General features: G+C 59.1%; 105 protein-coding genes (2 of these 105 only partly in view). 52 read left to right on the plus strand and 53 right to left on the minus strand.

Annotated features, from left to right (window positions below; translation table 11 throughout):
- From BMZ40_RS02905 to BMZ40_RS02910, 3 genes are all read left to right on the plus strand, one after another.
- Positions 1–317, plus strand: partial view of a PEP-CTERM sorting domain-containing protein gene (locus BMZ40_RS02905; protein ID WP_092372630.1) — the 3' end only. The gene continues 406 nt to the left of window position 1, outside the view; the window shows 317 of its 723 coding nt (coding positions 407–723); its start codon lies off the left edge, out of view; its stop codon occupies positions 315–317.
- 108 nt (positions 318–425) lie between these two features.
- On the plus strand, positions 426–1,049 hold the full coding sequence (locus BMZ40_RS19075) for a hypothetical protein (RefSeq protein WP_143075520.1): 624 nt from the start codon (positions 426–428) through the stop codon (positions 1,047–1,049).
- 266 nt (positions 1,050–1,315) lie between these two features.
- Positions 1,316–2,044, plus strand: a complete 729-nt coding sequence (locus BMZ40_RS02910; protein ID WP_218143735.1) for a recombinase family protein — start codon at positions 1,316–1,318, stop codon at positions 2,042–2,044.
- Here BMZ40_RS02910 and BMZ40_RS02915 read toward each other — a convergent pair.
- The 3 genes from BMZ40_RS02915 to BMZ40_RS02925 form a co-directional block, all read right to left on the minus strand.
- Positions 1,991–2,515 (minus strand): cysteine hydrolase family protein, encoded by a 525-nt coding sequence (locus BMZ40_RS02915; RefSeq protein WP_092372631.1) that lies wholly within the window; start codon positions 2,513–2,515, stop codon positions 1,991–1,993. The genes BMZ40_RS02910 and BMZ40_RS02915 overlap by 54 nt on opposite strands.
- 101 nt (positions 2,516–2,616) lie before the next feature.
- On the minus strand, positions 2,617–4,242 hold the full coding sequence (locus BMZ40_RS02920; protein WP_092372632.1) for a fatty acid--CoA ligase: 1,626 nt from the start codon (positions 4,240–4,242) through the stop codon (positions 2,617–2,619).
- Between the two features lie 44 nt (positions 4,243–4,286).
- Positions 4,287–5,504, minus strand: coding sequence for an ATP-binding protein (locus BMZ40_RS02925; RefSeq protein ID WP_092372866.1), 1,218 nt, complete (start codon positions 5,502–5,504; stop codon positions 4,287–4,289).
- Positions 5,505–5,744: 240 nt separating this feature from the next.
- On the opposite strand from BMZ40_RS02925, the gene BMZ40_RS02930 reads away from it, so the two are divergent.
- Together BMZ40_RS02930 and BMZ40_RS02935 are read left to right on the plus strand one after the other, a co-directional pair.
- Positions 5,745–6,449: a class I SAM-dependent methyltransferase gene (locus tag BMZ40_RS02930; protein WP_177192994.1), complete on the plus strand. Its 705-nt coding sequence runs from the start codon at positions 5,745–5,747 to the stop codon at positions 6,447–6,449.
- A gap of 11 nt (positions 6,450–6,460) precedes the next feature.
- Entirely contained in the window at positions 6,461–7,144 is a 684-nt protein-coding gene (locus BMZ40_RS02935; protein ID WP_092372634.1) for a Crp/Fnr family transcriptional regulator, read from the plus strand.
- Positions 7,145–7,190: 46 nt separating this feature from the next.
- Here the strand turns inward: BMZ40_RS02935 and BMZ40_RS02940 are convergent, their stop codons facing one another.
- From BMZ40_RS02940 to BMZ40_RS02955, 4 genes are read right to left on the minus strand one after another with little or no spacing between them, the layout of a single operon-like run.
- Positions 7,191–8,174: an ABC transporter permease gene (locus BMZ40_RS02940; RefSeq protein ID WP_092372635.1), complete on the minus strand. Its 984-nt coding sequence runs from the start codon at positions 8,172–8,174 to the stop codon at positions 7,191–7,193.
- Positions 8,174–9,214, minus strand: a complete 1,041-nt coding sequence (locus BMZ40_RS02945; RefSeq protein WP_092372636.1) for an ABC transporter permease — start codon at positions 9,212–9,214, stop codon at positions 8,174–8,176. The genes BMZ40_RS02940 and BMZ40_RS02945 overlap by 1 nt, the downstream gene beginning before the upstream one ends.
- The gene (locus BMZ40_RS02950) at positions 9,204–10,670 is read right to left on the minus strand and encodes an ATP-binding cassette domain-containing protein (protein ID WP_092372637.1); all 1,467 of its coding nucleotides are present in this window, start codon (positions 10,668–10,670) and stop codon (positions 9,204–9,206) included. Before BMZ40_RS02950 ends, BMZ40_RS02945 begins: the two co-directional genes overlap by 11 nt.
- Position 10,671: 1 nt before the next feature.
- Positions 10,672–11,841, minus strand: a complete 1,170-nt coding sequence (locus BMZ40_RS02955) for a BMP family lipoprotein (protein WP_092372638.1) — start codon at positions 11,839–11,841, stop codon at positions 10,672–10,674.
- A gap of 283 nt (positions 11,842–12,124) precedes the next feature.
- Between BMZ40_RS02955 and BMZ40_RS02960 the strand changes: the two genes are divergently transcribed.
- The 5 genes from BMZ40_RS02960 (at position 12,125) to BMZ40_RS02980 (ending at position 17,330) form a co-directional block, all read left to right on the plus strand.
- Positions 12,125–12,808 (plus strand): cobalamin B12-binding domain-containing protein, encoded by a 684-nt coding sequence (locus BMZ40_RS02960; protein WP_092372639.1) that lies wholly within the window; start codon positions 12,125–12,127, stop codon positions 12,806–12,808.
- Complete coding sequence (locus BMZ40_RS02965; protein WP_092372640.1) at positions 12,805–13,824, plus strand: uroporphyrinogen decarboxylase family protein; 1,020 nt, start codon at positions 12,805–12,807, stop codon at positions 13,822–13,824. The genes BMZ40_RS02960 and BMZ40_RS02965 overlap by 4 nt, the downstream gene beginning before the upstream one ends.
- Positions 13,821–14,399, plus strand: a complete 579-nt coding sequence (locus tag BMZ40_RS02970; protein WP_092372641.1) for a DUF1638 domain-containing protein — start codon at positions 13,821–13,823, stop codon at positions 14,397–14,399. The genes BMZ40_RS02965 and BMZ40_RS02970 overlap by 4 nt, the downstream gene beginning before the upstream one ends.
- Positions 14,389–16,434, plus strand: a complete 2,046-nt coding sequence (locus BMZ40_RS02975) for an ATP-binding protein (RefSeq protein ID WP_177192995.1) — start codon at positions 14,389–14,391, stop codon at positions 16,432–16,434. The genes BMZ40_RS02970 and BMZ40_RS02975 overlap by 11 nt, the downstream gene beginning before the upstream one ends.
- Before the next feature lie 155 nt (positions 16,435–16,589).
- A complete protein-coding gene (locus BMZ40_RS02980; RefSeq protein WP_245751015.1) occupies positions 16,590–17,330 on the plus strand; it encodes a DUF2238 domain-containing protein in 741 nt (246 codons plus the stop codon).
- Between the two features lie 426 nt (positions 17,331–17,756).
- Here the strand turns inward: BMZ40_RS02980 and BMZ40_RS02990 are convergent, their stop codons facing one another.
- From BMZ40_RS02990 to BMZ40_RS03025, 8 genes are all read right to left on the minus strand, one after another.
- Entirely contained in the window at positions 17,757–18,869 is a 1,113-nt protein-coding gene (locus tag BMZ40_RS02990; protein ID WP_092372645.1) for an ABC transporter permease, read from the minus strand.
- Entirely contained in the window at positions 18,866–19,993 is a 1,128-nt protein-coding gene (locus BMZ40_RS02995) for an ABC transporter permease (RefSeq protein WP_092372646.1), read from the minus strand. The genes BMZ40_RS02990 and BMZ40_RS02995 overlap by 4 nt, the downstream gene beginning before the upstream one ends.
- Complete coding sequence (locus tag BMZ40_RS03000) at positions 19,990–21,702, minus strand: ATP-binding cassette domain-containing protein (RefSeq protein ID WP_092372647.1); 1,713 nt, start codon at positions 21,700–21,702, stop codon at positions 19,990–19,992. Before BMZ40_RS03000 ends, BMZ40_RS02995 begins: the two co-directional genes overlap by 4 nt.
- 2 nt (positions 21,703–21,704) lie before the next feature.
- Positions 21,705–22,682: a secretion protein HlyD gene (gene hlyD / locus BMZ40_RS03005; protein WP_092372648.1), complete on the minus strand. Its 978-nt coding sequence runs from the start codon at positions 22,680–22,682 to the stop codon at positions 21,705–21,707.
- Positions 22,679–23,386, minus strand: coding sequence for a CerR family C-terminal domain-containing protein (locus BMZ40_RS03010; protein WP_092372649.1), 708 nt, complete (start codon positions 23,384–23,386; stop codon positions 22,679–22,681). Before BMZ40_RS03010 ends, hlyD begins: the two co-directional genes overlap by 4 nt.
- A gap of 576 nt (positions 23,387–23,962) precedes the next feature.
- Positions 23,963–24,679, minus strand: coding sequence for a thioredoxin-dependent peroxiredoxin (gene prxU, locus BMZ40_RS19870; RefSeq protein ID WP_092372650.1), 717 nt, complete (start codon positions 24,677–24,679; stop codon positions 23,963–23,965).
- A gap of 213 nt (positions 24,680–24,892) precedes the next feature.
- The gene (locus tag BMZ40_RS03020; RefSeq protein ID WP_092372651.1) at positions 24,893–26,455 is read right to left on the minus strand and encodes an ammonia-forming cytochrome c nitrite reductase subunit c552; all 1,563 of its coding nucleotides are present in this window, start codon (positions 26,453–26,455) and stop codon (positions 24,893–24,895) included.
- The gene (locus BMZ40_RS03025; protein WP_092372652.1) at positions 26,448–26,924 is read right to left on the minus strand and encodes a cytochrome c3 family protein; all 477 of its coding nucleotides are present in this window, start codon (positions 26,922–26,924) and stop codon (positions 26,448–26,450) included. The genes BMZ40_RS03020 and BMZ40_RS03025 overlap by 8 nt, the downstream gene beginning before the upstream one ends.
- Positions 26,925–27,151: 227 nt before the next feature.
- Here BMZ40_RS03025 and BMZ40_RS03030 point away from each other — a divergent pair, with 227 nt between their 5' ends.
- The gene (locus BMZ40_RS03030; RefSeq protein ID WP_092372653.1) at positions 27,152–27,844 is read left to right on the plus strand and encodes a response regulator transcription factor; all 693 of its coding nucleotides are present in this window, start codon (positions 27,152–27,154) and stop codon (positions 27,842–27,844) included.
- A gap of 165 nt (positions 27,845–28,009) precedes the next feature.
- On the opposite strand, the gene BMZ40_RS03035 is transcribed toward BMZ40_RS03030, so the two are convergent.
- Together BMZ40_RS03035 and BMZ40_RS03040 are read right to left on the minus strand one after the other, a co-directional pair.
- Entirely contained in the window at positions 28,010–28,285 is a 276-nt protein-coding gene (locus BMZ40_RS03035) for an RNA recognition motif domain-containing protein (RefSeq protein ID WP_015774269.1), read from the minus strand.
- A gap of 366 nt (positions 28,286–28,651) precedes the next feature.
- Complete coding sequence (locus BMZ40_RS03040) at positions 28,652–30,259, minus strand: ATP-binding protein (RefSeq protein ID WP_092372654.1); 1,608 nt, start codon at positions 30,257–30,259, stop codon at positions 28,652–28,654.
- A gap of 254 nt (positions 30,260–30,513) precedes the next feature.
- Here BMZ40_RS03040 and BMZ40_RS03045 point away from each other — a divergent pair, with 254 nt between their 5' ends.
- The 6 genes from BMZ40_RS03045 (at position 30,514) to BMZ40_RS19450 (ending at position 35,683) form a co-directional block, all read left to right on the plus strand.
- Positions 30,514–31,431 (plus strand): sulfite exporter TauE/SafE family protein, encoded by a 918-nt coding sequence (locus BMZ40_RS03045; RefSeq protein WP_092372655.1) that lies wholly within the window; start codon positions 30,514–30,516, stop codon positions 31,429–31,431.
- Between the two features lie 169 nt (positions 31,432–31,600).
- Complete coding sequence (locus BMZ40_RS03050) at positions 31,601–33,601, plus strand: monovalent cation:proton antiporter family protein (RefSeq protein WP_092372656.1); 2,001 nt, start codon at positions 31,601–31,603, stop codon at positions 33,599–33,601.
- Between the two features lie 110 nt (positions 33,602–33,711).
- Positions 33,712–34,407: a DUF1538 domain-containing protein gene (locus BMZ40_RS03055; RefSeq protein WP_092372657.1), complete on the plus strand. Its 696-nt coding sequence runs from the start codon at positions 33,712–33,714 to the stop codon at positions 34,405–34,407.
- The gene (locus BMZ40_RS03060; RefSeq protein ID WP_092372658.1) at positions 34,404–35,129 is read left to right on the plus strand and encodes a DUF1538 domain-containing protein; all 726 of its coding nucleotides are present in this window, start codon (positions 34,404–34,406) and stop codon (positions 35,127–35,129) included. The genes BMZ40_RS03055 and BMZ40_RS03060 overlap by 4 nt, the downstream gene beginning before the upstream one ends.
- Positions 35,129–35,467: a P-II family nitrogen regulator gene (locus tag BMZ40_RS03065; protein WP_092372659.1), complete on the plus strand. Its 339-nt coding sequence runs from the start codon at positions 35,129–35,131 to the stop codon at positions 35,465–35,467. Before BMZ40_RS03060 ends, BMZ40_RS03065 begins: the two co-directional genes overlap by 1 nt.
- A 51-nt stretch (positions 35,468–35,518) precedes the next feature.
- Entirely contained in the window at positions 35,519–35,683 is a 165-nt protein-coding gene (locus BMZ40_RS19450) for a hypothetical protein (RefSeq protein ID WP_177192996.1), read from the plus strand.
- 142 nt (positions 35,684–35,825) lie between these two features.
- Here BMZ40_RS19450 and BMZ40_RS03070 read toward each other — a convergent pair whose 3' ends face one another.
- Together BMZ40_RS03070 and BMZ40_RS03075 are read right to left on the minus strand one after the other, a co-directional pair.
- Positions 35,826–37,355, minus strand: a complete 1,530-nt coding sequence (locus tag BMZ40_RS03070) for a DUF4139 domain-containing protein (RefSeq protein WP_092372660.1) — start codon at positions 37,353–37,355, stop codon at positions 35,826–35,828.
- Between the two features lie 49 nt (positions 37,356–37,404).
- On the minus strand, positions 37,405–39,123 hold the full coding sequence (locus tag BMZ40_RS03075; protein ID WP_092372661.1) for an FAD-dependent oxidoreductase: 1,719 nt from the start codon (positions 39,121–39,123) through the stop codon (positions 37,405–37,407).
- Positions 39,124–39,457: 334 nt separating this feature from the next.
- On the opposite strand from BMZ40_RS03075, the gene BMZ40_RS03080 reads away from it, so the two are divergent.
- The 5 genes from BMZ40_RS03080 to yjgA are packed head-to-tail and all read left to right on the plus strand — an operon-like array spanning position 39,458 to position 43,585.
- Complete coding sequence (locus BMZ40_RS03080; RefSeq protein ID WP_092372662.1) at positions 39,458–39,760, plus strand: hypothetical protein; 303 nt, start codon at positions 39,458–39,460, stop codon at positions 39,758–39,760.
- A gap of 14 nt (positions 39,761–39,774) precedes the next feature.
- Positions 39,775–40,089 carry an ATP-dependent Clp protease adaptor ClpS gene (locus BMZ40_RS03085; protein WP_092188509.1) on the plus strand — a complete coding sequence of 105 codons (315 nt, stop codon included), beginning with the start codon at positions 39,775–39,777 and terminating at the stop codon, positions 40,087–40,089.
- Positions 40,090–42,318, plus strand: coding sequence for an ATP-dependent Clp protease ATP-binding subunit ClpA (gene clpA / locus BMZ40_RS03090; protein ID WP_092372663.1), 2,229 nt, complete (start codon positions 40,090–40,092; stop codon positions 42,316–42,318).
- Positions 42,319–42,325: 7 nt separating this feature from the next.
- Entirely contained in the window at positions 42,326–43,039 is a 714-nt protein-coding gene (gene aat / locus BMZ40_RS03095) for a leucyl/phenylalanyl-tRNA--protein transferase (protein ID WP_092372664.1), read from the plus strand.
- A gap of 18 nt (positions 43,040–43,057) precedes the next feature.
- The gene (yjgA, locus tag BMZ40_RS03100) at positions 43,058–43,585 is read left to right on the plus strand and encodes a ribosome biogenesis factor YjgA (protein ID WP_092372665.1); all 528 of its coding nucleotides are present in this window, start codon (positions 43,058–43,060) and stop codon (positions 43,583–43,585) included.
- On the opposite strand, the gene BMZ40_RS03105 is transcribed toward yjgA, so the two are convergent.
- Positions 43,582–44,070: a hypothetical protein gene (locus BMZ40_RS03105; protein WP_092372666.1), complete on the minus strand. Its 489-nt coding sequence runs from the start codon at positions 44,068–44,070 to the stop codon at positions 43,582–43,584. The two genes, yjgA and BMZ40_RS03105, sit on opposite strands and share 4 nt — an antisense overlap.
- A 165-nt stretch (positions 44,071–44,235) precedes the next feature.
- Here BMZ40_RS03105 and BMZ40_RS03110 point away from each other — a divergent pair, with 165 nt between their 5' ends.
- The 9 genes from BMZ40_RS03110 to BMZ40_RS03150 are packed head-to-tail and all read left to right on the plus strand — an operon-like array spanning position 44,236 to position 54,920.
- Positions 44,236–45,066 carry a phosphodiester glycosidase family protein gene (locus tag BMZ40_RS03110; protein WP_092372667.1) on the plus strand — a complete coding sequence of 277 codons (831 nt, stop codon included), beginning with the start codon at positions 44,236–44,238 and terminating at the stop codon, positions 45,064–45,066.
- A 43-nt stretch (positions 45,067–45,109) separates the two neighbouring features.
- Entirely contained in the window at positions 45,110–47,122 is a 2,013-nt protein-coding gene (gene uvrB / locus BMZ40_RS03115; protein ID WP_092372668.1) for an excinuclease ABC subunit UvrB, read from the plus strand.
- Complete coding sequence (locus BMZ40_RS03120; protein WP_092372669.1) at positions 47,119–48,234, plus strand: potassium channel family protein; 1,116 nt, start codon at positions 47,119–47,121, stop codon at positions 48,232–48,234. The genes uvrB and BMZ40_RS03120 overlap by 4 nt, the downstream gene beginning before the upstream one ends.
- Positions 48,231–50,081: a BRCT domain-containing protein gene (locus BMZ40_RS03125; RefSeq protein WP_092372670.1), complete on the plus strand. Its 1,851-nt coding sequence runs from the start codon at positions 48,231–48,233 to the stop codon at positions 50,079–50,081. Before BMZ40_RS03120 ends, BMZ40_RS03125 begins: the two co-directional genes overlap by 4 nt.
- Positions 50,082–50,098: 17 nt before the next feature.
- Positions 50,099–50,884, plus strand: coding sequence for a 4-hydroxy-tetrahydrodipicolinate reductase (gene dapB / locus BMZ40_RS03130; RefSeq protein WP_092372671.1), 786 nt, complete (start codon positions 50,099–50,101; stop codon positions 50,882–50,884).
- Complete coding sequence (locus BMZ40_RS03135; RefSeq protein ID WP_092372672.1) at positions 50,885–51,787, plus strand: AAA family ATPase; 903 nt, start codon at positions 50,885–50,887, stop codon at positions 51,785–51,787. It begins immediately after the preceding gene.
- 21 nt (positions 51,788–51,808) lie between these two features.
- Positions 51,809–52,756 (plus strand): DUF58 domain-containing protein, encoded by a 948-nt coding sequence (locus BMZ40_RS03140; RefSeq protein WP_092372673.1) that lies wholly within the window; start codon positions 51,809–51,811, stop codon positions 52,754–52,756.
- Positions 52,753–54,690 carry a transglutaminase TgpA family protein gene (locus tag BMZ40_RS03145; RefSeq protein WP_092372674.1) on the plus strand — a complete coding sequence of 646 codons (1,938 nt, stop codon included), beginning with the start codon at positions 52,753–52,755 and terminating at the stop codon, positions 54,688–54,690. Before BMZ40_RS03140 ends, BMZ40_RS03145 begins: the two co-directional genes overlap by 4 nt.
- Positions 54,690–54,920, plus strand: coding sequence for a hypothetical protein (locus BMZ40_RS03150; RefSeq protein WP_092372675.1), 231 nt, complete (start codon positions 54,690–54,692; stop codon positions 54,918–54,920). Before BMZ40_RS03145 ends, BMZ40_RS03150 begins: the two co-directional genes overlap by 1 nt.
- Positions 54,921–54,953: 33 nt before the next feature.
- Here BMZ40_RS03150 and BMZ40_RS03155 read toward each other — a convergent pair whose 3' ends face one another.
- Entirely contained in the window at positions 54,954–55,517 is a 564-nt protein-coding gene (locus tag BMZ40_RS03155) for a chalcone isomerase family protein (RefSeq protein WP_177192997.1), read from the minus strand.
- A gap of 137 nt (positions 55,518–55,654) precedes the next feature.
- On the opposite strand from BMZ40_RS03155, the gene BMZ40_RS03160 reads away from it, so the two are divergent.
- The 3 genes from BMZ40_RS03160 to BMZ40_RS03170 all read left to right on the plus strand — a co-directional run bounded on the left by BMZ40_RS03160 (position 55,655) and on the right by BMZ40_RS03170 (position 59,241).
- Complete coding sequence (locus BMZ40_RS03160; protein ID WP_092372677.1) at positions 55,655–56,374, plus strand: metallophosphoesterase family protein; 720 nt, start codon at positions 55,655–55,657, stop codon at positions 56,372–56,374.
- Between the two features lie 2 nt (positions 56,375–56,376).
- Positions 56,377–57,675: a protein kinase domain-containing protein gene (locus BMZ40_RS03165; protein ID WP_245751024.1), complete on the plus strand. Its 1,299-nt coding sequence runs from the start codon at positions 56,377–56,379 to the stop codon at positions 57,673–57,675.
- A 924-nt stretch (positions 57,676–58,599) separates the two neighbouring features.
- Positions 58,600–59,241: a LysE family transporter gene (locus BMZ40_RS03170; RefSeq protein ID WP_092372679.1), complete on the plus strand. Its 642-nt coding sequence runs from the start codon at positions 58,600–58,602 to the stop codon at positions 59,239–59,241.
- A 96-nt stretch (positions 59,242–59,337) separates the two neighbouring features.
- Here BMZ40_RS03170 and BMZ40_RS03175 read toward each other — a convergent pair whose 3' ends face one another.
- Positions 59,338–61,497, minus strand: coding sequence for a malate synthase G (locus tag BMZ40_RS03175; RefSeq protein WP_092372680.1), 2,160 nt, complete (start codon positions 61,495–61,497; stop codon positions 59,338–59,340).
- Positions 61,498–61,771: 274 nt separating this feature from the next.
- Between BMZ40_RS03175 and BMZ40_RS03180 the strand changes: the two genes are divergently transcribed.
- Positions 61,772–62,188 carry a secondary thiamine-phosphate synthase enzyme YjbQ gene (locus tag BMZ40_RS03180; RefSeq protein WP_092188470.1) on the plus strand — a complete coding sequence of 139 codons (417 nt, stop codon included), beginning with the start codon at positions 61,772–61,774 and terminating at the stop codon, positions 62,186–62,188.
- Positions 62,189–62,269: 81 nt separating this feature from the next.
- Here the strand turns inward: BMZ40_RS03180 and BMZ40_RS03185 are convergent, their stop codons facing one another.
- The 9 genes from BMZ40_RS03185 to BMZ40_RS03225 form a co-directional block, all read right to left on the minus strand.
- Positions 62,270–62,980 carry a superoxide dismutase gene (locus BMZ40_RS03185; protein WP_092372681.1) on the minus strand — a complete coding sequence of 237 codons (711 nt, stop codon included), beginning with the start codon at positions 62,978–62,980 and terminating at the stop codon, positions 62,270–62,272.
- 255 nt (positions 62,981–63,235) lie between these two features.
- Entirely contained in the window at positions 63,236–63,832 is a 597-nt protein-coding gene (locus BMZ40_RS03190) for a DUF445 domain-containing protein (protein ID WP_092372682.1), read from the minus strand.
- 48 nt (positions 63,833–63,880) lie between these two features.
- The gene (locus tag BMZ40_RS03195; RefSeq protein WP_092372683.1) at positions 63,881–64,324 is read right to left on the minus strand and encodes a hypothetical protein; all 444 of its coding nucleotides are present in this window, start codon (positions 64,322–64,324) and stop codon (positions 63,881–63,883) included.
- An 87-nt stretch (positions 64,325–64,411) separates the two neighbouring features.
- Positions 64,412–64,753: a phenylpyruvate tautomerase MIF-related protein gene (locus BMZ40_RS03200; RefSeq protein ID WP_092372684.1), complete on the minus strand. Its 342-nt coding sequence runs from the start codon at positions 64,751–64,753 to the stop codon at positions 64,412–64,414.
- 19 nt (positions 64,754–64,772) lie between these two features.
- Positions 64,773–65,264, minus strand: coding sequence for a universal stress protein (locus BMZ40_RS03205; protein WP_092372685.1), 492 nt, complete (start codon positions 65,262–65,264; stop codon positions 64,773–64,775).
- Positions 65,265–65,273: 9 nt separating this feature from the next.
- The gene (locus tag BMZ40_RS03210; protein WP_092372686.1) at positions 65,274–66,248 is read right to left on the minus strand and encodes a serine/threonine protein kinase; all 975 of its coding nucleotides are present in this window, start codon (positions 66,246–66,248) and stop codon (positions 65,274–65,276) included.
- 21 nt (positions 66,249–66,269) lie between these two features.
- Positions 66,270–67,220 (minus strand): YbgA family protein, encoded by a 951-nt coding sequence (locus BMZ40_RS03215; RefSeq protein WP_092372687.1) that lies wholly within the window; start codon positions 67,218–67,220, stop codon positions 66,270–66,272.
- Between the two features lie 119 nt (positions 67,221–67,339).
- Positions 67,340–67,828: a pyridoxamine 5'-phosphate oxidase family protein gene (locus tag BMZ40_RS03220; RefSeq protein ID WP_092372688.1), complete on the minus strand. Its 489-nt coding sequence runs from the start codon at positions 67,826–67,828 to the stop codon at positions 67,340–67,342.
- Complete coding sequence (locus BMZ40_RS03225) at positions 67,816–69,336, minus strand: SDR family oxidoreductase (protein ID WP_092372689.1); 1,521 nt, start codon at positions 69,334–69,336, stop codon at positions 67,816–67,818. The genes BMZ40_RS03220 and BMZ40_RS03225 overlap by 13 nt, the downstream gene beginning before the upstream one ends.
- Positions 69,337–69,468: 132 nt before the next feature.
- On the opposite strand from BMZ40_RS03225, the gene BMZ40_RS03230 reads away from it, so the two are divergent.
- Both BMZ40_RS03230 and thpR read left to right on the plus strand, forming a co-directional pair.
- Positions 69,469–70,944 (plus strand): leucyl aminopeptidase, encoded by a 1,476-nt coding sequence (locus BMZ40_RS03230; RefSeq protein WP_092372690.1) that lies wholly within the window; start codon positions 69,469–69,471, stop codon positions 70,942–70,944.
- 541 nt (positions 70,945–71,485) lie between these two features.
- Positions 71,486–72,046 carry an RNA 2',3'-cyclic phosphodiesterase gene (thpR, locus tag BMZ40_RS19455; RefSeq protein WP_177192998.1) on the plus strand — a complete coding sequence of 187 codons (561 nt, stop codon included), beginning with the start codon at positions 71,486–71,488 and terminating at the stop codon, positions 72,044–72,046.
- Here thpR and BMZ40_RS03240 read toward each other — a convergent pair.
- Genes BMZ40_RS03240 through BMZ40_RS03255 form a run of 4 tightly spaced genes read right to left on the minus strand, consistent with a single transcriptional unit; the run spans position 72,043 to position 74,976 of the window.
- Entirely contained in the window at positions 72,043–72,363 is a 321-nt protein-coding gene (locus BMZ40_RS03240; RefSeq protein WP_092372692.1) for a nucleotidyltransferase domain-containing protein, read from the minus strand. The two genes, thpR and BMZ40_RS03240, sit on opposite strands and share 4 nt — an antisense overlap.
- Positions 72,360–72,770, minus strand: coding sequence for a nucleotidyltransferase substrate binding protein (locus BMZ40_RS03245; protein WP_092372693.1), 411 nt, complete (start codon positions 72,768–72,770; stop codon positions 72,360–72,362). The genes BMZ40_RS03240 and BMZ40_RS03245 overlap by 4 nt, the downstream gene beginning before the upstream one ends.
- Before the next feature lie 53 nt (positions 72,771–72,823).
- Positions 72,824–74,575, minus strand: coding sequence for an aldehyde ferredoxin oxidoreductase N-terminal domain-containing protein (locus BMZ40_RS03250; RefSeq protein WP_092372694.1), 1,752 nt, complete (start codon positions 74,573–74,575; stop codon positions 72,824–72,826).
- Positions 74,572–74,976 carry a 4Fe-4S binding protein gene (locus BMZ40_RS03255; RefSeq protein WP_092372695.1) on the minus strand — a complete coding sequence of 135 codons (405 nt, stop codon included), beginning with the start codon at positions 74,974–74,976 and terminating at the stop codon, positions 74,572–74,574. The genes BMZ40_RS03250 and BMZ40_RS03255 overlap by 4 nt, the downstream gene beginning before the upstream one ends.
- A gap of 129 nt (positions 74,977–75,105) precedes the next feature.
- Between BMZ40_RS03255 and BMZ40_RS03260 the strand changes: the two genes are divergently transcribed.
- Positions 75,106–75,423: a hypothetical protein gene (locus tag BMZ40_RS03260; RefSeq protein ID WP_092188441.1), complete on the plus strand. Its 318-nt coding sequence runs from the start codon at positions 75,106–75,108 to the stop codon at positions 75,421–75,423.
- A 63-nt stretch (positions 75,424–75,486) separates the two neighbouring features.
- Here the strand turns inward: BMZ40_RS03260 and mnmG are convergent, their stop codons facing one another.
- The 7 genes from mnmG to BMZ40_RS03295 form a co-directional block, all read right to left on the minus strand.
- Positions 75,487–77,367, minus strand: a complete 1,881-nt coding sequence (gene mnmG / locus BMZ40_RS03265) for a tRNA uridine-5-carboxymethylaminomethyl(34) synthesis enzyme MnmG (RefSeq protein ID WP_092372696.1) — start codon at positions 77,365–77,367, stop codon at positions 75,487–75,489.
- 4 nt (positions 77,368–77,371) lie between these two features.
- Positions 77,372–78,601: a M20 family metallo-hydrolase gene (locus tag BMZ40_RS03270; RefSeq protein WP_092372697.1), complete on the minus strand. Its 1,230-nt coding sequence runs from the start codon at positions 78,599–78,601 to the stop codon at positions 77,372–77,374.
- A gap of 110 nt (positions 78,602–78,711) precedes the next feature.
- Positions 78,712–78,981 (minus strand): PxxKW family cysteine-rich protein, encoded by a 270-nt coding sequence (locus BMZ40_RS03275; protein ID WP_092372698.1) that lies wholly within the window; start codon positions 78,979–78,981, stop codon positions 78,712–78,714.
- A gap of 311 nt (positions 78,982–79,292) precedes the next feature.
- Positions 79,293–80,000 (minus strand): hypothetical protein, encoded by a 708-nt coding sequence (locus BMZ40_RS03280; RefSeq protein ID WP_092372699.1) that lies wholly within the window; start codon positions 79,998–80,000, stop codon positions 79,293–79,295.
- Positions 80,001–80,697: 697 nt separating this feature from the next.
- The gene (locus BMZ40_RS03285; protein ID WP_092372700.1) at positions 80,698–80,886 is read right to left on the minus strand and encodes a hypothetical protein; all 189 of its coding nucleotides are present in this window, start codon (positions 80,884–80,886) and stop codon (positions 80,698–80,700) included.
- 23 nt (positions 80,887–80,909) lie between these two features.
- Entirely contained in the window at positions 80,910–83,558 is a 2,649-nt protein-coding gene (locus BMZ40_RS03290) for a PEP/pyruvate-binding domain-containing protein (RefSeq protein WP_092372701.1), read from the minus strand.
- A gap of 144 nt (positions 83,559–83,702) precedes the next feature.
- The gene (locus tag BMZ40_RS03295; protein WP_092372702.1) at positions 83,703–86,177 is read right to left on the minus strand and encodes a PEP/pyruvate-binding domain-containing protein; all 2,475 of its coding nucleotides are present in this window, start codon (positions 86,175–86,177) and stop codon (positions 83,703–83,705) included.
- Between the two features lie 263 nt (positions 86,178–86,440).
- Here BMZ40_RS03295 and BMZ40_RS03300 point away from each other — a divergent pair, with 263 nt between their 5' ends.
- The 5 genes from BMZ40_RS03300 (at position 86,441) to BMZ40_RS03320 (ending at position 91,072) form a co-directional block, all read left to right on the plus strand.
- Entirely contained in the window at positions 86,441–87,856 is a 1,416-nt protein-coding gene (locus tag BMZ40_RS03300; protein WP_092372703.1) for a sigma-54 interaction domain-containing protein, read from the plus strand.
- A gap of 1 nt (position 87,857) precedes the next feature.
- Complete coding sequence (locus BMZ40_RS03305) at positions 87,858–88,232, plus strand: NifB/NifX family molybdenum-iron cluster-binding protein (protein ID WP_218143737.1); 375 nt, start codon at positions 87,858–87,860, stop codon at positions 88,230–88,232.
- 122 nt (positions 88,233–88,354) lie between these two features.
- Positions 88,355–88,777 (plus strand): hypothetical protein, encoded by a 423-nt coding sequence (locus tag BMZ40_RS03310; RefSeq protein WP_143075522.1) that lies wholly within the window; start codon positions 88,355–88,357, stop codon positions 88,775–88,777.
- 289 nt (positions 88,778–89,066) lie between these two features.
- Positions 89,067–89,633 carry a CBS domain-containing protein gene (locus BMZ40_RS03315; protein WP_092372705.1) on the plus strand — a complete coding sequence of 189 codons (567 nt, stop codon included), beginning with the start codon at positions 89,067–89,069 and terminating at the stop codon, positions 89,631–89,633.
- Between the two features lie 32 nt (positions 89,634–89,665).
- Positions 89,666–91,072, plus strand: coding sequence for an SLC13 family permease (locus BMZ40_RS03320; protein ID WP_092372706.1), 1,407 nt, complete (start codon positions 89,666–89,668; stop codon positions 91,070–91,072).
- Here the strand turns inward: BMZ40_RS03320 and BMZ40_RS19085 are convergent.
- The 6 genes from BMZ40_RS19085 to BMZ40_RS03350 form a co-directional block, all read right to left on the minus strand.
- Complete coding sequence (locus BMZ40_RS19085; protein WP_143075523.1) at positions 91,052–91,462, minus strand: hypothetical protein; 411 nt, start codon at positions 91,460–91,462, stop codon at positions 91,052–91,054. The genes BMZ40_RS03320 and BMZ40_RS19085 overlap by 21 nt on opposite strands.
- A gap of 114 nt (positions 91,463–91,576) precedes the next feature.
- Entirely contained in the window at positions 91,577–93,250 is a 1,674-nt protein-coding gene (locus BMZ40_RS03330) for a sensor histidine kinase (RefSeq protein ID WP_092372708.1), read from the minus strand.
- Positions 93,251–93,588: 338 nt separating this feature from the next.
- Positions 93,589–94,035, minus strand: a complete 447-nt coding sequence (locus tag BMZ40_RS03335) for a response regulator (protein ID WP_092372709.1) — start codon at positions 94,033–94,035, stop codon at positions 93,589–93,591.
- 348 nt (positions 94,036–94,383) lie between these two features.
- Positions 94,384–94,827 (minus strand): response regulator, encoded by a 444-nt coding sequence (locus tag BMZ40_RS03340; RefSeq protein WP_092372710.1) that lies wholly within the window; start codon positions 94,825–94,827, stop codon positions 94,384–94,386.
- A gap of 143 nt (positions 94,828–94,970) precedes the next feature.
- Positions 94,971–96,440: an SLC13 family permease gene (locus BMZ40_RS03345; protein WP_092372711.1), complete on the minus strand. Its 1,470-nt coding sequence runs from the start codon at positions 96,438–96,440 to the stop codon at positions 94,971–94,973.
- A 57-nt stretch (positions 96,441–96,497) separates the two neighbouring features.
- Complete coding sequence (locus BMZ40_RS03350; protein ID WP_092372712.1) at positions 96,498–97,052, minus strand: hypothetical protein; 555 nt, start codon at positions 97,050–97,052, stop codon at positions 96,498–96,500.
- Positions 97,053–97,421: 369 nt separating this feature from the next.
- On the opposite strand from BMZ40_RS03350, the gene BMZ40_RS03355 reads away from it, so the two are divergent.
- The 6 genes from BMZ40_RS03355 (at position 97,422) to BMZ40_RS03380 (ending at position 105,222) form a co-directional block, all read left to right on the plus strand.
- Complete coding sequence (locus tag BMZ40_RS03355; RefSeq protein ID WP_092372713.1) at positions 97,422–99,953, plus strand: sigma-54-dependent transcriptional regulator; 2,532 nt, start codon at positions 97,422–97,424, stop codon at positions 99,951–99,953.
- A gap of 108 nt (positions 99,954–100,061) precedes the next feature.
- Positions 100,062–101,729: a sensor histidine kinase gene (locus tag BMZ40_RS03360; RefSeq protein WP_092372714.1), complete on the plus strand. Its 1,668-nt coding sequence runs from the start codon at positions 100,062–100,064 to the stop codon at positions 101,727–101,729.
- Positions 101,713–102,126, plus strand: coding sequence for a response regulator (locus BMZ40_RS03365; RefSeq protein ID WP_245751016.1), 414 nt, complete (start codon positions 101,713–101,715; stop codon positions 102,124–102,126). Before BMZ40_RS03360 ends, BMZ40_RS03365 begins: the two co-directional genes overlap by 17 nt.
- A gap of 9 nt (positions 102,127–102,135) precedes the next feature.
- Positions 102,136–103,815 (plus strand): sensor histidine kinase, encoded by a 1,680-nt coding sequence (locus BMZ40_RS03370; protein ID WP_092372716.1) that lies wholly within the window; start codon positions 102,136–102,138, stop codon positions 103,813–103,815.
- Positions 103,816–103,898: 83 nt separating this feature from the next.
- Complete coding sequence (locus tag BMZ40_RS03375) at positions 103,899–104,288, plus strand: response regulator (protein WP_092372717.1); 390 nt, start codon at positions 103,899–103,901, stop codon at positions 104,286–104,288.
- A gap of 31 nt (positions 104,289–104,319) precedes the next feature.
- Positions 104,320–105,222: a response regulator gene (locus tag BMZ40_RS03380; RefSeq protein WP_092372718.1), complete on the plus strand. Its 903-nt coding sequence runs from the start codon at positions 104,320–104,322 to the stop codon at positions 105,220–105,222.
- Positions 105,223–105,245: 23 nt separating this feature from the next.
- Here the strand turns inward: BMZ40_RS03380 and BMZ40_RS03385 are convergent, their stop codons facing one another.
- Positions 105,246–105,767 (minus strand): type 1 glutamine amidotransferase domain-containing protein, encoded by a 522-nt coding sequence (locus tag BMZ40_RS03385; protein ID WP_092372719.1) that lies wholly within the window; start codon positions 105,765–105,767, stop codon positions 105,246–105,248.
- Positions 105,768–105,858: 91 nt separating this feature from the next.
- Positions 105,859–106,749 (minus strand): GGDEF domain-containing response regulator, encoded by an 891-nt coding sequence (locus BMZ40_RS03390; protein ID WP_245751017.1) that lies wholly within the window; start codon positions 106,747–106,749, stop codon positions 105,859–105,861.
- A gap of 384 nt (positions 106,750–107,133) precedes the next feature.
- Here BMZ40_RS03390 and BMZ40_RS03395 point away from each other — a divergent pair, with 384 nt between their 5' ends.
- Complete coding sequence (locus BMZ40_RS03395; RefSeq protein WP_092372720.1) at positions 107,134–107,901, plus strand: acyl-[acyl-carrier-protein] thioesterase; 768 nt, start codon at positions 107,134–107,136, stop codon at positions 107,899–107,901.
- Between the two features lie 87 nt (positions 107,902–107,988).
- On the opposite strand, the gene BMZ40_RS03400 is transcribed toward BMZ40_RS03395, so the two are convergent.
- The 3 genes from BMZ40_RS03400 to BMZ40_RS03410 all read right to left on the minus strand — a co-directional run bounded on the left by BMZ40_RS03400 (position 107,989) and on the right by BMZ40_RS03410 (position 110,673).
- Positions 107,989–109,395, minus strand: coding sequence for a M23 family metallopeptidase (locus tag BMZ40_RS03400; protein ID WP_092372721.1), 1,407 nt, complete (start codon positions 109,393–109,395; stop codon positions 107,989–107,991).
- 259 nt (positions 109,396–109,654) lie between these two features.
- Positions 109,655–109,978, minus strand: coding sequence for a hypothetical protein (locus tag BMZ40_RS03405; protein WP_092372722.1), 324 nt, complete (start codon positions 109,976–109,978; stop codon positions 109,655–109,657).
- Positions 109,979–110,088: 110 nt separating this feature from the next.
- Positions 110,089–110,673, minus strand: a complete 585-nt coding sequence (locus tag BMZ40_RS03410) for a TetR/AcrR family transcriptional regulator (RefSeq protein ID WP_092372723.1) — start codon at positions 110,671–110,673, stop codon at positions 110,089–110,091.
- Positions 110,674–110,918: 245 nt separating this feature from the next.
- On the opposite strand from BMZ40_RS03410, the gene BMZ40_RS03415 reads away from it, so the two are divergent.
- Positions 110,919–111,497 (plus strand): hypothetical protein, encoded by a 579-nt coding sequence (locus BMZ40_RS03415; protein ID WP_092372724.1) that lies wholly within the window; start codon positions 110,919–110,921, stop codon positions 111,495–111,497.
- 35 nt (positions 111,498–111,532) lie between these two features.
- Positions 111,533–111,768, plus strand: the 5' portion of a protein-coding gene (locus tag BMZ40_RS03420) for a cupin domain-containing protein (protein WP_092372725.1). 115 nt of this gene lie beyond the right edge of the window; the window shows 236 of its 351 coding nt (coding positions 1–236); its start codon is at positions 111,533–111,535; its stop codon lies off the right edge, out of view.

Here is a 111,768-nt window from a genome sequence, read left to right on the forward strand (position 1 = left end):
ATTATGGTATCAAAATTGATGATTGGGTGTATAGTGCTTTTATATTACTAGATTTTAGAGGGATATATAATAATTTAGATGATTTTTTATCTATTGCTCCAGGGTTTACGGCATATAATGGTTTTTTAGAACGTTCTGCATTTGTTGTTGATGGAGTATTTTCCTCTGGATCGATTTTTCGTGGAGATATAAGATTGTTTGATTCTGTTAAAATTGAATCCGTTCCAGAGCCATCAACGTTATTGTTATTAGTTTTTAGTATTTTGGTGATTTTTTTTATTAAGAGTGCTCGTCGTAATAAATATTTAGCGTGTTGAGATTTTTTACCAGTAGGTAGTGGCGTTATTAATTAGCGATTAATTTTGTTGAATTTACTTTCGCTAGAATAGAGAAAAATAAACGAAAGCACATATACTGTGGGTGATATGACTGATAATCGTGATGATACGCGTCCTGATCCAGGTATTTTTTTTACAAATAAAATGATATTTGCGATGCCTGAGTTTTCTATAGGCATAGACGAAAATGGGCAGACTAAGATAGGTCATGTTGCTATCCATACTGCAATAAATATGGTTCCGCATTGGCTTGATATATCTTTACGCCATTTGCTTAATACGGAACAGTCTCACGACGGGCTAATGCAATCAAAAAACGAAAAAAATAATACTAATATATCTAGATACCTGGAAGATGAATTCCGGAATGGAATGCAGACAATCATGTCATCAGCTATAGCGATTGACGCATATTATTCTGCAATAAAAGGACATGTAGAAATTTCCAATGATATAATAAAAAAATGGCGAGAAAATGGGACCGCTCGTTATAAGCAAATTGCACATGTGATTGCAATAGGATTTAATGCAGAGAATTTTCTTGTAAAAAATATAAGACGTGCTTTGAAAGATATATTTAGATATAGAGATTTGGCTGTCCATCCAGAATTTTCATCGGCTCCTCCAGCGCTTCATGTTGAGTTAAATAAGGTGTCAGACTGGAGATACGCAGCTTTTCGTTTTGCTAGTGCAAAAATTATAAATTGGTGAGCTTTAAGTATTATATGTCATATGTCAAATAGAAAAATATGTAATAACGCTGGGTTACAATCTTATTGTGAGAAACTAAGCACGGAATTGATTCCTATTACGCAGCTATGGGAGCAGCATTATGGGCCTTTATTTCAGAAGTAAAGGTCCCGAAAATGGTATACTCGTATCTGGTACGGAATAGGTTCAAAAAATGCGTACCGATAATCTGGCGAATTTCGATTTCGAGTACAGTTCTTCTAAACTACCAGAGATGTTGCGGGTGCATGGCGGGTATCAACTCTACCACGGCCACCACAAGCAAGGAGCACCGTCCCGTGTCCCACGGACACATCGCTCACATCCGAGTCAGCAGCACAGACGAGTACACAGGCAGACAGCTTGGTCCGGAGTGCGGCCAGCAGTTCACCAAGGTTTTCGAGGATAAGACCAGCGGCAAGGACACCAATCGTCCCGCCCTCAAGGAATGCCTGGAGCACCTGCGGGAAGGTGACGCGCTCTGGGTACACTCCATCGACAGACTTGCCCGTAGCTTTCAGGATCTCCAGAATCTGATCGACTCCTTGCAGGTCAAGGGCGTGACCGTGAGGTTCTACAAGGAGGGACTGACCTTCCAAAACCACGGCACACAAGATCCGTTCGCCAAGCTCCTCTTTCAGGTGCTGGGATCGTTTGCCGAGTTTGAACGAAACATCATCCGTGAACGACAGCGGGAAGGGATCGAGCGAGCCAAGAAGGCCGGGAAATACAAGCACGGTAAGGGTGGCAGGAAGCAGACCACCGACCGGGCCAAGGTTCAGGTGTTGAGAGCGCAGAGCAGATCGGCTGTAGCCTGTCGAGCGTCCAGCGATGTCTTGAGGAGCAGCAGGATTGACTTCAAGCTGGACTCACGGGCTGATGGACAGCTCGTCATCCCTTGCCTTCCCCCCCTTCGTCGCAGCTTAGAGAGCGTCCGTGGAAGATGTCAGCGTCACTCGCGGGGCCAGGCCGTTTAAGGCGATGTTGTGAATCATTTCGCTGACCGTGGTGCAGCAGTCCGCCAAGATGGAGATCTTGTATTTTTCCGCCTTCTTTGAAAGCGCAGTGTGCGTAACGCAGTTCTGGGTCATCATCCCGCACAAGAGTATTTCCTCGATCTTTTCCTCATCAAGTATATTTTCAAGATTGGTCTCAAGAAAGCTGTCCGCGAATTTCTTGATGACGATTTTTGCGTCGTGCGCGACTTCAAGAATGCCGGGATGCAAGGCGACGCCATGCGTTCCCGCATTGAAGAAGGGCGCGGCTCCTGCTTTACCGCTTGCGACGTGCTGAACGAGGACGACCGGGATGTCGTTTGAGATTGCCTTTTTGATGGCATTCTGAACGTTGGTCAGCGTGGTTTTGGTGTTCCACAGGGGAAATTTCCCTTCGGGAAAGTAGTCGTTTTGCAGGTCGATGACGACGAGCGCGCGATTTGCATTTTTCATGTTTGACTCCTTGATGCGTATTAATTGTCGCTCTACCAAACACAAGCTTTCCCGCAACTGTGCGGGAAAGCTTGTGTTATCCGCGTTTCGGGACCGCCGTATTATTCCTCTCCGTCCTTCAGATACATTTCGCGCATGGCCACCTTGTTGGTCTTGCCCACGCTGGTTCTGGCGATGGCTTCCACCAGCCTGGCCCGCAGAAGCACCGCCTCCTTGGGCAGCACGCCCTTGTCCACGAAGCTCTTGACGTGCTGGACGATTTCCTTCTCCTGCGGGGCCGTGCCCGGTTTTGGCGCCACCAGGGCCAACGGCGTCTCGCCCCAGCGCAGGTCGGGCTTGCCGATGACCGCGGCTTCGGCCACGTCAGGGTGCTGCAGGATGATGTCTTCGAGCTCCAGCGAACTGATCCATTCCCCGCCAACCTTGATCACGTCTTTGGTGCGATCCGTGATGCGCAGGCTGCCCTCGGCGTTGCGGCAGGCCACGTCGCCCGTGTTCAGCCAGCCGTCGGTCCACAACTTTTTCGAATTGCTCTCGTCCTTGAGGTAGGACGCCGTGAGCCAGGGTGCCCGAACCTGCAGGGTACCGGGGGTTTTGTCGTCACTTGGCACTTCTGCCCCGTTGTCGTCCACCAGACGCAGCCGGACCATGGGCAGGGCCTTGCCCGTCCGTGTACGCAGCGCGATCTGGGTTTCGCGGTCGAGTTGCAGTTCCGCGTCCGAGAGATGGGCCAGGCTCAGGATGGGGCAGGTCTCGGACATGCCGTAGCCGGTGAAGACATCGACTCCACGCTCCAGAGCCGCCGCGCAGATGGCCTTGGGCATGGCCGCGCCGCCGATGACCACTTTCCAGCCCGACAGGTCGAACTTCGCGCATTTGGGGTCCGAGAGGAGCATGTGCAGGATGGTCGGCACGCAGTGGCTGAAGGTGACCTTCTCCGTGGCGATGAGCCGCGCCAGGACTTCGGGGACGTATCTGCCCGGATAGACCTGCTTCACCCCGAGCATGGTTGCCATGTAAGGGATGCCCCAGGCATGGACATGAAACATGGGCGTTATGGGCATGTACACGTCTTCGCGGTGAAAGCGGCCCTGGGTGGCGTTGGATCCCAGCGCCGCGACTCCGGCCAGGGTGTGCAGGACAAGCTGGCGGTGACTGAAGAACACGCCCTTGGGCAGGCCCGTGGTGCCCGTCGTGTAGAAGGTCGTGGCCCGGGTGTTCTCGTCGAAGTCCGGGAAATCTTCCAGGGGCTCGGACGCGGCCAGCAATGCCTCGTATTCGCCGGCCAGGGGCAGGGAGGTCGCTGGCGTCTCTTCCGTGTCCGAGAGCAGGATGAACTTTTCCACAGTGTCCAGGCGGCCCCGGATCTGCTCCAGCAGAGGCAGGAAGTCGGAATTGACGAGAATGACGTCATCCTCGGCGTGGCCGATGGTATAGACCATCTGTTCGGGCGAGAGACGGATGTTGATGGTGTGCAGGACGGCGCCAATCATGGGAATGGCGAAGTAGCATTCCATGTAGCGATGGCTGTCGTAGTCCATGACGGCCACGGTGTCGCCGGGTTTCACGCCCTGGGCCATGAGCATGGCGGCCAGGCGCGCCACGCGCTCCCGGAACCGCGCATAGGTGAAGCGCAGGGTTCCGGCATAGATGATCTCCTGATCGGGATTGTCCTGCAAGGGAGCCTGGAGGATGTTCTTGATGAGGAGTTGTTGTGTCTGGTTCATGGATATCCTTCTGAGCTGTGTTGTTATGAAGAGAGATGTGTCCGCTACATGCCCGCCATGGGCAGTGCGTGAAGGCTCTCCCCGAAGGGAACGGTTTCGGGGCCGAGGTGCAGGACGATTCCGCGCAGAAATTTTCCGGGGCAGGACTGGGCCAGAAGGCGCAATCCTTTGAAGTCGGATGACGTGGGCGTGGCGGAAGCCTTGATTTCCACTCCGACAATGCGGCCGGCCGGGTCTTCCAGGATGAGGTCGACTTCCTGGCCCGTGTGGGACCTGAAATGGCTCAATGTCGCCCTGGTTTCAGACCATGTCGCGTGCTTGGCCATCTCACAAACGACATGGTTCTCCAGGAGGTGTCCGAAAGCCTGGCGGTCAAGGGTGAAACGATCGGAGTTCAGCCCGGCCAGGTGGGCGGCCAGGCCCGTGTCGGTGAATATGAGCTTGGACGCCTTGGTGACCCGCTTGCCGATGTTCACGGCCCATGCCGGCAATTCGCGGATGAGGAACGTGGCTTCCAGCAGGGCCATGTAGCGCTTGAGCGTGGTCTGGGGGATGGTCAGGCTGCGGGAGATGTCGGCATAGGACAGGAGCTGGCCGGTGCGCGAGGCCAGGAGCTGGAGCAGACGGGGCATGGCCGCGAGGTCCTGGATGTTCGAAAGGTCGCGTATGTCCCGTTCGACGATGGTGGTTACGTATGCGGAAAACCAGGCCTGCCTGCGTCTCTCGGTGCTCCGGGCCAAGGCTTCGGGATATCCGCCCGTGAGCACGGCGCTCATGACGTCGGTATCCGTCGGCGTGGGCCAGGCCAACTCCGGGGTGAACAGGGCGTCCACGAGATTGATGGTCGAACCCGAGATTTCAGCCCGGGACAGAGGCCACAGGTCGAATATCTCCATGCGTCCGGCCAGGGAGTCGGAGATGCGCAAACCGGCCATGATGTCGGAGGAGCCGGTCAGAATGAAGCGGCCGGGACTGCGATCCCGGTCAACATGCTCCTTGATGGCGGGCAGAAGGCCTGGAGCTTTCTGGATTTCGTCGATGACAACCGGCTTTGCGACGCCGGCGATAAAGCCCGACGGATCGCTCTGGGCCGCCGCGAGGGCAAGGGCATTGTCCAAGGTGACATACTCGGATGAAATGTGATCCGGCATGATGTCGCGAACGAGGGTTGTCTTGCCGGTCTGTCGTGCGCCCCGGATAAGGATCACCGGTGTGTCTGGCAATGCTTCCAGTATGTTGGCTGAGATATGGCGTGTGTACATGGAGGTTTGAATACCGGTTACGTGGTTGAAAATCAACCGTTAGGTGGTTGAAAATCATCCACGAAATGGTTGATTTTCAACCACTCCGTGGACGATTTTCGTGCTGACCTCGGCATGCCCAGTCATGCCAGGCGCGATCTGAAGCTCCGATGATGTATGTCGAATCGTTTCGGACTGGACCTTAGAGCGGTGCGGACATATCAGTATGTTCCGATTCACGTTCACGACAAGGAGGCCGCCATGTCCATGTATTCCAAGTTTGCCGCCTGGTACGACCGCATCTTTCCCTTCAGCCCCGGCGTTTACTCCTTCCTGACCCACCACCTCGGCGACCGGGGCGGGCCGGTTCTGGACCTTGGCTGCGGCACGGGCGACTACTGCGCCGCTTTCACCCGAGACGGCGTGCGGGCCGTGGGTGTCGACCTCGATTCCGCGATGATCTCCCAGGCTCGGGCCCGAGGACCGGAGACCGAATTTCATGTCCTGGACATGACCGAATTTCCGACTCTGGGCGGGCCCTGGAACATGATCTATTCCATCGGCAATACCGCCGCCCATCTGCCAGGGGGCCGCTTCTGGTCGTGCGTTGAAAACGTGGGCGAGCGGCTTTTGCCTGGCGGAGTGTGGATCGTGCAAGTCATGAACTGGGACTACGTCCTGGGCCTGCCTGCATTCAACTTTCCGGCCAAGGTCATGGAGGGGGCGGTCTTTCACCGCGCCTACAAAGACATCACGCCGGAAGGATTGACTTTTCATACCGGCCTCGACATCGAGGGGCAGCGGGTTTTCGACGACCAGGTGCGCCTGCATCCGCTGTCCTCGGCCCAGATGGTGGCCGGGCATGAGGCGCGCGGATTCCATCTGGTCGAGCATGTGTCCGACTACTCCGGCAGCGGCTTCGACCCAGAGGTTTTTTCAGCCAGCATCTTCGTATTCAAACGATAAGGACACGTTGCATGGATTTCATGACCGCCATGGGGCAGAGCACGCTCTTCAAGGGGCTTGGCCCGGAGGAACTCGCGCAACTGGAGCGCATCAGCGAGCCGCGCCAATACGACAAGGGAGACCTGCTCTTTGGCGAAGGCAAGGAAGGGGTCGGGTTTTACGTCGTGCTGTCCGGACAGGTGAAGGTTTTCAAGATGTCTTTTGATGGCCGGGAACAGATTCTGCACATCCTCGGGCCCGGCGACCCGCTGGGCGAGGTGCCTGTCTTTGCCGGAATGAACTATCCGGCCAATGCCCAGGCCCTGAGCAAGTCGGCCCTCTATTTCTTTCCCCGTAAAAAACTTATCGAATTGTACCGCGAGAGCCCGTCCCTGGCCATGAACATGCTGGCCGTGCTGTCGCGCCGCCTGCGAGAGTTCACGGTTCTCATCGAGAACCTGTCCCTGAAGGAGATCCCCCAGCGCCTGGCCACGTACCTCGTGCATCAGCAGTCCCTGAAGCCCGTTTCCTCGCGGGTCAAGCTCAGCGTGACCAAGGGCGTGCTCTCCAACATCCTGGGCACGTCCCAGGAGACCCTCTCGCGCGTGCTCGGCAAAATGAGCCAGGAGGGGCTCATCGAGGTCCAGGGCAAGGAGATCATCATCCTGGACATGGAGCGGCTCCGATCCCTGGCGGACGGGGAGACGAGAATGTAGGGCGGGACAGATTTCCTGGCCACTTGTGATGTCCAGCCGCCTTCGACTATAGCCCCTTCTTCGGATCGAAATCCTGCCCCAACGCCGCGGGCGCGGTGATGGGCCAGCTGCCCGAGAAGCGTCCGAGGAAGGGGTAGCGACGCATCATGTCCTGGACGAAGCCGACCCGGCCGAGATTCACGGCCAGAAGCGTCACGATCATCATGGGGAAGGGCGCCACCTGGAAGACTTGGGCCGGGATGGAAGGAAATATGTCCTGCAGGTAGATCCCCGAGACCTGGAGCGCCGCGAAAAAATAGGCGCCGATGGCCGCCCGCACCGGGTGCCAGCCGCCGAAGATGACGATGGCCAGGGCGATCCAGCCCGCTCCCTCACAGCCCTGGGGGCGTCCCCAGCCCGGTTTCACGGCCAGGGAGTAGGCCGCTCCCGCAAGTCCCACCAACGCCCCGCCGACAAGACAGGCCATGAGCCTTGAGAGCCTGACCCGGATGCCGCGCCCAAAAGCCGCCCGGGGCGATTCGCCCACGGCGCGCAGCCGCATTCCGGCACTGGTCTTGTACATCCACCACCAGCACAGCGCGATGGCCGCCAGGCTGATGCTCACCACCGGCGACTGCCGTCCTAGCAGAAGGTCCAGCAGCGGCGTGTCGGAAAGGCCGGGAATGCCCCAGTAGCCAAGGCTCGGACCGGGCTGCCGGGAGTACGAATGACCCAGAAAATAGGCCAGGTCGCGGGTCAGAAGGGTCAGGATGAACCCCACGGCCAACTGCGATTGCCCAAGATAGATGTTGGTCAGGCCGAGCACCGAGGCCACAAGAGCCCCCACGGCCATGCCGCCGAGAGCCCCGATCCAGGCGCTGCCCGTGATCGAGGCCAGAGCGAAGGAGGCCATGGCGGCGAGGATTATGGTTCCGTCCAGGGACAGGTTGATGACCCCCGCCTTCTCGGTGATGGTCTCGCCCAGGGTGGCCAGGACCAACGGTGCTCCGGCCAGGAGAATGCCGGCCATGATGAGTGCGAATTCCTGCATCAGCGTCCCTCCCGGCGACGGATTACGTAGGTGCGAATGCCCTGGGTGACGAAGACCGACAGGACCAAGAGCCCCTGGATGACGCCGCTTAAGGATGAATCCAGGCCAAGCTGCAGGGGAAGCTGGATCGAACCCACGTTCAGCACCGCGAAAAAGAAACAGATGAAGGGCACCGGCAAGATCCGAAAACCCGCCATCATGCCGATCAGAAGGGCCGTGTAGCCGTAGCCGGAGGAGATGCTCGGCAGCAAACGATGATAGACGCCCAGCACCTGCACCGCCCCGGCCAGTCCGCCCAGGGCGCCGCACAGGGCAAAGGCCTGCAGCATGCGCAGGCGCGGGCTCAGGTCGAAGAGGCGGGCGGCTTTGGGGTTCTGGCCCACGGCCCGTAGCCCCAGTCCCCACTGCGTACGCAGGAGCAGGAGCGCCACCAGCAGGAATGCCGCGCAGGCGAGGCCAAGCGCCGTCCAGCTGACGGCGAGGGAGCCGATGCGTTCAAGCCACAGGGAGAGATGCAGGGTCTCGGTTCCGCTCATGGAGGCCATTCCAGGCCGCTTCCAGGGACCGAAGATGAGCCAGATGGCCAGTCCCATGGCCACGAAGTTGAGTCCGAGACCGGAAAAAATTTCGTGCACCCTGCCGTGGGTTTTGAGCAGTCCGGCCAGAAGCGCCCAGAGCGCTCCTCCAAGCATGCCCGCTCCAAGAGCCAGGGCGATGTGCCAGGGGCCGCCCTGATCTACAGGCATGAGCACGCCGGTGCAGAAGATGGCTCCCAGCACGATCTGTCCTTCGATGCCGATGTTCCACAATCTGGCCGTGAACGGGATCAGCAGGCCCATGGAGCAGAGCAGCAGCGGGACAAAGACCGTCAGCACCTGCCCGAACTTGGACGCGGAGCCAAGGCCGCCCATGAACAGAATGCGCAGGGTCTCGAAGGGCGGCGCGCCGGAAGGCAGAGCCACGAGCACGGTCAGGGTCAGTGCCATGGTCAGCGCCACGGCGATCCAGAGCAGTTGGTGCAACCACGAGCTATGCGACATGAGCGCTCTCCGGTTTTTTTCCGGCCATGAGGGCGCCAAGAATTTCCACGCTCGCGTTCAGGCGCGGCACGTCGGCCACCAGCGCGCGATCAAAAAAGACCAGCACGCGGTGGCTGTGTTCGATGACCTCGTCCAGATCGGGTGAAAAGAAGAAGAGGGTCGCGCCGGATGCGCAGCGTCCGCGCAGATGCTCCCAGACCTGCCTGGCCGATCCGGCATCAAGGCCTCGGGTGGGGTGCTCCATGAGCAGCAGCGGGGCGTCGTCGGGAATGAGGGAGAGAAGCAGGCGCTGCTGATTTCCGCCGGACAGGTCCTTGGCCGGGGTGTCCGGGTGGGCGCGCAGGTCGAAGCGCTCCACGCATTGCGACTGGTGAAATTCTTCCAGCCTCGTGGCGTGTTCCGGGAAGGCAAGCAGGATGTGGTCGCGGATGGACAGGTCCGGGAAGAGGGCCTGGCTCATGCGGTCCGCAGGCACGAAATGCACGCCTTCGTGGCGCAATGTCTTGAAATTCGTACGGGTGTGCCCGGCTTCGTTGAGAACGAGACGCCCTGAGGGCATGCGGTCCAGGCCGCACAGTCCGCGCAGGAAAAGCTCCTGGCCGCTGCCGTCGAGTCCGGCCAGGCCGATGATTTCGCCGGGGGCGGCAGAAAGGTTCAGGGGTCCCAGGTGGTATTTGGGTCCGGCGAATATCGCCTCTTCCAATTTTACCCGACTGCTCTGACCCGTCTCGGGCAATGCGCTGTCCACGGATTGCGTGGCGGCATCGCCGAACATGCGCTGGACCAGTTCCGTGGAGTCGTAGGGGGGCGTGAGCCGGGCCTCCAGGCGTCCCTGGCGCATGACGAAGATGGCGTCGGCCATTTCCAGCGCCTCGGAGAGCTTGTGCGTGACCAGGATGACGGTGTGTCCTTGCTGACGGGCCAGCCGTGCCAAAAGGTCGAAGAGGCCGCGCTTTTGTTCCGGGGTGATGCCGGTGGTCGGCTCGTCGAGAATGAGCGTTGTGGCTCCGAGGTCGAGCAGCCGCAGCAATTCGAGCAGCTGGCGCTCGCCCACGGTCATGGAGGTCACTGGTTCTTCGGGCAGGAAGCACACGCCCAGATGGTTGGAGAGCTCGCCCAGCCGGTCAACGACCTGCGTTCTGGTCCGGGGCGGACCGCTGAGGCGGAAGTTTTCCCAGACCGGCAGGGCGGGGAAATCCAGCGGATCCTGGTAGAGCATGCCCACGCCAAGACGGGCGGCCGTGGCCGGGGTGAGGCCCGGGTGGACCTCGCCGCGCATGGATATGGTGCCGGAGTCGGGCACGGTGTGGCCGGCAAGGATGCGCATGAGCGTGCTCTTGCCGGCCCCGTTTTCACCCACCAGGGCGTAGATGCGCCCGGGTTCGAGGGTCAGGCTGATGGAGTCGTTGGCCCGAACCCGGCCGTAGTGCTTACTGATGTCTTGCAGAACGATCATGTCATTTTGCGCTGGATTGGCCTTCCATGCCCTGCAGCAGCTGCTGCAGCGCCCAGATCTGTTCGTCCGTGGCCGCGTCGCCGTCTTTCAGGAAGGGGGTGCCGTCCTGATAGTTCAAGGGGCCGCTGAAGAGGTTGATCTTGTGTGCGCCAAGGTCTGCCACGAAGGCGTCGAGCCGGGCCTTGTTCTCGGCCGACAGGCCTTCGCCGACCATGAAGCCGATGGTGGACTTGTCGTGATCGTTGATGTCGGCCCAATGAGGAGCGTCCCACTGGAAGTCCTGCTTCCAGGTGCCGTCCTGCACGGCCGTGGCCTGACGCAGGAAGGAGGGGCCCCAGTTGAAGTAGGGCACGCCGATGCAGGTCGGGCCCTGGCCTTCGCAGGCATGGGCGTAGTCGTAGGGGATGGCCCAGGCGTCGCGGCCCTGGTCGCGCTTCTGGCGCGCCACGGTCACGGCCTCGGGGGTGTCGATGCCGGAGATGACGACATCATAGCCGCCGTCGAAGAAGGAGCCCGCGACCTGGGCGGGATCGGTGGTCACGCCGGGGATGTTGAACCAGAAGCCGATCCAGCTGACCTTGAACTTGAGATCCTCGGCCTTCTTCCCAAGGACTTCGGTCCAGGCATAGCGGGCGCCCAGGAAGGCGGAAGCGGCCAAACGGCGGGTCTCTTCGTTGATCAGCGGTCCAAGGTAGGCGATCTTGCCCGTCTTGGAGGTCAGAGCGGCGCTGAAGCCGGCCATCATCTTGCCGTATTCCATGCGTCCGAACAGGTTGCCCAGGTTGGCCGGGGCCTTGCCGGTGATGACGTCGTCGCCGGAAACGTGGACGAAGGTCTTGTCCGGGTGCAGACTCGCGGCTTCGCGGATGCCGTCCTTCATGTCGTCGGAACCGGCGATGATCAGGTCCGCGCCCTTTTCCACCAGGTCATCGACCACCTGCGGGATGGTCAGGCCGGGGCGGTCGGCGGGATTGACCTTGTCCAGATAGATGAGCTTTGTGCCAGGCAGTTTTGCCTCGACGTATTTGCAGCCTTCGTACTGGGCCTGACTGTAACCCTTGTCGTTGTAGGGGCCGACAAGGATGAGGCCGATGGTGAGGTCCTTGGCCATGGCTGCGGACGGACAGAACATCAGGGTCATAAGACCAAGGGAGACCAGAAAACGCTTCATGTTTTCCTCCGGAGGTGATGGGCGTGGAGAGCACGCGCCGGGATGTGGCATCCGCGAAACGCGGTGTTCGCGGAAGTCGGGTGAAATAGGGGGATGTGTCGGAAAAGTAAATCCCGACTTTGCCACCATGGGCCGCGAAGTCAACAAGAGGATGCCGGGCGGACTCGCGGAGAACCAAATAGTGTATGACAACCGGGGCGATGACGTAGGACACGTTGCCAAGACCGTGAGAGTGTGATGAGATGGTAATGAACGTATTGTCCGGATTTTCAAGGGAGTGGCCATGACTGAAGAGAGGTGCGTCAATCTGGAATTGCGCCGGGAGATCCTGTATTCATTGATGCTTGAAGCCAAGCGTGAAGAGGCTCTGCAGCTGTTGCTCGACCACGCGGGGGCGCACGGCTTTCAGTCGGCGGTCAACGCTCTGCTCGAACCGGTGCTGGAGAAGGCGGGTGAAGCCTGGCACCGGGAGAACCTGTCCCTGGCCCAGGGCTATGTGGCCGGGAAGATCGCCGAGGATCTGCTGGTTGCCGCCGCCGAATCCGGAGGAGATCTGCCTCTGGACGTCAAGGGTCCGGTGGTCATCGGCAATGTGGAGGATGACTATCATTCGCTGGGGCGCAAGATGGTCGCCGTTTTCCTGCGCGCCGCCGGGTGGAAGGTTGTCGATCTGGGCAACGACGTGGTGCCGGGGGATTTTGTCGACGCGGCCCTGGCAAACGGCGCGAGGGTCATCGGGGTTTCGGCCATGATGCTGACCACGGCCGAGAACATTCGCGCCCTGCGGTCCGAAATCGACGCCCGGGGGCTTGGCGGTAGGATTCAGCTGGCGGTGGGCGGCGCGGTGTTCAAGCTACGGCCCGAACTGATGCTGGAGGTCGGAGGCGACGGCACCGCCACCAGCGCCATCCAGGCCCCTGAACTCTTCGAGCGGCTTTGGGCCCACAGCCTTGCGGAGGACAAATGACCGGCATGGAGCGCGTGCTTTGCGCACTGCACGGAAAACCCGCCGACCGCCGGGCCTTCACGTTGGCCTTGAGCCTTTACGGAGCCAGGCTTTCCGGGTGCCCGACACAAGAGTACTATTCCGACCCGAACCGTTTTCTGGAAGGGCAGCGTAAGGTCGTGCGCCTCATCGATCCGGATATCCTGTTCGCCCCTTTCGCCCTGCCTTTCGAGGCGCTGGCCTATGGTGGGGAAGGGGTCTGGCTGGATAAATTTCCGCCCAATGTGCGCAAGCCCCCTTTTCGCGGGCAGGACATGCCCGTGTCGCTGGGTGACGATATGCTCTTGGCTCCGGGCTTGGCCTACCTGGTCGAGTCAACGCGCCTTCTGGCCCTTGAGTTCGGGCCGTCGAAACCCGTCTGCGCCGTGGCCACGGCCCCCGTCGACCTTCCGGCCATGCTGCTGGGCATCGAGGGCTGGCTTGAGACGCTGCTTTTCGACCCTGAGCGCGCCGCGCGGCTGATGGCTCTGGCCGAGGAGCATTTTCTGCGCCTGACCGGAGCCTTTTTCGCGGCCGGTGCCGCCTTCGTGGCGATTCCGGTCATGTTCGCCAATTTGCGCCTGGTCACTGCGGCCCTGCTCGAAGACGCCGTTCTTCCCGCCCTGGCCCGGGCTTTCGGCCAGTCCGCCGGACCGCTCGTCTATCACCACGGCGGCAACCGCATCCTCGATCATCTCAAGCGTTTTTCCAGTCTGCCAAACGTGGCCGGTTTCCTGCTCGATCCGCGCGACAGCATGTCCCGGGCCCGCGATATTCTTGGCCCCGGGCGACTTGTGCTCGGCAACATGAATGGCCCCGGCCTGGCGCGCATGCAGCCGGACAAGGCGTATGCATCCGTGTCCACGCTTCTGGCCGAACGGGCTTCGGACAGGAATTTCGTGCTCGCCTCGTCACATGCGGACGTTCCTTTCGATACCAGCCCGGACACCTTGCTGGCAGTGCGCAGGGCGGTCATGGACGCGGGAGTGGTCGCATGAAAGACATTCTGGCCGTGACCTGCGGCATTTTTCAGAAGGAAATGATGCAATTGGCTCCGCGATTTCCCCGCATGCGCTTCGTTTTTGCCGATTCCATGCTGCACATGCGCCCGGACTTGCTCCAGAACCGCATCGACGATGTGCTCGCACAGCATCCGTCCGGCAAGACGCTTTTCATCTACGGAGACTGCACCCCGCGCATTGTCGAGATGTCGCGCAGGCCCGGCTTTGCCAAGACCATGGGCATCAACTGCTGCGACATTCTGCTCGGACGCGAGGAATACCGACGCTTGCGCAAGGCCGGAGCATTTTTTTTCCTGCCGGAATGGACGCTGCGCTGGAGGGATGTCTTCGAGCGTGAGTTGGGCTTTGTGGGCGGCCGCGGGGCGGGGGAGATGTTGCGCGAAGTGCATAACCAATTCATATATCTTGATACCGGGGTCATGCCCGTGCCGGTGGCACTTCTGGATGAAATCAGCCGGGAACTTAAGATGCCCATGACCGTGCTGACGGTGGGGCTTGGCCGATTGGAACACAATGTCGCCAACGCGCAGGAGCAGCTCGATGCCCAGTGACGCCGGAGAACCGCGCGCCTTTTACCAGCTTTTCGCCGATCTGGCCTCGGGAACATTGCAGCATGTCACGGATCCGGTGCAGTGCGCCGAGTATGTGGCGTCGCAGGTTCGGGAGCTTCTGGGCGTGAAGGCCGTGGCCGTGGTCGCCTGTCAGGGCCATGACAATCCGCATCGCCTCCTGGCCGTGCGTCCCTTGAGGCAGGAAACATTGTTCAGGAATCCGGCCATCGACCAGCTCATCCACGCAAGTCACGCCTCGCCGCTGGCCATGACTGCAAGCCCGCAGGACCCGACCGTGCCGGGCAGGCTCCTGCGATCCCTCGGCCTGTCGGACTCCGTGATCGTGCCCTTGCGCGTCGGCAACGAGATGATCGGAGCACTGGTACTGCTCGGACTCATGGACACGCAAGGCATCGAGACCATTGTACACAGCCTCGATCGCCTGTCCTCCCTGCTGGCCCTGATCATGCGCCAGGCGGACCAGTACCGGGATCTGGAGCTGGCCGTTCGTGAGCGCACCGCCGAGCTGCGGGCCACGCGCGACCGTCTGGAAGAGCAGCATGCCTTTTTGTCGTCCCTTCTTTCGAGCCTGCCCAATCCCGTTTTCGTGCAGGACGTGCATGACCGGATTCTGCGCTGCAACGATGCCTTCACCGCGCTGGTGGGAAAGCCCGAGCGTGAGCTTGTCGGCGAACATGAATCTCGGCTTCGGGACACCTTTGTCCTGGAACCCGCCAAAAACGGAGGGGCGGGGCCGGAAGAGTTCGAATGCCTCACCAGTGACGGCTGCGAGCGGCGCATGCTGACTTCCAGGGCGCCGTTCCATTCCAGTCAGGGGCACTTGGCCGGGTACATAAACGTCCTGACAGATGTCACGGATCTGGCCGCCGCGCGGATCGAGGCCGAAGCCTCAAGCCGGGCGAAATCGGAATTTCTGGCCAACATGAGCCATGAGGTCCGTACCCCGCTGAACGGCATCGTCGGGATGTTACAGCTTTTGAGTCAGACCTTTCTGGATGCGGAGCAGAAGGAGTTTGTATTCACGGCCATCCGTTCATCAAGAAGACTGACCCAGCTTTTGACCGATATCCTCGAAATTTCGCGCATCGAGGCGGGCAAGCTGGCCGTTGTCGCCCAGGAATTTCATTTTATCGAGCTGCGCGACTCCGTGCGCGACCTCTTTGCCATACCGGCAAAGGCCAAGGGGATCGCTCTTTCGTTTGAAGTCGACGAGGCCATTCCGTCCCACGTGGTGGGCGACGAGGGCCGACTGCGGCAGATCCTTTTCAATCTGGTGGGCAACGCCACGAAGTTCACATCCAAGGGAAGCGTCCACGTCGCGGCCCGACGGGTTGACGTGGGCAATGAGATGCTCGTCGAATTCACGGTCATTGATACCGGCGTAGGCATCCCCCGCGAGCGGCAGGAGGACATATTCAACGCCTTCACCCAGGTCGACGGGTCGGCGGTGCGCCAGCACGGGGGCGTCGGTCTGGGACTGGCCATTGTCCGGCGCCTGGTGGACATGATGGGCGGATCGATAGCGGTTCAAAGCGTGCCCGGACAAGGTACGACCATGACCGCGAGGATTCCGCTCATTCCCGGCCCGACGGTGTGCGGGGTCCGGGAAAAGGCCGCGTTGCCGATGGTTCGGGACAAGCGCATCCTGGTGGTGGAGGATGATCCCATCAATCAGTTGGCCCTGACCCGGATGGTCAAGAAGCTCGGTCATTTCCCGACTCTTGCCGGCAACGGTCGGGAAGCTCTGGACAAGTTGGCCCTGGATGACTTCGATTGCGTGCTCATGGATATCCAGATGCCGATCATGGACGGACTTGAAGCCACCGGCCAAATCCGTTCCGGCACCATTGCCCGCGTGTCCCCTCGAATTCCGGTCATCGCCCTGACCGGACACGCCATGCCCGGAGACCGCGAGCATTTCATGGAGCGCGGCATGACGGCCTATCTTCCCAAGCCCGTGGACATGGATGCCCTGGCCCGCCTCATCACCGAGGCTACGGCCGGAGGCGTCTGACGGCATTGCTGTGTTTTATCGGGTGAGTTTGCCGCTGCGAGTTTATGCGTATTGCCTCTTTTAAGCTCCGCAAGTAACCACACTGCGAATGATGCGCTTTTCCCAACTGACCGGATAGTGAAATTAGAACGCACCGAGGTTATTTCATGAGGTGGATGCAAATTGCTACACACAGAACGTATCTGCTGTGTCTGACTCTGCTGTTTTTTGTTCAATTTATTTTTTTAGCCATTGATCCGTACCACAGGAAGGATTGGCTCCTGGAAAATGTCCTTGTCGCCATCTTTTTGCTTATTTTACTTCTTACCGCAAAGAAATTTCCTTTCTCCAGAATTTCCTACACGCTGATCTTCATTTTTCTGGCCATCCACGAGATCGGATCCCATTACACGTACTCTGAAGTCCCCTACGATGCTTGGTTTTCGTCTGCCTTCGGCACGACGTTCAACGACCTGGTGGGCTGGGAGCGCAACAATTTCGACCGCATCGTGCATTTCCTCTACGGCCTGCTGCTGGCCTATCCCATTCGCGAGGTCTATTTTCGCGTCGCCCGGGCGGATGGGTTCTGGGGCTATTTCCTGCCGCTCGATTTCGCCATGTCGACCTCCATGCTTTACGAACTGATCGAATGGGGTGCGGCGGAGTTTTTCGGCGGAGACCTCGGGATCGCTTATCTGGGTACCCAGGGCGATGTCTGGGACGCGCACAAGGACATGCTTCTGGCCAGCATCGGCGCGCTTCTGGCCATGCTCATTACCCTGGGCCTGAACATGTATCTGCAGAAGGATTTCGCGCGGGAATGGTCCCGCAGCCTGACGGTCAAGCACCCCGAACCCCTGGGCGAGGACGAGATCGCGCGCATGCTGGAAGGGCAGCGCGGAAGCGACCGGGTTTAGTTCCCGTCCTTATCCGGGCGCTCATTGTCCGCTGGGCTCAGGGGGCGTATTGGCAACGAGGCTGAAAGAAAGGCTGCTCTTTTAAAGGCAGCCTTTTCATTTCAGGATTTGTCGAAATCATCGGGGCCATTTGGTGGGTCTTTTTCCGTCAACTTTGACTTCAAGTGACCATGAAAATAGTCATAAAGGTATTTAATGACTATTTTGCCATGCATATTTTCATTGTGTTTTGACGACAGCGCTGAGGCCACGGGCATCGTCTACAGGGTGATCACGGCCATCCGAGACAATTGGGATCGGGTATGTGATGAAGCCCGGCTCACTCCCGTTGATAAGAATCTGATGTGGCAGCGCCAATTCCTCAATCCGTACTCAATCGGGCGTTACTGATTTTTTTGCCTGAGAAGGCAGTCGCCCGTTGCCGTACTATCCGAACCGCCTGCGGAAGATGATCACCGCGACCGTCAGAGTCCCTGCCGCGATGACCAGCAGCGGGATGGCGCTCTCCAGCACGAATCCAACAGACACGTCTTTGAGAAAGATGCTCTTCACGATGACGATGAAGTGCCGGATGGGATTGATCCAGGTGGCGGTTTGCAGCCACTGGGGCATGTTCTCGACCGGCGAGGCGTAGCCCGAGAGCAGGATGGCCGGCATGATGAAGGCGAAGGCTCCGAGAAAGGCCTGCTGCTGGGTGGCGCAGAGGGCGCTGATGAAGAAACCGACGCCGACCAGGGCCGCGAAGTAGAGCACGCTGCTGGCGTAAATGAGGGCCAGGGAACCCGACAGGGGCACCTTGTAGACGAAGATGGCGGCCAGGATGATGACCGTGGCCTGGAAAAGGCCCACCACCAGCACGGCCGAGGCCTTGCCGATCATGATCATTTCCGGGGTCAGGGGCGATACCAGCAATTGGTCCAGGGTTCCGTGCTCGCGCTCCCGGGCCACGGACAGGGCGGTCAGGATGAGCGCGCTCACGGTCAAAATGATGGCCACCAGGCTCGGCAGGATGAACCACTGGTATTCGAGGTTCGGATTGTAGCGATGACGGATGACCAGTTCCGACGTCGGCGGCCGTCCCTGGGCCAGGTTTTGTTCGTTGAAATACTGGGTGGTGATGTCCTGGATATAGCTGGCCGCGATCTGACTGCTGTTGGAACGGCGGCCGTCGAGGAGCAGTTGCATGGGCGCGGGGAGCCCTGCCGTCGCCTTGCGCGAGAAATCCGGCCCGAAGCGGACCACCGCGATGGCCAGCTGGTTGTCCAGGGTCCTTTCGATCTGTCCGGCTCCGGACAGGTGGATGATTTCCGTGAAGGCCCGGGCGCTGGCGAAGCGCTGGATCAGCTCCACCGAAGGCGTGCCTCCGTCCTCGTTCAGCACGGCCAGGGAGTTGTTCTTCACTTCCAGGGTGGCGGCCAGAGGGAAGAGGATGACCTGCAAAAGGACAGGGATGACCACCAGCTTGCGGCTTTGCGGGTCGGCCAGGAGAATTTGCAGCTCCTTTCTGACCAGGGCCAGGATGCGGCGCAGCCAGATCATGCGTCCAGCCTGCGCACGGTCTTGAGCGCGGTCAGGGTCAGAAAGAGAACGCTCGTGCCCGTCAGGAAGAGGATGTCGGGGATGAGTATTTCCCAGACGTCACCGGCCAGAAAGATGGTTTGCAGTGAGCTGACCAGATAGCGCGGCGGCAGCAGATAGGTCAGGGCGCGCACGGGCGCGGGCATGCTGGCGATGACGAAGAACGCTCCCGAGAGCATGACGGCCGGAAGGAAAGCCACGTTCAGGGTGGTCTGGGCACTGTCGAACTGGTTGCGCATGACCGAGGAGATGAGCAGGCCGATGCCCAGCATGCTGAGCAGGAAGACCGTCGTGACCAGCAGCAGCGCTCCCACCGAGCCCCGGAAGGGCACGCCCATGAGATGCACTGCGCTCAGCGCCACCACGGACATGGAGATCATGCCCAGCACGTAATAGGGCAGGAGCTTGGAGAGCAGCAGCTCGGTTCTGGTCACCGGGGAGGCCAGCAGGGCTTCCATAGTCCCGCGTTCCCATTCGCGGGCCACGACCAGCGAGGTCAGCATGGCGCCGATGACGGTCATGATGATGGTGATGGACCCCGGGATGAGATAGTGTCTGCTGATGGCCGCCGCGTTGTACCAGTACCGGACCTCCACCCTTGCGCCTTGCACGGCGTCCCGGCCCTGATCTTTGGCCCGGGTCTGTCGCCATTCCTGCCAGACGTTCTTCATGAACGCGGCCATGAAGTTTGCCGTGTTCGGTTCGGCTCCGTCGGTGATGACCTGAATGGGCGTCGTTTCCCGGCCCTGGTCCACGATGCGGGAAAAGTCCTGGGCCAGGACCGCGTAGCCCCGGATGACCCCTGTTTCGAGCAGGGTGTCGAGTTCGGCGCGGCTGCCGGGAAATATTTCGAAATAGGTCGAGCCGGTCAGCTTCGCCGTAAATGACGCCGCCACCGGTCCTCCGTCTTCGTCGCACAGGCCCATGCGCAGGCGGGTGGTGTCGAGGTTGAGGCCGTAGCCGAAGATGACCAGCAGGATCATGGGCAGGATGAAGGCAATGACGCCGCTGCTCGGGTCGCGCAGAATCTGGCGTGTTTCCTTGAGACACAAAGCGGACAGCCTTCGCAGGGATACGAATTTCACGAGGCCTCCTGTCTGTGTATGAGCTCGATGAAGGCGTCTTCCATGGTCGGATCGGGCAGGGCGGCCGAGGCCACGTCAGCCTTCAGATCGTCCGGCGGCGCCAGCGCGATGAGCTTGCCCTGATAGATCAGGCCGATGCGGTCGCAGTACTCGGCCTCGTCCATGAAGTGGGTGGTGACCATGACCGTGACCCCTTTTTCCACGACGCCGTTGATGTGATTCCAGAATTCGCGGCGGGTCAGGGGATCCACGCCCGAGGTCGGTTCATCGAGGAAGAGGATGTCCGGTTCGTGCATGGCGGCGCAGGCCAGTGCGAGGCGCTGCTTGTAACCAAGGGACAGGTCGTCCGTCGTGACGCCAAGGAACTGCTTCAGGTGGAAGGACTCGATCATCGAATCCACGGCCTGCCGTTGCCTGGTCCGCGACAATCCATACACTCCGGAGAAAAATTCGAGATTTTGGCGCACGGTGAGCTTGCCGTAGAGGGAGAACTTCTGGGCCATGTAGCCAAGCCGCTCCCTGGCTCTGGCCGGGCTGCGGCGCAGGTCGATGCCCATGACCTCGGCCCGTCCGGAGGTGGGGGCGAGGAGGCCGCACATCATCTTGAAGGTGGTTGACTTGCCCGCTCCGTTGGGTCCGAGAAGTCCGAAGATTTCTCCCTGCCTGATCTCGAAGCTGACATGGTCCGTGGCCGTGAAGTCGCCGAAGCTTTTGGTCAGCTTTTCGGCCTTGATCAGGCTTTCGCGGATTTCGGCTCGCGGCTGCATTGACGCGGCCAGGGCGGATTCACCGCCCGGTCCGCCGCCGAGCAGATCGATGAAGGCGTCCTCGAAGCGAGGCGCGACCTCCTTCCATTCGGCCGGGCCGGAAATATCCAGGGCCGAGGGATCGGGGCGGGCGGCTCCGTCTTTTAGAACGATGCGCAGGTTTCGTCCCTGGATGACCCCGTCACTCACTTCCGGCTGGCAGAGCAGGGTCGCCAGCGCTTGCCTTCTGCGTCCCTCGACGCCGCCGAGGTGCAGGCAGCGTCCCCGCAGGCGGCTGGTGAGATCCTTCGGCTTGCCCGAAAACAGCAGGCTGCCCTGGCTGAGCAGGAACACCGAGTCGCACGCCTCCGCCTCGTCCAGGTAGGATGTGCTCCAGACCACGGCGATGCCCTGATCGGCGAGTTCATGCACCATTTTCCATAATTCGCGTCGGGAAATCGGGTCAACGCCGACTCCTGGTTCGTCAAGCAGGAGCAGTTCCGGTGTGCCCAAAAGGGCGCAGGCCAGCCCGAGTTTTTGTTTCATGCCGCCCGAGAGCCGTCCGGCCAGGCGTTTCGTGAACCTGTGCAGGTCGGTGAAGGCCAGCAGCCGCTCGAAGGTTTGCGTCCGTTCCTTTCCGGTCACGTTGCGCAGATCGGCATGCAGGGTCAGGTTTTCCAGGACCGAAAGATCTTCGTAGAGTCCGAATTTTTGCGGCATGTAACCCACCCGCAGGCGCAGCTCGGGAGCGGTCAAGGGTTCCCGGCCGAGCACGGTCAGGCCGCCGCTGTCCGGACGCAGCAGTCCGGCCATGAGGCGCATGAGGGTTGTCTTGCCCGCTCCGTCGGGCCCGGCGATGCCGGTGATGATCCCGGATTCGATGGAACCCGAGATGCCGGCCAGGGCGGGCGTGTCCAGGCCGGGGAAGGTTTTGCCGACGTCAAGCAGACTGACCGTGGCCATGGTCACTCCGCGAGCTTAACGGTGACGGGCATGCCCTGCCTAAGCCCCTGGTCCGCGTCCAGCACGACGACCCGAAAACGATAGACCAGCGCCGTGCGCAGTTCCTCGGTTTCCACGGATTTGGGCGTGAACTCCGCCCGTGGCGAGACGTCTCCGATCTGCCCCTGATACGGTTCGGGACGGGAGTCGGTGAAGATCAGAACCTTGCGGCCGGGGTGTACGAGGCCGAGCTGTGGTTCGGGCGCATAGGCCCGGACACGAACGGGAGAAACAAGGCTGACGGTCAGGGCTGTGCTTCCGGCCTGCACGATGCTGCCCGGCTCCACGACCCGAGTCAGGGCTACGCCCGCCTCGGGCGCGGTGAGCACCGTGTCGGCAAGCTGCGTGCGGGCCTGGGACAGAGCGGCGCGGGCGGCCTCCAGGTTGGCCTCGGCCTGACGAATCTGTTCGGGCCTTGATCCCGCCAGGAGCAGATTAAGGGCGGCTTTAGCGCTGCCCAGTCTGGCTCTGGCCGCTTCGAATGTGGAGCGCGCGGTGTCGAAATCCTGTCTGGACACGGCCCCGCTGGCGACAAGTTGCCGCTGGCGCTCAAAGATGAGGCGGGCATTGTCGTATGTGGCTTCGGTTGCCGCAAGGTTCTTGCGGGCTTGCTCGATGTCTTCAGGGCGTGCTCCGTTTCGCAGTTCCGACAGTCGGGCTGCATTTGCCCGCACCTGCGCCTCGGCCTGATCCACGGCGTTCTGAAACGGTTCCGCATCGAGTCTGGCCACGATTTCGCCCGCCCCGACCTCGTCTCCCTCCTCCTTCAAGACTTCCCGGACTTTTCCTGCGACCCTGAATCCGAGCCGCGCTTCACGGATGTCGACGTTACCGTGAAAGGCCGGGGGCGTGTTGTCACGCGTGGCGCGCTGGGAGTGCCACAAGTACCAGCCACCGGCGGCCGTGGCCAGGAGAAGAAAGAATACAAGGATGCGTTTCACGATGGATATTCCGGTTTGGGTTCAGCCGGGGCGTTCAGTCCGGCCACGAAGATGTCGAGATTCTCGGCCAGCATGTCGGCCACGGCGGCGGCGCGCTCGGCGTCGTATCCGTCCCAGCCCATGCGCCGAAGCAGGGTTTCCCGGGCCATGACGAAGGACTGCAACTGCCCGATGAGGGTGTGCGCCCGAAGCACGGCCCGGGGCGATTCGGGGTCGTCGCCCGTGATTCGGGCCAGGATGTGCGAGACCATGCGGTGTAGCGGTTCCACGGTGCCCTGGTAGAGGGCCTCGAAAGCGGCCGTGGGCTGGGTCTGTTCCCGGACCATGAGCATGGCGAACTGGGCGGCCTTGGCGTCGGTCAGGATGCCCAGCGCGAAGCCGCGCTGGATGCGCTTGAGCAACTTCAAGGCCTGTTCGGGGCTTGTCTGTGCCTCGTTCAGGGAGTCCCAGGTCTGGCTGGCCTCGCGGACATGGTTGCGGAAAAAGCGCAGCACCGCGTCCAGTACGGCGCCGTACAGGCCTTCCTTGCCGCCGAAGTAGTAGGTGATGGCCGCAGAGTTCTGCCCCGCAACCCGCGCGATTTCCCGGATGGTCACGCCATGGAGTCCCAGATCGGCGAAGCATTGCAATCCGGCTTCAAGGAGCCTGAGCCTGGCGCGGTCCGCCCGGCTGGGTGTGGATTCGTGGAGAAGGTCGATGTTCATGAGGGTGTGAATAAATCATCTGATTGAATTAATCAAGCGATTGATTGTTTTTGAGGGTGGGTGCTGACGTTCGTGGTGAGCTAGTGCGGTCGCAATGTTGAGGAGAGGGGGGAGCCAGTGCAGTCGCCGTGCCGCCGCTGCCGGGCAAGGGCCGCCGAAACTCCCTCGCGGGCCTCGTAGGGTTTCTTTCGTCGCGTGGAGTGCGGCAGGCCCGGGCTGGACGATGAGCGACGAAGAAACCTTGCGATGCCTGGCTCGGTCAGACAGTCGGCGACCCTTGCCCGGCACCGGCGACACGGCTCGGGTGGGAGTCATGGGCGGGACATGGGCGACAAAGAAACCTTGCGATGCCGGGCTCGGTCAGACAGTCGGCGACCCTTGCCCGGCACCGGCGACACGGCTCGGGTGGGAGTCATGGGCGGGTCATGGGCGGGATATGAATGGGAAACATGCGGATGGTGTGTGTTTCCCTGAAAAAGACGTTCGGCAGGACCCGTCGTCGTTCTCAGGGACGGGGGGGAACGCGAAACGCCCGGGAAATCCGGGCGCTTTGTTTGGTGAGAGATCGGGGCTGGATCAGTCGAAGGCCTTGTCCACGGTCCAGACTTCCCAGACCTTGCCGACCAGGCCCGGACCAGGGCTCAGAACCGGTTTGCCGGGTCTCCAGCCGGACGGGGTGGCCTTGGTGCCCTTGCTTTCGCGCACCAGCTGGAAGGCCTGGATCTGGCGCAGGGTTTCGTTGACGTTGCGGCCCACCGGAGGGGTCAGCACCTCGTAGGCCTGCACGTTTCCGTCCGGGTCGATGAGAAAGCGGCCGCGCACGTCCACGCCGGATGCTTCATCGTAGATGCCGTACATCTTGCCCACGTTGCCTCCGCCGTCGGACAGCATGGGGAAAGGTACCTTCTTCGCGGTGATCATTTTCGAAAGTTCGTCGTCCACCCACATCTTGTGCACGAACATGCTGTCCGTGCTCATGGACAGGACCTGCACTCCCAGCTTTTCGAATTCCGCGTGCTTCTCGGCGACCGCCGAGATTTCGGTCGCTCAGACAAAGGTGAAGTCACCGGGATAAAAGCACAGAACCACCCATTTCCCCAGGAATTCGGACAGCCTGACATTGGTGAAACCGCCGTTGAAATAGGCCGGGGCCGAGAAATCGGGGGCTTTCTTTCCTACCTGAATCATGGGTCGCGCTCCTTGGACTGGTGTTGCTGGTTGAACGGTCTCTTCCGGTGCCTGCTCGACCTCGGCTGTTGGCCTGGTGCAGCCTGCCGCCAATTCTTCTCCCATCACTGACCTCCGTGGCTAGTATTGATGATAACGATAGTTCTTTCCATGATGGATAGTATTACCATATTTAATTGACATCGAAAGGACAAGGTCCCTGGCGATATTTCATCAGTCAATGAGGGAAATAGTTGCTCGCAAAGATAAGGGCGCAAAAAAAACGGAGGCTCCGGCGTTGTGCCGAAGCCTCCGTGCAGGGCAGGGAGAGCGGATGAACTAGCTGGCGGCAGGGGCCGGGATGAGGCGTTTGTTGCCTTCCCAGATCTTTTCAGCCTTGGGAGTGACTTTGAGATACTTGAACCACTGGTGACTGGCCATGTGCTCGGGATCCATCTGCAGCTCGCGGCTGTGTTCCATGATGGGCGGCACAAGTTCCTTGATGTCGCCGGACAGGGCCTGGGCCGTGGTGAAGGCCGCCGCCTTGATGGCGATGTCCACTGCTTTCTGGCTGAACTGCTGGGACTTGGCCAGGGTGTCCAGGGCCTTGGTCGGGTTGTGGAAGCCCACGCTGTTTTCCGCAGAGATGAGGTCCCAGAAGAACTGGCCCTTACGGCACATCTCGCGGGCGTCGATCATGAGCTGGTCGTAATCGGCCGGCTTTTCGCCCTGGAATTCATGGGCCATGCGGATGGCTTCATGCGCCTTGACCGAGATGTCCTGGGCGGCCATGAGCTGTTCCCAGACCTTGTCCTGGGTGTAGATGACCCGCTGCTTCAGGTAGTCGGGGCTCTTGTCCGTATGGCACTGGCGACAGGCCTTCATGTCCGGGTCCTTCAAGGGCGAATTCCAGTGGTGGTTGGACATCTTCTTCTTGCCGTCGAGACGGGTGTAGCTCATGTGGCAGTCGGCGCAGCTGACTCCGGCCGCGCCATGCACGCCATTGTACCAGGTCTCGTATTCGGGGTGCTGGGCCTTGAGCATGGGGGTCTTGGACACGGGATGGACCCAGTCCACGAAGTTGCCTTCGAAACCGGGGATCGTGGTGTCGCCGTGCCCCTTGTAGTAGGAATAAATCTGTTCGGGGTCCTTGCCTTCGGCCCAGGGGAAGACGGGCTTCTTGGATTCGCCCTGACCCGGGTCGGTGAAATAGTATTCCACGTGGCACTGGCCGCACATCAGGGCGCGCTGCTCGTTGCGGGAGAGGGTCTTGAAGTCCTTGCCCTCCGCCTTCAGGTGATCCTGCAGGGGCACGGAGTAGAGGCGCAGCTCCATGTTGGCCGGGTCGTGGCAATTGGCGCAGCCGATGGTGTTGTCGTCCATATCGACCTGCTCGCGGAACTGGTTGAAATCCTTGGCCCAGAATTCGTCGCCGTACTCTCCGACCCATTCATTCATCTTGGCGGTCTTGCAGTTCCAGCAGGTGGAGGGCAGTCCGGCCTTTTCGTCGTAGCGGTTCAGGCGGTCGATATGCAGAATGTCCTTGATGGCATAGGTGTGGCCGCGCGCCGCCTTGTACTCGTAGCTGAAGGGGTAGCCGAGCCAGAGGTTCTTCAGGTAGGGCTGGGCGTGCTTGTAGCCTTCGGGCAGGGGGTTTACGTTGTCGTGCTTGTTGTAGGCGACGGATCCGCCATACTCGGTCATGATTTCGGATTCGTTGTTGCGCAGGAACGTTTCATAATGAAGCGGAAATTCAGCCTTGAAGGCGGAGTTCTTGATCTCGTCGGACTTGAGCTTGGTCTTGAACTCCGGAGCCTTTGGTTCAGTCGCTTCGGAACAGGCGCTCAAGGCCAGGGCGCAGCCCACGGCCAGCAGGGCAATAAGGGATCGGGTGTTACGCATCGGCGGCACTCCTTTTGGCTACGGGGATTTTGGGAGAATGGGGCACGTGGCGATGACAGTCGGTGCAGAATTTCTTGCTTTGCATCACGACCGTGGAAGTCGTCGCGCCGTGGCAGCGCTGACAGTTTTCCTGTGTCACTTCTTTGGTTTCCTCGCCCGGATGAATGAGATCCGGGATGGTCTTTGTCACCGTGGCCAGGATGTCACGGGTGCCTTCCTTGGTCTTGAACGGTATCTTGGCCACCAGATTGTGTGGCGCATGGCATTCGTTGCAGGCCAGCTCGGCATGGACCGAGGTCTTGTGCGTAAAGGCCGCTTCCGCCATGGAATGGCAGCTGCCGCAGAAACTGGCCTGGTCCGTCGCGGTCATGGCCAGCGCCGCCCCTACCGTGACCACGATGCCCGCTATGGCCGGAGGCAAGGCGAACCGCCATCCCCGTCCGCTGGATGCATCTTTTTTTCGGGTCATACTCCCTCCTGTGAAAGGTGCTGTGGGATCAACTGGAATGCCTGAGCACGCCGGGTCGTTGATCCGGTGCCGACATTTGTCCTTGGTTCGTATCATAAATCTATCAGGGGTGGGTGGTAAAAGTTGTAACAGAATTGAAACCTGTGTATCGGATAATCCGCGCGCAAGGAGTGTCACGCTCGGCGGCGAATCTGTTTTTCTGGTGTAATTTTAAGAGATAGGCAACCATGACCCAGCAACGCATTCTGATCATCGACGACGACGCGGATATTGTCAAAACCGTGTCAGCCAATCTGGAACTGGACGGATTTCTGGTGTCCAGCGCACCGACCGGAAACGAAGGGCTAGCGGTTCTGCAAGCCTATTCGCCCGATTTGGTGCTGCTGGATCTGAATCTGCCTGACATAGACGGAATAAAGGTCTGCCAAATTCTACGCCGGGAGAGCGACGCGCCGGTGATCATGCTTTCGGCTCGGGACACGGTTGCAGACAAGCTGCTGGGACTCGAGTGTGGAGCCGACGATTATCTGGTCAAACCCTTCAATGCGCTGGAGCTTTCCGCCAGGATACGAACCGTGCTGCGCAGAGTGCGGCGCAGCGAATCGGGTAATGCCAATCGCCAGGGGGAGATCATTCTTGATTACCGCACGCATCGGGCATCGATTCAGGGCCGTGAGGTGAGCTTGACCCGAACCGAATTTTCACTGCTTGAACTTTTCATCACCCATCCGGGCGAGGCCTTGTCACGTGATTTCATCCAGAGTCAGAACTGGGGGGATTCAAAGCTCTATTCCCACAGTCGGGCCGTGGACGTGCATGTGCAGCGTCTGCGCAAAAAGATCGAAGTCAACCCGCAGGCCCCGCGTTTCATTCTGACCGTGGCCGGCGTCGGCTACAGATTCGAACCACGTCCGGGATAGACTGTGGACATTCGCATTCCGGGTGCTGACGGTGTGTCGCGGAGGCATTTTGAAATGACCGGCAAAAAGAATTTGGGGTGGAGAAAGGGGCGGAGGCTTGCCCGGATTTTGGGCAAAAAAAAAGCCCGTCAAGTGACGGGCTTCATCGCGATCGTAGTGTTCTGCTTAGTAGCGTGAACGGCTATCGGAGCGGCTTTCACGGGGCTGCGCTTCGTTGACCTTCAGGTTGCGGCCCTGGCAGTCGGTTCCGTTCAGCGCCTGGATGGACTTGCGTGCACCTTCGTCATCCATTTCCACGAAGCCGAAGCCACGGGAACGACCGGTTTCACGATCTTCAATGACGTGGGCAGAGCTGACCTGACCGTACTGGGAAAACATGGCGTGCAGATCTGCATCAGTGGTCGACCAGGACAAATTTCCAACATAGATGTTCTTAGACAAGACAGTAACTCCAAAGAAAAAAAAGTAAAAAGAAAAACTCTGTTCCTGCGGAAAACAGCTACCGACAGGATTGCGAAATAATGAAAGTGGATTCAAGCTTGAATTCAGATTTTCATTTCCGCCAAAGTCAGCAGTAACTAGGTGGGGCTGAATTTAATGTCAACGTTTATTATTTTTATTTTTTCCGCAACATGATGTCTCGGGTCCAAAAATATATGCAATGGGCTTGAATAGATCGTTTAATTGTTTCCAAACTATTTTGCGTCACGCGCTCGATTTCTCGTGCTTCGCGACGATGCTGAATTGATATGGCCTCGTTGCCGCCTGAATCAGGCATGCTTTTTTGTCGGCAGGGCGCATCGGCCCTCAGTCCTCATCCCTGGCTGGCAAAGTGAAGGTGAAGATGCTGCCGCCCTCCGGGTTGCCCTCGACCCAGATTCGTCCGCCATGAGCGCGTACGATCTGGCTACAGATGGCCAGCCCGAGCCCGGTGCCTCCCGGCTTGCCGGAACGGCCGGAAGATGGCGCGGTGTGGAACTTCTTGAATATGGCCTCCCGTGCTTCGGGCGGTATGCCGGGGCCCTGGTCGCGGACCTGGATCTTGAGTTCGCCTTCCCCGTGCAGCAGGACGAAGCTGACGAGGCCGCCCCTGGGGGAATATTTTATGGCGTTGTCCGTCAGGTTGACGATGACCTGCTCGATGCGTTCCACGTCCACCATGGCGGTCATGGGTCCGGGGGACAGGAAGTGCAGGCGCAACTCGCGTTCATCCGCCAGCGGGGTCATGATCTCCACGATTTCCCCCACCAGTTCGGACATGTCCGCCGGTCCGAAATTCCACTCGATCTTGTCAGCCTCGATGCGGGTGATGTCGAAGATGTCCGTGACCAAGTGCACCAGACGGCGCAGGTTCTTGTCCATGATCTGAAGGTAATCCTGCCTGTCCGAGACGGTTTCCGTGCGGCGCAGGTAGTCGAGTCCGCCCCGGATGGAGGTCAGCGGAGAGCGCAGTTCGTGCGACATGGTGGCCAGGAATTCGCTTTTCAGTCGGTCCAGGGTTTTGAGTTCCTCGTTGGCCAGGGCCAGTTCGCTGGTCGCGTTCTGCACTTCTTCCTCCAGCCTGTCCCGTCCCTCCCGCAACTTGACGCTCATGCTGCCGAGGGCCTGCCCGACCCGGTTCATTTCATCGCTGCCGCCGATGTGGAGTCGCTCCGGGAATTGCCCCCTGCTGATGCCCTTGGCCACGGTCTCCAGTGTGCTCAAAGGATTGAGGACAAGATGGCGGACCAGAAAATACAGGGTCAGTACCGTCAATACGATGAGCGCCAGGGCCGAGGAAAAAAGCTGCAACTTGCTGTTGCTCAGGGAGTCGAGCACATGCTGGACCGGCAGATGGATGCTCAGGCACCCGCTGACGGTTCCGCTTGTGTAGTTTTTGTGGCAGGACAGGCATGTCTCGTCGACATAGAGGGGAGCCGAATACTGGAAGATCGCCTCGCCGTCATGATCGGCGAGGGTATAGTATTCCTTGCTTTCGCCCTGGGAGAAGCTTTTGATGGCCGCCAGTTCGAAGTCGTCGGGCCTGTTTTCCGGATTCATGGGTGCGATGCCCGCCAGTCGGAAGCGGTAGAGATTCTGCCTGTAGGAATAGAGGGAGAGCTGCTTGGTGATCATGGAGGGGGTGAAGCGTTGCAGGACGCCGCGTTCCGTGGGCAGCAGATCGGAGTAGAACCCGCCGCCGCCCTGCGCGCCGGGGGTGTCCTGACGGAGAAATACGCCCTGGCTGTCCGAGACCCATTGCCTGGTCAGGATGATCTGGCGGGTCAGCAGGCGGGCCTGATTGACCACCTGCGACCAGGCCTGTCGCTCTTCGGCCACGCCCTGCCAGAGAAAAATTATACCCAGGAGCGGCACGACGATGCAGATGATGGCCGACACGAATTTGAACTGGAGCGAACCCCTCAAAGCGCGCATGATTATTCCTCCCGGCCCGCAGATGAGCCGGAAAGAGGCTTTCCGTCAACATTTTCGAAATGACCTGGGCGTTGCGAAGCTGTTTCTCGTGAGGGGCACCAGCGGATTATCTTGACATGGAGGCTTGAAACTGATCAATTACTGACACGATTTAAATAAAAAAAATGTCTTTGGATGTGTCTTTCATGACCCGGGACGCCCATGCTGGATGGCAAGGTTTCGGATGGGCTCGTGTCCGGGCACCGGGGGGTGTCATGTATTTTGCGACCGCAGGAATTGAGGTTTCTCCTTGGCTGCCGCCCTTGGCCGCCTTCGTGGTGTCTTTTTTCACCTCCATGGGGGGTGTTTCCGGGGCTTTTCTGCTCCTACCCTTTCAAATGTCCTTTCTCGGATACACCGCGCCATCCGTCAGCGCCACGAATCACCTCTTCAACATAGTGGCCATTCCCAGCGGCGTGTACCGGTATCTCAAGGAAAGGCGCATGGTCTGGCCCCTGACCTGGGTCGTGATCGTCGGCACTCTGCCGGGAGTCATTCTTGGAGCTGTGATCAGGGTCAACTACCTGCCTGATCCCAGAAATTTCAAGGTGTTTGCCGGACTGGTCCTGGGTTACATCGGGTTTCGCATGGTTCGGGATCTGTTGCGGCAGAAGGAGAAGAAGTCGGAGCGCAGCTTCCGGCAGTCGGTCAGAGAATCCAGGGGAGCGGCCGGGACCGGGGAGGTCACTGTCAGGGAGTTTTCCCTGCGGTGCATCCGTTACGATTTTTCCGGAGAAACCTACTCCTGCTCGACCATGACCATATTCATGATGAGCCTCCTCGTAGGCGTGGTCGGCGGCGTCTACGGCATTGGTGGCGGGTCCATCATCGCCCCGTTTTTTGTCTCCATCTGCGGTCTGCCGGTCTATACGGTGGCCGGGGCCGCGCTTATGGGCACTTTGGTCACGTCCGTAGCGGGTGTGGGGTTTTATCAGGTACTGGCGACTTTTCACGTCGGTCAATCCATCGCCCCCGACTGGGGACTTGGCATTCTATTCGGTCTGGGCGGCATGCTCGGCATGTACTGCGGGGCCAGATTGCAAAAGCGCGTCCCTGCCCGTCTTATCAAGGCAATGCTGTGTGTGATCATTTTGAGCACTGCACTCAAATATGTTGTGGATTTCTTCAGCTAGACTTCTCCATACCCGTGCTTTAACCTGTCAGCAGGTCATGCTCCATTTGAGCATGGCCTGCTTTTTCATTACATGGCGGCATGTTGCAGAGAGTCTCTTGCACAGGGCAAGGCATAGATGACAATTTTGGGAACTCCGGCATGCGGCAAAATACGTTTCGAGGACTTTCATGAGTGTCGAGATCCCCATATTGACCGATGTGGTCATGATTTTTGGCCTGTCCAGCGCCGTGATCATCGCCAGTCACCGTTTTCGCATTCCCCCGGTGATAGGCTTCCTGCTCACGGGTGTCTTGGCGGGGCCTTATGGTCTCGGCCTTGTCGGGGCCGAGCACGAAGTCGAGATGTTCGCCGAGGTAGGGGTCATCCTCCTGCTCTTCGTCATCGGCATGGAGCTGTCCCTGGAGGAACTGCAGCGTCTGAAGAAGCCGGTGTTCGTGGGCGGCGCGGCCCAGGTCCTGCTGACCGTCGCAGTTTTCGAGCTGCCTTTCATGGTCTTCGGGGTGGGCCTGGGCAAGGCCATCTTCATCGGCTTCCTGGCCGCCCTGTCGAGCACGGCCATCGTGCTCAAGCTCCTGGCCGAGAAGGCCCAGCTGGGCGCCCCCCACGGACGCATCTCCCTGGGCATGCTCATCTTTCAGGATGTGGCCGTGGTGCCCATGATGCTGCTTGTCCCCCTGCTGGCCGGCGTAGCGGGCAATCCCTGGATGTCCCTGGGCGAGATGGCGATCAAGGCGGCACTGGTCGGTGGTGTGCTTATCGTGGCGGCCCGGAAGCTGATTCCCCGCATTCTCGAGGCCGTCATCCGTACGCGCAGCCGCGAACTTTTCCTCATGACCACCCTGGGACTGTGCTTCGCCATCGCCCTGCTGACGTCGAGCGTGGGCCTGTCCCTGTCCCTGGGCGCCTTCCTGGCGGGGCTCATCATGAGCGAGTCGGAGTACAGCCACTCGGCCCTGGAGGGGGTACTGCCCTTCCGCGACGTGTTCACGAGCGTCTTCTTCGTATCCATCGGCATGCTCCTGGACCCGTCCTTCGTGCTGGCCCACCTGCCGCAGGTTCTCGGCCTGACCGGGGCCATCCTCGTGCTCAAGGGCGCCCTGGCCGCCGTGGCCGGCAGGTTGCTGGGATATCCCTGGCATGTGGCCATCCTCGGAGGGCTGTGCCTGTGTCAGATCGGCGAGTTCTCCTTCGTTCTGGCCGGTGTAGGCATGGGCAGCAAGTTGCTCACCCCTTCGGAATATCAATACTTTCTGGCTGTGGCCATCATGACCATGGCCGTCACGCCTTTCCTCATCGCGGCCGTGCCGGCCATCTCGGAACGCCTGATCAGAATCATGCCCCCGGGTCTGAAGACCGCCCCGCCGAAGGAGGCCGAGGAGGACATGAGCGACCATCTCGTCATCGCCGGTTTTGGCCTCGGCGGGAAGCACCTGGCCAGGGCCGCCAGGGCGGCGGGCATCCGCTATGTCGTCCTGGAAATGAACCCGGACACCGTGCGCCGCGAACAGGCCAGGGGCGAGCCCATCCTTTACGGAGACGCGTCCCAGGGGGCGGTGCTGGAGCACATCGGCGTGTCCCGGGCCCGCATACTGGCCGTGGTCATCTCGGATCCTGCCGCCATCGGGCGCATCGTGGCCACTGCCCGGGCCCACAACCCGGCACTGCACATCGTCGTGCGCACCCGCTTCGTCAGCGAGATCGAGCCGCTCATGCAACTGGGGGCGCAGGAAGTGGTGGCCGAGGAGTACGAGACCTCGGTGGAGATGTTCATTCGCGTGCTGTCTACGTATCTGGTGCCCAAGCCGGATATCGAACGGTTCGTTCGCGAGATAAGAGCCGAGGGTTACGGAATGCTCAGACGGTCCATGCTCAACACGGTCGACGCTTGCAGTCTGGAGGGGACGTGCTCCACCTTTGGGGCGACAGTGCTTGTCGTTGCTCCGGGGGCTTTTGTGGCGGGGAAGAGTCTGATCGATTCCAAACTACGCAAGGAGCATGGGTTGACCGTGGTTGCTGTGCAACGGGCCGGAAAAACACAGATCAATCCGGATCCCCAGTGGATTTTCATGGTCGGGGATCGGGTGCATGTATTTGGTGAACAGGCGTTGATCGCCGAGAAGTCCGATCTTTTTATCGGGAAAAATCACGATTCGGGGGCTGCGGCTTGAACTGGAGGATTGTTTGTGTAAAATTCAACAAGTGTGTCAATGCATAGTTGTTTGCCTCTTGCCTGGATGGAGGCGACTCTTCCACCAACAAAGCATGGTCGAGCCCTGACATGAACAAAGAAGCCGCTCATTTGTTGCGCGAGGTCACCTTTGCGGTTCTGCCCGTCAGTCTCATCGTCTGCGTGCTGCAACTGACGTTGCTGCATATGCCCTGGGATGTGTTCGCCCGTTTTGCATTGGGGGCGTTATTCGTGGGCTGTGGTCTCTTTCTTTTTCTTCTTGGTGTAAAAATCGGTCTTTTGCCCATGGGTGAAATGATCGGTGCGGAGCTCCCCAAAAGCGGATCTGTAAAATACCTTGTGTTCATGTCTTTTCTTCTTGGGACTGCGATCACTGTTGCAGAACCCGACGTGCGTGTTCTGGCTCACCAGGTTGATTTCGTCTCCGCAGGGTTGATTTCGCGCAATATACTCGTTTTTGTGGTCGCGCTAAGCGTTGGAATCTGCGTGGGTGGAGCCGTGCTGCGGATTGTGCTGGGTGTGCCTATCGTGAAGGTGCTGGTGGGCGGGTATGCAGTCATCCTGGCGTTGTCCTTTTTTACACCGGAGAGCTTTCTGCCCATCGCCTACGATGCCGGTGGCGTTACCACCGGGCCAGTCACGGTTCCCTTCATCATTGCCTTGGGACTTGGCACGGTCGGGGTGTTGCGGGGCAAGAATTCCTTCAGCGACGGCTTTGGTCTCGTGGGTCTTGCATCCATTGGGCCGGTCATAGGAGTCATGATTCTGGGGATGATTTACGGATGAACATTATCTTGGAATTCCTGAATTTCAGGCATGTGGCAATGGAACTGTTCATTGCCTTTGCTCCCTTGGTGCTTTTTTTTGCCTACATGCAGCACCGCTCGTTGCGTTTGCCCAGATCCTACGTGCTGCGACTGCTAAAAGGCGTGATCTTGTCCTATGTCGGGCTGGTCCTGTTTCTGCAGGGCGTGACCCAAGGTTTTTTGCCTGCAGGGACCGAAATCGGTCGTATAATCGGCGGAGCGCCATGGCGCTGGGCGCTGGTTCCGTTGGGATTCTTTTTTGGTCTTGCGGCCACGGCGGCGGAACCGGCTGTGCGCGTCCTGGCTATCGAGATGGAGAAGGCATCGGGTGGTTCGGTCGGTCAGAAACCCGTTTTGGTTACGCTCTCTCTGGGAGTAGGGATTTTCGTGGCGTTGGCCATGTTTAAGCTCCTGGCAGGAATTTCGATTCTCTGGTTCGTGGTGCCGGGATACGTTCTGGCCTTGGTCATGACCCGATTCTCCACGCCTTCCTTCATTTCTGCGGCCTTTGACGCCGGAGGCGTGGCCACCGGTCCCATGACCGTGACCTTTGTCATGGCCATTGCCTTGGGTGCGGCCGGAGCCTTGGAGGGAAGGGACGCGGTGGCCGACGGTTTTGGACTCATAGCCCTGGTCGCCCTGGCGCCTATTCTCTCCGTAATGGCTCTGGGCATTTTATATTCCCGAAAAAGGAGTGGCTGATGAACATACTGGAAGATTTTGACTGCATCGTGACCATCGTGAACAAGGGACACTGCGATCCCGTCGTGGACGCCTCCCGCAAGGCTGGCGCCGAGGGCGGGACCATCATTTTCGGGCGTGGCACGGGCATCAGGGACGTCAAATCCATCTTGGGCCTCGCCATAGATCCGGAGAAGGAGATCATTTTGACTCTGGTGAAATCGGAAATAAGCTTGCATGTTCTCAAAGCCATCGTTGACGCGGGCAATTTGGAGCGGCCAGGCACGGGAATCGCCTTTATTCTTCCGGTCAAGGGTGTGGCCGGGATATGTCATTTAAACTGTCCGCCGCTCACGTGAACCGGAGTTGTCGCAATATTTTGTTCGATCAGGAGTACGACAGGAGAGATTATGTTTCTGGTTGAAATGATGCGTAGACTTATTTCCCAGGTCCGGGTCTGTCCGCATTGCGGGCACAGGCAGTCTGCCCAGCCTGGCGATAAGCGCCGGGAACGCTGCGAGAAATGCGGCGCGCCCTTGCCGCCCCCCAAGGACAAGGATGGCGGTCGGGTTTGACTTCCGGATTTTTTTAGGAACTTGAAATTCGAATTCTGCAATTCGAGCTTTGGAATCGGCGATCGGAAGATTGGCGATGTTAAAAAAACGCGCTCCCTTTCATGTGCGAGGGAGCGCGTTTTTTTGGTGTCTCGATGGCCGTCTACCAGCGCCAGCCCGGATCGATGTTCAGGTCTTCGGGGGCGTCGAGCTTGAGGTCCAGGGTGATGGTCATCTCCGCGCCGGCCGCGATGGTGCTGTTCCAGGCCAGGATTTCCGGATCGTCCTCTTTCAGGGGTTCGGGCTTGGCCGTCAGTTCGAGGTTGATGCGCTCGTCGCGGGGCAGTGGGCGTGGCTCCTCGATGCGGACCTGGGCCGGGCGCTCGGCGGCATTGCGCACGGTCATGGTCCACTGTCGCAGGAAGGTCTGTTTTTGTTTGAAGATACCTTTTTCGCCCGTCTTCTTGTCCTTGAGGACGGTGGTGCAGGTCAGCAGCGGGTCCGTGCCGAAGAACACGGTCGCGTCCCGGCCGGAGAGCGAGAACTGGCGCTGATCGACCATGGCTCCGTCGATGAAGAAGAAAGCCGTGCCGGGGGGGAGTTCCTTGGGCTCGGTGAACTCGGCCCTGGCCTGCACGAAGGCCTTGGAATCGAGACTGGGCCGGATGAGGTGCGTGAAGGTGACCGGCCAGGCGTCGCGCTCGATCTCAAGGATGCGGGTGTCTCCGGCCGGTACCGATTTCTTGCCCATGTCCCAGGCGGCGTAGGTGCTGTGCCGGACCTGCACGGGCTCCGGAGGAGCTTCCGCGAGCATTTCCTCGTTTGCGGCATCGGAGCGCATGGACATCATGGGCGCTCCGGCCATGGCCTTGCGGAAGACGCGCAGCGGCCCGATTTCCCAGGGAGGGAGGCTAGAGGGCTCGGCCTGGATTTGTGGCTGCATGGTTGCCAGAAAAAGCCGCACGTCGCTCCAGTCCTGTCCCGAACGCTGCCAGACCTTGGCCTGCCAGGAAAAATCGATGCTCTTGCGGGCCGGGGAGGCTTCCAGGCGATACATGGGGGTCCAGCCGCAGTCACGCAGGGTGTAGGAGTAGGACAGTTCCTTGGGTGCCGCGCCCGCGACCAGGACGCGGACTTCCCATACCGTGCGGCCCTTGCCCGCCGTGTCGGCGATCTCTTTTTCCACCCAGACTATCCTTGCCTCCAACTCCTCCAGGCGCGGCGTCAGGGCCTGGGCCTTGGCCGTGTCCTCGCGCAGGGCCTTGCCCATCTCCTCAGCCAGTTCTCGCAGCGCCGCCACGGTCTGTTCGCCGGGCTTGGTCTGGGCCTTCCAGAAGGCGATGCGTCCGCGCACGCCTTCCAGTTCGGACAGGACCGCGTCCCGCTCCGTTTTCAATTCAGCCAGGCGACGGTTGAGCGGTTCAAGGGCGCTTTGATTCTTTTCCTGACGGGTTTTCCAGGCCAGGTCCGCGATGGTTCCTTTTTCCGCCAGCTTGCCAAATCGCAGGCTGGCCGGGTCGGCCTGACTGGGTAGGACCAGCGTGCAGGACGACAGTCCCGCTTCGCCGGACTCCACCGTCACCGCCGAGACTTCCTCGACCTGGGCGGAACCCGGAAAGAGCGTCACCTGGGTCGGCGCGGCCCAGGCCCAAAGGGGAAAGAGAAGCATGAGCGCGGTCAGAATTCTGGTCATGTATCCTCCTGCGTAAAAAAAGGCCAACCCGAGGGTTGGCCGTGTATTTTCAATCTTCCTGGCTGGGGTCGAATCCGAGCTGCTTGATGAAGCCCATGCCGCCCTGCAGGTTGACCGGCTCCAGAAAACCGGCGTTCCGCAGGATGACCTGGGATTCGTATGATCTACCGCCGGTGTTGCACAGCAGCACGATCTTCTTGTCCTTTGGAATTTCGTCCAGCCTGTTGCGGATTTGTCCCTGAGGGATGTTTTTCCAGAATTCCGGGTGCTTGCTGACAAAAGGCTCGGCATTGCCCCATTCGCGGGTGTCGATGCACAGCAGGTTTTCGCTGACGCGGTTCTCCCAGAGCTTGGCGAATTCGACAGGCTGAAGCGGGACGTTCCTGCCCACCAGGATGTTTTCGGCGGTGTTGGCCGCGGCATTCAAAACGTCCATGGCCGAGCCGAAGGGCGGGGCGTAGGCCATCTCCAGGCTGGACACGTCGCGCAGGGTCGGACGGAACTTGAGGATGGCGGCCATGGTGTCGATGCGGCCCTTGAGCGAATCGCCGTTCTGGCAGGCGCCCTGCAATCCGAGGACCCGGCCGGAACGGCGCTCGACGACAATCTCCAGGCTGACCATGTCGCGCTTGGGATAGAAGTGGGAGTGGTCGCTCATGATGACGTGGGTGCTGAAGGCGTCGAAGCCCTCGCGCAGGGCCACGGGCAGGGACAGGCCGGTGCCCGAGAAGGCGTAATCGAAGAGTTTGATGATGAATGTGCCGACCACGCCATCGAAGGTTTCCCTGCCACCAGCGACATTGGTGCCGATGATGCGCCCCTGGCTGTTGGCCAGGGAGCCCAGCGGATAGTAGCCGATCTTGCCCGTGACGATGTTTTCGATGACCACGCAGTCGCCGCCGGCGTAAACATCCGGGTCGGAGGTCTGCATGGTCTTGGAGACGATGATGCCGCCGCGCTCGGAGCAGGACAGTCCGGCTTCCCGGGCCAGGCTGTCGTTGGGCACGACGCCCACGGCCAGGATGACCAGATCCGCGTCGATGGTGCGTTTGTTGGTTACCACGCGCGTGACCTTGCCGTCTTCGCCCTCGATGGCCTGGACCATTTCCGAGGTGTGGACGGTGACGTCGTTTTCCGCGAGATGCTTTTCGGCGATGGTGGCCATGGCCTTGCTCATGAAGCCGGGCATGATCTGGTCCGCCACTTCGATGACCGTGGTATCGATGCCCCACATGTCCGCGAAGGACTCCGCCATTTCCAGACCGATGAAGCCTCCACCAACGATGACGGCCGACCCGACGCTGCCGCTGGCCACCTGCTCCTTGATGCGGATGGCTTCGCCCAGGGTGCTCACGGTGAAGACGTTGCCCAGTTCGCGTCCGGGGATGGGCAGTTTGCGGGGCGTGCTGCCCATGCCCAGGACCAGCTTGTCGTAGGGCAGCGTGGTCTGCGTGCCGTCCTTGGCCTGGACCAGGACAGTCTTGGCCTTGCGGTCGATGGACAGCGCCCTGGTCTCGGTCATGACCTTGAAGTCCTTGCAATCCTGAAAGAACTGCTCGTCACGGACCATGTGAAAGCTTGTTTCCTGCAACTGCTGATGATCGCTGACGTCTCCCGAAACATAATAGGGGATTCCGCAGCCGCCGTAGGAGATGAGTTTACTGGCGTCGACCAGGGTCACTTCGGCATCAGGCGCCACGCGTTTGATGCGGCATGCGGCCTTTGGCCCGAGAGCCACGCCACCGATGACAACGACTTTGAGAGACATGAAAACTCCTTGAAATTAAATATGTTGATAGTAAAAAAATAGGAGTTGTTTTGGAAAAAACATGCTTTGGGTAATATATTTCGCCCGGGAGCGGTAGTGGAAAAATGCATTGGAAACGGCCGACCCGGAGCGTGCGCTTCCGTGCGATATGCCGTGGATCACGGGCAGTATTGAGACTTGCTTTTAGCGAACGCGGCATTAATAGTCGCCTGCAAAGGAGACGGTCGCCTGCAAACAAAGGGACGGTCCCCATCGAAAGAAGGCGGTTCCCGCGCATTGTTGCCCGGACCCGAAGGACCTGAACTGCCGGATGAATCAATTACGAGGAGAGACAATGGCTGAAACCATCGACGATATTTCCATAGACTGGACCGATGAAGAAGGCGTCCAGAAGGTCAAGGAACTGAAGAAGGAAGTGCTGACCCGAGGCGCATGGTCAACCCTCATGTTCGCCTATCAGGAAGTGGGGCGCGGCGAGGATGAATTCGGGCCGGTCAAGTTCCGGGTCGGGCGTTACCAGAAGCGCAACGGCCGTTTTTCTCCGCATTCCAAGTTCAATATTTCATCGGTCAAGCAGGCTCGGCAGGTTGTGCAGATTCTGCAGGCCTGGATCGACGAATACGGTGAAGATGAATAGGGCCGGGGTGCGTCATGACCGAACCGTTTGAGGTTCCGGGTTCCGATCCGGATATCATGGTCGAGGACCAGTTGCAGGAGCCCCGTCAGTTCAAGGTGTTGCTGCATAACGACGACTATACGTCCATGGATTTTGTCGTGGAAGTGCTCATGAATGTCTTCGGCAAATCCGAATCCGAGTCGTTTGCCATTATGATGAGTGTTCATGAAAAAGGAATTGGCCTGTGTGGAATCTACACGGCCGAGGTCGCGGAAACCAAGGTGCAGCTTGTGCATCAGATGGCCAAGGCCCGGTCTTTTCCCCTGCGCTGCTCCATGGAAGAGGTGTAAATGCTGAGTAAGGAGTTGGAAAGAATCATCGGTAATGCCGTGCGCGAGGTCAAACTTCGCCAGCACGAGTTCTTGACCCTCGAGCATCTGCTGTACAGCTATACGCTCGATACCCATGGTCAGAGCCTGCTGGCCGGTTGCGGCATAGATCTGGAGCGTCTGCGCAAGCAGCTGGCTCAATTTTTCATCGATCATCTCGACGTGAGCCCCCGTCCCGAGCACGAGATCGTGCAGACCGTGAGCGTGCAACGGGCCATGCAGCGGGCCATCCTGCACATCCAGTCTTCGGGCAAGTCCCAGGTCGAGGCCGGGGATTTCCTGGCCGCCATGCTCGAAGAGGAGGACGCCTTTGCCGTTTACTATCTGAAGGCTCAGGGCCTGACACGGCTGGCGGTGATCGAGTACATTTCCCATCAGCTCCCCGACGGCGGGGGCAGCAGCGAGGCCGACACCCGGGATGCCTCCAAGCAGAGCGCCCTGGAGAAATATACCGTGGATCTGGTGGTCAGGGCCCAGGAGGGCCGGATCGACCCCCTGGTCGGCCGTGACGAGGAACTCAAGCGCACCTTGCAGGTTCTGGCCCGGCGCAAGAAGAACAATCCCATCTTCGTCGGCGACCCCGGCGTCGGCAAGACCGCCGTGGCCGAGGGGCTGGCGCTCAAGATCGCTCGCGGCGAGGTGCCCGAGCAGTTCGCCGAAGCCCGCATCTTTGCCCTGGACATGGGCAGCCTGCTGGCCGGGACCAAGTATCGCGGCGACTTCGAGGCCCGCCTCAAGGGCGTCATCTCGGAACTCAAGGCCATGGACGGGGCCATCCTGTGCATCGACGAGATTCACACCATCGTCGGCGCGGGTTCCACCAGCGGCGGGTCCATGGACGCCTCCAATATCCTGAAGCCGGTGCTGGCCTCGGGCGAGCTGCGTTGCATCGGCTCCACCACCTACGAGGAATACAAGAATCATTTCGAGAAGGACCGCGCCCTGTCGCGGCGCTTCCAGAAGATCGACATCGTCGAGCCCACCGTGGCCGAGAGCGAAAAGATCCTCATGGGTCTGCGGCCATACTACGAGGATTTTCACGGCGTGAAATATCAGCCCTCGGCCATCTCCGCCGCCGTGGAGCTCTCCGCCCGTCACATCAACGACCGCTTTCTGCCGGACAAGGCCATTGACGTCATCGATGAGGCCGGGGCCATCTTCGTTCTTTCCGGAGAGAGGAAACGGCGCAAGTCCGTGACCCGGCGCGACATCGAGGAAGTGGTGGCGCGCATGGCGCGTATCCCCAGCGCCCGCGTCAGCGCCTCGGACCGTGACCGACTGGCCAGCCTCGAATACGAGCTCGGCTCCAAGGTCTTCGGCCAGAAGGAGGCGGTGGAGACGCTGGCCCAGGCCATCAAGCGTTCCCGCGCGGGCCTTGGCAATGCCGAGCGTCCCCTGGGCTCCTTCCTGCTGAGCGGTCCGACGGGCGTGGGCAAGACCGAGCTGGCCAAACAGCTGGCGGCCTGCCTCGATGTGGCCTTCGTGCGCTTCGACATGAGCGAGTACATGGAAAAGCACGCCGTGGCCCGGCTCATCGGCGCGCCTCCCGGTTATGTCGGCTTCGAGCAGGGCGGCCTTCTGACCGACGCCATCCGCAAGACCCCGCACTGCGTGCTCCTGCTGGACGAGATCGAGAAGGCGCACATGGACATGTTCTCCATCCTGTTGCAGGTCATGGACCACGCCACGCTGACGGACAACAACGGCCGCAAGTCCGATTTCCGCAACGTGATCCTGCTCATGACCTCCAATGCCGGCGCCCGGGAGATGAGCGGCAACGCCATCGGCTTCAAGGCCGGGGTCGAGGAGGACAGAGGGCTGCGCGGGCTGGCCGCCATCGAGAAGCTCTTCAGCCCGGAATTCCGCAACCGTCTTGACGCCATCATTCCTTTCCATTCCCTGACCCAGGACATCATGGAAAAGATCGTGGACAAGTTCATGGGCGAACTGGGCGTCCAGCTCGCGGCCAAGAACGTCATCCTGGAGCTTGCCCCCGAGGCTCGTGCCTGGCTGGCCAGGAAGGGATTCGATCCCGCTTTCGGGGCCAGACCGCTGGGGCGTCTCATTCAGAAGGAAATCAAGGACAAGCTTGCCGACAAGATCCTGTTCGGGGATCTCGCTGCCGGCGGAAGCGTTCGTGTCGGAATGAAGGATGGCGGGGAGCTGGATTTCACCTTCTCCGCCAAGTGATCCCGACATGACCGTCTTTGCCCTGCCCGCCCAGCCCGCCTTTCCCGATCCGGCCCATGCCGACGAGGACGGATTGCTGGCGGTGGGCGGGGACCTCTCGCCGCACAGACTGCTCATGGCCTATGCCCAGGGCATTTTCCCCTGGTACAACGAGAACTCCCCCATCCTCTGGTGGAGTCCCGACCCCAGGCTCGTCTTGGAGCCCGCGCGCATCCACGTGCCCAAACGGCTCGATCGCATCCTGCGTCAGGGACGCTTTCGCTTCACTCTGGATACGGCCTTCGAGCAGGTCATCACCGGCTGCGCCGAGACGCCCCGGTGCGGCGCGCACGGAACCTGGATCGTCCCGGAGATGCTGGCCGCATACTGTCGCCTGCACGAACTGGGGTTCGCGCACAGCATCGAGGTCTGGTCCGGCGCGGCCCTGGTCGGCGGCCTTTACGGCGTGGCCATGGGCGGGGTGTTTTTCGGGGAATCCATGTTTTACCGCGAGCCGGACGCCTCCAAGGCCGGTCTGGTGACCCTGATGCGGGCCCTTGCGGGGGCGGGGTTTGTCCTTTTCGATTGTCAGCAGACCACCGCGCATATGCTCCGCTTCGGCGGATTCGAGATGCCGCGCGACGAATTTCTTTTTCGCCTGGAGCGGGCCCTGAAGCTGCATACTCCTCGCGGGCCCTGGCGCCTGCGTGACGGAGCCTTGATCGGCCGGGACCCTGAATAAATTTAACGGAGCCAAACAATGACTGAATTTGAACACGGAAACGAGGAAGACTGGGAAGGACGGCCAAGCAAATCGCAACGCAAGCGGGACATGGTCGCACTGCAGAAGCTCGGGGAGAGCCTCATCGAACTGGCCCCGGAACAGCTTGGACGGCTTGATCTGCATGAGGATCTGGTCGAGGCCATCCGCTTTTTTCACACCCTCAAGGACAAGGAAGCCCGGCGCCGACAGCAGCAGTTCATCGGCACGGTCATGCGCAAGATCGATCCCGTGCCCCTGCGCGAGGCCCTGGACGAACTGGATCAGCTTCGTTTTCAGCAGGCCGAGGCCTTTCACCAGATCGAGATCTGGCGCGACGCGCTGGTGGATGGAGACGGGGATGTAATGACGGAGCTGGTGGGACGATTCGGCCTTGATCCACAGCAACTGCGCCAGCTTGCAAAGCAGGCCGCAGCGGAGAAGGCCGCCGGAAAGCCGGCCAAGAACGGTCGCGCCCTGTTTCGCCTGCTGCGCCAGAGTTTCGAACGCGAGCAGGCCGGGGACTAGGGCTGGGTCATTCCCTGGTCCATGGGCTTGTGCTGGCTCAGATCATAGAGTCCGTGCACGGCGAAGGGCAGAGGATACCGGGGCACGATTTCAAAACGGATGCGCCCGATGTCCTTGCCTTCGGGCATGGAACTCAAGGGAAGCAGGCCTGCGGGCAGGGGAAATTCCAGGGAGTTGATGCTGATGCGGGTCAGCCGGTCGGCGTATCTGTTGGCGAGGTATTCGACTATCTGGTCCATTTCCTCCCGCGTGAAGGATTCGAGCAGGACCGCGCGACTGTCGCCCCGGCGTGTGGTCGGGTCCGTGTCCGGATCTTCCTGCACGAGTTCGGACCAGTCATAGCCGGTTTCCTCCGGGTTCCAGTCGGGTCGAAAGAGGTGCACGAGGACGTCACGTCGGCCCTTGAAAGCCCGGATGCAGATGGTGGCGACATGTCCGCGCGGGCAGAGGTGCGCGTTTTTTGCTTCCTGTCGAACTGTCTCCATGAAACCTTCCTCCCTGGACGGATTGATTGCGTCGCTGTTTTGGGAGATGTCTAGCACGCTTCGGGACGGGCTTCAATGCCACGCGCGCCGTTCTGCTTGAAATGATTCCGCTTCTGTGGAATGTAATTGCGAGTTGGGCCTTTTGACCATCAGGGAGCATCGAGCATGTCCGCCTTTTTTCTTCGCGCCATTTTTTCCTGCCTGGTCCTTTGCGTTCCGGCCGCTCCGCTGCATGCGGAAGAGTGGCGCGTGCTGGCGCCGGGACTTGAGCTGCGCGAGTTCCTGATTCCCGACCAGTTCGGGGATCTGGCGGGTCAGCAGAGCGCCATGGCGGTGCTGCGCATCGATTCCGGCAATTACGACGTGGCCCTGGGTTCGGCCCTGGGCACCGGGCGCATGCGCAGCATGCAGGAGTGGGCCCGGCACTCGGGATTTGTCGCGGTCATCAACGCCGGCATGTTTCGGGCCGACGACCGGATGCGCAGCACGGGCTACATGCGCGACGCCAACGTGATCATCAATTCCTTCATCCATCCGAACTACGGCGCGTTCCTGGCCTTCCATCCCCGCGACCCGGCCCTGCCCGCCCTGCGCTGGGTGGACCGCAAGAGCGACGCCGACTGGCAGGAAGTGCTGGCCGATTACGACGGGATCATCCAGAACTACCGCCTGATCAGCCGCGAGCGGGAAAATCTCTGGGAGCAGAGCGACCGCCGTCATTCCGGCGCGGCCATCGCCATGGATCAGGACGGGCGGCTGCTCTTTGTCCATTGCCGTCCCCGGCTGTCCCTGCACGAGTTTGCCCAGGCCCTCATCGACCTGCCCCTGGACCTGATCGGGGCCATGTATGTCGAGGGCGGAGCCGATGCGGCCATGTTTGTCGATGTGAACGGCTTCGTGGGGCGTTTCGTTGGCGAATATCGATCGGATTTTTTTCAAGGCAGCAACAAGAATTTCTGGCCCGCGCCCAACGTGCTGGGCATCCGGCCCAAATAAGCCCCTCATGACGCCGGGCAACGGCCCGTCGTGCAGGTTATCCATGTCTCTTTTTCAGCTCGAATCCGAATATGTTCCGCGCGGCGACCAGCCGGCGGCCATCGACGCCCTCTGCTCGGGAATCCGGCAGGGCGTGCGCGATCAGGTGCTGCTCGGCGTGACCGGCTCGGGCAAGACCTTCACCATGGGCCACGTCATCGCAAGGCTCGACCGTCCCGCCCTGATCATGGCCCCCAACAAGACCCTGGCCGCGCAGCTCTACAACGAATTCAAGGGCCTCTTCCCGCACAACGCCGTCGAATATTTCGTCAGTTATTACGACTACTACCAGCCCGAAGCCTATTTGCCGCATTCCGACACCTACATCGAGAAGGATTCGGCCATCAACGACGACATCGACAAGCTGCGCCATGCCGCCACCCACGCCCTGCTGACCCGGCGCGACGTGGTCATCATCGCCTCCGTGTCCTGCATCTATGGCCTCGGGTCGCCCGAATACTACGCCAAGATGGTCATTCCGGTGGAGTGCGGGCAGCATGTGGCCATGGAGACGATCATCGGGCGGCTGGTGGACGTGCAGTACGAGCGCAACGACTACGACCTGCATCGCGGCACTTTCCGCGTGCGCGGCGACGTGCTGGAGATCATTCCGGCCTACGAGCACGAGCAGGCCCTGCGCATTGAGTTTTTCGGGGACGAGATCGACGGGATCTACGAGACCGACCCGCTCACGGGCGAGATCCTGTCGCGCATGTCAAAGACCGTCATCTACCCGGCCAGTCATTACGTTTCGGACCGGGATAACCTGGTCCGGGCCATGGTCGACATTCGCGAGGAGCTGCGGCAGCGCCTGGAATATTTCCAGGGCAAAAACATGCTGGTCGAGGCGCAGCGTCTGGAGCAAAAGACGCAGCTCGACCTGGAGATGATCGAGGAGCTTGGCTACTGCAACGGCATCGAGAACTACTCCCTGCACCTGGACGGACGTACGACCGGACAGCCACCGGCCACGCTCATCGATTACTTTCCGAAGGATTTCCTGCTTTTCATGGACGAGTCGCACATCTCCGTGTCCCAGGTCGGGGCCATGTTCAAGGGCGACCGCTCGCGCAAGCAGACCCTGGTCGACTACGGTTTCCGGCTGCCCTCGGCCCTGGACAACCGTCCCCTGAACTTCGAGGAATTTCTGGAGCGCATCGGCACCACCGTCTTCGTCTCGGCCACGCCCGCCCCATGGGAGCTGGAGCGGGCCCAGGGCGTGGTGGTGGAGCAGATCATCAGGCCCACTGGCCTCATCGATCCCGAGGTCGAGGTCGTGCCCACGAGCGGCCAGATGGACCATCTCATGGAGCAGTGCCTGGCGCGCATCGCCGCTGACGAGCGGGTCATGGTCACGACCCTGACCAAGCGCATGGCCGAGGATCTGACCGAGTTTCTGCAGGCTCGAGGCGTGCGCGCCCGCTATCTGCATTCGGACATCGACACCCTGGAGCGGGTGGCCATCATCCAGGCCCTGCGCGCCGGGGAGTTCGACGTGCTGGTCGGCATCAACCTGCTGCGCGAAGGCCTTGATATACCGGAAGTCTCTCTGGTAGCCATGCTCGATGCCGACAAGGAGGGTTTCCTGCGTTCGACCCGGTCCCTGATCCAGACTTTCGGACGGGCCGCGCGCAACGTGAAGGGCAAGGTCCTGCTCTATGCCGACTCCGTGACCCGCTCCATGGCCGAGGCCATGGGCGAGACGCAGCGGCGCAGGGAACGTCAAACCCTCTACAACGAGGAGCACGGCATCACCCCCCAGTCCATACGCAAGACCTCGGAGAACACTCTTTACGACCTGCATCGAGAGATAAAAGAGCAGGAACGGGCGGCAGAGCGAACGGCGGACTATGATCCCGGCCCCGAGAACGCGGCCCGGGAAGTGGCCCGTCTGAGCCGCGAAATGCGCAAGGCGGCGGAAATGCTTGAATTCGAGGAGGCGGCCCGATTGCGGGACCGGATCAAGACCCTGGAGAAGCGCCATGGTCTGGATGGTTCCAGGGCGACACGATCATGAACACATGCTCACTACGGACATCATTTCTGCGCCGCTTCCTGCCGCGCTGTTCGGCGGGAATTCGCGGTTTCACCGGGCTGTACCAGATGGTCAAGTTCCGCTTTGGAACCTTTTTTCCGCTGGTTCTGGGCGCGGGCTTCCTGCTCACGGTCTTTGCCTACGGCTTGTTCATATTTCTGGTGGTGGAGGGCTGGAGCCTGCTGGACAGCTTCTATCAGGTCGTCATGACCCTCTCCACCGTTGGCTTCATGGAGCTGCACCCGCTCTCGGATCGGGCGCGGCTCATGGTCTCTTTTCTGATTCTCATGGGCGTGGGCAGTTTTGCCTATCTGGTGGGCGCTTTCACACAGGTCGTGGTCGAAGGCCGGTTGCAGGATTTATGGGGGAAACGGAAGGTGCAGAAAATCATCGATTCGCTGTCGGATCATTACATCATTTGCGGTTACGGGCGCATTGGCGCGGTGGTGGCGGAGGAACTCAGGCGGGAAAACCTGTCCGTGGTCGTCATCGAAAAGGATCCTGAGCTGCTTTTCGAGCTGGAACGGGACAACTATCTCTTCCTGGCCGGGGACGCGACCTCGGACGAGTTTCTCATCTCCGCCGGGGTGGAGCGCGCCAAGGGGCTCTTTGCCTGCGTCAGTCAGGACGCCGAGAACGTGTACATCACCCTGTCCTCGCGTCAGTTCAACTCCGAACTGACCATCATCGCCCGCGCCGACCGGCCCGAATCCGTGTCCAAGCTGGAGCGGGCCGGAGCCAACCGCGTGCTGACCCCGCACCAGATCGGGGGCAAGCGCATCGCCCAGGTCATGCTGCGGCCCACGGTCACCGATTTCATGGATCTGGCCACCCAGGGGCACAACTTGCAAATGGAGGAGATCCCCGTCCGGCCAGGGTCGGAGCTGGTGGGCAAAAATCTGATCACCTCCGGCATTCGCCCCCGATTCAACCTCATGATCATCGCCATCGAAAAGGCGGGCGGGAAGATGACCTTCAATCCGCATCCGGAGGTGACCATCGAGTCCGGGGACACGCTCATCGCCGTCGGCCCGCCTGAGAATTTTTCCGGGTTGCAGACCGTGTGCCGAGGCTCGCAGGAGGACGAGGCATGAGCCTGCCGCTGGAGCTTCCTTCCGAGGAGAGGCGGCTGGTCGAGCGACTGATCGAGTACAACGATGCCTACCGGCGGGGCGTGCCGCAGGTCAGCGACGCCCAGTACGACCTGCTGGTTGCCCGTCTGCGGGAGCTCGACCCCGAGCATCCCTTTCTGCATCGGGTCGAACCCGAGACGTTTTCCGGCAAGCGTGAAATCCGCCACCCCGTGCCCATGCTCTCCACCGACAAAGCCTACACTCCCGAGGAATTGGAGCGCTTTGTGGCCCGTGTGGAAAAGGAAGCCGGGGAGATCGGGGTCAGCGGGGTGCGCTACCGGGTCACGCCCAAGCTCGACGGCCTGGCCGGCCGCGACGACGGAACGTTCTTTGTTACGCGCGGCAACGGCGAGAGCGGTTACGAAGTCAGCTCCGCCTTCGCCAAGGGCATGATCCCGCTTGGCGGACGCGGAAGGGGCGTGGGCGAGATGGTCATCCTGCAGAGCTATTTCCAGGAGCACCTGGCCGACGCCTTCGAGCATCCGCGCAATCTGGTGGTCGGCATCGTGTCCTCGGACACGGTCAACGAATTCGCCAGAAAGGCCCTGGACGACGAGGCCGTGCATTTCGTGCCCTACTCGGAACTGCCGAGTTGGGAAGGAAGCGGGGCAGAGTTGCTTGCGCGCATGGACGCGCTTACGGAGGAGCTCTCGGGGCAGGTGGATTATCCGCTGGACGGCATGGTCGTGGAAGTGGTGAACGCGGACGTGCGCAGCAGCATGGGCGCCACCAGTCATCACTATCGCTGGCAGATAGCCGTCAAGCGCAAGGGCGAGACCGCCCTGACCGTGGTGCGGGAAGTGGTCTGGCAGGTCGGGCGCACGGGCAAGGTCACCCCTGTGCTCATGGTCGAGCCCGTGAACGTCTCCGGTGCGACCATCCGTCGGGTCACGGCCCACAACGCCGGGTTGATGGAGAAAAAGGGCCTTGGCCATGGGGCGCAGATCGAGATCATCCGCAGCGGCGAGGTCATTCCCAAGGTCGAAGCCGTGCTCGTTCCGGCACCGACCACGCTTCCCGAGAATTGTCCGTCCTGCGGCACGGCGCTTGTCCGGGAAAACGATTTTCTCATCTGCGGCAACGAGCATTGTCCCGACCAGGTCGTACAGACCATCGAACACTGGTTCAAGACGCTGGGCAACGCCGACTGGTTCGGCCGCAAAACCGTGGAAAAGCTGGTCCGATTCGGGTATGACAGTCTTGAAAAGGTGTACGAACTGGGCGAGGATGAATTTCGGGCCATGGGCTTTGGGCCCGTGCAGTCGTCCAATCTGGCCGAGGCCGTGTATCTGAGCCGCACTCGCGAGGTCGAGGACTGGCGTTTTCTGGCCGCCCTTGGCATCGAGGACCTGGGCAAGGGCGACAGCCGCAAGCTGCTTGGGCAGTTTCGCCTGGAGGATCTGCCGGAAGTCGGCCGGGAGCAGATCGAGGCCATACACGGTTTTGGCGCCATCACCGCAAGCTCCATCGCCGGGGGGCTGCAACGGGTGGCCCCGATCCTGCGCCATCTGCTGGGGCTGGGTTTCAGGATCATGGCCACCGGAGCGGCCCGCGAGCAGGTCACTGACAGCCCTCTGGCGGGCAGGCATGTGGTCTTTACCGGCAAGATGCGCGGTTCACGCGAGGACATGCAGGAAGAGGCCCGCGCCCAGGGAGCATTGGTGCAGAGCGCGGTCAATTCCAAAACCGATTTTCTCATCTGCGGCGAAAACGTCGGAGCGAGCAAGCTCGCCAAGGCCCGGCAGTTCGGGACGGCCATCCTGCAGGAAGACGAATATCTGCGTCTCATCGGCGCACAAGGGCAATAAAACACGAGGAGTCTTACATGAGCATTCCAGTCATCATCATGGGCGCCAAGGGACGGATGGGCTCGACCCTGACCCATTTGGCCATGGAGTCCGACCAGTTTACCTTGAGCGGGGTTGTGGAGCGGGCCGAATACAGCAAGGGACTGGAAACGCTGGGCTGTCCCGTCAAGCACGATCTTGCGGAGCTGCTGCCGTCCTGCCCCGGTGCGACGGTCATCGACTTCACCGCTCCGGAAGTGAGCCTGGACTCGGCCCGAAAGGCCTCGAAGACTGGCAACCCCATCGTCATCGGCACTACCGGACTCTCTGCGGACCAGCAGTCCGAACTGGAGACACTGGCCCGGGACATTCCGATCTTCTGGTCCCCGAACATGTCCATTGGCGTCAACGCCCTGGTGCGCGTTTTGCCCATGCTCGAACGCATCCTGGGCGAGGCCTACGACATGGAGATTACCGAGATCCATCATCATCACAAGAAGGACGCTCCCAGCGGCACGGCAGTCAAGCTGGCCCAGGTGCTGGCCGAGTCGCGCGGCTGGAAAATGGACGAGGTCGGCAACTACGGCCGCCAGGGCATCATCGGCGCGAGGCCTGAAAAGGAGCTGGGCGTGCACGCCCTGCGTGGCGGTGACGTGGTCGGCGATCACACTGTCTATTTCTTTGGCCCGGGCGAGCGCGTCGAGGTCACCCATCGTGCCCATTCCCGTGAGAATTTCGCACGCGGCGCATTGCGCGCGGCGACCTGGCTTTCGAGCCGCAAACCCGGCAGGCTCTATTCCATGGGCCAGCTTCTGGGAGAGTAGATGGTAGGCACCTTGCGGCAGGCTCTGGACTTGCTCGGTGGCGTGATCCTGGGCAAGGATACTCAGCTGCGCCTTTCCCTGGCCTGTCTTCTGGCCCGTGGACACCTCCTGATCGAGGACATTCCCGGCATCGGCAAGACGACTTTGGCCAAGGCCCTGGCCGTGGTGCTAGGCCTTGAATTCAAGCGGGTGCAGTTCACCAACGACCTCCTGCCGGCGGATGTGCTGGGAGTCTCGGTCTTTGACGCGGCCGAGTCCTCCTTCGTCTTCCATCCCGGTCCGGTCTTCACCAACGTGCTCCTGGCCGACGAGATCAACCGGGGCACGCCGCGCACCCAGAGCGCGCTTCTTGAGGTCATGGAAGAGCAGCAGGTCAGCCTGGACAACAGCACGCGCCTGCTGCCCAGGCCCTTTTTCGTTCTGGCCACCCAGAACGCCCTGGACCAGGCCGGAACCTACCCGCTGCCGGAGTCGCAGCTGGACCGCTTTCTTTTCCGCATCAGCCTTGGCTATCCCGATCTCGATTCCGAACTGGAGCTTCTTGGGCGCAGTCAGACCGCAGGCCGCCCGGTACTGCCCGAGGCGGTCAGCAACGCTGACGAGGTTCTCGATCTGCAGGAACGCGTCGATCATGTTCGCACCAGCGCCGCGCTGCTGCGTTACGTGCGCGATCTTTTGGATTGGACCAGAACGGGCGGGCGGTTCGTCAACGGCCTCTCCCCCCGCGCCGGGCAGGCGCTGGTCCGAGCGGCCCGCGCCTGGGCCTTTCTCGACGGCCGGGATTTCGTGCTGCCCGAGGACGTGCAGGCCGTTTTCCCCAGCCTCGCCGGACACAGATTGCGTTCGGCAGACGGTTCAGGGGTTGACCTGACCGCCATTCTGGCCGCGGTGCCCATCCCCTGAACGCCGCGCGGGGAGAACAGCATGGTTTTGCCACGGTTCATCCGTAATCTGATCCTGGCGCGGCAACGCGCGGATCTGCCCCTGCGCCTGAATCGGCGGCGGATTTACATCCTGCCCACCCGGGCCGGGACGGTCTTTGCCTTTTTTCTTCTGGCCATGCTCATCGCAGCCATCAACTATACCAATAACCTGGCCTTTTTGCTTACTTTTCTGCTGGGCAGCATTTCCATTCTTTCCGCCATCCATGCCTACGCCAACCTGGCCGGACTTGAGGTCGAGGCCGGGCGGCTCTTTCCGGCCTACTGCCTGGATGACGCGCGGTTACAGCTCTTTTTCCGGGCCGCGGGCCGGGAGCGCAGGCGTCTTTGCGTGCGCATCGGAGCGGCGGAGGCCGAGTTTTCCCTCCATGCCGGGGCCGGACTTGAGATGGATCTGAGCGTTCCGACCTCAAAGCGTGGCCTCTTGCCCCTGGGACAGGTCGTGATCAGTACCCGCTATCCTCTGGGGCTCTTTCGCGCCTGGTCCCCCCTTGTCCTTCCCGTGACCGGACTGGTCTACCCCAGACCCCTGGTCGTCGACAGGATGGACCGGCACCAGTTGCTGGGAGACGGCGATGAGGGAGGGCTCGGGATCGTCAGCCAGTCCGGAGAGTTCGGCGGCGTGCGACCCTATCGTCCGGAAGACGGACTGTCCCGGGTTTCCTGGAAGGCCTCGGCCAAGGGCGCGGGCTTGTTTTCCAAGGAATTTCGGTCCGGCGTGGCCAGGACTCTTGTCTTTGACTGGGACGAGGTCCGGGCGTCCGGCTACGAGGAGCGCATCAGCCTTTTGGCCGGACTGGTGCGGGAAGCGGAGCGCGAAGGCATAAGCTACGGGCTGCGGTTGCCGGGGCTGATGATCGAGCCGGGCAGCGGCGCAGGACAGGCGCATCGCTGCCTGGAGGCCCTGGCCTTGCTCCCGGAGGGGCCATGATCCACGACAAACGCCGCTTCAGCGTGACCCTGCTGGCTCTGGCCCTGGCCTTTGCACCGCATCTGCCCCGCGTGCCGGTCTTTGTCGGCGCGTTCGTCTGCGCGGCCTGGGGCTACGCCCTCGGGATGCAATACCGGGGCTGGCCCGTTCCGCCCCGATGGCTGCGCGTCATCCTGGCCCTCTGCTGTCTTGCCCTGGTGCTCTTCACCTATGGCCGGTCCTTCGGACGCGACGCCGGGGTGGCCCTGCTGTCCCTCATGCTTGGGCTAAAAGCCGTGGAAAGCAAGTCTGTGCGGGACATGCTGGCCCTACTTTTTCTGGCCTATTTCGTGGTCGTGACCAACGTGCTTTACTCCCAAACCCTGGTCATGAGTGCGTACATGTTTTTTTCGGTGATGGCCGTGACCGCTGCCCTGGTCCACCTGCATTCCGGCGAATCCCGCCTGCTCCCGGACCTGAGGCGTGGCGGTCTGCTCCTTGTTCAGGCCCTGCCCCTGGCCCTGCTTCTTTTTGTCTTCTTTCCGCGTCTGCAGGGCGCTCTCTGGGGCGTGCACGACGAGCGCGACGAAGGCGTCAGCGGGTTCAGCGACACTCTTGAACCGGGTTCAGTGGCCAGTCTGTCCCTGTCACGGGAGGTGGCTTTCAGGGTCGACTTTCCAGGAGCCATTCCCGATCGTGACAGCCTCTACTGGCGCGGTCTGGTGCTGGACAGCTTTGACGGCTTGACCTGGTTCCGGGATCTTCCTTACGAAGTCGCGGGCTCACGCGACGGGGGGGGGGGCGAGGGAGGCGTGCCCTACACGCTGACCATGGAGCCGCACAACCGGGAGTGGGTTTTCGCCCTTGACCTGCCCGTGCTCGCCCCCAGAGGCACGGTGCTCCGCTCCGATCAGACCCTGGCCAGCATGCGCATGGTCCGCTCGCGGGTGCGCTATGAACTCGTCTCGGTGCTGACTCCCGGTCCCGCGCCTGTTCCCGGACCGTCGTGGACCGCGTTGCCCGATGGCGGCAATCCCAGGGCTCGAGCCCTGGCGGTTCAATGGAAGGAGGCGGGCCTCTCTCCGGACGCGATGGTCGCGGCCGCGCTGGATTTTTTCAGGGAGGGCGGGTTCGTGTACAGCCTGCGTCCCGGAGCCATGGATCAAGATATCGTCGATCAGTTTTTGTTTGCAACCCGGCTGGGATATTGCGAACATTACTCCTCGGCCCTGGCCTTTCTGCTTCGCGCCGCCGGAATTCCGGCCCGGGTCGTGGTCGGCTATCAGGGCGGGGAGGAGAATCCCATGGGTGGGTACCTCATCGTCCGTCAGTCAGACGCCCACGCCTGGGTCGAAGTCTGGATCGACGGGCGCTGGCTGCGCGTGGACCCAACCTCCGTGGTTGCCCCGCAGCGGCTGGTGACGGGCGTGGAGACCTTCGTACCCCAGGGCCGGGGTGTCGTGCTGCCCGAAGGTGTCCGGGCCCTGCGCAAGGTGGGACGTTTTTTTCAACTGGGATGGGACGCGGCCAACAACTCCTGGAATCAATGGGTGCTTGGCTTCAGCCATGAACGGCAGCGCGGCTTGTGGGAGCGTCTGGGCCTCGATCCCGCCACCCGGGCCGGAGCCGGAAAATTGGCCGGCATCCTGGCCGTGGGGCTATGTACCGTTCTGGGCGTTGTGATCGGCTTCATGCTGCGGGCGCGTCGTGACCGACGGGATCCGGTCGTGTCCTTGTACGCCCGCTTTTGCCGTAAACTGGAAAAACACGGATTGCCCAGAGGTCCTGCCGAGGGACCGCGCGATTTCGCCCGGCGCATTGGCTCGCTACGTCCCGATCTGGCCCAGCCTGTCAGGGATATTGCTGACGGCTACGTGGCGCTGCGTTATAGCGGCCGGGGAGACCTTGCGGCATTCAAGAGGCTCATTGACGAATTCATGGGGAGAAAGAATTGATGGAAGAAAAAAAGGGTGCCCTGGTGCCGGTGGAAAAGAGGGAAGAGGCTCCGATCACGCCGGTGGAGCAGGAATACGAGCACGCCAAGTCATACTTCAAGGAATCGACGCTTCAGGCGGCCAAGGTCAACGCGGCGTTGCTGACCGTGCTGGGGGTGTTCGTGGTGCGGGGAATCCGGTATGCTTGGGAAGCCTTGAGCTGCCGTTTTCCATGGCGCAGGAAAAAGTGAAGGCGCCCCTAGGCGCCTTGGAATTCGTTTTTTTTAGCGTTGGCCCAGAATTCCGGCCTTGAATTTTTCACCCGGTCCGGGTTTGGGCCCGATCCAGCAGGCGAGCAGGGCATCGTTGAAATCCTTGCCCGGGATCACGCCCTTGAGCTGGTCACGCACCACGATTCTGGTTCCAGCCGCCGGATCATACAGGCAGCTCAGGGTCTCGCCCTTGTTCATGGTTTCCATAAAGCTCCCGAGTGTCGCGAAGCGCTCCTTGAGGGATGCATCGGCGGCGGGAGTGTTGGCCTCCAGCCCGTCCAGCCATGCGCTGGAGATCTTTTCGGCTTCGACCTTGCGCAGAAAATGCATGGTCATGCCCCGGGGAGCATCCGTGGTCAGGATCGTCCCGGAGTCTGTGGAGGGCGCGGTCAGGTAGAGCCCGGCTGCATAGACGTCGAAGAAGGTGAAGGTGCGCATCCCGAGACCGTTCAAGGTCAGGGTGGATTCACCCAGCGTGAGCTGGTCGGACAGGGTGACGTCACCGATCCGGCCGCCCGAGGCTGGGGATGCGATGCTCAGAATGATCATGCACATGAAGATGTATTTGCGAATCATGAGTGAACCCTTTATTGCTATCATGTTGAAATATTGAAATTGTCTTGCTGGAAAGTTGCTAGTGTTGAGCGTTCGCTTAGCATTGGTTTTGCAAAATGAAAAGGGGGTGATGACGTTATCACCCTGGCGGAGAATGCATGCTGGTCGCGATTCTTTCGGATATTCACGGCAACATCGAAGCCCTGGACGCTGTCTGGCAGGACATGGCTCCGCTACCTGTCGAACGGATCGTGAGTCTGGGCGATGTAGTCGGCTACGGGCCGAATCCCGAAGAAGCCGTCATCTCGGTGCGCGAGCATGACGTAGTGTGCTGCATGGGCAACCATGAACTCGGCATCGTCAACGCGACGGAGCGCGCCTGGTTCAACTCCACGGCGCAAAAGGGACTGGGCCTGACCGCGAGCCTGCTGTCTTCCGAGAGTTTGCACTACATCGGCTCCCTGCCCCGTTTTCTGTGCCACGCCGGGGCCAGGTTCGTGCACGGGTTCCCGCCTGACAGCGTGACCACCTATCTGTTCCAGGTCGATGATGCGGCCCTTGAGCGCTGGTTTGCGCAAGGTGAGGCGCTGACCTTTGTCGGGCACACCCACGAGCTGGGTCTGGTTGGCTGGGACGGGACCGAGGTCGTGCGTAAGGATCTTGGGCGGGAGAGGTTCATGCTGGACGGGAATCCCTGCGTCATCAACGCGGGCAGCGTCGGACAGCCCCGAGACGGAAACAACAACGCCAAATACCTGCTCTGGAATACCCAGACGGGCCTGATCGAAGTGCGCTTCGTCCCCTACGACATCGAGCGCACCGTGGCCAAAATCCGCGAGCGGGGATTTCCAGACTTTTACGCCACGAGGCTCTGGTGACCATGAAGATCGGGCGCTACAATATTTTGGGAGGCCTTGGTCGGGGCGGCATGGGCGGGGTCTACAAGGTCCGGCACCAGGCTCTGGGGCGGGTCATGGCCCTGAAGCTTCTGCAGCCCCACGAGCTGCTGAACGAGCTTATGGGCGAGGAAGCTGTAAGGTCCGCTTTTTTACGTGAGGCAAGGCTCCTGGGTTCATGCGAGCATCGCAACATCGCCTCGGCCCTCGATCTGGACGAGGACCGGGGGCGGCCCTTCATGGTCCTTGAGTACCTGTGCATGAACGCGGGCGGTCTCATCGGCGAAGGGCGCGTGGTCGAGGACGTGACGCGGGCCGTGCCGCCGCGCACCGCCCTTGATTTCGTGCGTCAGACCCTGGACGGACTGGAATATCTGCACGGCCGGGGCATCGTCCATCTCGACGTCAAGCCCGGCAACCTGATGCTCGGCGGCGACGGGACGATCAAGCTCATCGACCTTGGTCTGTCACGACTGCGCGGTGAGGTCTGGGTCAAGCCGAAGGGTCTCAAGATCGGTTCTCCGTATTACGCCGCACCGGAACAGGAAGACAGCCCCGAGAAGGCGGACGAGCGGGCCGACCTTTATGCCGTGGGGGTGGTCCTGCATCGTCTGGTCAGCGGATTTTTGCCCGTGGACGGCCTGGCTGATTCGCCCGTCCTTTCCGGAGCGTGGCGGGAATTTTTCACGCGGGCCCTGGCCGATGATCCCGATGCGCGCTTTCAGGATGCAGGCGCCATGCGCGATGCCCTGGCGGTGCTGGAAGCAGATCTGCAAAGACGTTCAAGCAATGACTGCGTGCTGCCGGAGCCTGTCTGTACCGTCATGGGCAGGTTGCGCTCGACGCCGCTGCGCACCGGCGTTGGGCCGCGTCCCTTTGATTTTCTGGACGAGCTGTACCGCCCGCTGGCCTATCACGATGGAGAACTCGAAGAGGTCGCGGACGGATGGCTGGACCGATGCACCGGCCTGCTCTGGGGGCCCGTCTCCCCCTGGCCCATGACCTGGGACGAAGGCATGGCCTCCGCAGCTTCCGGGGCGTCGGGGGGCGAGGCGGCCGAAGGCTGGCGCATGCCCACGGTAGAGGAGCTGGTCTCCTTGCTGCGGCCCGGACTGGCGCTGGATGAGTTTTGTCACAGGCCCTTTGGCGACAGGTACTTATGGCTCTGGACAGGGGATCGGCGCAGTTATACATCGGCCTGGTTCGTCGATGTAGGGGGAGGCGCGGTGCTGGCCCAGGACCGGAGCTGCCGTTTTCATGTCCGGCTGGTCCGGTCCGTGTGAAACAGGGTGGCCGGTGCAATCGTGGGAGGGGAGGGCGAAAAATTTTTCGCCCCTACACCGTCCCAACACGGTGCCTGCACGGTGCCAACACGGTGCCAAGACGGTGCCAACACGGCCCTCCCACACCAATACGGTAACACCGTAGTTGGGCAGACCTACGTGTCTGCCCAACCTCGGTGTAAGGCGAGAGGAACACGTAGGGCCGCATGGAAGAAGGGCGACCACGCAGGGTCGCCCCTACGGTATGTATATACCGAATCGTTGCGACCACGGTATGCATATATCGGATCATGCCGACCATGTGATGACAAATACCAGGGCGCAACATCGTAGGGGCAGACCTACGTGTCTGCCCAACCTCGGTGTAAGGCGAGAGGAACACGCAGGGCCGCATGGAAGAAGGGCGACCACGCAGGGTCGCCCCTACGGTATGCATGTATCGGATCATGGTGGGCGCGGTATGCATGTATCGGATCATGACGGGCATGCGCGATGATGGATTCCAGGGCGTAACGCCGTAGGGGCGAAAAATTTTTCGCCCCTATACCGTCCCAACACGGTGCCTGCACGGTGCCAAGACGGTGCCAACACGGCCCCAACACCGCCCACACCGACACCGCACCACCGTAGGGGCAGACCTGCGTGTCTGCCCAACCTCGGTGTAAGGCGAGAGGAACACGCAGGGTCGCATGGAAGAAGGGCGGCCACGCAGGGCCGCCCCTACGGTATGTATATACCGAATCGTTGCGACCACGGTATGCATATATCGGATCATGCCGACCATGCGATGACGAATACCAGGGCGCAACATCGTAGGGGCAGACCTACGTGTCTGCCCAATCTCGGTGCAAGGACGCAAGGCGCAACACCGTAGGGGCGAAAAATTTTTCGCCCCCCCCCCCCCCCCAATCACGGAGGATAATCGTGGATAATGGTTTTTGGCAGGTTTTTGCGGTGGGGGTGGCCGTGGCCGTGGCGCCGGGGCCGGATTTTTTCATGGTCTTGCGCAACAGCCTCTCCCGTGGCCGTCTGGCAGGGGTCATGACGGCGCTGGGCATTGGGTCGGCCCTGGTTGTGCATGTGGTTTATTCCGTGCTCGGGCTGGCGCTCGTCATCGCCTCCAGCCCGGCCGTGTTCGGTCTGATCCGCATCTGCGGGGCGATATATCTGCTGTACATCGCGGGCAGGTGCCTGTTCGGCAAAAAAGCGGCCATGCCCGACGCCTGTGTCCAGGTGGACGCGGCAGAAGGCAGGGACTCCGTGCTGCGCGGTTGGCGGGAGGGATTCTGGTGCAACCTCTTGAATCCCAAGGCCGCCCTCTTTTTTCTGAGCATCTTTTCCCAGTTCATGACTCCCGCGACGCCCAATTTTCTTCGCTGGGTCTACGGAGCCGAGGTCATCGTCATCGTCACGGCCTGGTTCACGCTGCTTGCGCTCTTTTTATCTACGGGACGCATGCGCGGCATGTACGCGGGCGTGGCGCGCTGGATCGACGGCGGCGTGGGCGTGATTTTCGGAGGGGTCGGGTGCTCGATTTTAGTGCAGGAAGCGAGACGGGTGTTGTAGCGGAATCTTTTTTTCGGGGAAAAAAAATTTGGGCCCGCCAGGATGTCTATGTCCTGGTGGGCCCATTTGCGTTGCCGGGTGTTCAGGATGCAGGCGTCATCCTCTAAGTTTCTTCAGTTCCCGTCTTCTGGCGTGCAGAATTGGCTCCGTGTAGCCGTTGGGCTGTTCGCGACCCTTGAAAATCAGGTCGCAGGCGGCCTGAAAGGCGACACTCGCATCGAAGTCCGGAGCCATGGGCCGATAGGCTGGGTCTCCTTCGTTCTGACGGTCCACCACCGCGGCCATGCGTTCCAGGGTGGCGCGGACCTGTTCCATGCTGCACAGACCGTGGTGCAGCCAGTTGGCCAGGTACTGGCTGGAGATGCGCAGGGTGGCGCGGTCTTCCATCAGGCCCACGTCGGTTATGTCCGGCACCTTGGAACAGCCGATGCCCTGATCGACCCAGCGCACCACGTAGCCCAGGATGCCCTGGCAGTTGTTGTCCAGCTCGCGATGGAGCTCCTCCCCGGAGAGCGCCCGGTCGAGCAGGGGCAGGGTCAGAAGTTCGTTCAGGCTGGATCTCTTCTTGCCCTGCAGTTCCGCCTGGCGGGCAAAGACATCCACCTCGTGGTAATGCATGGCGTGCAGGGTCGCGGCCGTGGGCGATGGCACCCAGGCGCAGTTGGCCCCGGCTAGGGGGTGCCCTTGCTTGGTCTCGACCATCTGCTTCATGCGATCGGGCATGGCCCACATGCCCTTGCCGATCTGGGCCTTTCCGGAAAATCCGCAGGCCAGGCCCGTGTCCACGTTCCAATCCTCATAGGACAGAATCCAGCTGGCATTCTTCATGGCCGCCTTTGGGACCATGGGGCCGGCTTCCATGCTGGTGTGGATTTCGTCGCCGGTGCGGTCCAGGAAGCCGGTGTTGATGAAAATGACCCGGTCCTTGGCCGCGCGAATGCATTCCGCCAGATTGACCGATGTTCTGCGCTCCTCGTCCATGATACCGATCTTCATGGTGTGACGGGGCATGCCCAGCGCGTCCTCCACACGGTCGAAAAGGTCGCAGGCGAAGGCGACTTCCTCGGGACCATGCATCTTGGGTTTGACGATGTAGACGCTGCCCGCGCGGCTGTTGCGCAGGGAGCCGAGTTCCTTGAGGTCGTGCAACGCGACAAGGCCGGTGACCATGGCGTCGAGGATGCCCTCCAGAACTTCGTCGGAACCGAGCAGGACCGCGTCCGTGGTCATGAGATGGCCCACGTTGCGCACCAGTAGAAGGCTGCGGCCGGGCAGGGTCAGGGGGGCGCCGTCCGGAGCCGTGTACGTGCGGTCGGGGTTCAGGCTGCGGCTGACTGTCTTGCCGCCTTTGGGAAAGGAGGCTTTGAGGTCGCCGCGCAGCAGGCCCAGCCAGTTGGCGTATGTCTGGGCCTTGTCCTCCCCGTCGACGGCGGCGATAGAGTCCTCGAAATCGACGATGGTGGTCATGGCCGCTTCCAGGACCACGTCCTTGAGGCCTGCGGGATGGGCCTTGCCCACTGGATGATCGCGGTCGAAATGCAGTTCGATGTGCAGGCCGTTGTTCCTGAAGAGCAGGACACCGGGCGCGAATCCTGCGAAAGCACGTGGATTCAACAGCGATGTCTTGCCGTCCCGCAACTCGGCTTCGACTTCCCGGCCGGAGTCCGTTTGCGTGAGGTGGTATTCCTGAACGTCGGCGTGGCTGCCCCGGCTCAGAGGCAGGACCTTGTCCAGAAAACGGCCCGCGAATTCGACAACCTTGGCCCCGCGCACGGGATTGTATGCTCCGGAGCGCGTCGCGCCGTCGTCCTCGCTGAGCACGTCCGTGCCGTACAGGGCGTCGTAGAGACTGCCCCAGCGGGCGTTGGCGGCGTTCAGGGCGTAGCGTGCGTTGGTGGCAGGCACGACCAGCTGCGGCCCGGCGATGGAGGATATTTCAGGATCGACGCCGCTGGTCCCGATGGTGAAGGGCAAACCCTCCGGTACGATGTAACCAATCTCGCGCAGCAGCTGCTCGTAAGCGACGGCGTCATGGATTTCGTTCTTGTGGCGCTTGTGCCAGGAATCGATGGTGTCCTGCAGATATTGGCGCTTGGCCAGCAGCTCACGGTTGCGGGGTGACAGGTCGTGCAGGATTTTTTCCAGGGCGGCCCAGAACTCCGTGTCCGTCACGCCGGTTCCGGGCGTGGCTTTTTCGCGAATCAGGTCATGAAGGGGCTTTGCGACGTTCAATCCGCCGACAGGGATATGAGTCATGGTCTGCTCCTTGGTTGGAATGGAAATTGGTCCTACCAATATCAGGGCGCAGCCTTTGGGTCAACGCCTCGTGCGCGGATACTCTTGTTGCTGGTCCATAAAGGCGATGGCCATGTTGTCGATTGGCCAGGTCAAAAGACCGCTGTGGGCGATCGGAAATGCCAGGCAATCTTTTTTGTTGGGTATTTGCTCAACCTGCTCTTGAATCGGAAGCGCACGGCGGATACGTGTCGATCATGCACAACAGATTGCAATCGCATTCAACGGGGGATTCATGAAAAGCTATCGCAAGGAACTCTGGTTCCAGGTGCCGACCCGCCGGGCCTTCATCAACATTACGGGCGATGTCGAGCAATGCCTGGCCGAGAGCGGCATAAGGGAAGGGCTCGTGCTCGTGAACGCCATGCACATCACCGCCTCGGTCTTCATCAACGACGACGAGTCCGGTCTGCATCACGACTACGAAAAGTGGCTGGAAAAGCTGGCGCCGCATGAACCGGTCTCGCAGTACCGGCACAATGTGGGCGAGGACAACGCCGACGCGCACATGAAACGGCAGATCATGGGCCGCGAGGTGGTCGTGGCCGTGACCGGCGGGCGTCTCGATTTTGGGACCTGGGAGCGGATCTTCTATGGGGAGTTCGACGGACGCAGGAAAAAGCGGGTGCTGGTCAAGATCATCGGTGAGTGAGGTTCCATTGCGCTTGCACGATACAAAACGCCTTCCGCGGTGGTGATGCGGAAGGCGTTTTCCCGTTTGCGTCGGGGAGGATCAACCCAGATTCGCGGCGGCGAATTCCCAGTTGATCAGCTTTTCCAGCACGGCCTTGACATAGTCGGCCCTGCGATTCTGGTAGTCCAGGTAGTAGGCGTGCTCCCAGACATCGATGGTAAGAAGGGGCTTCAATCCGCTGGTCATGGGCGTGTCAGCGTTCATGGTGTTCATGACCTTGAGCTTGTCGCCGTCAGCCACCAGCCAGGCCCATCCGCTGGCAAAACGTCCGACGGCGGCGGCACTTAGTTCCTTCAGGCAGGTGTCCAGATCGCCGAAGGAATCGTTGATCCTGTTCTTCAGATCGGCGGGAGGCGTTCCTCCGCCCTTGGGAGAGAGGCTCTGCCAGTAAAATGAGTGGTTCCAGGTCTGGGCGGCATTGTTGAAGATGGCGGTCTTGTCCGCCTTGTCGCTCGTTTCGAGGATGATTTTTTCCAGGGACATGTCGGCGAATTCGCTGCCCGCGATAAGTTTGTTCAGATTGTTGAAGTAGCCCTTGTGGTGCTTGCCGTAATGAAAGCCGATGGTCCTGGCGGAAATGACGGGTTCCAGGGCGTTTTCCGCGTAGGGCAACGCCGAAAGTTCGAGGGGGGCTGCCCAGGCGGGACCCCGCAGGCCGCCCAGGGCAAAAAGGAGAGCGGCGCTGGAAGTGGCTGCCAGAAATTTTCGGCGGGTCAAACCGCACGAAGGTTCCAGAAGGGATTTGTTCATGGCTGTACCTCGGATGTGGTGACGTTTTGGGACAAATCGCGTGAATTTCGAATGCCGTGGGAAGTGCTGCCGTCATCTGCGTCGGCATCTCTTCCGGATACGAGTTCACGGGAGACCTGACTTTGCCCGTATCGCGTTTTGTCGGCTCAAGGCAAGCCTGATTGAAATTGATGTCCGAGGGGTGAACGGAATGGGCCCTGAAATGCCGATGGCCGCGCGAGGCGGCCATCGATGGGGCACTGGATGGTGCGGAGGCTAGAAGAAAATCAGGCCCTGGATCAGGCCTATCATCGCGCCCAGGACCGCGCCCACCACTTCGATGAACCGGAATTCCTTGGACATGATGGACATGAGCAGCACTTCGAGCCTTTCCATGGAGAGGTTTTCGATCTTGTCCTGGATGAGCTTCCTGAAATCCAGGGAAGTTTCCAATTCGCTTGTCGCGGTTTCAAGCAGGCCCGGCACGATGCGATCCAGTTCCTTGTCCAGCAGCCCTTTGATCTTTTCCATCATGGGGCCGTCCAGAAACATGGCGATCATGGGATTCAGGGTTCCCAGGCGTTTGGACAGGAATTCGGCGAAGCCGTCCTGGATTCTGTCCTTGAGCTTGGCCGCGAATTCGGGACGGCGCATGACGTTCTGGATGTCGTCGTGGGAGAGAAGCTCGCCCTCGATGACGGCGGCCAGATTCATGGCCAGCGCTTTTTGCCTCTTGGGAAAGATTCCCTGCACCGTCAGGCTACCGATCTGCACCGGGCGGCGCGGGTGAAAGAGCATCTTGATGGCGATGAAGTTGGTGATCCAGCCGATAAAGGCGCAGATCAGGGTCGAAAAGCACAGTTTCAAAAGCATGGGAATCTCCGGATCGCGAATTCAGGCCCGTCGGGACGGGCCACGTTTCTATTCGGCGCTGGGCGGGACCTGCTGGTCCATGGTGCGGGGAATGTCGTTTTTGAGCGTGCTCTTGATCTGGGCGGTGAAGGCCGCAAGACCCTGGATCTGGATGCCGTCCAGCATCTCGGCCTCGGACTCGATCTTGGAGCAGGCCTTGGCGCTGGACCAGATCAGGTGGATGCCCGCAGTCTGCTTCACGCCTGCCGCGTTGGCCAGCTCGATGACGGCCATGGCATTCGAGCGGCGGACCTGTTTCTTGACCTGGGCAGGCAGGGCTGGGACCTTGAGCAGGTCGTTCTTGGTCAAAAACATGTAGGTCAGGCTCATGCTCGGACTGGACATGGCCTGGTTGCGAAAGCCTGCGTCCACGCTCACGCCCTGTTCCTGGGCGGATTTGATCATGTGAAACAGGTCTCCGGCGATGCTCTGGGCGTAGTTCTTTTCTGTCATGGTAACCTCGTGTTGATGGTGCCGGGATTCCAACCGTCCCGGCCCCGGCTCCCTTACACGAGGTCCCGCTGTCAGGCAAGATGCGGGTCAGGCGAAGGTGCGTCCGTCCCAGGCCCATTTGCCGGGTTCCGCATCCTTGAAGACGATGTAGATGCGCGGGCTTTCGATGCCTGCTTGCGTCTGGATCATTTCCGTCAAGTCCCCGGCCAGCTTCCCGATCAACTCGTCCTTGAGTCCGAGGGCGCTCAAGGTCACGTGCGCCACGGGCTCCTCGTTGCCGCCGAAGAACATGGAGACGTCATCGTTGATGATGACCATCATGTAGGTTTCGGCCTTGCAGAGCTCCGTGCAGACACAATCGGAAAGAGAGCGCATGAGCTTGTTCTTGTCCTGGACGCGAATGTTGGTCGTAACTTCAAGGCAGGGCATGTTTCCTTCTCCTCCTGAATTATTGCACCACCCAGACGGTGCAGTCCTTGGCGAGATGCGTGACCTTGGTGGTCACACTGCCGAATAGAAACTCCTCGGCGCGGGACACTCCCCGCCGGCCGATGACCAGGGTCCCGAAATCGCCCTGCTGTTGGACCTGCAGGATGTCGCGGGCAATGGACGTGCCGATGCTGCACTGCTGCGCGGCGGGGTTCACCGGGGACTGGCAATGCGGAACATAGGAAATGGTCACCGCGTCCGGCGCAATGCCCTGTCCGGTCAGGTTGGACTTGGCTTGTTGCAGGAAGGTGCGGATGCGCAGTTCCTGGGCCTGACCGGCCTCGACCCAGGAGGCCTCGTCCGGATACAGGTCGCGGTTGGGCGGACGCTCGATATAGAGGACCGTGATCAAAAAGCCCGTACTGGCTCCGAGCAGTTCGGCGACATAGGTCACGGCACGGGCCGCGTTGTCAGAGGCGTCCACGGCTATGAGAATTTTCTTGGGGTCCATGTTCTCTCCTTAACTGTTGATTCGCCCGCGACGGATTTCGTCGAGGCAGGGCGCAAGGTCTTCAAGCATTTCTCCGACATTGAAATAGAACACTTCGGAGGCGGAGGAAAAGTGCATGAGCACGTTGTTCAACGCATGGGGCACATAGGGATAGACTTTTCGCAGATTGGCCAGACGGTTCTTGAAAAGCATGGAGAAGTCCGCCGCTTCAAAAGAGACATCCGCCTTGCCGTCAAAGTCCGGTCGCGGGATGTTGAAGGTGGTGCAGAATTTCTTGCCGACCAGGAACAGGAGCAGATTGCCAAGGCCAAAGATGTCCAGACCGGAGGGGTTTTCCTGGAATTCGTAGGTGTAGTCGAAATCAATCCACACGTAGTTGCCCGTACCCTGCTCCAGCCAGAGGTGGTCGCGGCGGATGTCGCCATGGTTTTCGCCGTGCTTGTGCAGAAATTCGATGGCGCGGCAGGCTTCGACGAACTTGTCCAGGATGTCCGGCAGCAGTTCGAAGAAATAGGTCCTGTGATCGACCTCCAGACGGTCGACGTGCAGCGAGAGAAGCTCGCCCTTGACCACATCGAGAACACGCACGTTGTTTCCGGCCGCGTCGTCGTGGGAGTAGCCCTGCATGAAACGCATGTCGCCCCTGACCAGATCAAGGATGCGCGCCTCCTTGCGCGGGCTGCGAAAGCATTCGATCTCCATGCTGCCCATGGATACGGGAAAGCGCTCGTAAAAGACCAGCTTCAGGATCTTTCTCTCTCCAGTGGACAGCTCCCGGCAACGCTTGACCCAGTATTTGGGGTCTTCCACACCGAAGCTGCGTTCCTTTTCGTCCCGCAGCACCAGGAAATACCTGCCATCCAGATCGATCACATCGCCGTATGTGATGTTCATGAACTCCGTGGTGTCGGTAAGCAACTGCCCGGCCCGCTTGCGCGGGAAATCCGGGTCGAAGCGGCTGATTATTTCATAGGCATTGGTCATGCGCGTCTCCTGCTTCTTGCTCTAGGCGTGGTTGCGCAACTTGAGTTCCAGGGGATGGGGCCGCAGATACGTTTGGTCCTGAAGGTAGAACTCCTCATATTTGAGCACATAGTGATTGAGCAGGGTCACGGGCACGATGAGCGGCAGGAAGCCGCGAGCGAACTGGTTGATGAGTTCGATCAGTTCCTGCTTTTCGTCCGGTAGCAGGTCGTTCTTGAAATAACCCATGATGTGCTGCAGCACGTTCCTGTGCTTGGGCGGCGTGGCCTTCATGCGCATGGCGGTCATGAGATGCTCGTGGTAGCTCTTGAAGAGTTGCTCCTTGGGCATGGCCTTGCCGCCCGCCACCAGTCTGCCCATGGCCCGGTAGATTTCGGGGCTGTGGGCCAGGAGCTGGAGCTTGTGCCGGGTGTGAAAGGTGATCAGATTGCTCAAGGTCTGGCCGGATTTGATCATGTCGCGGTAGCGGCGCAACACGAAGATGCGGTCGATGAAATTTTCGCGCAGGTGAACGTCGTGCAGGCGTCCCTCCTCTTCGACCGGGAGCAGGGGGAAGTGCTGCATGAACATGCGCGCGAAGATGCCGACGGATTGCCCGGCGAGGTTGCCCGATTCCGAATAGACCTTGACCCTCTCCATGCCGCTGGATGGGGATTTGCTCTTGAAAATGAACCCGCACAAGTTTTCGGATTCCAGTTCAGCCAGACGGCCGGCGGCCCATTCCTGCATGCGCCGGGTGTGGTCGACGCGGGTCTTCTGGGTCAGAAGTCGCGGGGACTCCGGGTCGCCCACCAGACGCAGGGCTTCGCGCGGAATGGGCAGGCCGCATTCCACCTCCGGACAGACCGGAACGTATTCCACATATTCGCCCAGGGTCTTGGTCAGGAAGGGGTCATGCTTGTGCCCTCCGTCGTAGCGGACCTTGTCCCCGAGCAGGCAGCGGCTGACTCCCAGCCGGATGGGTCGGTTCATGATATTCTCCTTGCCGGGCCCGCAAATCCGTGGCGGCATGCGTCGGCTCCGGTTGTTTTTTTAAATATTCCCCAATTGCCGCCTTGCTGTCCAGGATCACGCGAAGATTTTCAAAATCATCATCCAAGACCGATGCGGGTCAGCTTCTGAAAATTGTTGACCAGGCAGTAGCTGTCAACTTTTAGCTCCATGACAGCGCTGTCGGATGCGGCCGCGAAGGCGCTCAGATTCGGGTGCCTTCTTGAAAAGAGATTCACCGCCTTGTGCCTGCGTTCTCCGTCGAGTTCGGTGGCGAATGCGGTCACCGTCAGGGCCTGCGCGTTGGCTGGATCGGACGGATCGTTGCGGGCCGTGCTGACCAAAAAGGAGACATTGGGGTTGGAGCTCATGTTGTCGTATTTCGCGGTTTGGCGCGGGGTTACGATGATCAGGGTCCTCAAGTCATGGGTCGCGGCAAAGGCCATCTGGCTGCACAGGGGTATGTCCATGAAGGAGGTGGCCAGAACTCCGGAGCGCTGTTCGCCAAGGATGGCCTCCAGGGTTTCGCGGATCTGCGGATCGGCGATGGTGGTCTCCACAAAGTTCGGTTGGGTCATCAAAGTCGGCATTGCGAGCCCTCCTTGGGTGGGGTGATGGGTCCGAAAAGAATTTTTCCGCCGATCTTGCGGGCCAGCGCCGTGAGCATGCCCCGAAAGAGCGGCCCATGCACGGGTATGAGAGGGTACCAGTACACGATGCCCCACAATCCCCGGGGTAAAAAGCGGGCTCGCAGGGTCACTCTGGTGCGGCCTGGGCGCTCTTCATCCACATCGAACTGGAGCAGGGCTTCGCCCGGCAGTTTCATTTCGGCCAGCAGGCGAAGGCGGCGATTTTCTTCGACGACCAGCACTCGCCAGAAGTCCAGGGCGTCACCAACGCGCAGTTGATCAGGATCACGCCGTCCGCGCCGCAGACCCGGACCGCCGATGAGCTTGTCGCATATTCCCCGGATTTTCCACATCCAGTTTCCGTACATCCAGCCTTCGTCCCCGCCGAGACGGACAATGGCTTTCCAGACCTGGGACGGGGTGGCGGCCAGGGTCAGGGTGTGCGCCGACTCCAGCACCGTGCCTCCGGCATAGGGCGCGTCGCCGCAGTCTATCCATTCCGGCACGCGTTGCAGGCCGGCGTCGGACCAGCAGGTTTCCACCTCGTGGCGGACCGTGCGGTCGAGCGCCCTGCTGATGGCCTCTTCGCATGTGAGCAGGCGGGCCGGGACAAGCTCCCGGATGCTGTTTTCCCGGCACACAACCTTGTTGCGCAGCCCTTCCGCCAGGGGACGCGACAGGCTGGCGGGAACTGGCGTGACCATCTGGATCCAGTAGGAGGAGAGCTTCGGCGTCAGGACGGGGACCGGTATGATGAGGCGCTGTCGCAGTCCGGCCACGCGGGCGTATATGTCGAAAAGATCGCGGTAGCTCAGAATGTCCGGGCCGCCGATGTCCATGGTGCGCCCAGCCGTCTCGGGATTTTCGAGACACCCGGCCAGGTATTCGAGCACGTTGGTCACGGCGATGGGCTGGCACAGGGACTTGACCCAGGCCGGAGTGATCATGACCGGCAGGCGGTCCACCAGATAACGCAGGATCTCGAAAGAGGCGCTGCCCGAACCGATGATCATGGCCGCCCGCAGCCAGGTCAGGGGGACCGGCCCGCTGCCCAGGATCTCGCCGACTTCCATGCGCGATTTGAGGTGTTCGCTCAAATCCTTGTCCATGTCGCCAAGGCCGCCCAGATAGATGATCCGTTCAAGACCGGCCTCCTTGGCCGCGTCGCGCATGATGATGGCCGCTCGCTTGTCGCGGTCCTCGAAATTCTTCACGCCCGGATACATGGAATGAACCAGATAGTAGGCCGCGTGACATCCGCGCAGGGCCTCTGTCAGCGCGGGCTGGTCCAGGGCGTCGGCCTGGGCCAGTTCCACGTTTTCATGGGCCGCGAAAGGCCTGCACCGCAGCTTCTCCGGATTGCGGCCCACGGCGCGCACTCTCCAGCCCCGCTCAAGCAGGGCCGCGACCAGGCGGCCTCCGATGTAGCCGGTGGCTCCGAGCACGGCGACGGTGCGGTTGTCTTTCATTCCACAACTCCTGATAATGTTTGAGGTTACAGATAGTTCCTTCGCGGCGTCTGGCAACCGTCTTTACTCTCGTTCCAAGGCAACCTAATGTTTCCGAATGGCCCTTCAATATTTCATACTGACGAGGTTTTTATGAATATACATGTATTTCGGGATGGTGGCGAGTTGAAAGATGCCGTGCTGCTCATGTTCCGCTCCGAAGGAAAGGATTGGAGCGAAGCGGATCAGGAACTTGCACGGCTTTTCGGCCTTGATCCAGTGATTTCCTTTTCGGGCAAGGCCGGACGGACCAGGCTCTGCTCCGCGTCTGGCGGGTCGTGCCTGCTTGTGGGACTCGGCAAAGCCGACGATCTTGATCTAGACGGATTTCGCGCTGCCGTGGGCACGGCTGTTCGCGCCGCCGCGAGCCAGGAGCTTTCCTGCCTGGCTGTGGCCTCCGAGCATTTGGATCGGCTGGAGTTGGCCGATGACCTGACGCTGGAGTGCGTCGTGGCCGTACGGCTGGCCAGTTATCGTTTCGTAGCCTTCAAGTCCGATCCCGGCGAAGAGGACTGCCCCCGGAGCCTGGCCGTCTGGAGCAGGGATACGGACATGCAGGGCAAAGTGGCCCGGGCGCTGGCCGTGGCTGAAGGAGTGGCCCTGGCGCGCGATCTGGTCAACACTCCGGCCAACGTGGCCACGCCCGAGCATTTGGCCGGCGTTGCCCGTGACCTTGCCGCCCGGTTCGGGTTCGGCGCGCAGGTCTTCGGTCCCAAAGAGATCATCGAGATGGGCATGGGCTCCTTTGCCTCGGTTTTTCGCGGCAGCGACACCCCGGCCAGGTTCATCGTGCTCGACTCGGCGCCGGGCAGCGAGGCAAGGCCGTTGGTCTTCGTGGGCAAGGGCGTGACTTTCGATACTGGCGGCATCTCGCTCAAGCCGTCCGCGAAAATGCATGAGATGAAAGGGGACATGGCCGGAGCCGCCGCCATTCTGGGCCTGTTCATGGCCTTGGGCCGGGCCGGTGAAAGTCCGAGGCGGGTGATCGGGCTGCTGCCGTGCACGGAGAATGTGCCGGGCAGCAAGGCTACCAAGCCCGGTGACGTGGTCACGGCCATGAACGGCAAGACCATCGAGATCCTGAATACCGATGCCGAGGGCCGCCTCATCCTGGCCGACGCTCTGGCCTACAGCGCGCGCTTCGAGCCCGAGATCCTGGTCGATCTGGCCACCCTGACCGGAGCCTGCCTCGTTGCCCTGGGCACCAAGGTCGCGGCGGTCTTCTCGACCACGGCCGAGCTTGATGGGCGCATTCGCGAAGGCGGCAGCCGCGTGGGCGAGCGTTACTGGCCCATGCCCCTTTGGGCGGAATACGGCGTGCCCCTGAAAGGCGAGGTGGCGGATCTGAAGAATATCGCCACTCGGGAGGGCGGGGCGATCTACGCGGCCATGTTCCTGAAGAACTTCGTGCCCGAAGGCGTGGACTGGGCCCATCTGGACATCGCGGGCCCGGCCTGGACAGATGAGAATATGTCCATTTTCAGGCCCGGAGGAACCGGGTTTGGCGTGCGGACATTGTGGGAGCTGATTGGCGCGTATGCCGGGGAGGAGGGGGAGACGGCGCTTTAGGCGGTGGATGGAGTTAGAGGCGAAGTTGGAGTCGGAGGAAGAGTTGGAGTTGGAGGAAGAGCTTGAGTCGGAGCTGGAGCTTGGTAGGTGGGCGCGTGGCTGGGGTTGGGCGGTGTCGGAACTGGAGCTTGGTAGGTGGGCGCGTGGTCGGGTCTGGCCGGGGACGGAGCGTCGAAACTCCCTCCGCCGGCCTCGTAATGCTTCCCCGCTGCGTGCAGAGAACACCGGCCTTCGCTGCGTACGGTCAAGCAGCGGGGAAACAAACGATGCCAGGCTCGGTCAGACAGTCGACGCCCCGTCCCCGGCCAGACCCGACCACGCTTGGTGTCAGGGCGGAAGGGGGAATGGAGAGAGCGCGGTCATGCCTGCCGTTTGTCCATTTCTGGTAAGTCCGAGTTGCCCACCTCCGCGTCATCCCCGCGAAGGCGGGGATCCAGGCATCTTGGTAAGGCCGAGTAGCTCCACCTCCGCGTCATCCTCGTGCAGGTGGGGCTCCAGGCCTTTTTGGCAGCGCAGCAAAAATTCAGCGGAGCGGAATCTCATGCGGCTTTTCATAGGCATCCCCCTTCCCGGCGAGTACGCGCAAATCATTCGTCAGATTCAAGCGGCCTGGAAAAAGCGCCTGGCCTCTAAGGTGTCGTGGGTGCGGCCGGAACTGGCTCATGTGACGCTCAGGTTTCTGGGCGAAGTGGATGAGGACAAGGTGCCGGTCATTGTCCAGGCAATGCAGGACGCGGCCCGGGGGAGCTTTGCGGCGCAGGGGGGAGCGGGCGGCTTTTTTCCTGCCGTGGGCGCGCCGCGTGTGATCTGGATCGGTTTGCGCCAGGGACGCGAGGAATGCGCGGCGTATTTTGAAAAGCTTGATGGAGGATTGGCGCAGGCCGGATTTTCTGCCGAGCAAAAACCCTTTTCCCCGCATCTGACCGTGGCCCGGGTCAAGGCTGCGGCCCGAAATGATGAGTGGTCCGGTCTGCTCGTCGATTTGAAGAGGGATTGGCCCGCGTTCACGGTGAGCCATGTCGTGCTCTGGCAGAGCATCCTCAAGCCTTCCGGGCCGGAGTATCGAAGAGTGGCGGAAGTAGGACTGGCGGGCCGGAGCTAGCGTCGCTCGAAGATCACCTGGCCCACCCGGTCGATATGTTCGAGCAGTAGCGGTTCCGTGATGGCATCGTAATTCACGACGTCAAAAAAGTAAGGCATTGGCGCTTCCTCGTTGAGAAGGCTGGCCAGCCGGATTGCGGATTCGTAAGCAAGGTTTTTTCCCTTGATGGCCAAGTCTACATCTGAACCGGGTTTGTGCGTGCCTTTGGCCCTTGAACCAAAGAGAATGACCTGATGTATTTCGGGAAGTTGCGTTGCGGCGTGGGCGATCAGCGCCAGGTCGCTCTCCAGCAGGCCAATGCCGGAATGCGCGTTCATGGCTGTTGCCCGATCTTGTCGCGGAAAACCGTATGCAGGGATTTGAGCAGGGGGAAGTAGGCGTTGCGGATTTTTTGTTCCACGATGTTTGCCGTCTGCTCGTTGTAGGTATGTGTGGTCAGGTTGCGGTCTTCCAGGGCGTTTATCCAGGCATGGCCGTCGGCGATGATGCCGGATTGATAGGCCTGCTTGATGGCCTGACGAGGGCTTGTGATCGTAAACCCTTCCGCCTCCTGATAATCCTTGAGCAGTTTCCAGCTTTGTTCGAAAGCCATTTCAAAAAATTGGATGAGTCCCGCCCGTTCGATGATTGTCATTTTTTCGATGGTCATTGCCGATTCCAGCAAGGCAAATGATTTATCGAACTGGTCGAATCTCTGCCGCCAGCGTACATCATGGGTATTCATACCCTGCCCCTCGTAAATGGGCCGGAGTGTCTGCTCCGGCCCGGCAAGTGTTTCTAATTTTTTTCCTCTGAGCGCCCCATCTCGCTTATGGCCGTGGCATAGGCCATGCGCAAGCTTTCAAGGTACTCTGGGTCGGCCTGCCCTTTCCAGGTGGTGACTTCCAGGAAGCGTTTGGGGATCTTCACTCCCATGGGGTCGAAGCCGCCCGCGATCCGGGCCTGCCAGCGCAGCTTCTGGATGGAGGCCGCCGCGTCGTCCAGGCTGTCGGCCAGGTTTCTGCCGCCGAGCACAGTCAGGCATTGGCGCAGGGTGTCCGGGTCATAGACCTTGCGGGCGAAGAGACAGGCCACCATCGAAGTCAGGATCACCCGCTCTCGCTCGTCCTCAAGTAGAAAGGTCAGGGCCTTGTCCACGTCCTTGGGCGCGTTGGACTGGTCGTAGCTGTAGGCTCCGGTGTCCAGGTGCGAGTGCCGAAGGCCCAGGGACTGGGCCACGTAGAAGACCTCTCCGGTGGCGTACCCGGCCATCTCCTGCCCCAGCACGCAGGCGAAATCCTCGCCTCCGTAATGTTTGGCCGCGACCATGGTTCCGGCCGCCAGAAGCTTCCAGAACTCGTTTGCCGCCCCCGCCAGCAGGTGCACGGCTTTGAGATAGCCCCGGACTTCGCCGAAGCGCAGTTCGATCCCGGTCTGTTCCGTCGTGACCACGCCCTTTTCAAGGGCCTCCGTGGCCCAGGCCAGGGCCACGCCGCCGCTCATGACGTCGAGGCCCGCCTTCTCCACCTCGTCCATGACCGTGAGCACGTCCGGTGCATGGGTCAGTCCGAGCATGGAGCCCGTGGCAAAGATGGGCTCGTAGTCGTATCCCACCTGCCGGTAGAGATACTGGTTGTCCTTGTCGAATTTCTCGCGCACGAAGCCGATATGGATGCAACCCACCGGACAACCCGAGCAGGCGGCATTGCGCAGCAGCGTGTCGTCGGCGAAGCGTTCGCCCGTAATGCCTTCGATGCCGGGGTCCGAGGTGGCCTGAAGGTTGCGCCAGGGCAGGGCTTTCAGTTCATTGAGCGCCTCCAGGTTCGAGGCGGTGCCCAGATTGTGGTACTTGCGCATCATGTCCGTGTCCGTGACCTTGCGGAAGATGTCGGCGTACAGGGCCCCATATTCCTTGCCCTCGGGCAGATTCTGGGAGCCGTTGCCCTCGATGGCGATGGCCTTGACGTTCTTGGCCCCCATGACCGCGCCTCCGCCGAGACGACCGAAATGGCGGTAGGTATCGACATTTATGCAGGCCATGGCCGACTTGTTCTCTCCGGCCGGGCCAATACGCATGATGGTTCGGTGTCCGGAGCCCTTGAGGATGCGGCGCAGGAGTTTGCCGGTGGTCAGGGCGTCCTTGCCCCACAGGTAGCCCGCATCCATGAGTTCTATGATGTTGGCACCCAGGTGCAGAACCGTGGGACGCTCGGCGCGGCCGATGATAACCAGGGCGTCCAGTCCCGCGAAGCGCAGGGCCAGGGCGCTGCGGCCGCCCGCGTGGGATTCGGCGTACTGGCCGTGTAGGGGAGAGGTGAAGGCGCAGACGGTCTTGCTTATGAGCGGAAAAAATCCGGTCAGGGGGCCGATGCAGAAAATAAGGGGCTGCCCCGGATCATCCCAGGCCATGCCGGGCTTTGCGTAATCGAGATGAAGTTTGGCGGCCAGACCCGACCCGCCGATGAATGTATCCACGCCGGGCATGGAGCGGATGGTGGATCGGCCCGTGGACAGGTTGACTTCCAGGATCTTGAAGGTGTCAGCTATCATGATTCCACCTCCTGCATTTCCAGACAGTCGTGGGGACAGAATTCCACGCAGTTGCCGCAGTGGATGCAGACATAGGGCCTGCCCTCTCGATCCTGGGCGATGGCGTCCACCGGACAGGCGGCGACGCATTTGCCGCACTGGATGCAGAGTTTCTTCTGCTGGGTGACTCCGCCGCCCTTGCGCTGCTTGAGGCTGCCCGTGGGGCAGGCCACCGCGCAGGGGGCAGGGTTGCAGGCCAGACAGACCTTGGCCAGAAAGCCGGTGGAGAGGCCGCCGGAGGACAGAATGCGGATGCCGGCATTTTCCCAGGACAGGCATTTGTGGACCACGCGGGCGCATGCCAAGGAGCATGAATGGCAACCGATGCATCGGTCCATGCGGGTCGCGACGAGTTGTTTCATAAGTGCTTTCCTGTGAAAGGGGTTCTAAAAAAATAAAGGTATGTGTCTTTGGCGCGATTGTGAAGGGGTGAGTGGGTGGTTTACAAGCCGGGACAAACGTGAAAGCGAGAAGCGGCACAGGAGGTGAACGTGGCGGAACGTGTTTTTTCCATCGTGACCAGACCGGATACGGGACTGGAACTTTTCGAGATCATTCAGGATCATGTCCGCGAACTGCATGGGCGCGGCATGGCCAGAACAGTGGGTTACGAAGTCATGAGCAACGGCCGGGTCATTCTCTTGAAGGTCCGGGGCCCGGAGGAAGATGTCATGCCTTCGGACGAAACCCTGGAGTCCGTGCTGGACGACGCCTTCGTGGCACGGCTTGAAGCCCTGGCCCAGGAATTGGTTGACGGATTTCATGTGCCGTCTTTTGCCCACTGCGCTTCGGAGTCGGGTGAGGATTGATGGCGGGGGATGAGCCCCCTGGTTTGAAAGTGAAGATTTAAGAACGGATTCGGACGGCCCTGATCAGAGCCGTCCGATTTTTTTGAGCTGAATCTCAAGGCACGACAAGGCCGCGGGCGTGATCCCGGAAATGCGTCCGGCCTGACCCAGGGTGCGCGGCTGGATACGGGTCAGTTTTTCCGTGACCTCGCGTGAGAGGCCGGGAATGCCGACGTAATTCATGTCTTCGGGCAGGGCCGTCTGCTCCATCTTTTCAAAGCGGTCCACCAGCTCCTGCTGGCGACGCAGATAGCCTTCGTACTTGGCCTTGATTTCGGCTTCCTCCAGCGCTTCTTCATCAAAATTTTCCAGCTCCGGCCATAGCGGCGCGAGAACCTCGATGGTCAGTTCCGGCTGGCGCAGCAGCTCCTTGAGGCTGACCGACTTTTGCGGGATCGTGCCACCCATGGCCTCGACCAGATCCTTGGTCGCGGCATCGGGGCGGACGCGGATAGATTCCAGTCCGGTCATGATTTCGTTCACGGCCGCCTGCTTGCGGGTGAAACGCTGCCAGCGGCTGTCATCGACGAGGCCAAGCTCGCGTCCGATGGCGGTCAGGCGCTCGTCGGCATTGTCCTCGCGCAGCAGGAGCCTGTGTTCGGCCCGGGAGGTGAACATGCGGTAGGGTTCAAGCGTGCCCTTGGTGACCAGATCGTCCACGAGCACGGCTATGTAGGCCTGGCTGCGGGTCAGGATCAGCTCGGGTTCGCCGCGCAGGGCAAGGACGGCATTTATAGCCGCCCACAGTCCCTGTCCGGCAGCTTCTTCGTAGCCCGATGTGCCGTTGATCTGCCCGGCCATGTACAGGCCGCGCACCAGCTTGGTTTCCAGGGTGGGTTTTAGCTGTGTCGGGGGAACATAATCGTATTCGATGGCGTAGCCGGGCCGGATGATCTGGGCCTTCTCAAGGCCCGGAATGGACGTCACCAGAGCTTTCTGGATGTCCAGCGGCAGGCTCGTGGGGATGCCGTTGGGGTAGACCTCGTGACTGGTCAGGCCTTCGGGCTCGACAAATATCTGGTGCCGGTCCTTCTCGGGGAAACGGGCGATCTTGTCCTCGATGGATGGGCAATAGCGCGCTCCGGTGCCCTTGATGACGCCGGTGAACATGGGCGAGCGGTCGAATCCGGTGCGGATGATCTCGTGGGTGCGCTCCGTGGTGTAGGTCACGAAGCAGGGCAGCTGCCGGAGTTTTATGCCGGGGCTGTCGAAGCTGAAGGGCCGGGGCGGATTGTCTCCGGCCTGTTCCTCCATGACGGAATAATCGATGGACGATTTCAGCAGCCGGGGCACGGTGCCGGTTTTCAGGCGTCCAAGTTCGAAACCCAGTTCGGTAAGTCGTGGCGAGAGGCCGTGGCTTGCCGGATCGCCCTGGCGTCCGCCGCTGAAGCTGTCGAGGCCGACATGAATGAGGCCTTGCAGGAACGTGCCCGTGGTCAAGAGCGCCGCACGGCAGGCAATGGTCTCGCCCAGTGTGGTCACGACGCCCGTGACGCGGCCGTCCTCAACGGTCAGGGACGCAACCGTCTCCTGGCGCACGAAGAGGTTCGGGCAGGTGAAGATGTCCTGCTGCACGACCCGTACGTATTCGGTGCGGTCGATCTGGGCGCGGCTTGAGCGTACGGCGGGCCCCTTGCGGGTGTTCAGGATGCGGAATTGGATTCCGGCTTGATCGGCCCATTTGCCCATCATCCCACCCAGCGCGTCGATCTCCTTGACCATGTGCCCCTTGGCCAGGCCGCCGATGGCCGGATTGCAGGACAAATGTCCGATGCGGTCGGCGTTGATGGTCAAGAGAAGGGTCTGCATGCCCATGTGCGCGGCCGCCATGGCCGCCTCGCAACCGGCATGGCCGGCGCCCACGACAATGACGTCAAAGATATCGGGCACGGTCGGGATGGTCATGTGCTTATGCCTGGTCGTCGAAAAGAAGATGGGCGAACACCCGGGCGTCGGCGATGGTGGCCGTCACCGAACAGTGCTCGTTGGGCTGGTGCGCCGTGTGCATGAGCGTGGACCAGCAGACGGCGGGAAGGCCCCGCTTGCGGAACGCCGCCGCCACGGTGCCGCCGCCGATTCCAATCACGCGCGCTTCAAGCCCGCGTGTCTTCTGAAGCGCGGCGGTCAGCCGTATTACGGCCTCGCAGTCGGCAGGCGTCGCCGGGGCTGCCTGTTCCTTGACCACGGGCGCGAAGGCGATGCGCACGCCCCGCTCAAGTTCCACCTTGTCGCAGATTGTCCGCACTTCCCGCTCGATATCTTCCAGAGGGTAGGTGGGCAGCACTCGGCAGTCGAGATGAAAGACGTCCTGGCCGGGGATGGTGTTTACGTTGGGGACGTTGGCTTCCATCTTCGTCGGAGCAAAGGTGGATATGGGCGGGTCGAAAAGCGGATCGCAGGCGTCGAAGACCGTGTGCAGGCGGTCCAGGGCCAGAATCAGCGCCGAGGCGCCAATCAGCGAATTGACTCCGGCCTCCGGGGTCGAGGCGTGGCACTGCTTGCCCCGGACCGTGAACCTGAGCCAGAGCACGCTTTTTTCGGCGACCTCGATGGCCTGGCCGTCAGGGGTCCCGAAATCCGGGATGACGATCAGATCGTCGGGGGCAAAGACATGCGGATGATGGCGCATGATGTATTCGATGCCATGCGTGTTGCCCGTCTCCTCGTCGGCCGCGAGCAGGATGCCGAGGGACAGGTCCGTTCGCGCCTGGGTCGTTTCAAGGGCGCGCAGCAAAAGGAGCGCGCTGACCATGCCCTGATGGTTGTCCTCCACGCCCCGGCCGTAGATGAGGTCTCCCTCCTGGCGCAGGACAAAAGGATCTCCCTGCCACAGGGACAGGTCCCCGGTGGGTACCACGTCGGTGTGCGCGATGAGCCACAGCGTGCGCGGGCTTTTGCCCGGTCGCCTGATGATCAGGTTCGGGCGGTAGCCGCAGTCGACGTTTTCGTCCGGAGCCTTGATCGTTTCCGTCTGGACACCTTGAAACCGGGCCACATGATCGGCCAGGTACTCGACCTTCATTTTCTCACCCTGCCCCCCATTGGTCGGGCCAAGGGCGGGTATGGCCACAAGGTCGGTCTGCAACCGCAGCAATTCATCGCGGCTGTTTTCCAGGAGTTCTAGCACGGTGCTCAGCATGGTGGCGTCCTTCGGGGTTGTGGATGACTTCAAGAGTCACTTCTGCCCGGAATTTTGAAGAAAAAAAAGGCAGGAAAAACCTGCCTTGTACGAAGTCCGTGATGAAAGGCTTAACGACCTTTGGCTGCGCGCTTGGATGCCTTGAGCGGGTTGACCTTGGCCTTGCCCTTGCCGGGTGCGGTCTTGGTGTGAGTCGAGAAATTGCAGGTTCCCAGTCTCCACTTCGCTGCCGGCTGGGGATATGTACCGCAAAATTTGGCTCCCTCGAATTCTCTGATCCGCTCGCAGCCTTCACACTGTTCCACAATCGGGTGCATTACAACGCCGTTGACCTGAACGCCTTCGTCGGTCTTAACGGCATTACTGAAATCTACTGCCATGAGGCTCCTCCATAATTTTGTCCTGAAATGCTGCCGCGTCTTCGGCCGGTGAAAATAGCGGCTTTACGCTGATCACCGGAAACTCGCTTTATTTTTCGAATCAAACATAAAAGTCAAGCTTTTTTTCCTCCATCGGGAGGCGCCTTCCTTCCTCGGCCCAGACTGCAAGCACCTTTCCAGGTGTGCGTCTTTTTTGGCGCCTTCTGGAAAGGTTGCGTCCAGATGGCATCCAGAAAGCCTGGCATAAAGAAACCAGAGCCTGCGTGAGGCCCTGGTTCCTGGTTTCGCACGTCTGTCTTTTGGCCGTGAATCTACTGGGGCTTCTTGGGATCTTCAAGACTCAGGAAGGACAACTCGTCGTCATCTGACTTGCCCGAGGCCTTTTCCGGGGAATCGGTCCCGAAATCAAGGAGAATCTCTGTCTCCTCGGAAAATGAAGGCTTTTTGGTAGCTGCGGATTTGGAGCGTGGCTCATCATCCAGGGGCGCGAGCATTTCTTCGAGTTCCGGAATGAAAAGATCCTCGCGCTTGGGCTTGCTTGGAGTCGGCACCTGCGGGGCAGGCGGAGCGTCGAAGGAGGCGCTGAAGTCAAGCTCGACCATTTCTTCGGCAGGGAGCGTGTCCAGAAACAGATCATCTTCCGGCTTGGGTGCCGGCGCTTTTTGCACGGGAGTCGCTTCCTTGGCCGGGACCTCGGTCATGGTGAAGTCCAGATCCGGAAAGTTCGAGACATCGATGTCGGAATTCTTTGTGGCGGTCGCGGCGAGTGGCGCGGCCAGATAGTCCCCGGAAGCGGTGCTTGTGTCGTTTGCATGCGCACGAATCTCGGTTTTCTGCGTCATTGCGGAAAAATCGGGCTCGGGCTGTTGTGTGGCGGCTTCCTGCTTCAGCCAGTTGACTCCAGAGGCGGAGATCCAGCTCAGGTAAAGGGCCTTGCGGGATTCTTCCCAGTCTGCTCCGCACTTGGGGCATGCGCTGACGTGGTCGAAGGAATGGAATTTACATTTTTTACAGTACATGATGTGTCCTGAATTGGCGTTGGTTTATGTTTGCGCATACCCCTGTACACTGAAATGCTTCTCTTATGCAAGCAGCCGGGTCATTGATGAAAAATGAAGTTATGCGCATCAGGTTCCGCAAAACTTCTCGGCATGTTGGACAAATTCGAGCAGTCGGCACCCGGGAACAGTTTCTTGCAAAGCGTGTATAAGGTCGTGATATGCACCGTTCGCAGGCGAGAATTGTTCGTGGAAGCACAAAAAAAGGGAGGCGGGAGACTTTCGTTTCCCGCCTCGCGTAAAACCGAGATGACTAAAAACCAGATGCGATGTGATTCCGGTCCGTTCGCTCGGCCTGTTCTGGGCCGGCGGTTGGCATCCATGTTGTCATTGTGACTGGAATAAACGCCTCTACAAGTCTGTTACCTGTGTTACCTTGGGAGTTTCCTTCCAACGCGCCTTTCAACCAACAATTTGTTCTTGGTTTCTGACCAACGCGCCTCTTTCTTCAAAGCGAAAGATGTTCCCTAGGAATGTTTACAGCCGACACGCCTGTGATAGAGGTTTTTTCCTGATTTCCTTCCAACACGCCTCTGCAGTACAGATTTGGTTGTCGGTTTCTTTTGAACGCCACCTTGAGACATCAGAACCATTTTAAATCCACATGATGCAGGTTCTTGATTTGAACTAATACTGCAAAGCAAACAAAAGTCAAGATCTATTTCTTGCGCATTCTGTCGGCCATGACCTTGGTGGCGGCGGCGAAAATGCCGCAGACGATGCCCATGAAGAAGGCCTTGACCGGCTCGTAGCCGAACCAGCTGGCGATCATGCCGATGGAACCGCCGATGATGACTCCGCGCATGATGGCATGACTTGGAGTGTTTTCGTTAGATCTGTCGTTCATTTTTCCTCGTATGTAAGCCTTTTTCAGGCCTTGCTTTTTGCATCCATCATCGCGTGAAGCTGATTCAGGATGCGTTTTTTATAGAATTGGACCACGTCTTCCTTGTTCATGATCATGTCCAGCTGCCTGGTGTGGATGAGTATGTGCCCCAGGATTTCCAGATGATTTTCGATGAATTCCTGGTCGCAGTCGTCCAGTCGGGCGAAAAGCGCGTCTTCGCGCACTCTGGTCCGGAAGTTGAATTCGTCAAGTATTTCTCCGACGAATTTCGCCCTGCGAACCTTGCGCTGGTGATCTGCGGCTCCGCCCTTGAACTGGAAGCGGATGTAATTTTCACGTGACCTTGGCCCGGCCAGGGCCTCCACGGACGTAAAGTGGTAGCCGAACCGCGACTGCAGGTTACAGAAGTGTTTCGAGATCATGAAATAATTTTTTTCCGAGAACTGGGACGCCATGGCCGGCTCCAGGTTCCTGTTGGTCGCGGACTGGAAGAGCACCGACATGAAGCCCTTGCAGTCAATGCACGGGGGCCCTTCCCAGGGATAGGCCACGATCCCGCGCCACAGCGCGAGCATGGGAACGGAGGTGATCTTGTCCAGCGGGATCATCTTGTCGCCGGTATCGCTGACAAATCCGTCCTCGAGATTGATGATCCACCATTGCATGGGCACGATGGTCTTGAGCTGTTTGCTCGATCTTGGAGAAAAATTGTGGTCGCGGCCGAAGCTGAACATCTCCTGCACGGATTTTTCATGGCAGAAGCGGGTGATGTCGTGCAGCGACTTGCAGTTGGCCGGAGTGAAGTCGAGCCCGTCGGGGTCCAGGAGGTTCAGGGGGATGATGTGGCGGTTGAGGCGCTGCAGCGTCTGGAAGACCGGACTTCCTGCCATCATGTTCGGCCGCTGTGGCTTACGGTCCAGGAGGGTTTCCTGGAGTCCGGCGTAGATCGCGCAATTGTCGGCGTCGAGGGTGATTTCCTGTCCGGTTTCAAGGATGCTTGTGGCTGACGGGACGCCGAACAGGCCTGGGACCTTGAATTCCCTTGCCACGTTGGCCAAGTGGCCGGCGACGCTGCCCTGCTCGGTGATGACGCCCTGGCAGCGGTTCAGGACGGCGGCCCACTTGGGCGCGGCCTCCACGCAGACCAGGATGGCGTTGTCGGGCAGCACGAGGATGTCCACATCCTTGCGGACGATATGCACCACGCCGTGGGCTGTACCCGCACTGGCGGTCTGGCCTTCATGAACCAATGGAGTCACCCCCGGGAGCAGTTCCGAAGCCGACTGATCCTGGCGAACTTCCAGCGGTCGTGTCTGCAGGAGGACGAGCCTTCCCTCCGGGGAATAGGCCCATTCGATATCCTGGGGGATGTCGTAGTGTTTTTCTATGCGGACAGCCATGGTCGCGAGGTCCAAGATCTGAGGGTCGCTCAGGGTCGGTTGCTCGCAGAGCGCAGGATCGACCGATACCCGGCAGACGCCTTCAGCAGCCGAACAGACCAGCGATGATTCCTTGCGCGGCACCTTTCTTCCAATAATTCGCGGCTGAGGTTCTTTTTCCACGATGAATTCGTCGGTGGTCGCTGTGCCGTCGACCACGCCTTTGGCAACGCCCCAGGCGGAAGTGATGCGGACATGGGCACCCACGCCGTTTAGCGGGTTGGCCGTGTAGGCGACACCTCCGGCCTGCGAGGTGACCATGCCCAGACATCCGACGCACATCAGCACGTCATCGTCCCGGATGCCGAGCATGTAGCGGTAGGTCATGGCGTGAGCGGAATATTTGCTGGCAATGATTTCCTTGTAGCCGTCGACAAGGCTGTCCCGATCAAGGTTCAGAAGGGATCTGTGCTGGCCGGCAAAGGATGCCCCGGCGCTGTCTTCGCCCAGGGCGCTCGAGCGCAGCGCCACGCGGACATTGGACCCTTCGCGTTCACAGAGTCTGTCGTAGGCTGCGAGAATCGCGCTTTCGAGTTCGGGGGGGATCTCGGCGGCAAGGATCATGCCTCGGATCTTGGCGCACATTTCCAGCAGGGCGATGGGCTGATCCGTCTGTGGTTCTTCGTCCGGTTCGGGTCCTTGGGCGGCCCCGGCCGCGAAATGGGAGGCCATGGGATGGCCGAGTACGAGGCAGTTGATTTCGTCCCAGAGGCCTGAGTGCTGCATGAAAGTCATGTAAGCCTGGGCGGTGATGGCGAATCCGTCAGGGACCGGCACCTGCAGGGCATTGCGGAGTTCACCCAGGTTGGCCATCTTGCCGCCCACGTCGTCGATGTTGCGAGCCGTGATGCGATCCAGGTCCAGAATCAGGTCATTGCGGCGGGCGGTTTGGCGCAGGGAGAGTTCCTTTTGGATATTCTCCTGGATGGAGCGCATGGCGTCCCGCAGCCCGAGATACTTGCCCGGGGCCAGAAACAGGAGGTTTTCAACGATGGAAAAGACCTTGGCCGTGGCTCCGGTGACCCGCGACCTGAGGAAGTGCATGCCGAAATGCCGATGCCCCAGGGCCGCGCTTTCAAGGTCGGTCATGATGTCCAGGGCCGTGTTGTTGGCCGATAGGAGCCGTCGAAAGGCCTGGTATCTGGCCTTGAATACGTCATCCTGTCCGCTGTCCTCCTCTTGCGAGGGTGGGGTATGGGAAAGAAAGTTTCTGACACGCTGCATCAAGCTCATTCGTGCTCCATGCCGGGTGTTCCCGGTGGCTATATTCCGATTGCAGGGAACGTTCGGTCAATTTCCTTTTCTTCTGACACAAAAGAAGCCCGGCCCGCAACGGTCGCGGACAGCCAATTCCGCCGGGGGCGGGATGGGATGTGTTCAGGATCGGAGGAAGGAGTGACCGCCCTTGAAGAATTCATCGACCATCCGGGCGACCTCCTCGTCGTCGTTAAGGGACAGATCGAGGCTGCGGATTGATGCGAGCAGTCGTCCAAGGGTGGTCAGTCGGTCCAGAAAGCGGCTTTCGTCATATTTGCGGATTTCAGCCTTGAGCGCGTCGCCGGTCTGGCTGACGCGGAACCCGAGTCGACGCAGTATGCCGGCCAGAAGCGTGGCGCGACGGACGCGGTACGTGTATTCTGCGGCGCCGCCTTTGAAGGAGAAGGTGATGTAGTTGTCGTTGATAACCGGCCCGACATAGGCGTCCACTGTGGCGAAGTGGTTGCCGAGTCGCCCGCTGAAATTCACGTAACTTTTTGATACGACGGCGTAACTCGCAGCCTCCGGGATGGCGGCGGTCTGGGCGCCGGTCACTTCGGGATGCATCATTCCGGCCAGGAGCGCCTTCAGGGGCTCGCAGAGGAGTTCTTCTTCGCTGACGGTGATGTCGCTATCGCCCGGCACGACGCCATCGCCCAGATCGTACAGAAAAATCTTGAAGGGCAATCCGGTGCGCAGTTCATGGGCAGCGCTCTGCGCGTGCGGGAGTTCGTCCGAAAGTCGGAACATCTCGTGCATGGCCACTTCATGACAGAAGCGGATGATGTCGTGCAGGGTCTGGCATCCTTTTGGTGTGAAGTTCGGCATCAGCGGGTCGACCAGATTCAGAGGAATGATGAACTTCAGCGCCTCCTGCAGGGCCTTGTAGACGGGACTTCCCTTCATGAGGTTGACGGGTCTGCGTTCCGAGAGGATTTCCTGGACCCGGCCTGCGTAGACCACCCCGTTGGTGGCGTCGAGAGTGATTTCCGTGCCGTGGGCAAGAAGATGGGTGGCTCGTCCCACGTCCACGAGCGTCGGGATGCCGAATTCGCGAGCCACGGAAGCCATGTGTCCCGTGGTGCTGCCGATGTCCGTGATGATGCCGGCGACTTTGCCCATGGCGGCCACGTAGGCTGGCGATGTCTGTCTTGCCACCAGGATTGCGCCTTTGGGTATGTCATCGAGAGCGTGGTCGGACTGTACGGAATAGACCATGCCCGAAGCCATCCCAAGGGCCGCCGGCTGGCCGCCGCACAGGAGCGGGGTCCGACCGGGCACGAATTCGCAGCATTCGGCCCGGTCGGTTCCTTCGGCACGCATCAGCGGCCTGGACTGCAGGACGAAGAGTCGGTCTTCGTGGTCGAGGGACCACTCCACGTCCTGGGGCATGCCGTAGTGCGCTTCGAGTCGCAGGCCGTATTCGACCAGAGTCCGGACCTGATCGTCCGACAGACAGGATCGTTTCCGGTCTTCGTCGGGCACGGGCCTTGAGACGATACCGCCTTGGGGCAGAATGGTGAAGGCCGAGGCTTTGTCTCCGGTCTCGGCGGTGATGGCTGTCCGGTCCGAGCGCCGGATGCGCCAGAAGTCAACATGCGAGGATCCGTCGACGACGCTCACTCCGAGTCCCCAGGCGGCGGAGAGAAGCACATCGTCGCTGTGGGCGGAGTTTGGATCAATGGTGTAGAGCACGCCGCTGGCCTTGGCCTGGACCATGTTCAGGACCAGGACGCTCATCATCACGTCCTGTTCCGAATAGCCCTTGGAACGACGATAGAAAACGGCCCGGGCGGTGAAGGCGCTGGCCACCACGGCGCTCCAAGCCCGCGGGAGGGCGAAGGGGGTGGCGCCAAGAACGGTCGCGTGCTGGCCGGCGAAAGAAGCATCGGAATCCTCGCAGACAGCAGATGAACGCACGGCCAGACGCACGTCGGGGCCGAACCGGGACACCATGCCACGAGCCTGCTCCTGCAGTGCCTTGTCCAGGTCGGGGGGCAGGGGCGCGATCATGATTTTTTCGCTGGCTTTGGCGCAGATCCGCTCCAGGGCGCCTATGTCCGTGATGTCGATTCCGGCAAGTTGGTGCCGGAAGGTTTCGAGAAGCCCGGTATGCCCAAGGAAAAGGGCTGCTGCCGAAGCCGTGACGGCGAAGCCCAACGGCGTGGGCAAGCCGACACGGTTGCGGAGCTCGCCGAGGTTCGCGGCCTTGCCGCCCACTTCGTCCAGGTTTTCAAGAGAGATTGCATCGAGTGGCAGGACGAGATCCTGGCCGTCGAATGTCCGCTCGCGCAGGATAGCCTGCAAGGCATCCCGGGCGAGGTCTTGAAGGCTTCGGAAGAGAACGTGGTGCTGGCCTCCTGTCAGCGCGTTCAGGTCTTCGACCAGGGAACATCCTTGTTCGATAAGGCTCTGAATGGTCTGTAGCGAGTCTTCACGGGTGAAAGGCCGGCCTTCGTAGACAAGACGTTCCAGGCCGGCCATTTCTTCGAGGATGAGGTTGTTGCTGGCCAGCAGGCGCTTGAAAAAGCGGAATTTCATCGTTGGGTCGGCTTTTTTTGTAGGGCCCGGCTGATTCGGTTCCTGTTGTCTCATGACGTCGACTCCTGGCTGGCGCACACAGCGTGAGCCTCGGCCGGGCCAATGATTCCACCATGATCCTTTCCGGTCGACTTGTTCTCGTTGACAATCACAAGGAAAGTGCCATTGAAGCGGTGGATGAAAGCCCGGTTGGGGACAGGATGGATATCACTCTGCGGGGTTTGACTTCCGGAGTGAATCGGGCACCGCACATTTCGAAGCCGGTCTTCTCTTGAATTGGCGAGGATTTTTTTTGTTGACTGAAATGAAGGAAAAACATGGACTGCAGTGAGCCAAGGCTGATTGTACAAGGACTGTTCAAAGATCCAATTGATTTTCAGCAGATTCTCGATATGATGTCTAATGGTGTCATTGTGCTTGATCGGGACCGCAGAGTGGTGGCCGTAAACAATGCATTCGAGGTTCTGACGGGTTTTTTGCGCGAGGAGGCCCGTGGTGTTCGTTGTGCTCATATCACCCGCAATTCCGTTTGTAATCACCGCTGCCCCGCATTGTCATCGCCGGATTCCGGACAAAAGAGGTGTCATACCGGAGACATCATCTCCAAGGACCGTGTCAAGATACCCGTTCGGATCACCCTTTCGCCTGTGTATTCTCTGAACGGCGAACACCATGGCTATCTGGAGATCATAGAGGATCTTCGTGTCAATCTATCTTGGGACTGGGAACGTGTCCACCATGAACGGTTCGGTCATCTCGTCGGCAACAGCCCTGAAATCCAGAAGGTCTTTCACATGCTGCCCTTGATCAGCCAGTCGGACTCTTCTGTGCTGATCACGGGCGAGACCGGCACAGGCAAGGATCTTGTGGCCGAAGCGGTTCATCGGTCTTCAGAACGTGCCCGGGGTCCCTTCGTCAAGATAAACTGCGGAGCCTTGCCGGACGCCCTACTTGAGTCGGAGTTGTTCGGTCACGTCAGGGGCGCCTTCACGGGGGCCACGGAGAGCAAAACCGGGTGGGTCAGGCAGGCCGACAACGGAACCTTGTTCCTTGCCGAGGTCGGAGACCTCAACTACAATCTTCAAACAAAACTGCTGTCGTTCCTTGATGACAAGGTGGTCTACCCACTGGGTTGTTCGGAGGGTGTCAAGGTCAATGTCAGAATTATCGCTGCCACATTGAGGAATCTGGAGCAGATGGTCCAGCAGAACACGTTTCGCAGCGATTTGTTTTTTCGCCTTAACGTCATCCGTCTCAATCTTTCCCCTTTGCGGGAGCGGGAGGGGGACATTCTTCTCCTTCTGGATCATTTCTTGCGTTCTTTTTCCCAGCTGTTCAGAAAGAATATCGATGGCTACTCCGACGAGGCGTTGCGGATCCTCATGGATTTTCGATATCCTGGAAATGTCAGAGAGTTGCGAAACATTGTTGAGTATGCGACGAACGTGTGTCAGGGAAATAAGGTACTTCCAGCACATCTTCCGCTTTATGTTCGCGAGGGAAATCCGGCCCATCCACCGGAAACCTTGCCTTGGGGGGTGCCATCTGTCGCCCCTCTCAATATTTCCGCGTCGGACAAATCCATCGAAATGACCTGGAGGGATATGGAGAAGAAGATGATTCTCAAGGCGCTGGCCCAAGCCAAGGGCAAACGAGCAAAAGCTGCTGAAATTCTTGGCTGGGGCAGAAGCACACTCTGGAGAAAGATAAAGGACCACGGACTGGATTCCTGAAATGATGAAAGATGAACGTGGCAGGCAGGTGCTTGTGGTGGTTCAGGACGGACAGGTGGCTCCCCGATTTGATCTGGCTCTTGAGGTCGTCATGTCCCGTGATGACGCGGATTCCGTCAGGACGCTGATTCTGGCGCAGAATTCGGCCGAAAAACTCTGTCACCTCATTCTCGAAAGCGGGATTGACGCAGTCATCTGTGGCGGTATCGAGGAAGAGCACCATCAATTCCTGGCTTGGAAGAAGGTTAAGATCACCGATAACGTCATCGGTCCCATGGAATGGGCTCTGGATCGCTGGAAGGCGGGGCTTTTGAAACCCGGGGATATTTTTGAGCGTTGTGTTGGATGGACTGCGTCAAGTCACGGTGAGTCCTGATCCTCCGTGTGTTTTTGCTGCTGCGGAGAATTGCCTGTACTCGTTGCGTCGGAGTATTCTTTTAAGGCTTTTCGGTATTGGGCGCATCTTTTTCACAGGATGAGCATGTTATGAAGTCAAAAATGAACAAATTTCAGGTGTTTGAACATCCCTCCATGGCTCGCGTGGCGGTCAAGGCCGGCTTTTCATGGCCTGCACTGATCCTGGGAGTGTTCTTTTCCAGCATGGGCTGTATCGTCTGGCTCTTATTCAACAGATTGTGGCGTTTCGCCGCTCTTTGGGCTGCGATTCTCGTTATATTTATTTTTCTTGACAGCACCATAAGAACTTCGATTCATGATACCTCTCTTCAATCGATGTTCCAGGTCGCACTATTCGCTTTATTCTTTCTCTCTTCTCTCGTCCCTGCGTTCAAGGGTAATGCCTGGAAAGCAGGAAAGTTCTCAGCACTTGGGTATTCTCATGTGCGCACTATCCGCGCATCCTCGTCTCACAATGCCATGAAAATGGTGGACCAGGAACCCCAAGTCCCGGCCGAGAAATAAGCGAAAGAGCCTCACCAAATCCATTCTCTTAAGGTGTCCGTTGCGGCTGGTCCTCGACGGACTTCTTGGCGTTCCGGTTGCTTTTACCGGAAATCTGAAAAAATCTTGGCAGGGAGACATTGTCAGGCCAAAATGTGTTTCGTTTTGTTTCGTTTCATAATGTTTCAATATGTCGTTCATTTTGATTTAAAACGTGTTGACACATTTTTCACAAATGATTTAATAAAAAATGGCTTCTCGAAAATAATAAGTGAGAGACATACCCCAAGATTTTTAAGGAGGGATATCGATGGTCACAGAAACAATCGTCCGGGACTTGATGAAGCCATTGGTTGAGTTTCCCCGCATTTCTCAGGATGCGACGTTCGGGGAAGCCGTAGCCGCTTTGGACAAGGCTCGGGCTGACTTTTCAGCCGGTCGGACCAAACAGTTCACTTTGCTGGTGGAGGGTGATCGGGGCAGGATTATAGGAAAAGTATCGCCCATGGATGTTATCCAAGGCTTGGAACCTGGCTACCTCAAAATGATCGATTCCAGCGGACTTCGCTTCAAGGACGTCAATTATGTTGTTGAAACCATGAGGCAGAAGGCTCGGCTTTGGGTAAAACCCTTCGACGACCTGTGTCTGTCAGCCATAACTTTCAAGGTGAAGGAATTCATGCGCGTTCCTTCGGAAAGTACTCGTATCAAGGCCGAAGACTCCCTGGATGCTGCTTTCCATCACTTTCTCTCGGGTCGTCATGACTCTTTGTTTGTTGTTGATGGCGACACGGTTTCGGGGATTCTCGCTTTTTCTGACGTATACCGAGAAGTGTCGAGAAGGATTACTGAAGTTTGCCAGATGAGTCCCGAGTAAACAGGATATGTTTTTCTGCGAGGAGGAATTATATGGCTGAATTAGAGGATAAAGCACCACAACCTCTCAAGATTATACTTGCAAAGGGGGCTACTGCCCTGGTTCTGGGATTGCTGATCATGTTGTTGCCAACCCCGGAGAATCTGACGCCCGAGGGACACCGTCTGCTGGCATTGCTGGTCACCGTGGTCTTTCTTTGGGTCAGTGAGGCCGTACCTATTGGAACAACCGCCCTGTTTGCCGGTGCTGCCCTGATATTGCTGAATATCACCAATGCGGCCAAAGCGTGGGCCCCGTTTGCCAGCCCCGCAGTCATGTTTGTGCTCATGATCATCATGTTCGGTGTGGTCCTGAATGAGGTCGGACTGGCCAGCCGGATCATGTACTATCTGCTCAGGTTCGCCGGGACCAAGGTCAAACGCCTGAGTCTCATACTGGCACTTGGATGTACCATCACGTCTTCGGTTTTTCACGACGCAACCATTACGGTTATTATGGTTTTCGCCTTTGTGCCGGTATTCATGAGCATGGGTTTAAGACCAGGCGAGGGGCATCGTTTGCCCATGTTTTTTATGCTCCTCATACCCCTGGCTGCCTCGGCCGGGGGGTTCGGCACCTTGCTCGGCGGTGGTAGAAATCCGCTTGCGATGGAAATCTTGCAGAAATTCAGTGGCGGGCAGCTCAAGATCGGATTTTTGGAGTACATCATCATCCAGTTTCCTATCTGCATTATCACGGCTGTGGCGACATGGGCCATTCTGTGGATGCTGATGCGTCCCAAAGAGAAGGAGCTTACGGGTGTCAACCTGCCTGACCCCGGTCCCATGAGTTCCGCTGAGCGCGGCGTGCTGATTATTTTTATCATCACATTTGTTCTCTGGTTTGCCGGGGATCTGACCGGTTGGCATTACAGTGTTCCGGCGGCTCTGGCCATTTTGGGCTTTTGCACACCCGGTTGGATCAGCTTCAGAACCATCTGCGACAAATTTCCATGGGAATCCTGGATTGTCTTCGGAGCCGGCGTGTCCCTCGGCGTGGCCATGCTGGACAGCGGCGCTGGACGTTATCTGGCCGAAGTGCTGCTCCCCCTTCTGGACGGACAGAATCAGTTCGTCGTGTATTTCGGCATGGGCTTTTTTGGGTCCTTCCTGTCGAGCATGATGAGCAACTCGGCAGCCGTGGCCCTGATGCTGCCCATCACCCTGCCTATGGCGGAGATGATGAACATGGCTCCACAGACCGTGGCCATGCTTGCGCCCATGACCACGTCCTTCATCATGCTGGTCATTGGTTGTCCTCCCACGATCATAGCCTACAGCACGGGCTATTTCAGTCAGGTTCAATTCATGAAGGTCGCCGTACCATGGTGTATCGCCCTGTTGCTCGTCTGCGTTCTCAGTATGATGGTTTACTGGCCGTTAATCGGTTTTACCGGTTGATTCTTGGGTAAATTCCATGATCCAGCGGGGGCCCTTGAGGCCCCCGCTTCGTTTGTACGCAAGGTTGATACCCGGCAGCGGGGAGTGTATCAGCACTAAACAAATCAAGCTGGAGGATGTATGTCCAATACTCATCACCGGGAAAGCGGCGAATATCCCTGCGGAGGGGAGCCTGAGGAAAAAAGCGATGCGGAACTGCTTTGGGCCAGTCAAAAGCCGTTGCACAATCTGCCCAGGGGAAAAAACACCTGGGATCCCGCATTTATCAAGATCTGGTGGTTTTGGCCCGCCAGCGTGGTCTTCATCATCGTTCTGGCGTTCGTATACCCTCTGATATGGGACTTTTTCAGCAGTAATTGACGTCTGTCTTTGAACGCTTTCTTCCGTCAACCCCAGGCACTTCCGGTTTCAGCAGCCCTCGCCCATTGCACCGAACCTCCCACGACGCACATCATTGACAGGGGAGCGACGTGCATGTTCGTGAAAAGGTGGCGGTGCTTTCCGTCATGAATCTTTGCAGTGTGGAGCGAGGGGAAGTTCGATGGTGACGGTAGTTCCTTTGCCGGGTTCGCTCTTTACGAAAATCTCTCCTCCGATTCGCTGCATGATGCCATGGCAGATGGACAGTCCGAGACCCGCGCCTTTACCGGGAGGCTTGGTGGTGAAGAATGGTTCGAATATTCTGGCCAGGTTTTCTTCCGGGATGCCGAAACCCTCGTCCTGCACCGTTATGATCACGCCGCCGTCTTCGCTCTTGCCTGTCGCAATGGTGATACGGCCTCCTTCAGACATGGCGTCCATTGAGTTGTTGATCAGGTTGAGCAGCAGATGGCGCAGCAGGGTGGATTCCGTGTGTACAACCGGCAGATCCTGGGCCGGAAGATCCACTATTTCGATGTTTCGTTGGGAGTACTCGCGTCGTCGTAACGCAACAATATCCTTGATAATGATGTTAATGTCCACGTCTGTGATGATGCCGTCTGCCTTGCCTCCGAAGCTGAGAAGCTTGTGGGTGATTTCCCGGCACCGACCGATCTGCATGGCGATCTGACGAAGCGATTCACGCAGATCGTTCGTGCCGGGCGCATCCTTCAGGGCGTCATTCTTGAGGACGTCCTGCATCCATCCGGCTTCTTCGCCGATGATGGCCAAAGGGTTGTTGACCTCATGGGCGATGCCGACGCCGAGCTGGCTGATGGCATCAAGCTTCTGGGCTTGAAGGCAATGATCGGCCAGGCTCGCCTGTTCCTCCTCCATTTCTGCCTGAATGCGTCGGATTCTTCCAGCAGCGAAGAAGGCAACTCCGGCGAGGGAGATCAAGCAAACCGTGCCCAAGGCAGCAAATCGTTCCATCCATTTTTTACGGGTCTGGAGGATTTCCCCCTCTTCGCGTTGAGCGATAAGACGCCAGGACGGATTGGATTCAATATGCGTGACGGCGAACCACATGCGTGATCCGTTCCACTCCCGAATATGCGTGCCCGGGGATTGCTCCCTGTTTTGGGCGAGTTGCCCATCTGTCGTGTCCAGTATCCCTCTGTGCATGATCGATCTGGTCTGCAGCGTTCCATCTTGATTGACCAGAAATACCTCGCCCGTGCGCCCGAGACGGACTCTGTCCAACAGGGAACTGAACGCATGCGCATTGGCCGAGAGACATATGATCTGCCGGGATTCGATTCCACCTGCCTTGGCGATCATGAAAAAACGCGGCGTACCATCCGAGGCTTTCTGGACATCAGTGATAATAGGGGCGGGGCGATGTCCGGTGTTTTGAAAAAAGGCTGGCCAGACGCTTGCCGGTACCTGGCCGGGAGACCCGAAAGACGCGAGGGTTTTGCCCTGTTCGTCCAAGACGGTCACGCCGTCCAGCCACTCGTGAGTCGTTTTCATTCTGGTAAAGAAGGAGGCCAGGGCGTCCTGGTTTTTTAAGTCTTGAACCATTGCGAACGCGTCCAGGGTGGACAGTGCGGATTCAAGCCTGAAATGAATTGACCGGGCGTAGGTCTGGGCGTGAAGAAGGATTTCTTCCGATGCAACCCGCCGGCATTCGAGGTCAATGCCGACCAGTGCCATTATGAAAGCGCCTGCAGTCGCCAAAATTACGGGAATGACCGATGCGAAAATAATCGTCCGGCTCAGGCGATTGCGGTGCTGCTGGAGACGTTGGACAAGCATGGACGCTCCTTGGTGGAGGTCGGCCGGGACAGTATCGCAGCGAAACGTGAATCAGAGGGCTTCGCGTGAGGCGCTGCGTCGTCTCGGAGTAGGAAGATCCTGTGTGTCGAATTGTGCAGTGTGCCGAAGGGCAGGTGCACGGGTGATCCGGGCCGGGCAATTGTTCTTTAGCGCCGCTACCCCAAGATCAGGAGTATTTTGGGGGGGCGGTATTTAAGACGCCAATGCAAAAAGTCGCGAAATAACATGAGTGTCATTCCCGCGAAGGCGGGAATCCATTTTTCAAAGGGGATGACGACTTTTTGCAGTGACGTCATTCAATGTGTTGTCGAACAAGCTTAGAACCGGATGTTTTTTTCCATCTTGTCCAGAAGTTCGCGTTCTTCTGCCTTGCGCAGGCGTTCGTCACGCTTCCACTTGACTTTGAAGGCTTCCTGAATCTTGACAACGAGATACTCGTATTCGCAGGGTTTCATGAGGTAATCATATGCACCAAGGCGCATCCCCTCTACAGCAGATGATACATCTCCGTGGCCCGTGAGCATGATCACCTCGATCCCGACATGCTTGCTGCGGATCTCGGAGAGTGTTTCAATGCCGCTGAGACCGGGCATCTGGATGTCGAGAACGACGATGTCGAATTTTTCTGCAGCCAACTTGTCCAGCGCTTCCATGCCGCTGGAAGCGCCGCTCACTTCGTAGCCGGTCTCTTTCAAGCGTTTGGCCAAGGTGTCGCGAAACCGCTCTTCATCGTCAACCAGAAGCAATTTTGGTAATAAATCCATCAGTTCCTCCTCGTGGAAGTTAGCTCGCAGTGGACAGGCAAGCCTTAGATATTTCGCATATGTCAATGAATTGTGAATACAGGAACAATCTCAGCTTTTCAAGCAATTCCCATTGAGAGGCCTGAAATGCTACAATGCTTTGCGTCAAAATGAATCATGCGTGCAAGAAGGTTTTAAGTTGACAGCATAAACATTGTTTTACGGTTTAGTGTTTCGAAGTGTTCATTCAAACGATGAAAACAGGCACGCTTCATATATGCAAGGGGGGACGTGGTCCCCCCTTGTCGTCTTTCCTCTGATGAAGCGTAGAAAAGTTGTGATCCCGAGCGGGGTCATGTCTGGGAATTATTATGTCCAGCGCTTCTGCAACTTGTCCAGCAGTGCTTTTTCCTCGGCCTTGCGCAGTCGCTCGTCACGATCCTTTTTGACCTTGTAGGCCTCCTGGATCTTGACCACGAGATATTCGTATTCGTGCGGCTTCATGAGGTAGTCATAGGCTCCCAGGCGCATGCCTTCCACAGCCGAGGATACATCACCGTGGCCGGTGAGCATGATCACTTCTACTCCAAGGTGTTTGGCACGTATCTCAGCCAGGGTTTCGATGCCGCTCAATCCCGGCATCTGGATGTCGAGAATGGCAACATCGAATTTGTTGTTGTCCAGCATATCCAGTGCTTCCATGCCGCTGGCGGCACCACTGACCTCGTATCCGGTTTCCGTCAATCGTTTGGCCAGTGTCTCGCGAAAACGGTCTTCGTCATCAACGAGGAGCAGTCTTGGTAAATTGTCCATTAATACGACCTCCTTATTCCGTCCGCAGAGCAGATTGTCTGGTGAACGGTCTTTTGTGATTCATTGGGTATCGCTTTTTAACAGTTCGTTGTTCATAGATATACAGCTAATTACCAAGATAGTATTTTCTGTACATACAAGATCTATTGCCCAAATCCGATCATTGGCCAGTAGATCAGCATGCCGCCCACGGCAATTGCCATCAAGGTCAGGCACCAGGGGATGGCCACCTTGCAGAATTCCACCTGATTGAAATAGCCGGTGCTGTAAGCAATGATAGTTGGAGGGCATCCGATGACGAGCATGATGAAGGAGGTACTGATGGGGGAAAGCATGCCCACCGCTTCAACGCTCATGTTCATCAAGCCTGCCATAGGCAGGGTGATGGGCAGGCTCAGCGCTACGGCGGCCGAGTTGCTCATCATACTGGAGAGAAAGGAACCGAACATCCCCATTCCGTAATAGGTGACGAAGACATTGTGGCCCTGCAGCATTGGGAGCATGGATTCGGCCAGATACTGTCCCAGGCCGGACTTGAGCATGGCTGCTCCAAGGGAGACGCCAGAGCCGAAGACGATCCATGATTCCCAGGGGAACTTGTCGCAGATGGTCTTGAAAGAAACCCATCCGGGTGCACAAAAACCGGCCAGGGCCAGAGCCGCGACGACCGTCAGGTGCAGGCCGGTCAGGTCGCCCAGGAACCAGAGCACAAAAGCTGCACCAAAAACCAGGGTGACGCCGATTTCAGCGGTGCTCATCTTGGGCATTTCCTCGATCTTGGCTTCGGCAGGCAGGGACACTTCTTTGGGCCTGAAGATCAGGTAGCAGATCGCCCAAGTGGCGACGGCTGTGAAGAGACACAGGGGGAAGTTGATTATCATGTACTTCACAAACCCGATGTTCAAGGACACGCCGGTGGTTTCCAGGACATACTTGGAGGTGATGTCAACAGCCAGAGGGCATCGACCGCCGCCGAGCAGAGTGCCGAAACCGCCGGCGGATGCGGACAGCGGGATCAGGATAATGAAGAATTTGCTGAGGTTGTTACTCTTCTTCGGGGTGATGCCCATGGCTGCAAAGATGGGCAGAATGGCGAAGAGCATGATGATGGTGATGGTCGCATCATGAAATATCGAAGACAGAATGGTGCTGCTGACGGCGACAAAGAAACTCAACTTCTTGACGTTGGTCCCTGCGACCTTGAGGATGAGGAACAAGAGGCGCTTGGCCAGACCCACCTCGTTCAGGACCACTCCAAACATGATGATCATCATGACGAACATGACGGCCTGATTGGCATATGGAGCCCAGGCGTCGGAGGTCTTTGTGACCTTGAAGGCGATCATGGCCGCCGTGGCCAGTAGGGCTGTGATTCCGATGGGGATGGCTTCGGAAACCCATAGGAAGACAACAGGCAGAAGGATGGCCGCTAGGCGATGACCTTCGACAGGAAGGTTTTCAGGCCTGGGCAGCAACATGATCAAGATGCCGATGCCAAGGGCAATGAGCAGTTTGATGATCATGGTCTTGCCGGACTGAGTCGGACCCTGGGGCTCTTCTTCATGGATGAGGAGTTCGTCGGGGGAAGTATCACGCACGTCTTGCGCACTCATTGAGTATCTCCTTTCTGTATATAATCTGTTAATTTATCGTCTCATCTCGAAACAACATTAAAGGCCGCAAGACTCTTTTATTCTGCGACTGATTTCCCCATACACATCAGAAAAACGTAAAAGACCCACAAGCTTTTTGCCGTCCATGACGAAAAGCGAGTCGTGTTTGAACATGACAAAACGATGGAACGCATTGTTCAGGTTGGCGTTCAGATCTATGATTTGGGACGATTTTGCAGGTTGGATGAAATCCTTGACCAAGACATCCTTGGCGGTTGTGCAGAGGTCATCCAGGGGCTTGGCCCACAAGGTGGTCTGCTCTTTCATGGGCTGGATCACGTAGCTGAACTTTTCAACATACACGCTGCTCTGCTCGTCGACCAGTTTTTCGTAGTCTGGTTCGAGCCCGCGGACCACGTCGAGGGGAGAGAGCTTGCCGACGACCTTGTTTTCACTGTCGGTCACCAGCAGGATGCGCTGTTCGCGCTTTCCGGAAAGGTATTCCTCGTTTGCCCTCTCCAGAGCCATGACCGCTCCTGAGAAAGTGGCCGTGTCCGATATTCTGGGGAATTTGGCTATGGGGACCATGAAATCTTTTACGGATGCTTCCATTATCCATCGCTCCTTGGGGTTGGGCCGGAATTGATGATTGTGCACCATCTTCGCTTCCGACACAGGTTTATTGCCGATTTCAAGTCATCAAATAATCTTGCAAACACTGCGGAGTGAGTAACAATTCCTGTGCCAAGTTTATCTGCGCGATGTACGTTTTTTTATTTAACTATCTGTTTTTAAATAAAATTATTTTGATATAAAATTCACAAAGAGTTTGCGTTTTCAGTTGTGCGGCAATGATATTGCAGAATTTTGCTATAAATTGCCCTTTTTTTTCTTGAACAAAGTATTTCGCAACTGATAATGGGAAGGAAGATTTGCACGATTTGAGGCTGCCCCGGAAAGGGGCGAGAAGATGGAGGGAGCATGGTCAAGCTGAAGATCTTTTTGGAATGGGTGTCCCGGATGCGCCCCGGTGGATCTGTTCCCGCCAGGCGTAAACTCCGAACGCGCCTGCTTGTGACGCTTATCCCCACGTCCCTCATCGTGCTCGCGCTGATGGGGTATGCAACATACTGGGCGTCATCGGAGTTCATCTCCCTCGCCCTTGAACGCAACTCAAGGATTCATGCCGTTTCCACCGCCTATGCGGTGGAAACGTTGCTGGAGCGTTGCAAGCGGCAGCTGCTTTTCGCGGCCCGCAATCCCATGAGCGCGGAGGATACGGCCCGCTATCTAAGGAATATTCGGGAACTCGATGGCCTTGAGTTTGCAGAATTTGGCTTCATGCCCCTGCGTGAAGAAGAGCCTGTTGTTTTTGTGAGTCGCGGGGGGGAAGAACAACTGCTGACGCAGGATGAAGTGGACGGCATCCGGCCCGGACCTGCACTTCTGTATGCGCATGTTCGCGGACTGAAAGTCGGAGACGTGTGGCTTTCGGAGTTCGGTGAGGTGGAGACCCCGTATCCGAGTGCCGACAATCCACGTGAACGAATGTCTCTTGTGGCTTTGCGCATGGTGACTCCCTATGTGGACCCTGATGGAGAATTGAGCGGCTACGTCTATCTTTCCCTGAACGCCCAGATGATCCGCAATGTGCTCTCTCTCTATGAATCGTCCAATTCTCCTGTTTTCGCTTTTTCGCGGAATCCAAAGTTCCAGCGCTATACCTTTTTTTTCGATGTCGGCGGATGGGTGCTTTTCCAATCCGAATCGGAAAATGAAATGGAGGCGCCTTTGCGAACCTTGAATATCCGGACGACCTTGACCGGCACTCTGGGCAGACCCGGTATGCCCGAGGCTTTCCGGCCTTCGGATTGGAACGAAAATTATTGGCGGACCGTCGAGGATGTTCGCAAGGGGCATAAGAACATTATCCGGCCACTCAATCGTGCGGAGTCCGCTTCGGCCTACAGTGATCATTTTCTTGCCTACGCCCCGGTACGCCTGCACTTGAGCCCGGATCAGGACGCCAGAATCATCGGTGGAGTCGCCTATGAGGACCGGAGCGTTCTGGTCGACCTCGCCGGATACCGGCATATTGATGTCATGCTGATCATCAGCGCCATTTCCGTACTGGTTCTGGTGCTGGCCATCGCACTGGTGGCCAGGGGCACCACGCTTGGCCTGCAGGAGCTTGCCTATGCGGTGAAGTCTCTCACGGAAAAGGGAGGAGAGTGGGAGGAGGTACGCCTGATTGAGACGGGCTACGAGGCAGAGATGCTCAAGGATTCGATTAATTCCATGATAAGGACGCTGCAGGCGCAATTCGAAGAAATCAAGTCAAAAGACCTCAAGATCGAGTCCGTGGCTTTGAAAGAGCCGGCGGAGTTGAGCATGGGGTCCACCGTGTCCTTGCTGGACGCGGATTTTCCCGAACTTGTCGGTTCGGGGCCGTACATGAAGCAAATGAAACGCGATATCATCAAGGCCAGCCAGGTCGAAGTGGACGTGCTTATCGAAGGCGAAACCGGTACGGGCAAGCAATTGGCAGCCGAAGCCGTGCATCGCCTGTCATCCCGAAATGGCAAACCTTTCATTTCCATCAATTGCGGGGAACTGGACGAGAATCTTCTGCTTGACTCCCTGTTCGGTCACGTCAAAGGGGCGTTCACGGACGGCAAAGGTGACCGGCGCGGCGCTTTTCTTCAGGCCGATGGCGGGACGCTGTTTCTGGACGAGATTCAGTCCGCATCCATGAAGGTCCAACAAGCCTTGTTGCGAGCGCTGTCTCTACGCAAGATCAAGCCGCTCGGCAGCGACCAGGATGTGGATGTGAACGTACGACTTATTACGGCCACCAATGTCGATTTGAAGGCCCTGATCGGCGCAGTAAAATTCCGCGAGGATCTCTATTACCGGCTCAAAGTCATTACCATCACAACCCCTCCGTTACGGGAGCAACGGCAGAACATTCCGATTTTGGCCATGCACTTCCTGAAAGAGGGGGAACACATGGCTGGAAGATCTGGTCTCGCCCTTTCGCGCGGGGCCCTGAAAGCCCTTATCTCCTATGATTGGCCAGGCAACATCCGTGAACTCAAACATGTGATCATAACGGCGGCCGTGATGTCCGAGGGGCGCGTGATCCAGGCCGAGCAATTGGGCATAAACGGCAAGGCAAGAAATGAGGATGACGCAATCAGCGAGAGTGCGGATCCGTATGTGCGGGAGAATGGGGTCGGTTTTGAAAATTCGTTGGCCGCAAGAACCGACATAAAGAAACAGGACGCAGTGTTGCCTTTGGATCTGAACTCCCGCCAGGTCATCGCATGCGAGTATGTACGTGCGCACGGGAGCATTTCGAGCAAGGATCTGCTCGGTCTTCTCGATGGCGGGATTTCAAAGAGAACCGCGAGCTATGACCTCCAGGACTTGGTCAGCCGCGCCCTGCTGATCAGGGTAGGACGTGGTCCCTCGACACGCTACGTGTGGCCCATGGGCGGCGATTCGGTCTGAGCGGTATCGCTGTTGCGCCCTCCTCCGGGGTCGGCTATGGATGATCCGCTAGGTTGAATAAAGGGTCATTTCACTGGTTGTATACGGAAGCATTCCTCAGGAGCACGTATGTCTGTATTTGGGCTCAAGGATCTCGGGACAAAGATTGCCATCACGGCCTTGGGTTTTTCGCTCATTCCGCTTATCGTTCTGGGTGTGACCATGTACTCCATGTTCGCGTCGGCCTACCATACCAAAGTCCGCTCCAATCTGGTGACTCTGGCCGAAAACAAACGCCAGGGAATCGATCTCTTTTTGCGTGAACAGATTTCCCAGTTGCGCACCCTTGCCTACTCCCACTCCATTGAAGACCTCTCCTCCCAGGAGAAGCTTGAGCAGATTCTGAACACGATGCAGCTGAGTTCCCGCACGTTTATCGATTTGGGACTCATTAACGAGGAGGGGGTGCACGTCAGCTATTCCGGCCCATACAATCTCTCTGATGTGAATTACAAAAACGAGAAATGGTTCAACCAGGTAATGGTCCGAAAGATCTTCGTTTCAGACGTGTTTGAGGGCTTTCGGGGCTTCCCTCACATGATCATTGCCGTAAAGAAACAGGAAAAAGGCAAGGTCTGGATTTTGCGGGCCACCATTGACTCGGATATTTTTGATTCTTTGGTGCGCTGGCTGCAGCTCGGGGATCTTGGTGACGCCTACCTGGTGAATCGCGACGGCGAATTACAGACAAAACCAAGGTTCGGAAACAAAAGCCAGGAAATCTACACGGCGTTTCTTGGCAGCCCATTTTCCGGGGCCAAAGTTGCTGAATTCGAGTCCGAGAGAAAGAAAGTGTTCGTCGGAGGGATTTGGCTTGAGCAGAAAAACTGGCTTCTCGTAATCGAGGAGGACATGCGCGGAGAACTCCAGCCCCTCTTTGAGACCCAGACGGCGACATGGGCCGTGGTGGGTGGGGGCATCATTTTCATCATAGTCGGCACCCTTATGATCACGCGCATGATCGTCGCACAGCAAGAGCGCAGTGACAGGGAGCAGGCGCAACTCAACGAGGAGCTGATCCAGTCCAGCAAGATGGCGGCGCTGGGAAAGCTGGCCGCTGGCGTGGCGCATGAAGTCAACAACCCTCTGGCCGTTATCCGCGAAAAGGCGGGCTGGATGCGGGATTTGCTGGAGGAAGAGGACGTGAAGGCGAGTCCGAATTTTCAGGAATTCGGGGATGCCGTGGATAAAATCGAGCATCATGTCGAACGGGCGGGAAAGGTCGTGCACCGCATGCTGGGTTTTGCACGGCGAATGGAACCAGTCTGCAACGATCTCTATATAAACGATGTGCTCAAGCAGACGAGCGCTTTTCTGGACAATGAAATCCGGTTCCGAAACATCCAGCTCATCTGGGAACTGGCTCAGGATCTGCCGACTATTCAATCCGATGCCGCCCAGATTCAGCAAGTGTTTCTCAATCTCCTCAACAACGCCATCGATGCCATAGATCGTAACGGCAATATCACGGTGTCCACAGGTTACGAGGATGAATCGGATATGGTACACATCAGCATACGTGACGATGGTCCGGGCATGGACAAGGAGGTCCAGCGGCGCATTTTCGATCCGTTCTTCACGACCAAGAGAGTAGGGGAGGGAACGGGGCTTGGACTTTCCATCAGTTACTCCATAATCAATAAATTGGGCGGTATCATCCGCTTCGACAGCGAAGTCGGCCACGGTACCGAATTTACAATCCTTTTGCCGGTGAAACATCATGACAGAAAGGAATAATTCGCAGATTGTGACTGTACATGCTGGCCCGTCGGTGCTTGTGGTCGATGACGAGCAGGATTTTGTTGAAACCCTGGTCAAGCGCATGGAGCGCAGGGGGTTCAAGGTCGCGGGAGTGGGTGGCGGGCAGGAGGCGCTGCTGCTGCTTGGCAAAGAGCATTTCGATGTGGTCATCCTTGATGTGATGATGCCGGGAATCGACGGGATCGAGACCTTGCGCGAGATCAAGCTCGCATGGCCCAAGATCCAGGTCATTCTGCTCTCGGGGCACGGCGGCGAGGAAATGGGGCTGCGTGGAATGGCCTACGGGGCCTATTCCTATCTGCTCAAGCCCGTAGCCTTGAAGACAATAGTGGAGACAACATACACGGCGTTTGAAGAGGCTGGGGTTCGGTAGCGGGAAGACATGCGTCAGTACACAAGACAGACCATAAAGCGGAATTTTTTCGCGGCCATGCTACTGGCTCCTTTCATTCCCGTGCTGCTGGCACTTGGGACGGGTGGATATCTTTTCTGGAATCATGTGCAGCAGGGCGCGCTCAGCAGATTGACGCTCCTTTCAACAGGCAGCGCCCGAGTCGTCGACCTTTTTCTGGATGATTTCCTGGGTGACTTGACGATGGCCCAGGTCCATCTGTCCGAACATCCCGATTCCAACGGGTTGCGTACTGTTTTTGACAGACTTTCCGTCAAGCACAAGCGGCTTGTCGATGTCGCCCTGGTCGATCCAGACGGGCTGGTGAAGGCTTATGTGGGGCCCAGCGTTTACACGGGCACGCACATCGTCCCAGGACAATGGCTGGATGAGGCGCTGCAAAGGGGTAGCAGCGTAAGTGGCGTCATCTCCGGGCAGATGGGTCTGCCTCACTGCATTGTGGCGCTGCGGTTAACCTCCGGCGATGAGCCGCTCATCCTGCGCGCTTCCCTTGATTTGGAAATTTTTGCCCAGATGCTCATGGATGTACGTGGCGGGGCAACCGAACTGTTTCTCGTCAACCGGGAAGGTGAAGTCATTGCCGGAAGTGGCGGACAGATTCTGACCAGAGAGCGCGGGCTGGTTGAACATGTCTTCATGGAAAGAGTCGGGACGGCATTCCACGACTCGCCTTCCGACACGGCATATTCGAGCGTTGTCCTGCGTCATGGCGGTTGGATTCTGGCTGCACGCAAACATATGGGCGCGATTTTCAGCGCCACTGATTCGACGGCCCTTTTTTTGGGGATGTCTCTGCTGTCCGCAGGCATTGTTGTCTTCCTGTCTTCGCTTTACCTGACCGGCTACGTCGAAAAAATGCTGCGGCAGCGTGACGAGGAGCGTGAGGTGCTGCGAGAACAGCTCTATCGTGCCGGACGGCTGGCCGAGCTTGGAGAGATGGCTGCTGGATTTGCACATGAGATCAACAACCCCCTGCAGATCATGAAAAGCGACCAGGCCTACATGGAGATGCTGTTGCAGGATTTCCGGGACAGGGCCGCGTCGGACGCCGATTTTTTGGGCGACGTGAACGAGATGGCTGCGAGCATCAATCAGCTCAAGCTTCAGATCGACCGTTGTGCGCGGATCACCCATTCGATTTTGAGTTTCGGCCGGGCGGGAAACTCCGAGGCGCAAAACATCGATCTTGGCAAGTTCATTCCTGAAGTTCTGACCATGATCCAAAAAAAGATTCAACTGAGCAATATCGCCCTGCATGTCGACATGCCTGATTCACGCCTGCTTGTGCATGTCGATCCTGCCCGTTTGCAGCAGGTTCTTCTGAATCTGCTCAACAACGCCATGTACGCCGTCAGTGAGGTTTCCAATATCAGGCCCGGAGAGATCGTACTCTCATGTTCGGCCGAGGGGGCCGACCAGGTGCGTGTCGAGATCAGGGATAATGGGAGCGGGATCGGCGTGGATCAGCAGAAGCTTATTTTTACGCCCTTCTATACCACCAAGCCCGCCGGAAGCGGTACCGGTCTTGGGTTGTCATTGTGCCATGGCATAGTGGAGAGCATGAAGGGGGTTCTGGATTTTACCAGCGTGAAGGGGCAGGGGTCGGCTTTTTTTCTCCTCTTGCCCAGGGTTACATCTTCCACGGATTGACGGAACGAGGTGCGTCCGCCCTGCCGGTCTCTTTCATCAAGGCCCGGTCTGTCATGTGTATGCGAGCTTACTAAGAGGTGACTATGGATGATACATTGCGAGTCCTGCTTGTCGATGATGAGGAAAGCTATCTGGAAACCGCGGCCAAGATATTCAGGCGCAAGGGCATTGACGTGGAGCTTTGCTCAATTGGCAGGGACGTGGTGGGAATTCTCATGGAAAAGAAGTGTCAGGTGGTCGTGCTTGACCTGAAGATGCCCGGAATGACGGGGCAGGAAGTGCTCCGGGAAATCAAGGGCAGCCTGCCGGCCGTGCAGGTGATCATTCTCACCGGTCACGCCACTTCGGATGATGCAGCCATCTGCCTGACCAGTGGCGCTTTTGATTTTTTGATCAAGCCAATTGAAATGAGTCACCTTCTCGACAGGATCAAGACGGCTTACGATATGTGGAAACTTTCTTCGGACAATTGATTTTCAAAGGGAAGAGACAAGGAGATTCGCCGTGGGTAGACCGCATATTGTCATTGTTGATGATGAAGCTCGTTTTCGGGAAACGATGGCAAAAATTCTGGAACACAGAGGCTTTGTGGTCAGCTTGGTCGAAAGCGGGGATCAGGCTTTGGAATTTCTGGAAACCGCCAATCCCGACGTTGTGCTGCTTGACGTGAGAATGCCGGGACTGAGCGGAGACGAGGCCTTGCCGCGAATTTTGGGCATGAAGCCCACGGCCAGGGTCATCATCCTCACCGGGCACTGCGAGGAGCGGGCCGCGCGCAGGGCTTTTAAGGCCGGTGCGTTTGACTATCTGTGCAAACCCTGTGACATTGATGTCCTTGTGGTTCGCATCCTCGACGCGGTCCGTTCACAGATCGGTATCCAGGAACGGGAGCGGACCATCGCCGAGCTTATGATCCCCATCGACGAGTACACCTGCGTGCAGGCGTCGAGCACGGTCAGGGAGGGCATAGAGCGCCTCAAGATCGCGGCGGAAAATTTCATTTCCACAGGTTTGATCATGGAGTGCGGTCATCGGGCAGTTTTGGTTTTCGAGGGGGAAGAGCTGGTGGGCGTGCTGAACATGCGCAATCTGATCGAGGCGCTCCGGCCGGACTATATTTCCGCAGCGCACGGCGCGACCAACCATGGTGTGAAATACTCGGGAATTTTCTGGCAGGGGCTTTTCAACATCCGGGTTCGCGATCTTGAGTCCAAATGTGTGCGCGACATCATGAACCCAAGGCCGCCTGTGGTGGACAGTGACGCCAACCTGATGCAGGTGGCCGATCTTTTGAGTGCGGAAAACCGTCGCCGGGTGGCCGTCAAGCGGGACGGCAGGATCGTGGGTGTCGTGCGTGAGCAGGAGCTTTTCCACGAAATAGCCCGGCTGGTCCTGCATCGTCCCTAGACGTTCTTTTGCCGGATTGACCTTCAAGCCTTGGCGGCTTCGATGATGGCCCGCATGAAGGCCGGGAGATCATCGGGCGTGCGGCTGGTGATCATGTTCTTGTCGATGACGACCTCATGATCCTGCCATTTGGCCCCGGCGTTGACCAGATCTTCCTTGATGGCGAAAAAGGAAGTCACCGTGCGCCCCTTGAGGATGCCCGCCGAGACGAGCACCCAGCCCGCATGGCAGATGGCCGCGACGATCTTGCCCTGCTGGTCGAAGGCCCTGACCAGGCTGACGGTGTTCTGATCCCTACGCATGTGGTCGGGGGCGTATCCGCCCGGGACGATGATCCCCGCGAAGTCGGCCACCTTGATGTCCGCCGGAGCCTTTTCGGATTTGGCGGGCGTTCCGTATTTGCCTTCATAGCTTTGTCCGGCCTTGCCCGAGACCACAACGACCTGCGCTCCGGCTTCCTTGAGCCTGAAGTAGGGATACCAGAATTCATGGTCGTTGAATTGCGTTTCAACCAGAAGCACGAATTTCTTTCCAGTCAGTTCCATCATGCCCTCCGTGAAGTTTTGATTGTCATCCCTTGCTCCTGCCCGCTCAAAGCTTGGACAGGCAGGAGTGCGAAGTCAATTTGTCTTTTGCTCAGGGCAGGCTTTTCGCCCTGACGCAGTTCCGGCCGTCGTGCTTTGCCTGATAGAGCAGCTTGTCCGCCTCTTCCAGGAGCAGGGCGCGGTCGCACTGCGCGATATCGTTGCAGGTCACCGCACCGATGGACACGGTGAGGTAATCGGCGACCGAGGAATCCCGATGTTCGAGATGCAATTTTTTCAGGGCGTCGCGGATATTTTCCGCCAGGTGCAGGCAACCCGTCTCGCTTGTGTCCGGGAGCAGGATGATGAATTCCTCGCCCCCGAAGCGGGCCAGAAAGTCGGCGGGGCGGCCAAGCGAGGACTGAAGAACCCGGGCTACGGCCTTGAGGCAGTCGTCACCGGCCATGTGGCCATAGAGGTCATTGTAGTTCTTGAAGTGGTCGATATCGATGAAAAGTAGGGACAGGGGTGATTTTGTGCGCAGGGCCCTGGTCCACTCATGAGTATAAATTTCGTCGAACCTGCGCCTGTTGGGGATGTTGGTCAGTCCGTCCAGGGTGGACAGGTTTTCGAGCAGGTCTCGATTTCTCTTGAGCTCCAGATGATTACGTATCCGGGCGCGAATGATCGGGGGGCTGAAGGGCTTGCGTATGTAGTCCACGGCACCAAGTTCGAGCCCCTTGGCCTCTTCGCTGGTTTCCCATTTGGCGGTCAGAAAAACGACTGGAATGTTGTGGGTCTTTTCGTCCTTTTTTAGTTCTGCGCAAACTTCAAAACCATCCAGACCGGGCATGACGATATCCATGAGGATGAGGTCCGGCTGGGGCTCGGCGCGAGCCATATCCAGAGCCATTTCTCCCGTGGTGGCATAGGTGAGATCATGCTCGTCGCCCAGGACTATTTCGAGGGCTTTGATGTTGACGGGTTCGTCGTCAACGATCAAGATCGTGTTTTTGCTCGGAAAAGGGGATTCGATAATTACTCCTCCGGGTTTTTCGTGTGTCAAACGTACATGATCGGCTAGGACATCGTTTTAGATCTATTCGGGTTCCTAAGCATCTTCGGTCGATCATGCAACAAGGACCCATGGGCGTCGCAAAAAAATCATGTGCGCGTGCCTCAGGCAAGGTGCTCGCGGACGTGCGGATTGCCATGGCGTGAAGTCTGAAGGTGACTGCAAAACGTCGCGCGCGAGACTGTGCGTCGTTTCTCGCACTCGACGTTCATTTATATTGAAGTATCTAGGCTGGCCGGCTCCCCTTGTTCAAGGGTTTTTTTGGAACGACGTCGACCTGGATAAAAACTGTCTTAAAAAAAGGGATTGCAGATGGATACAGTAGGCGGGATGATTTTCGAGCAGGGCAGGAAGATTCAGCTCTTTCATACGGACGCAACCGGTAGGGTAACACTGGCGTCCCTGTGCCGATTTGCCCAGGAAAGCGCGGGAGGGCATGCCGAGCGCCTTGGGGTTGGCATGGAGCGGCTGGCTGGAAAGAACATGGCCTGGGTGCTGCGCGAACAGGCCATGCACGTGACGCGATACCCCGGACTGGGAGAGGTGTTGCGGATCACGACCTGGCCGACACGGGCCGAAAGGATTCTCTGCCATCGCGATTACCGCATCCTGGACGAAAGCGGGCAACTGGTCGCCCGGGGCACCAGTGCCTGGCTCGGGCTGGATCTTGCGACAAGACGTCCATGCAAGGCCGAGTCCTTTTTTCATCTGCCGGCCGAGGCCATGCTGGCGCCGGTCTTTGAGCGGCCCCTGCCGGAATTGCAGGCACCCTTGGATGGTTGTCCCTCGGACATCCGCACTGTCCGCGCAAGTGACATGGATGCCCTGGGGCATATGAACAACCTGCGTTATTTGGACTGGATCATGGACCATCTGGGCCTTTTCGGCATGAAAACGCCTTTTGGCCAAGTGCGCATTCGTCACGCGCGGGAGGTCAGGGATGGGGACAAGGTCGAGGTTCGGCACGGCTTGACGGAAGACGGCGAGGTGCTTTTGCAGATGCGTCGGCTTGATGGCGGACGGGAAGTCTGTCTTGCGCGCCTGGGCCTGAGGCCGTCGGAGCAGATTGCGCAGCAATGATCCTCGCGGGTCAGGACATGGCCCGGTATGTCGGTGGCAGGCGCTGTGCGCGAAGGGAGTGTCGGAACAAAAATCCGGCTCCCCGGACTATGGATTGGGCGTGGGGGGCTGCTCCAGGCTTGCGGACTGAACGGGCTCTTCGAGTTGTGCCATGTAAGCGGCCACGGCGGCCTTGAAGGCAGGCATATCCTTGCTTGCGATGGGGTCGGCCGGCATGGTCTTGAGTTTCAAGGGGTTGATGAGCTTGCCGTTTTGCCTCATGCGGAAGTCAAGATGCGGGCCCGTTGCGTAACCTGTGCTGCCGACATAGCCGATGGTCTGGCCCTGCTTCACCTTGGCGCCTTTCTTGGAAGCCTTGGCGAATTTGCTCATGTGATTGTAGATGGTCTCATAGCCGTTGCTGTGGATCACGCGCACGAAACGGCCCTGGGACTTGTTGGAGCCCACCTGCGCGATAATTCCGTCGGCGACCGTGCTGATCGGTGTTCCGGTGGGCGCGGCGTAATCGATGCCCTGATGCGGACGTCTGTATTTCAGGATGGGGTGCATGCGGCTCATGGAATAGCCGGAAGAGATGCGAGTGAAGGGCAGCGGAGACTTGAGGAACGCCTTGCGTAGCGGACGTCCTTTTTCGTCGTAGTAGGCCGTGTTGCCTTTCTTGTCCGTATATTGATAGGCGCGGTAGGTCTGCCCCTGGTTGGTGAAGCTGGCCGCCATGAGTTGCCCGTAGCCGACGAATTTGCCTTCCCTGAATTTTTTCTCGACGATGACCCTAAAAGAGTCCCCGGTGCGCAGGTCTCGCGTGAAGTCCACGTCATAGGCGAAAACGTTGCCCAGCCTGATGGCCAGTTCCTCGCTTTCACCGGCGGAGGTCACCGCTCCGAACAGACTGCTTTCAACCATTCCCGAAACGTTCTTTGTTTCCATCTCGTAGGGAATGGCTTCGCGCCGGAATTCATAGCCGGAATCGGTCAGGGAAACCACCAGGCGTTCGTTGGAATCGATTTCATATTCCAGGCCGACCAGGGCCTTGTTGGAATAGATCATGGTCCAGGGCTGGCCTGCCCTGAGGCTGTCCAGGGGATAGAAATCCTTGCTTTCGTTGCACAGGGAATAGATCTCGGAGAGTCCGAGGTGTCCTTCCAGGAGGGTCGAAGGAGTATCGCCGCGCTTTATCGTGTCGCTCATGCGAGTGATTTCAGGCTCCCGTGGGGCGCATGCCTCGGGCAGTTCCTCGCTCTCCTGCTCCTGTTCGGCGAATGCTCCGTCGTCTTTGATGTCCTGGTATTCGTGGCGGGTGGCGATGCCTTGAGCGCTCCAGTCGATGCTGGACTGCGTTTCGTTGGGGGAGAGGAAGTTGAAAAAAATGGCGGCCCCGATAAGCAGCGCGCCCAGGAAGGCGAAGAAGGGCATGGTCAGCCTGGAAGGCGCGGATTTGCGCTTCAGGGACAGGTTGGCAGGCCGGTGGATTTTATGTCGATTCTTTTTTGTCATACGTCCATATGCGGTTTAAGCGATGGCCCAGATGATGCGTCGATCGGCGGTGCACGGCCACACCCGGGCTTAGCGAGGAATTGATGGGCCCTCATAGCCGTGTAAGACGTCAAGCTCAAGCACTTGTTTCCCGCAAGGATGCTTCCGGGAGTTGCCAATGCTTGGCCGATTTGACGCGGGCTTGATGCCTGAATGCTTGATGCGCCCGGCGAAGAGTCGCTCGGGCCGCCCGAAACCGACTTTTCTAGCGGAGAATTTTTTAGCCGGGGACTTCGTCGCTGACGCCGCCGAGCATCTCAATGCCCATTTCGAAACAGTCGGAAGACTGTTCTGGTCGGACCAAGCACCAACGTACGCGTCCCACCCGTTTTCCGATCCCGGTCACTTTGTTGCCGAGGGCACTCCCCTGCACATCCACCTTGACGTATTGTCCTGCACCAAGCGGTATGTTCGTTTCGAGCAGGAGCCCGTTGTAGCAGTAGTTGAGAACCCGCGAGGGGCGCTTGGCGGGATTGTTCGCGGCAGGGAGCATGTCGCAAGGTTCCAGACATGCGAATCGTGGCCATTTTCTTTTTTCAAGCATGGTTTGCTCCTGCACCGTCCGAGAGGATGGTGAAAAGGTGTCCGGGAGATTGATTCCCGATATACCTTGCCGGGGCAAAAGGCCACTTGGAAAACGGAGGAAGTTCCCGGCTAGCGGGCTTTTAGGCCGTAAATGACAAAATCGACGATATCGTCGAACAGGCCGTCGTCCCCGTAGGGGGTCAAGAGGCCGTGTCGGATGCCGCCGACTAGGTTGCAGAAAACGACGACCGAGGTTTTGTGAGGGTCGAGATCGCGGATGCTGCCGTCCCGTACCCCGCGTTTCACGCACTCTTCGAGAATTTCGTAGAGTTCCGAGAAGTTGCGGATCATCACGTCCTTGTCTTCGACGGTCTTCAGATCGCTGAACGGCGAGCAGCGTACCAGGACCATGAAATCCTGACGGGGATTGCGGGCGAAGTCGAAATAGGTCTTGGCGAAAATGCGGACCGCTTCAAGGCCATTGGGGACGCCTTGCAGGTTGGTGCGCATGGTCTGGACGAGTTCATGTACGACATCGAGACCGGCCGTGAGGAAGAGTTTTTCCTTGTTGCCGAAATGATGGGTCAGAAGCCCGAGGGCCACGCCGGCCCGTTCCGAGATTTTCTTGAACGTCGTTTCCGAATAACCGTGTTCGCTGAACAGTTCCTTGGCAGCCTTGAGCAGCAGTTCTTTTTTTGTCGGTCCCATAGCCATGATGGTTTTTCTCGTGCGTCTGATGGTGGGTAACGAAATAGGGTGATCCGAAGCTTTGAAAAATGTCCTCCCCGGCGGACAGTGGAGAACGCGAAGGCGAAAAATCAGGCTAACTCTTTAAATTGAATACCCAATCAATATGCGTGGTCTTGTTTTTTGTCAACGAGGCTCGGGATTTCGCATAAATTGACAAACAACGCTCTGATCTTGAATAAGAAGCGTCCACCGTCGACGAGGAGCAATGAATGAATGCCTTGAAATACTGGTCCGGATACATGCTGTCGGCCCTGCGCGCCCGTCTTTACGGATTGCGGCCGGGCAGGAGATCCTTGGTCAAGAACGACCGGGTTCGCAACAGCCCCCTTTATGACGATGTCTGCGCCTGGCAAAAGGCGCAGATGGAGTCCATGACGTTTGAAAACGACCGCCCCACCAAGGAGCTCAAGGGCACAGTGGACCTGTCGCTCATGCGTCGCATCCACCGACGCACCCTGCTTGAGATCAGGCACGAGCTCGGAGATCTCTGGCGTCCTTCGTCGGTAACCATGAACGAGGGACGCGGGATCAGCCTGGATCAGTCCATAGCCATCATGCACCGGTTGCGTGACGCCGGTTTTCCCGACGATTCACTCGGCGTGGTTTCGGTTGAGTTCGCGGGCAGAAGGCACTCCTTTGCCATTGTCCAGGATCGTACGGACGATTTCTGGATGCTGGACAACGGAAAATTTTCCTACTGTCCGGTACGCGGAAGTGTTTTTCTGGCCGTGCGCAAGGATGTGCATGTGCTCATCGGATTCAATTTTTTTGATGTCTGGAACTACTGAACCGGCTTTGCAACACGCCGGAAGGAAGGGATAAAATGAAAATCATGCCTACCGAGGCCGCACAGGCCGTGCATTTTGATTCGGAAGCCGCCAGGGGGGTGACGGGCAGGGTGGTCATCGGGCGAATCGACGGCGCAAACAATTTCTGCATGCGCCGCTTTGATCTTGCGCCGGGCGGACATACCCCGCGCCATGCCCACGCCTGGGAGCACGAGATCTTTTTTCACGCAGGCGAAGGCGAGGTGTACCACGACGGTCAATGGACCCGCGT

Source organism: Desulfomicrobium apsheronum, assembly GCF_900114115.1.
Classification (GTDB): Bacteria; Desulfobacterota; Desulfovibrionia; order Desulfovibrionales; family Desulfomicrobiaceae; genus Desulfomicrobium; species Desulfomicrobium apsheronum.

Excerpts from the sequence above, each read along its gene's own strand:
- BMZ40_RS19075 (WP_143075520.1), top strand. The coding sequence starts at position 426 with ATGACTGATAATCGTGATGATACGCGTCCTGATCCAGGTATTTTTTTT.
- BMZ40_RS02910 (WP_218143735.1), top strand. The coding sequence starts at position 1,316 with ATGGCGGGTATCAACTCTACCACGGCCACCACAAGCAAGGAGCACCGT.
- BMZ40_RS02915 (WP_092372631.1), bottom strand. The coding sequence starts at position 2,515 with ATGAAAAATGCAAATCGCGCGCTCGTCGTCATCGACCTGCAAAACGAC.
- BMZ40_RS02920 (WP_092372632.1), bottom strand. The coding sequence starts at position 4,242 with ATGAACCAGACACAACAACTCCTCATCAAGAACATCCTCCAGGCTCCC.
- BMZ40_RS02925 (WP_092372866.1), bottom strand. The coding sequence starts at position 5,504 with ATGTACACACGCCATATCTCAGCCAACATACTGGAAGCATTGCCAGAC.
- BMZ40_RS02930 (WP_177192994.1), top strand. The coding sequence starts at position 5,745 with ATGTCCATGTATTCCAAGTTTGCCGCCTGGTACGACCGCATCTTTCCC.
- BMZ40_RS02935 (WP_092372634.1), top strand. The coding sequence starts at position 6,461 with ATGGATTTCATGACCGCCATGGGGCAGAGCACGCTCTTCAAGGGGCTT.
- BMZ40_RS02940 (WP_092372635.1), bottom strand. The coding sequence starts at position 8,174 with ATGCAGGAATTCGCACTCATCATGGCCGGCATTCTCCTGGCCGGAGCA.
- BMZ40_RS02945 (WP_092372636.1), bottom strand. The coding sequence starts at position 9,214 with ATGTCGCATAGCTCGTGGTTGCACCAACTGCTCTGGATCGCCGTGGCG.
- BMZ40_RS02950 (WP_092372637.1), bottom strand. The coding sequence starts at position 10,670 with ATGATCGTTCTGCAAGACATCAGTAAGCACTACGGCCGGGTTCGGGCC.
- BMZ40_RS02955 (WP_092372638.1), bottom strand. The coding sequence starts at position 11,841 with ATGAAGCGTTTTCTGGTCTCCCTTGGTCTTATGACCCTGATGTTCTGT.
- BMZ40_RS02960 (WP_092372639.1), top strand. The coding sequence starts at position 12,125 with ATGACTGAAGAGAGGTGCGTCAATCTGGAATTGCGCCGGGAGATCCTG.
- BMZ40_RS02965 (WP_092372640.1), top strand. The coding sequence starts at position 12,805 with ATGACCGGCATGGAGCGCGTGCTTTGCGCACTGCACGGAAAACCCGCC.
- BMZ40_RS02970 (WP_092372641.1), top strand. The coding sequence starts at position 13,821 with ATGAAAGACATTCTGGCCGTGACCTGCGGCATTTTTCAGAAGGAAATG.
- BMZ40_RS02975 (WP_177192995.1), top strand. The coding sequence starts at position 14,389 with ATGCCCAGTGACGCCGGAGAACCGCGCGCCTTTTACCAGCTTTTCGCC.
- BMZ40_RS02980 (WP_245751015.1), top strand. The coding sequence starts at position 16,590 with ATGCAAATTGCTACACACAGAACGTATCTGCTGTGTCTGACTCTGCTG.
- BMZ40_RS02990 (WP_092372645.1), bottom strand. The coding sequence starts at position 18,869 with ATGATCTGGCTGCGCCGCATCCTGGCCCTGGTCAGAAAGGAGCTGCAA.
- BMZ40_RS03000 (WP_092372647.1), bottom strand. The coding sequence starts at position 21,702 with ATGGCCACGGTCAGTCTGCTTGACGTCGGCAAAACCTTCCCCGGCCTG.
- BMZ40_RS03010 (WP_092372649.1), bottom strand. The coding sequence starts at position 23,386 with ATGAACATCGACCTTCTCCACGAATCCACACCCAGCCGGGCGGACCGC.
- BMZ40_RS03020 (WP_092372651.1), bottom strand. The coding sequence starts at position 26,455 with ATGCGTAACACCCGATCCCTTATTGCCCTGCTGGCCGTGGGCTGCGCC.
- BMZ40_RS03025 (WP_092372652.1), bottom strand. The coding sequence starts at position 26,924 with ATGACCCGAAAAAAAGATGCATCCAGCGGACGGGGATGGCGGTTCGCC.
- BMZ40_RS03030 (WP_092372653.1), top strand. The coding sequence starts at position 27,152 with ATGACCCAGCAACGCATTCTGATCATCGACGACGACGCGGATATTGTC.
- BMZ40_RS03040 (WP_092372654.1), bottom strand. The coding sequence starts at position 30,259 with ATGCGCGCTTTGAGGGGTTCGCTCCAGTTCAAATTCGTGTCGGCCATC.
- BMZ40_RS03045 (WP_092372655.1), top strand. The coding sequence starts at position 30,514 with ATGTATTTTGCGACCGCAGGAATTGAGGTTTCTCCTTGGCTGCCGCCC.
- BMZ40_RS03050 (WP_092372656.1), top strand. The coding sequence starts at position 31,601 with ATGAGTGTCGAGATCCCCATATTGACCGATGTGGTCATGATTTTTGGC.
- BMZ40_RS03055 (WP_092372657.1), top strand. The coding sequence starts at position 33,712 with ATGAACAAAGAAGCCGCTCATTTGTTGCGCGAGGTCACCTTTGCGGTT.
- BMZ40_RS03060 (WP_092372658.1), top strand. The coding sequence starts at position 34,404 with ATGAACATTATCTTGGAATTCCTGAATTTCAGGCATGTGGCAATGGAA.
- BMZ40_RS03065 (WP_092372659.1), top strand. The coding sequence starts at position 35,129 with ATGAACATACTGGAAGATTTTGACTGCATCGTGACCATCGTGAACAAG.
- BMZ40_RS19450 (WP_177192996.1), top strand. The coding sequence starts at position 35,519 with ATGTTTCTGGTTGAAATGATGCGTAGACTTATTTCCCAGGTCCGGGTC.
- BMZ40_RS03070 (WP_092372660.1), bottom strand. The coding sequence starts at position 37,355 with ATGACCAGAATTCTGACCGCGCTCATGCTTCTCTTTCCCCTTTGGGCC.
- BMZ40_RS03075 (WP_092372661.1), bottom strand. The coding sequence starts at position 39,123 with ATGTCTCTCAAAGTCGTTGTCATCGGTGGCGTGGCTCTCGGGCCAAAG.
- BMZ40_RS03080 (WP_092372662.1), top strand. The coding sequence starts at position 39,458 with ATGGCTGAAACCATCGACGATATTTCCATAGACTGGACCGATGAAGAA.
- BMZ40_RS03085 (WP_092188509.1), top strand. The coding sequence starts at position 39,775 with ATGACCGAACCGTTTGAGGTTCCGGGTTCCGATCCGGATATCATGGTC.
- clpA (WP_092372663.1), top strand. The coding sequence starts at position 40,090 with ATGCTGAGTAAGGAGTTGGAAAGAATCATCGGTAATGCCGTGCGCGAG.
- aat (WP_092372664.1), top strand. The coding sequence starts at position 42,326 with ATGACCGTCTTTGCCCTGCCCGCCCAGCCCGCCTTTCCCGATCCGGCC.
- yjgA (WP_092372665.1), top strand. The coding sequence starts at position 43,058 with ATGACTGAATTTGAACACGGAAACGAGGAAGACTGGGAAGGACGGCCA.
- BMZ40_RS03105 (WP_092372666.1), bottom strand. The coding sequence starts at position 44,070 with ATGGAGACAGTTCGACAGGAAGCAAAAAACGCGCACCTCTGCCCGCGC.
- BMZ40_RS03110 (WP_092372667.1), top strand. The coding sequence starts at position 44,236 with ATGTCCGCCTTTTTTCTTCGCGCCATTTTTTCCTGCCTGGTCCTTTGC.
- uvrB (WP_092372668.1), top strand. The coding sequence starts at position 45,110 with ATGTCTCTTTTTCAGCTCGAATCCGAATATGTTCCGCGCGGCGACCAG.
- BMZ40_RS03120 (WP_092372669.1), top strand. The coding sequence starts at position 47,119 with ATGAACACATGCTCACTACGGACATCATTTCTGCGCCGCTTCCTGCCG.
- BMZ40_RS03125 (WP_092372670.1), top strand. The coding sequence starts at position 48,231 with ATGAGCCTGCCGCTGGAGCTTCCTTCCGAGGAGAGGCGGCTGGTCGAG.
- dapB (WP_092372671.1), top strand. The coding sequence starts at position 50,099 with ATGAGCATTCCAGTCATCATCATGGGCGCCAAGGGACGGATGGGCTCG.
- BMZ40_RS03135 (WP_092372672.1), top strand. The coding sequence starts at position 50,885 with ATGGTAGGCACCTTGCGGCAGGCTCTGGACTTGCTCGGTGGCGTGATC.
- BMZ40_RS03140 (WP_092372673.1), top strand. The coding sequence starts at position 51,809 with ATGGTTTTGCCACGGTTCATCCGTAATCTGATCCTGGCGCGGCAACGC.
- BMZ40_RS03145 (WP_092372674.1), top strand. The coding sequence starts at position 52,753 with ATGATCCACGACAAACGCCGCTTCAGCGTGACCCTGCTGGCTCTGGCC.
- BMZ40_RS03150 (WP_092372675.1), top strand. The coding sequence starts at position 54,690 with ATGGAAGAAAAAAAGGGTGCCCTGGTGCCGGTGGAAAAGAGGGAAGAG.
- BMZ40_RS03155 (WP_177192997.1), bottom strand. The coding sequence starts at position 55,517 with ATGATTCGCAAATACATCTTCATGTGCATGATCATTCTGAGCATCGCA.
- BMZ40_RS03160 (WP_092372677.1), top strand. The coding sequence starts at position 55,655 with ATGCTGGTCGCGATTCTTTCGGATATTCACGGCAACATCGAAGCCCTG.
- BMZ40_RS03165 (WP_245751024.1), top strand. The coding sequence starts at position 56,377 with ATGAAGATCGGGCGCTACAATATTTTGGGAGGCCTTGGTCGGGGCGGC.
- BMZ40_RS03175 (WP_092372680.1), bottom strand. The coding sequence starts at position 61,497 with ATGACTCATATCCCTGTCGGCGGATTGAACGTCGCAAAGCCCCTTCAT.
- BMZ40_RS03180 (WP_092188470.1), top strand. The coding sequence starts at position 61,772 with ATGAAAAGCTATCGCAAGGAACTCTGGTTCCAGGTGCCGACCCGCCGG.
- BMZ40_RS03185 (WP_092372681.1), bottom strand. The coding sequence starts at position 62,980 with ATGAACAAATCCCTTCTGGAACCTTCGTGCGGTTTGACCCGCCGAAAA.
- BMZ40_RS03190 (WP_092372682.1), bottom strand. The coding sequence starts at position 63,832 with ATGCTTTTGAAACTGTGCTTTTCGACCCTGATCTGCGCCTTTATCGGC.
- BMZ40_RS03195 (WP_092372683.1), bottom strand. The coding sequence starts at position 64,324 with ATGACAGAAAAGAACTACGCCCAGAGCATCGCCGGAGACCTGTTTCAC.
- BMZ40_RS03200 (WP_092372684.1), bottom strand. The coding sequence starts at position 64,753 with ATGCCCTGCCTTGAAGTTACGACCAACATTCGCGTCCAGGACAAGAAC.
- BMZ40_RS03205 (WP_092372685.1), bottom strand. The coding sequence starts at position 65,264 with ATGGACCCCAAGAAAATTCTCATAGCCGTGGACGCCTCTGACAACGCG.
- BMZ40_RS03210 (WP_092372686.1), bottom strand. The coding sequence starts at position 66,248 with ATGACCAATGCCTATGAAATAATCAGCCGCTTCGACCCGGATTTCCCG.
- BMZ40_RS03215 (WP_092372687.1), bottom strand. The coding sequence starts at position 67,220 with ATGAACCGACCCATCCGGCTGGGAGTCAGCCGCTGCCTGCTCGGGGAC.
- BMZ40_RS03220 (WP_092372688.1), bottom strand. The coding sequence starts at position 67,828 with ATGCCGACTTTGATGACCCAACCGAACTTTGTGGAGACCACCATCGCC.
- BMZ40_RS03225 (WP_092372689.1), bottom strand. The coding sequence starts at position 69,336 with ATGAAAGACAACCGCACCGTCGCCGTGCTCGGAGCCACCGGCTACATC.
- BMZ40_RS03230 (WP_092372690.1), top strand. The coding sequence starts at position 69,469 with ATGAATATACATGTATTTCGGGATGGTGGCGAGTTGAAAGATGCCGTG.
- thpR (WP_177192998.1), top strand. The coding sequence starts at position 71,486 with ATGCGGCTTTTCATAGGCATCCCCCTTCCCGGCGAGTACGCGCAAATC.
- BMZ40_RS03240 (WP_092372692.1), bottom strand. The coding sequence starts at position 72,363 with ATGAACGCGCATTCCGGCATTGGCCTGCTGGAGAGCGACCTGGCGCTG.
- BMZ40_RS03245 (WP_092372693.1), bottom strand. The coding sequence starts at position 72,770 with ATGAATACCCATGATGTACGCTGGCGGCAGAGATTCGACCAGTTCGAT.
- BMZ40_RS03250 (WP_092372694.1), bottom strand. The coding sequence starts at position 74,575 with ATGATAGCTGACACCTTCAAGATCCTGGAAGTCAACCTGTCCACGGGC.
- BMZ40_RS03255 (WP_092372695.1), bottom strand. The coding sequence starts at position 74,976 with ATGAAACAACTCGTCGCGACCCGCATGGACCGATGCATCGGTTGCCAT.
- mnmG (WP_092372696.1), bottom strand. The coding sequence starts at position 77,367 with ATGACCATCCCGACCGTGCCCGATATCTTTGACGTCATTGTCGTGGGC.
- BMZ40_RS03270 (WP_092372697.1), bottom strand. The coding sequence starts at position 78,601 with ATGCTGAGCACCGTGCTAGAACTCCTGGAAAACAGCCGCGATGAATTG.
- BMZ40_RS03275 (WP_092372698.1), bottom strand. The coding sequence starts at position 78,981 with ATGGCAGTAGATTTCAGTAATGCCGTTAAGACCGACGAAGGCGTTCAG.
- BMZ40_RS03280 (WP_092372699.1), bottom strand. The coding sequence starts at position 80,000 with ATGTACTGTAAAAAATGTAAATTCCATTCCTTCGACCACGTCAGCGCA.
- BMZ40_RS03285 (WP_092372700.1), bottom strand. The coding sequence starts at position 80,886 with ATGAACGACAGATCTAACGAAAACACTCCAAGTCATGCCATCATGCGC.
- BMZ40_RS03290 (WP_092372701.1), bottom strand. The coding sequence starts at position 83,558 with ATGAGCTTGATGCAGCGTGTCAGAAACTTTCTTTCCCATACCCCACCC.
- BMZ40_RS03295 (WP_092372702.1), bottom strand. The coding sequence starts at position 86,177 with ATGAGACAACAGGAACCGAATCAGCCGGGCCCTACAAAAAAAGCCGAC.
- BMZ40_RS03300 (WP_092372703.1), top strand. The coding sequence starts at position 86,441 with ATGGACTGCAGTGAGCCAAGGCTGATTGTACAAGGACTGTTCAAAGAT.
- BMZ40_RS03305 (WP_218143737.1), top strand. The coding sequence starts at position 87,858 with ATGATGAAAGATGAACGTGGCAGGCAGGTGCTTGTGGTGGTTCAGGAC.
- BMZ40_RS03310 (WP_143075522.1), top strand. The coding sequence starts at position 88,355 with ATGAACAAATTTCAGGTGTTTGAACATCCCTCCATGGCTCGCGTGGCG.
- BMZ40_RS03315 (WP_092372705.1), top strand. The coding sequence starts at position 89,067 with ATGGTCACAGAAACAATCGTCCGGGACTTGATGAAGCCATTGGTTGAG.
- BMZ40_RS03320 (WP_092372706.1), top strand. The coding sequence starts at position 89,666 with ATGGCTGAATTAGAGGATAAAGCACCACAACCTCTCAAGATTATACTT.
- BMZ40_RS03330 (WP_092372708.1), bottom strand. The coding sequence starts at position 93,250 with ATGCTTGTCCAACGTCTCCAGCAGCACCGCAATCGCCTGAGCCGGACG.
- BMZ40_RS03335 (WP_092372709.1), bottom strand. The coding sequence starts at position 94,035 with ATGGATTTATTACCAAAATTGCTTCTGGTTGACGATGAAGAGCGGTTT.
- BMZ40_RS03340 (WP_092372710.1), bottom strand. The coding sequence starts at position 94,827 with ATGGACAATTTACCAAGACTGCTCCTCGTTGATGACGAAGACCGTTTT.
- BMZ40_RS03345 (WP_092372711.1), bottom strand. The coding sequence starts at position 96,440 with ATGAGTGCGCAAGACGTGCGTGATACTTCCCCCGACGAACTCCTCATC.
- BMZ40_RS03350 (WP_092372712.1), bottom strand. The coding sequence starts at position 97,052 with ATGGAAGCATCCGTAAAAGATTTCATGGTCCCCATAGCCAAATTCCCC.
- BMZ40_RS03355 (WP_092372713.1), top strand. The coding sequence starts at position 97,422 with ATGGTCAAGCTGAAGATCTTTTTGGAATGGGTGTCCCGGATGCGCCCC.
- BMZ40_RS03360 (WP_092372714.1), top strand. The coding sequence starts at position 100,062 with ATGTCTGTATTTGGGCTCAAGGATCTCGGGACAAAGATTGCCATCACG.
- BMZ40_RS03365 (WP_245751016.1), top strand. The coding sequence starts at position 101,713 with ATGACAGAAAGGAATAATTCGCAGATTGTGACTGTACATGCTGGCCCG.
- BMZ40_RS03370 (WP_092372716.1), top strand. The coding sequence starts at position 102,136 with ATGCGTCAGTACACAAGACAGACCATAAAGCGGAATTTTTTCGCGGCC.
- BMZ40_RS03375 (WP_092372717.1), top strand. The coding sequence starts at position 103,899 with ATGGATGATACATTGCGAGTCCTGCTTGTCGATGATGAGGAAAGCTAT.
- BMZ40_RS03385 (WP_092372719.1), bottom strand. The coding sequence starts at position 105,767 with ATGGAACTGACTGGAAAGAAATTCGTGCTTCTGGTTGAAACGCAATTC.
- BMZ40_RS03395 (WP_092372720.1), top strand. The coding sequence starts at position 107,134 with ATGGATACAGTAGGCGGGATGATTTTCGAGCAGGGCAGGAAGATTCAG.
- BMZ40_RS03400 (WP_092372721.1), bottom strand. The coding sequence starts at position 109,395 with ATGACAAAAAAGAATCGACATAAAATCCACCGGCCTGCCAACCTGTCC.
- BMZ40_RS03405 (WP_092372722.1), bottom strand. The coding sequence starts at position 109,978 with ATGCTTGAAAAAAGAAAATGGCCACGATTCGCATGTCTGGAACCTTGC.
- BMZ40_RS03410 (WP_092372723.1), bottom strand. The coding sequence starts at position 110,673 with ATGGCTATGGGACCGACAAAAAAAGAACTGCTGCTCAAGGCTGCCAAG.
- BMZ40_RS03415 (WP_092372724.1), top strand. The coding sequence starts at position 110,919 with ATGAATGCCTTGAAATACTGGTCCGGATACATGCTGTCGGCCCTGCGC.